Source organism: Thalassotalea hakodatensis (assembly GCF_030295995.1).
GTDB classification, from domain to species: Bacteria; Pseudomonadota; Gammaproteobacteria; order Enterobacterales; family Alteromonadaceae; genus Thalassotalea_C; species Thalassotalea_C hakodatensis.
Genome location: NZ_AP027365.1, coordinates 1,903,161 through 2,018,503 on the forward strand (window position 1 = coordinate 1,903,161; position 115,343 = coordinate 2,018,503).

86 protein-coding genes, 8 tRNA genes, 1 pseudogene and 2 riboswitches (2 of these 97 cut by a window edge) are annotated in these 115,343 nt (G+C 37.4%); of the genes and pseudogenes, 67 read left to right on the forward strand and 28 right to left on the reverse strand.

Annotation, left to right across the window (positions count from 1 at the left end; genetic code table 11):
* Positions 1–897: the 5' portion of an acetolactate synthase 3 large subunit gene (locus QUE72_RS08335; RefSeq protein ID WP_286272711.1), read on the reverse strand. Its footprint begins 828 nt before the window's first position; the window shows 897 of its 1,725 coding nt (coding positions 1–897); the start codon lies at positions 895–897; its stop codon lies beyond the left edge, outside the window.
* Between the two features lie 566 nt (positions 898–1,463).
* Between QUE72_RS08335 and QUE72_RS08340 the strand changes: the two genes are divergently transcribed.
* From QUE72_RS08340 to QUE72_RS08380, 9 genes are all read left to right on the forward strand, one after another.
* On the forward strand, positions 1,464–3,017 hold the full coding sequence (locus QUE72_RS08340) for an HD domain-containing phosphohydrolase (RefSeq protein WP_074495859.1): 1,554 nt from the start codon (positions 1,464–1,466) through the stop codon (positions 3,015–3,017).
* An 89-nt stretch (positions 3,018–3,106) separates the two neighbouring features.
* Complete coding sequence (locus QUE72_RS08345) at positions 3,107–3,385, forward strand: hypothetical protein (protein WP_286272713.1); 279 nt, start codon at positions 3,107–3,109, stop codon at positions 3,383–3,385.
* An 86-nt stretch (positions 3,386–3,471) separates the two neighbouring features.
* Positions 3,472–4,053 carry a hypothetical protein gene (locus tag QUE72_RS08350; protein ID WP_286272714.1) on the forward strand — a complete coding sequence of 194 codons (582 nt, stop codon included), beginning with the start codon at positions 3,472–3,474 and terminating at the stop codon, positions 4,051–4,053.
* A 144-nt stretch (positions 4,054–4,197) separates the two neighbouring features.
* Positions 4,198–4,404: a DUF6500 family protein gene (locus QUE72_RS08355; RefSeq protein WP_074495909.1), complete on the forward strand. Its 207-nt coding sequence runs from the start codon at positions 4,198–4,200 to the stop codon at positions 4,402–4,404.
* Positions 4,405–4,419: 15 nt separating this feature from the next.
* Entirely contained in the window at positions 4,420–4,779 is a 360-nt protein-coding gene (locus QUE72_RS08360) for a VOC family protein (protein WP_074495863.1), read from the forward strand.
* Between the two features lie 284 nt (positions 4,780–5,063).
* A complete protein-coding gene (gene pheS, locus QUE72_RS08365) occupies positions 5,064–6,044 on the forward strand; it encodes a phenylalanine--tRNA ligase subunit alpha (RefSeq protein WP_074495864.1) in 981 nt (326 codons plus the stop codon).
* Positions 6,045–6,055: 11 nt separating this feature from the next.
* The gene (gene pheT / locus QUE72_RS08370) at positions 6,056–8,455 is read left to right on the forward strand and encodes a phenylalanine--tRNA ligase subunit beta (RefSeq protein ID WP_286272717.1); all 2,400 of its coding nucleotides are present in this window, start codon (positions 6,056–6,058) and stop codon (positions 8,453–8,455) included.
* 3 nt (positions 8,456–8,458) lie between these two features.
* Positions 8,459–8,749 (forward strand): integration host factor subunit alpha, encoded by a 291-nt coding sequence (locus QUE72_RS08375; RefSeq protein WP_074495866.1) that lies wholly within the window; start codon positions 8,459–8,461, stop codon positions 8,747–8,749.
* A gap of 71 nt (positions 8,750–8,820) precedes the next feature.
* Positions 8,821–9,246, forward strand: coding sequence for a DUF1801 domain-containing protein (locus QUE72_RS08380; RefSeq protein WP_286272720.1), 426 nt, complete (start codon positions 8,821–8,823; stop codon positions 9,244–9,246).
* Here the strand turns inward: QUE72_RS08380 and QUE72_RS08385 are convergent.
* Positions 9,243–9,764: a DUF2937 family protein gene (locus QUE72_RS08385; RefSeq protein ID WP_286272722.1), complete on the reverse strand. Its 522-nt coding sequence runs from the start codon at positions 9,762–9,764 to the stop codon at positions 9,243–9,245. The two genes, QUE72_RS08380 and QUE72_RS08385, sit on opposite strands and share 4 nt — an antisense overlap.
* A 173-nt stretch (positions 9,765–9,937) precedes the next feature.
* Between QUE72_RS08385 and QUE72_RS08390 the strand changes: the two genes are divergently transcribed.
* From QUE72_RS08390 to QUE72_RS08425, 8 genes are all read left to right on the forward strand, one after another.
* Positions 9,938–11,728 (forward strand): ABCB family ABC transporter ATP-binding protein/permease, encoded by a 1,791-nt coding sequence (locus QUE72_RS08390; RefSeq protein WP_286272723.1) that lies wholly within the window; start codon positions 9,938–9,940, stop codon positions 11,726–11,728.
* Positions 11,721–12,293, forward strand: coding sequence for a DUF1415 domain-containing protein (locus tag QUE72_RS08395; RefSeq protein ID WP_074495870.1), 573 nt, complete (start codon positions 11,721–11,723; stop codon positions 12,291–12,293). The genes QUE72_RS08390 and QUE72_RS08395 overlap by 8 nt, the downstream gene beginning before the upstream one ends.
* A gap of 100 nt (positions 12,294–12,393) precedes the next feature.
* Complete coding sequence (locus QUE72_RS08400) at positions 12,394–13,182, forward strand: hypothetical protein (protein ID WP_074495872.1); 789 nt, start codon at positions 12,394–12,396, stop codon at positions 13,180–13,182.
* Positions 13,183–13,204: 22 nt separating this feature from the next.
* Positions 13,205–14,023, forward strand: coding sequence for a glucosaminidase domain-containing protein (locus QUE72_RS08405; RefSeq protein ID WP_074495874.1), 819 nt, complete (start codon positions 13,205–13,207; stop codon positions 14,021–14,023).
* Between the two features lie 148 nt (positions 14,024–14,171).
* Positions 14,172–14,858 (forward strand): response regulator transcription factor, encoded by a 687-nt coding sequence (locus QUE72_RS08410; RefSeq protein ID WP_286272729.1) that lies wholly within the window; start codon positions 14,172–14,174, stop codon positions 14,856–14,858.
* Positions 14,855–16,192 carry a histidine kinase sensor domain-containing protein gene (locus QUE72_RS08415; RefSeq protein WP_286272731.1) on the forward strand — a complete coding sequence of 446 codons (1,338 nt, stop codon included), beginning with the start codon at positions 14,855–14,857 and terminating at the stop codon, positions 16,190–16,192. The genes QUE72_RS08410 and QUE72_RS08415 overlap by 4 nt, the downstream gene beginning before the upstream one ends.
* A gap of 145 nt (positions 16,193–16,337) precedes the next feature.
* The gene (locus QUE72_RS08420) at positions 16,338–18,347 is read left to right on the forward strand and encodes a TonB-dependent receptor (RefSeq protein WP_286272733.1); all 2,010 of its coding nucleotides are present in this window, start codon (positions 16,338–16,340) and stop codon (positions 18,345–18,347) included.
* Between the two features lie 77 nt (positions 18,348–18,424).
* Entirely contained in the window at positions 18,425–19,558 is a 1,134-nt protein-coding gene (locus tag QUE72_RS08425) for a PepSY-associated TM helix domain-containing protein (RefSeq protein WP_286272736.1), read from the forward strand.
* Between the two features lie 107 nt (positions 19,559–19,665).
* Here the strand turns inward: QUE72_RS08425 and ttcA are convergent, their stop codons facing one another.
* A complete protein-coding gene (ttcA, locus tag QUE72_RS08430; protein WP_286272737.1) occupies positions 19,666–20,562 on the reverse strand; it encodes a tRNA 2-thiocytidine(32) synthetase TtcA in 897 nt (298 codons plus the stop codon).
* Positions 20,563–20,907: 345 nt separating this feature from the next.
* Entirely contained in the window at positions 20,908–22,086 is a 1,179-nt protein-coding gene (locus QUE72_RS08435) for an IS4 family transposase (protein ID WP_286269174.1), read from the reverse strand.
* Positions 22,087–22,393: 307 nt separating this feature from the next.
* Here QUE72_RS08435 and QUE72_RS08440 point away from each other — a divergent pair, with 307 nt between their 5' ends.
* The gene (locus tag QUE72_RS08440; RefSeq protein ID WP_286271214.1) at positions 22,394–23,407 is read left to right on the forward strand and encodes an IS110 family RNA-guided transposase; all 1,014 of its coding nucleotides are present in this window, start codon (positions 22,394–22,396) and stop codon (positions 23,405–23,407) included.
* 391 nt (positions 23,408–23,798) lie between these two features.
* Here QUE72_RS08440 and uspE read toward each other — a convergent pair whose 3' ends face one another.
* From uspE to rne, 7 genes are all read right to left on the reverse strand, one after another.
* Positions 23,799–24,728: a universal stress protein UspE gene (gene uspE, locus QUE72_RS08445; protein ID WP_286272739.1), complete on the reverse strand. Its 930-nt coding sequence runs from the start codon at positions 24,726–24,728 to the stop codon at positions 23,799–23,801.
* Positions 24,729–25,089: 361 nt separating this feature from the next.
* On the reverse strand, positions 25,090–25,809 hold the full coding sequence (fnr, locus tag QUE72_RS08450; protein ID WP_286272741.1) for a fumarate/nitrate reduction transcriptional regulator Fnr: 720 nt from the start codon (positions 25,807–25,809) through the stop codon (positions 25,090–25,092).
* Between the two features lie 34 nt (positions 25,810–25,843).
* The gene (locus QUE72_RS08455; RefSeq protein WP_286272742.1) at positions 25,844–26,512 is read right to left on the reverse strand and encodes a sulfite exporter TauE/SafE family protein; all 669 of its coding nucleotides are present in this window, start codon (positions 26,510–26,512) and stop codon (positions 25,844–25,846) included.
* Complete coding sequence (gene ccoS / locus QUE72_RS08460; protein ID WP_074496942.1) at positions 26,502–26,705, reverse strand: cbb3-type cytochrome oxidase assembly protein CcoS; 204 nt, start codon at positions 26,703–26,705, stop codon at positions 26,502–26,504. Before ccoS ends, QUE72_RS08455 begins: the two co-directional genes overlap by 11 nt.
* A 10-nt stretch (positions 26,706–26,715) precedes the next feature.
* Entirely contained in the window at positions 26,716–29,103 is a 2,388-nt protein-coding gene (locus tag QUE72_RS08465; protein ID WP_286272745.1) for a heavy metal translocating P-type ATPase, read from the reverse strand.
* 3 nt (positions 29,104–29,106) lie between these two features.
* Positions 29,107–29,601 (reverse strand): FixH family protein, encoded by a 495-nt coding sequence (locus QUE72_RS08470; RefSeq protein WP_286272747.1) that lies wholly within the window; start codon positions 29,599–29,601, stop codon positions 29,107–29,109.
* Between the two features lie 185 nt (positions 29,602–29,786).
* Positions 29,787–32,744 carry a ribonuclease E gene (gene rne, locus QUE72_RS08475; protein WP_286272748.1) on the reverse strand — a complete coding sequence of 986 codons (2,958 nt, stop codon included), beginning with the start codon at positions 32,742–32,744 and terminating at the stop codon, positions 29,787–29,789.
* Between the two features lie 576 nt (positions 32,745–33,320).
* Between rne and rluC the strand changes: the two genes are divergently transcribed.
* Both rluC and QUE72_RS08485 read left to right on the forward strand, forming a co-directional pair.
* Positions 33,321–34,283 (forward strand): 23S rRNA pseudouridine(955/2504/2580) synthase RluC, encoded by a 963-nt coding sequence (rluC, locus tag QUE72_RS08480; protein ID WP_074496931.1) that lies wholly within the window; start codon positions 33,321–33,323, stop codon positions 34,281–34,283.
* Complete coding sequence (locus tag QUE72_RS08485) at positions 34,280–34,927, forward strand: HAD family hydrolase (protein WP_286272749.1); 648 nt, start codon at positions 34,280–34,282, stop codon at positions 34,925–34,927. Before rluC ends, QUE72_RS08485 begins: the two co-directional genes overlap by 4 nt.
* Before the next feature lie 40 nt (positions 34,928–34,967).
* Here the strand turns inward: QUE72_RS08485 and QUE72_RS08490 are convergent, their stop codons facing one another.
* Both QUE72_RS08490 and gloB read right to left on the reverse strand, forming a co-directional pair.
* Entirely contained in the window at positions 34,968–36,599 is a 1,632-nt protein-coding gene (locus tag QUE72_RS08490) for a LysM peptidoglycan-binding domain-containing protein (RefSeq protein WP_286272750.1), read from the reverse strand.
* Between the two features lie 70 nt (positions 36,600–36,669).
* Positions 36,670–37,479, reverse strand: a complete 810-nt coding sequence (gloB, locus tag QUE72_RS08495) for a hydroxyacylglutathione hydrolase (protein ID WP_286272751.1) — start codon at positions 37,477–37,479, stop codon at positions 36,670–36,672.
* Between the two features lie 103 nt (positions 37,480–37,582).
* Between gloB and QUE72_RS08500 the strand changes: the two genes are divergently transcribed.
* Positions 37,583–38,347, forward strand: a complete 765-nt coding sequence (locus QUE72_RS08500) for a class I SAM-dependent methyltransferase (protein ID WP_074498079.1) — start codon at positions 37,583–37,585, stop codon at positions 38,345–38,347.
* Between the two features lie 8 nt (positions 38,348–38,355).
* Positions 38,356–39,114 (forward strand): Nif3-like dinuclear metal center hexameric protein, encoded by a 759-nt coding sequence (locus QUE72_RS08505; RefSeq protein WP_286272753.1) that lies wholly within the window; start codon positions 38,356–38,358, stop codon positions 39,112–39,114.
* Positions 39,115–39,170: 56 nt separating this feature from the next.
* Here the strand turns inward: QUE72_RS08505 and QUE72_RS08510 are convergent, their stop codons facing one another.
* The gene (locus QUE72_RS08510; protein ID WP_286272754.1) at positions 39,171–39,926 is read right to left on the reverse strand and encodes an ElyC/SanA/YdcF family protein; all 756 of its coding nucleotides are present in this window, start codon (positions 39,924–39,926) and stop codon (positions 39,171–39,173) included.
* Positions 39,927–40,104: 178 nt separating this feature from the next.
* Positions 40,105–40,291: riboswitch (Lysine riboswitch) on the forward strand.
* A gap of 139 nt (positions 40,292–40,430) precedes the next feature.
* On the opposite strand from QUE72_RS08510, the gene lysC reads away from it, so the two are divergent.
* A complete protein-coding gene (gene lysC / locus QUE72_RS08515; protein ID WP_286272756.1) occupies positions 40,431–41,783 on the forward strand; it encodes a lysine-sensitive aspartokinase 3 in 1,353 nt (450 codons plus the stop codon).
* A 45-nt stretch (positions 41,784–41,828) separates the two neighbouring features.
* On the opposite strand, the pseudogene queC reads toward lysC, so the two are convergent.
* Positions 41,829–42,512 (reverse strand): annotated as a pseudogene (gene queC, locus QUE72_RS08520) (7-cyano-7-deazaguanine synthase QueC); the annotation flags it as partial.
* A 67-nt stretch (positions 42,513–42,579) separates the two neighbouring features.
* On the opposite strand from queC, the gene queE reads away from it, so the two are divergent.
* Positions 42,580–43,254 carry a 7-carboxy-7-deazaguanine synthase QueE gene (queE, locus tag QUE72_RS08525; RefSeq protein WP_286272757.1) on the forward strand — a complete coding sequence of 225 codons (675 nt, stop codon included), beginning with the start codon at positions 42,580–42,582 and terminating at the stop codon, positions 43,252–43,254.
* A 14-nt stretch (positions 43,255–43,268) separates the two neighbouring features.
* Here queE and pdsS read toward each other — a convergent pair whose 3' ends face one another.
* Together pdsS and pdsR are read right to left on the reverse strand one after the other, a co-directional pair.
* Positions 43,269–45,422, reverse strand: coding sequence for a proteobacterial dedicated sortase system histidine kinase (gene pdsS, locus QUE72_RS08530; RefSeq protein WP_286272759.1), 2,154 nt, complete (start codon positions 45,420–45,422; stop codon positions 43,269–43,271).
* On the reverse strand, positions 45,422–46,129 hold the full coding sequence (gene pdsR / locus QUE72_RS08535; protein WP_074498102.1) for a proteobacterial dedicated sortase system response regulator: 708 nt from the start codon (positions 46,127–46,129) through the stop codon (positions 45,422–45,424). The genes pdsS and pdsR overlap by 1 nt, the downstream gene beginning before the upstream one ends.
* A gap of 197 nt (positions 46,130–46,326) precedes the next feature.
* Here pdsR and pdsO point away from each other — a divergent pair, with 197 nt between their 5' ends.
* The 3 genes from pdsO to QUE72_RS08550 all read left to right on the forward strand — a co-directional run bounded on the left by pdsO (position 46,327) and on the right by QUE72_RS08550 (position 48,843).
* Complete coding sequence (pdsO, locus tag QUE72_RS08540) at positions 46,327–47,112, forward strand: sortase-associated OmpA-like protein PdsO (RefSeq protein ID WP_074498064.1); 786 nt, start codon at positions 46,327–46,329, stop codon at positions 47,110–47,112.
* A gap of 112 nt (positions 47,113–47,224) precedes the next feature.
* Positions 47,225–48,100, forward strand: coding sequence for an MBL fold metallo-hydrolase (locus QUE72_RS08545; protein ID WP_286272761.1), 876 nt, complete (start codon positions 47,225–47,227; stop codon positions 48,098–48,100).
* A 119-nt stretch (positions 48,101–48,219) separates the two neighbouring features.
* Positions 48,220–48,843 (forward strand): hypothetical protein, encoded by a 624-nt coding sequence (locus QUE72_RS08550; RefSeq protein ID WP_286272762.1) that lies wholly within the window; start codon positions 48,220–48,222, stop codon positions 48,841–48,843.
* Between the two features lie 11 nt (positions 48,844–48,854).
* On the opposite strand, the gene dinG is transcribed toward QUE72_RS08550, so the two are convergent.
* A complete protein-coding gene (gene dinG / locus QUE72_RS08555; protein ID WP_286272763.1) occupies positions 48,855–50,957 on the reverse strand; it encodes an ATP-dependent DNA helicase DinG in 2,103 nt (700 codons plus the stop codon).
* Between the two features lie 108 nt (positions 50,958–51,065).
* Here dinG and QUE72_RS08560 point away from each other — a divergent pair, with 108 nt between their 5' ends.
* A complete protein-coding gene (locus QUE72_RS08560; RefSeq protein WP_286272765.1) occupies positions 51,066–53,510 on the forward strand; it encodes a DNA polymerase II in 2,445 nt (814 codons plus the stop codon).
* 133 nt (positions 53,511–53,643) lie between these two features.
* Positions 53,644–54,822: a cystathionine beta-lyase gene (locus QUE72_RS08565; protein ID WP_074498055.1), complete on the forward strand. Its 1,179-nt coding sequence runs from the start codon at positions 53,644–53,646 to the stop codon at positions 54,820–54,822.
* Positions 54,823–54,959: 137 nt separating this feature from the next.
* Here QUE72_RS08565 and fabA read toward each other — a convergent pair whose 3' ends face one another.
* Complete coding sequence (gene fabA / locus QUE72_RS08570; protein ID WP_074498053.1) at positions 54,960–55,475, reverse strand: bifunctional 3-hydroxydecanoyl-ACP dehydratase/trans-2-decenoyl-ACP isomerase; 516 nt, start codon at positions 55,473–55,475, stop codon at positions 54,960–54,962.
* 183 nt (positions 55,476–55,658) lie between these two features.
* Here fabA and QUE72_RS08575 point away from each other — a divergent pair, with 183 nt between their 5' ends.
* From QUE72_RS08575 to QUE72_RS08665, 19 genes are all read left to right on the forward strand, one after another.
* Positions 55,659–55,907, forward strand: a complete 249-nt coding sequence (locus QUE72_RS08575) for a hypothetical protein (protein WP_074498051.1) — start codon at positions 55,659–55,661, stop codon at positions 55,905–55,907.
* Positions 55,908–56,053: 146 nt separating this feature from the next.
* Positions 56,054–56,698: a UvrY/SirA/GacA family response regulator transcription factor gene (uvrY, locus tag QUE72_RS08580; RefSeq protein ID WP_074498048.1), complete on the forward strand. Its 645-nt coding sequence runs from the start codon at positions 56,054–56,056 to the stop codon at positions 56,696–56,698.
* 6 nt (positions 56,699–56,704) lie between these two features.
* On the forward strand, positions 56,705–58,546 hold the full coding sequence (gene uvrC / locus QUE72_RS08585) for an excinuclease ABC subunit UvrC (protein ID WP_286272769.1): 1,842 nt from the start codon (positions 56,705–56,707) through the stop codon (positions 58,544–58,546).
* A gap of 88 nt (positions 58,547–58,634) precedes the next feature.
* Positions 58,635–59,213 carry a CDP-diacylglycerol--glycerol-3-phosphate 3-phosphatidyltransferase gene (gene pgsA, locus QUE72_RS08590; RefSeq protein WP_074498042.1) on the forward strand — a complete coding sequence of 193 codons (579 nt, stop codon included), beginning with the start codon at positions 58,635–58,637 and terminating at the stop codon, positions 59,211–59,213.
* A 251-nt stretch (positions 59,214–59,464) separates the two neighbouring features.
* A tRNA-Gly gene (locus QUE72_RS08595) sits at positions 59,465–59,540 on the forward strand.
* 47 nt (positions 59,541–59,587) lie between these two features.
* A tRNA-Cys gene (locus tag QUE72_RS08600) sits at positions 59,588–59,661 on the forward strand.
* Between the two features lie 4 nt (positions 59,662–59,665).
* Positions 59,666–59,752 (forward strand) — tRNA-Leu (locus QUE72_RS08605).
* A gap of 67 nt (positions 59,753–59,819) precedes the next feature.
* A tRNA-Gly gene (locus tag QUE72_RS08610) sits at positions 59,820–59,895 on the forward strand.
* A gap of 130 nt (positions 59,896–60,025) precedes the next feature.
* Positions 60,026–60,101: transfer RNA gene (locus QUE72_RS08615), tRNA-Gly, on the forward strand.
* 69 nt (positions 60,102–60,170) lie between these two features.
* Positions 60,171–60,257, forward strand: a tRNA-Leu gene (locus QUE72_RS08620).
* A gap of 144 nt (positions 60,258–60,401) precedes the next feature.
* Positions 60,402–60,477, forward strand: a tRNA-Gly gene (locus tag QUE72_RS08625).
* Between the two features lie 69 nt (positions 60,478–60,546).
* Positions 60,547–60,633 (forward strand) — tRNA-Leu (locus QUE72_RS08630).
* Positions 60,634–61,019: 386 nt separating this feature from the next.
* A complete protein-coding gene (locus tag QUE72_RS08635) occupies positions 61,020–62,630 on the forward strand; it encodes a S41 family peptidase (RefSeq protein WP_286272770.1) in 1,611 nt (536 codons plus the stop codon).
* A gap of 264 nt (positions 62,631–62,894) precedes the next feature.
* A complete protein-coding gene (locus QUE72_RS08640) occupies positions 62,895–65,402 on the forward strand; it encodes a TonB-dependent receptor (RefSeq protein ID WP_286272771.1) in 2,508 nt (835 codons plus the stop codon).
* 106 nt (positions 65,403–65,508) lie between these two features.
* The gene (locus QUE72_RS08645; RefSeq protein WP_286272772.1) at positions 65,509–67,776 is read left to right on the forward strand and encodes a beta-N-acetylhexosaminidase; all 2,268 of its coding nucleotides are present in this window, start codon (positions 65,509–65,511) and stop codon (positions 67,774–67,776) included.
* A gap of 82 nt (positions 67,777–67,858) precedes the next feature.
* Positions 67,859–68,401 (forward strand): RNA polymerase sigma factor, encoded by a 543-nt coding sequence (locus tag QUE72_RS08650; protein ID WP_286272773.1) that lies wholly within the window; start codon positions 67,859–67,861, stop codon positions 68,399–68,401.
* A 24-nt stretch (positions 68,402–68,425) separates the two neighbouring features.
* The gene (locus QUE72_RS08655; protein WP_286272774.1) at positions 68,426–69,463 is read left to right on the forward strand and encodes a FecR family protein; all 1,038 of its coding nucleotides are present in this window, start codon (positions 68,426–68,428) and stop codon (positions 69,461–69,463) included.
* Between the two features lie 23 nt (positions 69,464–69,486).
* Positions 69,487–72,240: a TonB-dependent receptor gene (locus QUE72_RS08660; protein WP_286272777.1), complete on the forward strand. Its 2,754-nt coding sequence runs from the start codon at positions 69,487–69,489 to the stop codon at positions 72,238–72,240.
* Between the two features lie 277 nt (positions 72,241–72,517).
* On the forward strand, positions 72,518–73,717 hold the full coding sequence (locus QUE72_RS08665) for an isocitrate/isopropylmalate family dehydrogenase (protein ID WP_286272779.1): 1,200 nt from the start codon (positions 72,518–72,520) through the stop codon (positions 73,715–73,717).
* Positions 73,718–73,781: 64 nt separating this feature from the next.
* Here QUE72_RS08665 and cspD read toward each other — a convergent pair whose 3' ends face one another.
* Positions 73,782–74,006, reverse strand: a complete 225-nt coding sequence (cspD, locus tag QUE72_RS08670; protein WP_074500054.1) for a cold shock domain-containing protein CspD — start codon at positions 74,004–74,006, stop codon at positions 73,782–73,784.
* 211 nt (positions 74,007–74,217) lie between these two features.
* On the opposite strand from cspD, the gene clpS reads away from it, so the two are divergent.
* Together clpS and clpA are read left to right on the forward strand one after the other, a co-directional pair.
* Positions 74,218–74,538, forward strand: a complete 321-nt coding sequence (gene clpS, locus QUE72_RS08675) for an ATP-dependent Clp protease adapter ClpS (protein ID WP_074500057.1) — start codon at positions 74,218–74,220, stop codon at positions 74,536–74,538.
* Between the two features lie 29 nt (positions 74,539–74,567).
* Positions 74,568–76,823, forward strand: a complete 2,256-nt coding sequence (gene clpA, locus QUE72_RS08680; RefSeq protein WP_286272780.1) for an ATP-dependent Clp protease ATP-binding subunit ClpA — start codon at positions 74,568–74,570, stop codon at positions 76,821–76,823.
* A 69-nt stretch (positions 76,824–76,892) separates the two neighbouring features.
* Here clpA and QUE72_RS08685 read toward each other — a convergent pair whose 3' ends face one another.
* From QUE72_RS08685 to QUE72_RS08695, 3 genes are all read right to left on the reverse strand, one after another.
* Positions 76,893–80,663 (reverse strand): Calx-beta domain-containing protein, encoded by a 3,771-nt coding sequence (locus QUE72_RS08685; RefSeq protein ID WP_286272783.1) that lies wholly within the window; start codon positions 80,661–80,663, stop codon positions 76,893–76,895.
* Positions 80,664–80,773: 110 nt separating this feature from the next.
* On the reverse strand, positions 80,774–82,474 hold the full coding sequence (locus tag QUE72_RS08690; RefSeq protein WP_286272784.1) for a proline--tRNA ligase: 1,701 nt from the start codon (positions 82,472–82,474) through the stop codon (positions 80,774–80,776).
* 169 nt (positions 82,475–82,643) lie between these two features.
* A complete protein-coding gene (locus QUE72_RS08695) occupies positions 82,644–82,967 on the reverse strand; it encodes an RNA-binding S4 domain-containing protein (RefSeq protein ID WP_083602136.1) in 324 nt (107 codons plus the stop codon).
* Between the two features lie 140 nt (positions 82,968–83,107).
* Positions 83,108–83,189: riboswitch (cyclic di-GMP riboswitch) on the forward strand.
* Positions 83,190–83,259: 70 nt separating this feature from the next.
* Between QUE72_RS08695 and QUE72_RS08700 the strand changes: the two genes are divergently transcribed.
* From QUE72_RS08700 to QUE72_RS08765, 14 genes are all read left to right on the forward strand, one after another.
* Positions 83,260–83,604: a DUF3718 domain-containing protein gene (locus tag QUE72_RS08700; protein ID WP_074500065.1), complete on the forward strand. Its 345-nt coding sequence runs from the start codon at positions 83,260–83,262 to the stop codon at positions 83,602–83,604.
* 367 nt (positions 83,605–83,971) lie between these two features.
* Positions 83,972–85,150 carry an IS4 family transposase gene (locus QUE72_RS08705; protein ID WP_286272786.1) on the forward strand — a complete coding sequence of 393 codons (1,179 nt, stop codon included), beginning with the start codon at positions 83,972–83,974 and terminating at the stop codon, positions 85,148–85,150.
* A gap of 393 nt (positions 85,151–85,543) precedes the next feature.
* Positions 85,544–85,870: a hypothetical protein gene (locus tag QUE72_RS08710; protein WP_074500067.1), complete on the forward strand. Its 327-nt coding sequence runs from the start codon at positions 85,544–85,546 to the stop codon at positions 85,868–85,870.
* Positions 85,871–86,000: 130 nt separating this feature from the next.
* Positions 86,001–89,345, forward strand: a complete 3,345-nt coding sequence (gene recC, locus QUE72_RS08715; RefSeq protein ID WP_286272788.1) for an exodeoxyribonuclease V subunit gamma — start codon at positions 86,001–86,003, stop codon at positions 89,343–89,345.
* Positions 89,345–92,875 (forward strand): exodeoxyribonuclease V subunit beta, encoded by a 3,531-nt coding sequence (recB, locus tag QUE72_RS08720; protein ID WP_286272789.1) that lies wholly within the window; start codon positions 89,345–89,347, stop codon positions 92,873–92,875. The genes recC and recB overlap by 1 nt, the downstream gene beginning before the upstream one ends.
* Positions 92,876–94,804: an exodeoxyribonuclease V subunit alpha gene (recD, locus tag QUE72_RS08725; protein WP_286272791.1), complete on the forward strand. Its 1,929-nt coding sequence runs from the start codon at positions 92,876–92,878 to the stop codon at positions 94,802–94,804.
* 1 nt (position 94,805) lies between these two features.
* The gene (locus QUE72_RS08730; RefSeq protein ID WP_286272792.1) at positions 94,806–95,366 is read left to right on the forward strand and encodes a DUF3087 family protein; all 561 of its coding nucleotides are present in this window, start codon (positions 94,806–94,808) and stop codon (positions 95,364–95,366) included.
* Positions 95,363–95,743: a VOC family protein gene (locus tag QUE72_RS08735; RefSeq protein ID WP_286272794.1), complete on the forward strand. Its 381-nt coding sequence runs from the start codon at positions 95,363–95,365 to the stop codon at positions 95,741–95,743. Before QUE72_RS08730 ends, QUE72_RS08735 begins: the two co-directional genes overlap by 4 nt.
* Before the next feature lie 135 nt (positions 95,744–95,878).
* A complete protein-coding gene (locus QUE72_RS08740) occupies positions 95,879–96,919 on the forward strand; it encodes an isoaspartyl peptidase/L-asparaginase family protein (RefSeq protein WP_286272797.1) in 1,041 nt (346 codons plus the stop codon).
* Entirely contained in the window at positions 96,912–97,388 is a 477-nt protein-coding gene (locus QUE72_RS08745; RefSeq protein ID WP_286272799.1) for a CreA family protein, read from the forward strand. The genes QUE72_RS08740 and QUE72_RS08745 overlap by 8 nt, the downstream gene beginning before the upstream one ends.
* Positions 97,389–97,391: 3 nt before the next feature.
* Positions 97,392–98,168 (forward strand): hypothetical protein, encoded by a 777-nt coding sequence (locus tag QUE72_RS08750; protein WP_286272801.1) that lies wholly within the window; start codon positions 97,392–97,394, stop codon positions 98,166–98,168.
* Positions 98,169–98,248: 80 nt separating this feature from the next.
* Positions 98,249–98,659 (forward strand): CBS domain-containing protein, encoded by a 411-nt coding sequence (locus tag QUE72_RS08755; RefSeq protein WP_074500086.1) that lies wholly within the window; start codon positions 98,249–98,251, stop codon positions 98,657–98,659.
* Positions 98,660–98,974: 315 nt separating this feature from the next.
* Positions 98,975–102,871, forward strand: coding sequence for an ATP-dependent RNA helicase HrpA (hrpA, locus tag QUE72_RS08760; RefSeq protein ID WP_407704974.1), 3,897 nt, complete (start codon positions 98,975–98,977; stop codon positions 102,869–102,871).
* A gap of 283 nt (positions 102,872–103,154) precedes the next feature.
* Positions 103,155–103,457, forward strand: coding sequence for a PilZ domain-containing protein (locus QUE72_RS08765; RefSeq protein WP_074500089.1), 303 nt, complete (start codon positions 103,155–103,157; stop codon positions 103,455–103,457).
* 59 nt (positions 103,458–103,516) lie between these two features.
* On the opposite strand, the gene QUE72_RS08770 is transcribed toward QUE72_RS08765, so the two are convergent.
* Positions 103,517–104,707, reverse strand: a complete 1,191-nt coding sequence (locus QUE72_RS08770) for a class I SAM-dependent methyltransferase (RefSeq protein WP_286272802.1) — start codon at positions 104,705–104,707, stop codon at positions 103,517–103,519.
* A gap of 102 nt (positions 104,708–104,809) precedes the next feature.
* On the opposite strand from QUE72_RS08770, the gene QUE72_RS08775 reads away from it, so the two are divergent.
* Complete coding sequence (locus QUE72_RS08775) at positions 104,810–105,079, forward strand: acylphosphatase (RefSeq protein ID WP_074500093.1); 270 nt, start codon at positions 104,810–104,812, stop codon at positions 105,077–105,079.
* Positions 105,080–105,169: 90 nt separating this feature from the next.
* Here QUE72_RS08775 and QUE72_RS08780 read toward each other — a convergent pair whose 3' ends face one another.
* On the reverse strand, positions 105,170–105,391 hold the full coding sequence (locus QUE72_RS08780) for a DUF1653 domain-containing protein (protein ID WP_074500096.1): 222 nt from the start codon (positions 105,389–105,391) through the stop codon (positions 105,170–105,172).
* Between the two features lie 1,660 nt (positions 105,392–107,051).
* Between QUE72_RS08780 and QUE72_RS08785 the strand changes: the two genes are divergently transcribed.
* Entirely contained in the window at positions 107,052–111,962 is a 4,911-nt protein-coding gene (locus QUE72_RS08785) for a tyrosine-type recombinase/integrase (RefSeq protein WP_286272804.1), read from the forward strand.
* Positions 111,959–112,714 carry a hypothetical protein gene (locus QUE72_RS08790; protein ID WP_286272806.1) on the forward strand — a complete coding sequence of 252 codons (756 nt, stop codon included), beginning with the start codon at positions 111,959–111,961 and terminating at the stop codon, positions 112,712–112,714. Before QUE72_RS08785 ends, QUE72_RS08790 begins: the two co-directional genes overlap by 4 nt.
* A gap of 373 nt (positions 112,715–113,087) precedes the next feature.
* Here the strand turns inward: QUE72_RS08790 and QUE72_RS08795 are convergent, their stop codons facing one another.
* From QUE72_RS08795 to QUE72_RS08805, 3 genes are all read right to left on the reverse strand, one after another.
* Complete coding sequence (locus tag QUE72_RS08795) at positions 113,088–114,452, reverse strand: AAA family ATPase (protein ID WP_286272808.1); 1,365 nt, start codon at positions 114,450–114,452, stop codon at positions 113,088–113,090.
* Positions 114,453–114,540: 88 nt separating this feature from the next.
* Positions 114,541–115,092, reverse strand: coding sequence for a hypothetical protein (locus QUE72_RS08800; RefSeq protein WP_286272810.1), 552 nt, complete (start codon positions 115,090–115,092; stop codon positions 114,541–114,543).
* Between the two features lie 16 nt (positions 115,093–115,108).
* A protein-coding gene (locus QUE72_RS08805) for an HD domain-containing protein (protein WP_286272811.1) crosses the window boundary here: on the reverse strand, positions 115,109–115,343 show its end. Its footprint extends 689 nt past the window's final position; only the last 235 of its 924 coding nucleotides appear in the window; its start codon lies off the right edge, out of view — the gene reads right to left on this strand; the stop codon is at positions 115,109–115,111.

Consider the following 115,343-nt stretch of genomic DNA (forward strand, 5'->3'; position numbering starts at 1 on the left):
GTCAGGGCAGAATTTTTTTACATTGTTAGTGACTCGATCATCAAACCTAGCGCCAAGGGCTAAAATTACGTCTGCATTTGCCATGGCTTTGTTAGCTTCTAAGCTACCATGCATACCTAACATACCAATAAAGTTTTTGTGAACGCCAGATATACCACCGAGCCCCATAAGGGTATTAGTACAAGGAGCGTTTAACGTTTCAACTAAACGGGTAAGTTGCTCAGATGCGTCTGCTAATACAATGCCGCCACCAGAATAAACCACTAAACGTTTTGCTTCTGTGATGGCTGTTATCGCCTTTTTAATCTGTTTAGGGTGGCCTTTTTTAGTTGGATTATAAGAACGTAGTTTGATATCAGTTTCGATGTTAAAAGCTGCCTTATTTTGCGGGATTAAAATATCTTTCGGTAATTCAACAACAACAGGGCCAGGGCGGCCAGATTTAGCAATATAATGGGCTTTAGCAATAACATTAGGAATTTCTGCAAGGTCGCGACAGTTAAAACTATGTTTCACTATTGGCCGGGAACAGCCAACAATATCAGTTTCTTGGAAAGCGTCGTCACCAATTAAACTTGTGGGTACTTGACCTGCTAGTACAACCATCGGGATTGAATCCATATATGCGGTTGCGATCCCCGTAACACAGTTAGTTGCACCTGGGCCAGAGGTTGCAAGTACGTAACCTACCTCTCCTGTTGCTCTTGAAAAGCCGTCGGCCATATGGGTAGCAGCTTGTTCATGTCTCACAAGAATATGTTCAACGTCCTCTTGTTGAAATATTGCATCATATATATCGAGAACAGAGCCGCCAGGATAGCCAAATACATATTTTACCTTAAGTGCCGATAGTGCTTTAACGACCATTTCAGCACCAGTAAATGTTTGTGTTGCCATTGAATTTTCCCTTACTTAGTGTTGTTTCCTAAAATACTGAAATAAAAAACCCCCGGTCTTTTCAGAGCGAGGGTTTAATGAAAATATTTCGTTAGTTTTTACACACAATATCAACCCCGCATTGGTTTTAAAACCACTACGACTGAGAGGACGACATTGAGTACATTAACTAGGTTCATTTGTTATTTTGTATAATATATTCTTTAAATGATATGTGTTTATATTAGGCGACTGACTTTACATGTCAACAAAAAATGTAGCTATTAGTCTCATTCAAATATATTGATCTGTTATGGCTGTGCGATGTGTGGTTATAAGCAGGCTAAGAGTATCATTGTTTTTACGAATGTTCAGGCTCTATTGCCTTTTAAGATGAAAGTTGTATTAAATAGAAAATTAAGTGTGTGATTTTATATACCTTAAAATTATCGTTGCTAATAAAGGGTAATGTCAGGTAATGTTTTAAGGTAACAAATAAATATCTTCAATTTTTCATAAGTTTAACGTAAATATGATCTACACTTATATTTAAAAAAGTTAACGCTAACGGAGTAGATGAGAAGCAAATGTCTAAATTTATTTTTAAGGAAGAAATAGAAGAAAGCTCCGCTGAGTCAGCGCCAAAAAAAGAGCGTTTTTGGCGCATCCTTGTGGTTGATGACGATGAATCTGTTCATCAAATTACCCGCCTTGTGTTAAGTGACGCGCATATTGAAGGAAGAAAGTTAGATATTGTCTCTGCTTATTCTTCTGCAGAGGCCAAACAAGTATTAGCAAATGATGATAGCTTTTGTATGGCGTTTGTGGATGTTGTGATGGAAACTGACCATGCAGGTTTAGAGTTAGTTGAATGGATACGCAAAGAAAAACGTAATCAAGCGATTCGGTTAATATTACGAACTGGCCAAGCGGGTACGGCTCCAGAAGCAAAAGTAATTAAAGAGTTTGATATAAACGATTACAAAGAAAAAACTGATTTTACCGCAGGTAAAATGACAACTTCTGTGTATGCAGGTATTCGTGCTTATCGCGATATCATGACAATCCAACGTAGTTTAGATGCCTTTAAACAACTAATTTTATCTACTCATGATTTATTACGAATTAATCAATTCAAACCTTTTGGCTCTGCTGCGCTAAATCACTTGTTAACCTTAATGGATATTGAAAGTTCTGCTTTATACATAGCTCGTAGTCAACGTGAGCTTGATCACGAAAACACTAACTTGATCATTGCTTGCACAGGAAAATATGTTGTCGAATCTGACTGCTTAGAAAACTCTGACATTGATGATTCAGTGAAAAACTTGATCAAAAAAGCGTTTGATGAGAAGAAGCATTTTTATGAAAATCAATGTTTTGTTGGGTACTATGAAACGTCATCTAACGCATCTTCTGTTTTGTACATTGAATTTGAAGATGATGCCGAGCACTTTCGTTCAAATTTAGCTGAATTATTTGCCACGAATGTTGCGTTGATATTAGAAAGCTTAACAAAACAACATGAATTAGAACTCACTCAGAAAGAGTTGTTATGCATTGTAGGTGAAGCGATTGAACGTAAGTCACAGAAAGCAAGTGCACATGTTAAAAGGGTGGCTGAGATTTGTGCACTAGTGGCAACGAAACTTGGTTTAGAAGATAAGCTTGTAGCCGCGATTAAAATAGCAGCACCATTACATGATATTGGTAAAGTGGCGATACCTAATAATATTTTACAAAAGCCAGATCAACTTAATGAACAAGAATGGCAATTAATGAAAAGCCATACCGTCGTCGGGAGTGATTTACTTGAACGTTCGAAAGAGAAAATTTCACGTATTGCAGCGCGAATGGCAAAATATCATCATGAAAATTGGGATGGTACTGGTTACCCCGATGGTTTAGAGGGAGAAAATATTCCGCTTGAAGCTAGGATCATGGCGATAGCAGATGTATTTGATTCCTTAGGTACAAAGCGTGTTTACCAAAAACAATGGGACAACAAAGATATTTTACAATTTTTGCAGGAACAACGAGGGAAGAAATTTCAGCCAGAGCTAGTAGATATTTTTATTAAACACTTTGATGAATTTACTCAAATAAAAGAGAATATTCCGGATACCAAGCCAGAAAACTAATAAAACTGGTGTTTAATTAATCGTAATTAAAATTGCTTAATCCAGCTTAGTTAGTGAATTTATTTTCCCATAAATTACAAGGGATTACTATGCGCATACTATTGATAATATGTATTTGCCTGTTTACTTCAGCTTGTGTTGTAGTGCCTGAAGTGGCAGATGTACCTAAATATAAATGTGGTCTGTCTACCGATCAAAAAACACTTAAAGTGGTTAATTTAATGGAAGGCGATACTAGCTTCTATGCTTGGAATGATGAGTTTTTTTCGATTATTTCGATGCCAACGTCAGCGGTAGTTTCGGGTGTCTATGTTGCTGTAAATAATGTTTACCACGCAGGTGAAAAAACCATTAAATGCGGAACTTAAATGCATTGAAAGTAAATTGTTTTTGTATAATAGATAAAAAGTGCTTTTAGATAAATACTTCAAAAATCATAGAGGTTGATAGCCCCGTGTTTAATAAACATATTGTGTTATCTGATATTTTTGGTCGAACAGGTGCCCTAGAAAAATTTGTCGATGCGCTGCCATTCAGTTCGATTATTGTTGATCCCTACAATGGTAAAAAAATGACGTTTGCAGATGAACAACAAGCGTATCAATACTTTACTGAACATGTTGGTTTAGAGGGTTACACTGAAAAACTTCACCAAGTGTTATTGAATACCAATTATAATGTGCAGTTAATTGGCTTCAGTGTTGGTGCATCGATAATTTGGCGAATTTCAGACCGTCATTATGAGGGGATTATTCAGAATGCGTTTCTATTTTATGGCTCTCAAATTAGACATTCTCTAGATATTGAACCTACCTTTGCAGTAAACGTAATTTGTCCAATTAAAGAAAGGCATTTTGATATCACTGCATTTAAATTAGCGATCACAGATAAAAACAAGGTGAACATAATCCAATCCCATTATTTACATGGCTTTATGAATGAATGTTCTACGAACTTTGACCTTGAAGGATATCGTAAATTCAAACAATTCATTGTTAAATATTCAACAGACCCAAATATTATTAGCGGTATTTAAATAACCATTAAAAAATCGCTTAATATGAAAAATTTATAGTAGATATCTTTAATTGTTAACTATTAATGTTTAAGTATGCTTAAGCGTGTGAAAAGGCTAAGTCAGTTATGTATTATCAAAGGACCAAAAATTGTGAATAATAATATGCGTGACAAAATTATTACTGTTTGTGATAAAAAAATTGCACATAAGGGGGAAAATGTTGGCTTGTCGTTTTATGCTTTTTTTGCCAATAAAAATGATGATCCTAAATTATTAATGGAAGTCGCTACATGGTGGATACAAACCCATCAATTAGATCATTTTGAAAAAGCGATTAAAATAAAACAACTGGTTAAATCTGGCAAATAAGCAGAGAAATAGATGATGAACAAACATGAAAAATTAAATTATGTTGAATTCCCCGCGAGTAACCTTCAAGCCACAAAGCAATTCTTTACCCAGGTTTTTGATTGGCAGTTCGTTGATTATGGTCCTGAATATACTTCATTTTCTAATCAAGGTTTAGATGGTGGTTTTTATTTATCTGAACAGCGTAACCATAGCGATAACGGAGGTGCGTTGTTGGTTTTTTATACAGGCAATATAAACCAAACGTTGACTAAAATTAAGGAAAATGCAGGCACAATAAACAAGCCAATATTTGAATTTCCAGGCGGTTGTCGATTTCACTTTATTGAGCCAAGTGGTAATGAGTTTGCTGTTTGGTCAGAAAGTCAAAACTAAGTTAAAGTCGCTACTACTTGAACTATAGTTCGTGTGTTTCTCATTGGCTGTAATTCGTGTCAGCATCAGTAAATATCGGTACTTACCTATTAACATAATTCAAATTTAGGTAAAAAGTCTCCTTCAAGACTAAATTACATGACAAGATCGTGAATTATTTATAAAAAAGCGCTGCTTTACTCTACTTTATGCGATCATTTTTGTGTAAAATCTTTGACCTTTATTTTTTAACAATCAATGAGTCTAGCCAAAGAACGGTGTAACTCACCGCTTTAGAGGAAATCATGAATTTAGACGATATAATATTACAAGCAGAGCAAGCTATTGCCGCTGCTAATTCACCTGAAGAATTAGATCAGGTACGTGTCAGCTTTCTTGGCAAGAAAGGGCAATTTACCGAGTTAATGAAAGGACTAGGTAAGTTACCTAAAGAAGAAAAGCCAAAAGCAGGTCAAGTAATAAACCAAGCGAAGCAACAAGTGCAAAAAGCGTTAACAGCTCGTGGTGAATTATTACGTACTGAAGCAATTAATAAAAAGCTAGCAGCAGAAACTATTGATGTTACTTTGCCAGGGCGCACTAATGAGTTAGGTGGTTTGCACCCAGTAACGCGTACGATAGAACGTATTGAAAGCTTTTTTGGTGATTTAGGTTTTGCTGTTAAAGAAGGCCCTGAAGTTGAAGATGACTTTCATAACTTCGATGCGTTAAATATCCCTGAGCATCATCCGGCACGTCAAGATCATGATACATTTTACTTTAACCCTAAGTTAGTTTTACGCACGCAAACTTCCGGTGTACAAATTCGTACTATGGAAAAAGAGCAGCCTCCATTACGTATTATTTCACCAGGTAAAGTATATCGTAATGATTATGATCAAACCCATACGCCAATGTTTCATCAAGTTGAAGGGTTGATGGTAGACAAAGATGTTTCGTTTACCCATTTAAAAGGTGTATTGCATGATTTCCTTCATCACTTCTTTGAAGAAGACTTAGAGATTCGTTTTAGACCTTCTTATTTTCCCTTTACTGAACCTTCAGCTGAAGTTGATGTAATGGGGAAAAATGGTAAATGGCTTGAAGTCTTAGGCTGTGGAATGGTGCACCCTAATGTCTTGAAATCTGTAGGTATTGATCCTGAAGTCTATTCAGGCTTCGCTTTTGGTATGGGCGTTGAACGCTTAACCATGCTTCGTTATGGCGTGAATGATTTACGCGCATTCTTTGAAAACGATCTTCGATTTTTGAAACAATTTAAGTAAGGCAATTCTTCATGAAATTTAGTGAATCTTGGTTACGAGAGTGGGTAAACCCTGCAATATCTTCGGATGAATTGACCCACCAAATCACCATGGCAGGCTTAGAAGTTGATGGGGTAGAACCCGTTGCCGGTGAATTTTCAGGCGTCGTGATAGGTGAAGTGGTTGAATGTGGTCAGCACCCCGATGCTGACAAACTTCAAGTAACAAAAATTAATGTCGGCAGCGCCAGCGAAGATGGCGAATTAATTGATATTGTTTGTGGTGCAAAAAACTGTCGATTAGGCTTAAAAGTTGCTGTCGCTATGGTGGGTGCGGTTCTACCGGGAAATTTTAAAATTAAAAAAGCAAAACTGCGTGGTCAGCCTTCATTTGGTATGCTTTGTAGTGAGTCAGAGTTAGGCTTAGCAGAAGAAAGTGATGGTATTCTCGAGTTATCACAAGACGCACCTATCGGTGAAGATATTCGTGATTTCTTAGATTTAAATGATGTCACTATTGATGTTGATTTAACAGCTAATCGTGGTGATTGTTTAGGGCTAAAAGGCTTAGCTCGTGAAGTAGGTGTTTTAAATAGTTTAGCCGTCAATGAACCTGATATTACCAGTGTTCCGTCTACAATCGACGACAAGCGTTCAATCACATTATCGGCTTCACAAGCATGTCCTCGATATTTAGGTAGGGTGATCAAAAACATTAATGTAGATGCCCAAACACCATTGTGGATGGTAGAAAAGCTTCGCCGTAGTGGTGTTCGTTCTATCGACCCGGTGGTTGATATCACGAATTATGTGTTGCTTGAGCAAGGGCATCCTATGCATGCTTTTGATCTTGATACCATTGAAGGTGGTATTGATGTACGCTATGCAAAGCTTGATGAAAAGTTAACCACACTGGATGAAAATGAAGTCACGTTAAATGAACAAACACTTGTGATTGCTGATGATAATAAAGCGTTAGCCATTGCTGGTATCTTTGGTGGTTTACATTCTGGTGTTACGGGTAACACCAAAGATATTTTCTTAGAAAGTGCTTTTTTTGCTCCTTTAGCTATTTTAGGTAAAGCGCGCCAATATGGTTTACATACAGATGCATCACATCGTTATGAGCGTGGCATTGACCCTGAATTACAGCACCAAGCAATGGAGCGCGCAACAGGTTTATTACTTGATATTGTTGGTGGTGAAGCGGGCCCTGTTGTTGAAGCTGTAGCTTCAGAGTATCTACCTAAGGTTAAGCAAATTGCGCTTCGTCGAAGTAAACTAGATTCTCGTATTGGTCATCATATTTCTGACGAACAGGTTATCGAAATTTTAACGAGGTTAGGTTTTACTGTTACCTTTGCAGATAAAACGTGGCAAGTAAGTGTACCAACATATCGTTTTGATATTTCGATTGAAGAAGATTTAACAGAAGAAGTTGCGCGTATCTTTGGTTATAACAATATTCCTAATACGTCGCCAAAAGCAACATTAGCCATGTGTGATCGTAAAGAAGCACAACTACCAATAAAACGTTTACGTCAAACATTAGTCACTCGAGGTTATCAAGAAGCGATTACCTACAGCTTTGTTGATCCTAAAGTACAGCAGCTTATTCATCCAGAACAAGAGGTGATGACATTACCGCATCCTATTTCATCTGAAATGTCGGTTATGCGTTTAAGCTTATGGACAGGGCTATTACAATCGGTTGTTTATAATCAAAATCGTCAACAACAACGTGTACGCTTATTTGAAACGGGCTTACGTTTTGTGCCTGACGAAAGCGTAGAAAACGGCGTTCGTCAGCAGCAAATGATTGCAGGTGTAGTTTCGGGCAACCGCAATCAAGAACATTGGGATATGGAAAAGTCAGCTAGCGATTTTTACGATATCAAAGCAGACGTTGAATCGTTATTGGCAAGAACTGCAAATAGCCAAGCTTACACCTTTGAACGAGGTCAACATGATGCATTACACCCAGGACAAACAGCTGCTATTTTGAAAAATGGTGAGCTAATTGGTCATGTTGGTACCTTACACCCTGAATTAGAAAGAAAATTAGGCTTGAATGGCCGCACATTAGTTTTTGAACTTTTATTGAGTGAAATTTCAACACTGAACATCCCGCTAGCAGGCGATATTTCTCGCTTTCCGGCAAATAGACGTGATATTGCTGTCATCGTTGAAGAGAGTGTTGATGCAAAAAAAGTGTTACAACTCATTGAAAATGTTGGCGGAAATTATTTAGTTGATCTAAACTTGTTCGATGTATACAGAGGCAATGGAATAAATGATGGCTTTAAAAGCCTCGCTATTGCCATGATACTACAAGATCATGAAAAGACTCTTGAAGAAAAAGATATCAATGATGTTGTAAATCGAGTGGTCGAAACGTTAAAAGATGAGCTAAATGCATCACTGAGGGATTAAGCAATGGCGCTAACCAAAGCAGAAGTCGCAGAACATTTATTTGAAAAAGTGGGTTTAAGTAAACGTGACGCAAAAGATATTGTAGAAATATTTTTTGAAGAAATTCGTGAAACACTAGAGGCTGGGCAGCAAGTTAAATTGTCTGGTTTTGGTAATTTTGATCTTCGCGAAAAAAGTGAACGCCCAGGGCGTAATCCTAAAACGGGTGAAGATATTCCAATTTCCGCTCGTCGTGTTGTTACTTTTAGACCTGGGCAAAAGTTAAAAAGCCGTGTCGAAGACGGTAACGGGTAGCCTTAGGTTTATATAAAAGGTTACTTCGGTAACCTTTTATATAATGAAAAGAAAATAGTATCAGTATTCTAATGACTGAGATTAAAACACAGCCTACACAGCATGATGTGCATCACTTTTTATCAACTATTGATAACGAAGTGCGCAGAAAAGATGCCCATACTTTGTTGTCTATCTTCACAGAATTAACAGGTTACAAACCTGTAATGTGGGGTAGTGCGATTATTGGTTTTGGTCAATACCAATATCAAAATAGTAAGGGGATTAACAAGTGGATGCTCACGGGGTTTTCGCCAAGAAAGCAAAATCTTTCGTTATATATCATGCAGGGCTTTGATCATTATCAAGATTACCTTAGAGACATTGGTAACGTTAAAACTGCAAAATCATGTCTATATATCAACCGTTTAGATAAAATAAACATAGAAGCGTTAATGATATTTCTACAAAAATCGATAATCGATATAAAACAGAAATATCCTGATCATACTTCCTAATTTGTCTCAACTTGTTTAAACATTCGCTGATAAATACAGCTACAGCTGTATAAACATAGTTTCAGTAAACTCATTACGAGTATTGCAATGAAAAAACCTGTACACAACGCTTCTATTGTTAAGGGAATTGATAAGCTAAACATTGTATAGGTTTGCTGGACAATACTGTCATCAAAATTTGTACTGAAAAACCATAGTTGCTCTAAATAAGGTTGATTATGTAAGCTGGTAAATTGAAATGTTAAATAATCACGACGATTGATTAGTTCATTAACGATCATACCTGTTTTGTTAATAATGGTGTCGCTATTTGAAAGGTAATGTTCAGTAAGTTTAGATAAACTACCATTAAAATGCATGTCTGCTAAGGTTTGATATTGTGAAAGCTGCCATTTAGCTTCTTCTAAACGTCCAGAAAGTTGTTGAATATACTGTGTTAGAAAGGCAGGGCACTGAATACCCATAATAAATATTATGGTAAATAAACACCTATCAATAAGCTGATGAATAAATGACATTATTACCCATTGTCTTTAGTAAACTTCGCCCCATAATACACCGATTGTTTGTTGTCTTAAAGGTCACCGGTACTTAAGCTAGAATTTACGAATGGTTTAAGTTAGTTATAGAAAACAGTTGTTACCTTTAGGCTAATAGATATGATTTTGTTAAATTTCTTAACGAGCACAATATGAGACGAATGCAACATAACGAACAAGAACCTACCCACTTCAATTGGCGCATTGTAAAGTCACTGATCCCATATTTGCTTGAATTTAAAGTTAGAATTGGTATTGCTCTGTTGTGTTTGATAGCAACTAAAGTGGCCAGTGTGTATTTACCGTTTATTCTCAAAGATATCGTTGATTCATTAGATTCACAGTTAGAAAATAAATTGTTTATCGTCCCATTTGGCTTAGTGGCAGCCTATGGAGTAGTACGCTTAACGATTGTGTTGTTTGCAGAAATCAGAGATACCTTATTTGGTCGAGTAACTGAACGAGCAATTAGGCGGATAGGCTTGCAAGTTTTTGAACATTTACATGCGATGGATTTAAATTTTCATCTTGAACGTCAAACAGGTGGTTTATCAAGAGATATTGATCGCGGTACATCCGGTATCAGTTTTTTAATGCGTTTCATGGTGTTTAATGTATTGCCAACATTAATCGAAATTGCCATGGTCATTGCTATATTGCTAATTAATTATGGATTATGGTTTGCACTCATTACTTTGCTTTCAATCGTATTTTATATTGCGTACTCAGTGTTTGCGACAGAGTGGCGAACCAAATATGTCAGGGCAGCAAATAAAGCCGACTCTTCAAGTAATACCCGTGCAATTGATAGTTTATTAAACTACGAAACAGTTAAGTATTTCACTAACGAAGCATATGAAGCCAAGGCGTACGATAAACAACTAGCAATGTGGGAGCAAGCAAAAATAAAAAACAGATTAACGTTATTTGCACTTAATGGTGGTCAAGCGTTTATTATTTCAATAGCGATGACAGCAATGCTGGGATTAGCTGCACACCAAGTAACTTACGGTGAAATGACGTTAGGTGACTTTGTGCTTGTTAACGCATTTATGATGCAATTATTCATCCCATTAAATTTTTTAGGGTTTGTCTATCGAGAAATGAAAGGCTCACTTGCAAATATCGAGCAAATGTTTGGTTTACTCAATGCAAAACCAACTGTTTCTGATCGTGAAGGTGCTTCAAATTTACAATTGAACAACGGGGAAATTATTTTCGATAATGTAGGATTTTCGTATCATCACGAAAGACCAATTATCAAAAATTTTTCATTGAAAATACCCGCAGGAGCAAGGGTTGCAATTGTTGGGGAAAGCGGATCAGGAAAATCAACGTTAGTGAAATTGTTATTTCGTTTTTATGATAGCCAACAAGGTAATATTTTTATTGATGATCAAAATATTACACAAGTAACTCAGCAATCAGTACGTGAAAATATAGGAATAGTGCCACAAGATACTGTGCTATTTAACGATACTATCCGAGAAAATATTCGATATGGAAACCCTACAGCGAGTGATCAACAAGTAGCACGTGCTACTGAACTTGCCCATTTAAGCCAGTTTATAGAGCAACTTCCTAAAGGCTTTGATACAACAGTAGGAGAAAGAGGGTTAAAATTATCAGGCGGCGAAAAGCAACGCGTAGCTATTGCTAGAACAATTTTAAAAAACCCTAAAATTATCGTGTTTGATGAAGCAACATCTTCACTCGACTCTCATTCAGAGCGAGCTATATTAGCCGCTTTAAAGGACTTATCTAGTGACCATACCAGTTTAGCGATAGCACATCGTTTGTCGACTATTATTGATGCTGACAACATAGTGGTAATGCATCAAGGTGAAATAATTGAACAAGGTACCCATCAAGAGCTACTGAATAATAAAGGTAGATATTATAGTATGTGGCATTTACAAAAAAGTGATAGTAAAGATGGATAAATTAACTCCAGAAGAAGCCGTCAAAGCAACAAGGCTGTGGCTTGAAAAGATTGTAGTGGCATTAAATTTTTGTCCATTTGCCAAGAAAGAATTAATCAATGAAACGATTGAATATCATGTATGTGAGTCCAGACGTTTTACGCCCGCACTTGAAGCATTTATTTTACAAGTAGAGAAACTGGTAAAACTTCCAGAAGTTGAAACAACCCTGGTAATTTTTAATCAAGGTTTTAATGACTTTGAAGACTTTCTTGCACTTGTTGATTATGCTAATGATTTATTAAACGACTGTGGATACGAGGGTATTTTTCAAATAGCGACATTTCACCCAGATTACACATTTGAAGGCGAAGAGCCATCAAATGCAAGTCATTATACCAATCGCTCCCCATTACCTATTTTGCATATTTTACGTGAAGCTAGTATGGAAAAAGCATTAAAAAGCTATAAACAACCTGAATTAATCCCAGAAGAAAATATAACGTTAGCAAATAACAAAGGTACGCAATATTTCAAAGCTGTTTTAGATGATATTTTGCAACAGGTGCACAATAAAAAGAAATAATTTTTATAAACAGTGTTCAATTAGGTATAATTGCACCTTTGTAGTTCACATCACTGTTCATAATATTTTGTGAAAAAGTGATGAGTAAATATAGGTTGGTATGGAAGAGCGCTCGGTAATTAACGTAGGTGGCGATATAGAAAAAGCCGTCAAAGGTGAATATTCAATTGATGTTAAAGCAGTATTAAATGAAGCGTGGGAAAACACTATGCGTTCACGTACCGCCATTAACCTTGGTTTGATTTTTGTATTTATGCTTGGTGTCGTTGTTTCTCTACTGGTAAGTCAGTACTTTGGAGGCATTGAGGCTGTACTGAAAGATCAACAAGCAACAGCGTTATTAAATATCATCGTGACACTGGTGGTTTACCCCTTCCTAGTGGGGGTTGAAATGATGGGAATTTTTCATGCTGTCGGCTTAAAAACGCATCCTAAGCTAGTCTTTGGCTTTTTAAAGCGTGGAAGTTGGGTAGCAGTGAGTGCATTGTTTTGTTCAACCATAGTCGCAATAGGTATGACACTATACTATTTGCCGGGAATTTACTTAATGGTTGCTTTATCATTAGTATTACCCTTGGTTGTTGAGAAGCGTTTGTCGCCAATGAAAGCCATCGTACTTTCATTAAAAGCGACACGTCATCAATGGTTTAATATTTTTGCTTTATTTTTGATTTTATTTTTATTGCTCATTGCTAGTTTTTTACCGGTTGTTTTATTTGCTAACACTTCAATTTCTTTACTTGGTGGGGTAATAACTATATTCGCACTGACCTATCTTGCCCCTATGTTTTATAATGTTAAGGGGGTGTTATATCGTGAAATATTTGGTATGCAGTTGTCAGTCGCTAAAGGAGGGGATAACCCTCTTGATTCCACTTTCTCAGCTTAATCGACAGGACGTTTAATCATTCATGAGTTTTTTAAAGCACTCAATACTTGGGCTATTTGGCCTTTTATGTTTATGGGCGGTAATTAAACCTTTATTTGAGCAAGATAAATACAAGGTTGATGAAAAAATTCCAATCCCGAAACAACCTGATAAAGAGTTAATGGGTGAACAACCGTTACATGATGTTGTATTACCGCGTTTTGCTGATTTTCGACACATAAAACAAAAGAAAACTGCATTTTTTGAATTTCTTAAACCCGCAGTTGTTGCAGAAAATAACCGCTTAGTTGAGCTTCGAAAGTCGCTTCTTGGTTGGCAAGAACAATTGACCTATCAACACGAAATATCTCATGAGCATGCGCTAAAAGTAGAAGCATTAGCGTTAAAATATAAACTTAATACGCGGTTGTCTATTGCGGAAAAAGTAAGATTATTATTAACACGAGTTGATATAGTACCTACGCCATTAGTATTAGTTCAAGCAGCTAATGAGTCGGCTTGGGGAACCTCTAGGTTTGCGCGGATCGGGTTAAATTTTTTTGGGATTTGGTGTTATAAAAAAGGTTGCGGCATGGTACCTGGTAGCCGAGATGAAGGTTTAAAGCATGAAGTTGCAGCATTTACCAGTATTGAAAAAGCTGTAGCGCATTATATGTTAAATATAAACACAAACGCTGCTTATAAAGTGCTACGTCAAATACGCAGTCAACTTCGAGAGAAAAACTTACCGGTAGAATCATCATTATTAGTGACAGGCTTGTTACCTTATTCAGAGCGAGGCTCTGATTATATTTTAGAAATATCCGAAATGCTTAGACATAATAGAGTGTACATTCATTAATATCACACATAAAAAACCATTGCTCACCAATGGTTTTTAATTTAAGGGGTCAGGTACAATTTTAATTTAAGGGGTCAGGTACAATTTTGTTAATTGTACCTGACCCCTATATTCTATTTTCCATCTGTATAAAAGAGAATATTGAGCAATGAGCAGAGTAAAAATATTGATCATTGAAGATGACATAGAGCTTAATAATCAACTAAGGGAATTAATACAGGCTAATGGCTTTTTAGTAGATCAATGTTATGACGGAGAATCAGGGTTAGTTAAAGCGAGTAGTCAACAATATCAATTAATTTTGCTAGATATTATGTTGCCAGTACTAGATGGCTTGACCTTGCTTAAAATGTTACGAAAAACGACTCAAGTTCCCGTCATTATGGTAACGGCAAAAGGAGCAGAACAAGAGCGTATAGAAGGATTTAGCCAAGGTGCCGATGATTATGTGGCTAAACCGTTCAATACAAGAGAGTTAATTTTAAGGATTGAAGCTCTTCTTAGGCGAAGTGTCTCAAATGTGCCAGCCGAAGATGTCAAAACGTTAGCCGAAGATAATTTAGCATTAGATGCGAGAACCTTATCGGTATCAATATCTGAACAAACACTCGACTTTACCCCGATAGAGTTTAAGTTACTGTGGGAGCTATTTTTGCACCGAGGCCAAGTGCTTAGTAAAGCGTATTTGTATCAACAAGTATTAAATCGCAGTATAGGTGAATACGATCGCAGTTTAGATATGCACTTAAGTCGTGTGCGTAAAAAACTAAATACGGTAAATGGAACTGGAGGACGCTTAAAAACGAGTCATGGTAAAGGGTATAGCTTTGTATGAGTCGTCAACTGTTCTGGAAAATGTGTATTATCTTTGCAACCGGAGTTGTGGCGCTTTTTTACTTTATTAATCTACTGACATCACGCACTGAAGAAGGCATGAGCATGTTGGCTTTAGAGCATCGGCAGCAAATCACTGACTGGGGAAGACGCGCCGAAAAAATGTATAAGTCGGGTGATATAGCGAAGCTGAGTCAGTTTTTGGAAGCACTTAAACAGCAAGAGAACACTTGGGTGTCTGTGGTTAGTTTTGACTATGCGAATATTGCAGGTGATCCCATTAAAGAAGTGTATCAAGGAGATCCAATGTTTGGTCGAAGTGTTGATTGGAAGATACACTTATACCTTGACTACAATCCTGTTATGGAAGTGGCCTTTGAGAACGTTAGGGCTAATTTTTTGATACAGCTACCAAAGAGAATGCGGCCTGGCGCTTATTGGCGATATATTCAATTAACCATTCAAATTATTATACCTACAATTTTATTAGCGTTGCTCTGTGTTTTATTTTATCGCTATATCATGAAACCACTTTTACAGTTGCAGTCTGCAACACGCCTGTTCAGTGAAGGGCGATTAGACATTCGAGCAAGTGAGTTTATGGGAAAGCGCAACGATGAATTTTCTGATTTAGCAAAAACTTTCGATGACATGGCAAGTCGCATTGGAGAACAAATTTTAAATCAACGGCAACTTATCGCTGATTTATCCCATGAGTTAAGAACACCTTTAACAAGGTTAGATATTGCTTTAGCGACAGTTAATGATGAACAAGCGTCAGGTAATATCAAACGTATAGCGAGAGAATCAAAGCACATTAGAAGGTTAGTGGAAGATACGTTGTCACTAGCATGGATAGAAAATGAAAACCCCAAACTAAAAAATGAATCGCTTGATTTAATAGATTTACTTGATGTATTAATTGCAGACGCGATATTTGAATTTCCAGATAAAAACATCATTAGTCAATTGCCTGATACCGCCTTGATTGAAAACTCCAATCATCGCGCACTTGGTCAAGCGATTGAAAATATATTACGTAATGCACTTCGTTATACCCCTAAAGATAAAGTCGTTGAGATAAACTTACTCGTTCAAAACGATAAATATGAAATAGCTATTCTTGATCGTGGCCCGGGAGTACCTAAGGATTTATTAAAAACAATATTTAAACCATTTTTCCGGGTAGATAAATCACGAGAACGTAACGGAAATAGTTTTGGCTTAGGTTTAGCGCTAGCACAGCGGCAATTATCGGCAACCAGAGGAGAAGTGATTGCTAGTAATCGCAAAAGTGGCGGTCTAGCAATGGTAATTACGATCCCAAAAAAATAACTAGTGCCTGTTAATTGTCGGGTATAAGTTATTCCTTATTGAACAACAAATGTAAAAAATGTAAAGATGCTGTTATTCTTGCTGTAAATGACAATAATTCGTATTCGTAATTTTAAAAAGACAACCAGAAAACTATAGGTCTCTTATGAATCCGACATTATTAAACGGTGGTATTAAGCCACTTTCCGTAGCGATTTTGTTTGCACTTAGCGGGCAACAAGCGTTTGCAGAAGGCAATATCGATAGAAATACAGACCAAAAGAACAAGAATGACATTGAATCTATTGTTGTTGTTGGTCAAACCACGAATACATTAGTTACCACACAAGATTTAGAAAAATACCAAGCTAATGATTTAGCTGATGTCTTTAGATTAGTGCCTTCAGTGTCTGTTGGTGGTTCGCTTGGTATTGCTCAAAAAGTTTATATCCGTGGTATGGAAGATACTTTATTAAACGTTACGGTAGATGGTGCGCCACAAACGAGTACGCTTTTTCACCATATTGGACGTTTATCTATTGACCCTGAGTTATTAAAAGAAGTTGAAGTTCAAGCTGGGGCTGGAGAAGCAACGGCTGGATCTGGCGCAATAGGTGGCGCAATTCGTTTTAAAACCAAAAATATAAATGATGTATTGGAAGACAGTGAACGCTTTGGTGGAAAAGTAAAGGCCAATTATTTTAGCAATGAAGGCTACAAAGGTAGTGCTGCACTCTATGGTCGATTTAATGATGACTGGGGCGTAATAGCTTCCTATGTGTATACCGATCGTGAAAACATGGAAGATGGTGATGGTAATGAAGTTTCAGGAACTGATCCTGAGCAAAGCTTAGGTTTTATCAAACTTAGCGGCGACATCGATGAAAATCAAAGCTTAAGTTTTAGCTATGAATCTCGAGAAGAAGAAGGAGATTTTGTACAACGTCCTAATTGGCCAGAATCAAGCTGGAACCCTTTATATCCAATCACCGTTGAGCGAGATACGTTGGTATTTAATCACGCATACACGGCTAATAATCTTGTCAATTTAGAAACAAGTATTTATACAACCAAAGCGAGTGTTGAACAAGATATTTATGACAAGTGGGGTATATATGAAGGTGAAGTTTCTTCGATAGGTTTTGATTTTCGAAATAGCAGCCAGTTAGGTAAACATGCGTTAACTTATGGTATTGAATATCGAGATGACGAAGTAACAGCTGGCGCGCCAAGTGATGCCGGTGCAAAAGAAACAGGCACTGTCACTGGAATATATATACAAGATCATTGGCAACTTACTCGTGATTTATTATTCAGTATGGGCCTCAGATATGATGTATACGAGTTAGATCAAGTTACTTATGATAATAAAGTAGACAGTGATGGAGTTAGTCCAAACTTAGGAATTCAATATACGTTAAATGATAATTGGACGCTTAATTTAGGCTATGCTCAAGCAATGCGTGGTAAAGAAATTGGTGACTCTTTTACTATTGAGGCTGGATATGTAACGGTTGATCCAGAATTAGAAGCAGAAGAAGTGAATAATACTGAACTAGGCCTAACTTATCGTGATGAGCATTGGAATATTGTTGCATCTGTATATCAAAGTGATATTGATAACGTTATTTTAGATCAATTAGGTCAAGGTACCTATTATGAGAATGTGGGTACATTAGAAACCGACGGTTTTGAATTGAAAGTTGGTTACTGGATTGGCGATTTTCAATTTGTAGCAAACTACGCAAATAGCGATGCTGAATTAAACGGCAATAAGGTTGAAGGTTATGAATATATTGGCTTAGCTAATGTACGCGGTGATACCTGGGGCTTTAACGTCAATTACGCGCTTTCTAACACGATTGAAATGGGTTGGAACTTAGAATACGTTGAAGATTTGAACGATATTGAAGTATTTCATCGAGCAGTTGATATTGGTTGGACACCAACAACAACAGAAATAGATAAGAAAGGTTATCAAGTACATGATGTATACCTGCAGTGGGAGCCTAACGAGTCATTTTTAGTTAACCTAACCGTCACCAACTTACTTAACGAGCAATATATTGATCATTCAAGTGTTGGTGATTATAACGATGTGCCTGGCTGGGAAGGGGTGTCAGGTTTATACGAGGCGGGGCGCGATATCCGCGTTTCATTAACCTATAACTTCTAACATTTTTAACTAAATCAATTAAACAACGGTAATCACTTTTAGTGATTACCGTTTAGTATTTTATAAGGGCTAATAAAATGCTGAGAAAAATGATCTTTTGGACGCATTTAGTGATAGGGCTTACAGTAGGTGTTGTGGTTTTTATCATGTCAGCTACAGGGGTTCTATTAACCTATGAAGCACAAATTAAAGAGTGGGATGATGCAAGACATAGTGTTAAACCGCAGGCTGGCCAACAACGCTTAAATACGGATCAAGTATTATCCATTATTCGCCAAAAACATCCGGATGAAAATCATCTCTATATTCATCAATTCAAGGAAAAAGAGCGTGCCATACCGGTTTGGGCGGGACCGAATAGATATTTATTATCACCATATACGGGTGAAATCATTCTAAAGGGCGAAAGTTGGATTGTTGAAACCCTTCATTTCATTACTGATCTTCATCGCTGGCTAGCCCTTGAAGGAAGTAAGCAATCTATCGGTAAAGAAATTACCGCATATAGTAATTTGCTGTTTATTTTTCTTATTGTTACCGGCGCGTATTTATGGTTACCACGCTACTTTAAATGGCGATTAATTAAGACACAATTATTTTTTAAAAAACAATTCAAAAGTCGACATGCTAAGTACTTTAATTGGCATCATGTGTTTGGTGTATGGGCAATTCTACCTTTATTTATAATTGTGACGACTGCTACTGTCTTCCATTTTCATTGGGCAAATGATTTACTTTATGGAGTGTATGGTGAAGATGCGCCAGGCCCAAGAGAACGTCGAGTTCCGGTTGAACTCATTGATGGAAAGCAGTCATACGAAAATTTATTTACTGTCGCGAAGCAACACGCCATCGATAACGGTGTAGGTGACTGGCACTCAATGTGGTTAGAGTTTGGTAGAGAAACGGGAAATACGCGCTTCTGGATTGATCCAAGCTTAGGTAATAGCTATGAACGTGCTTATGCACTGTTCTTAGATAACGATACTGCAGAGGTAATACGCGTAAAACGAGGACAAGATTGGTCAAAAGGCGATCAAGCATGGGGTGTGGTAAGGTTTTTACATACTGGTGAGTATTATGGCTTGATTGGCCAAACCATCGCGGGGTTAGCATCACTAGCTGCGTGTTTTCTTGTGTTTACAGGTTTAATTTTATCTTGGCGCCGATTATTTAAGCCAATGAAGAGAAAGGCGTTAAAGAAAAGGTGATATTTAGAACGATTAATTAGAACAGTAATCATTATTAAACACAAAAAGTAGTTAAATGATAAAACGTTACAAACTTACCAGCTAAATAACGTTAAGCGATGCTTCTTTTAAGAAACATCGATAATTTCTATATTTTTTATATCGATCAAATTTGATGAAGAAATATCAACACCACTAAATTCATGTTCTTTTGCTGCTTGCGTTCTATCAATAGATAAATTTGAAAAGTCATAAAGACTATTGTCAGAAAGCTGAGAAGGGCTAATATTTTGTATGCTTTTAAACGTATTTTCTACTCGACCTGGAGATTCCTTATCCCATGTAGATAGCATTTTCTTGATTTTCTTTCTTTGTAAGTTTTCTTGAGAACCACAAAGATTGCAAGGAATGATAGGGTAATCATTAATTTCTGCTAGTGTTGCAATATCTTTTTCCCGACAATAGGCAAGCGGACGAATGATAATATTACGTTTATCATCACTGAGTAGTTTTGGTGGCATGGCTTTCAACTTTGCATTATTAAACATATTCATTAGCAACGTTTCGACAATGTCATCCATGTGATGACCTAATGCAATTTTTGTCGCGCCAATGTTTTCGGCAAAACCATATAAGGAGCCTCTTCTAAGACGTGAGCATAAAGAGCAGGTGGTTTTTCCTTCTGGGATTTTTTGCTTTACCACTGAATAAGTGTCTTTATCGATAATATAGTAATCAATACCTTTTTGTTCTAAGTAAGCTGGTAACACATGTTCCGGGAAGCCCGGTTGCTTTTGATCAAGGTTTACAGCTACCACTTCAAAGTTTATCGGCGCAACTCGCTTTAAGTATAAAAGCGTATCAAGCATTACGAAAGAATCTTTACCACCACTGATCGCAGCCATAATTACGTCGCCTTCTTCAATCATATTGAAATCAGCAATTGCCTTTCCTACTTTACTGCGTAGACGTTTTTGCAGTTTGTTAGCTTCATAATTATCTTTTCGGGTATCAGTGTTTGTCATGTGTATTTGGCATCTCAAACGGAAATGGGCGCCATTATAAAGTGTCTATAAGATGATGATAAGTAAAAAATACAAGAATAGGCTTTAGCTTGATTCCAAAAGTCACGGAAAATACTTTAATTAATTGTTTTATTTACCGTATTATACCAATTCGCACAAATATTCGGTCATTCAGCGAGAATTAAACGCTTTAGAGGCACGGCGTTGATTGCAGAGAATGGTTATTCAGGAGAACGTGCTCCTGCGTTCTCTAATAAGCTACATCCTTGTAGCGTCCTTTTCAAAATCAACAACACAGGCTATGAAGCGTTTAAACTCGCCCTTTGGGCTGACGGATCCCCATTTTTATATAACTGAACATATTTGATAATAAGCTAAAAAGTTTTCTCGACTTTTCTGTAGATAGTGATTTTTAATTTTGTGGAGTCTATGCCGAATTACTTGCTTCGCCAATGTAAGAAACGATAGAACTCTGCGGTGTTTTATCGTATTAGCCTGAAACATTATTTGCCAATTGCGCTGCTCCGCTTCAAAGCCAACAAACCAAAGTAATAGACTGGCTAAACATGCAATTAAGCACAAGGCACTCATTCGCCTTACGCCTTGTGTTTTACTAAACCGCCACGAAAAGCCATATTGTTGGCTTTTGTCATCGCGAAAGTTTTGCTCAATTTGCATCCTTTTACTGTACAACTTAATTACTTGATCACTAGTGAGTGTATTATCTGATGTTGCGAGTAACCATGGCTCATGAGCATGCCGTCGATACATGCGAGTATCTTTAGTAAAACGGCTATTCCCTTTTCGTCCTTTGTATTTTCCTTTGTACAAATGGAGAAATGCATCACATGCTGTTGGACTGTGTTGAGTAACCCTCGCTTTGCCAAGTCGAGTTGGTTGACAGCTCGCTCCCTGATGAAAGGCAGGGAGTTTTTCCCAAGTATTTTTACCTTCTAACTTACATGTCATCGTGCCTCTGAGACGGCCAATAAAGTGCCATCCTAATGAACGGACTTTAGTATACCAAGGAGTAAGAAAACCACCATCTGACAAAATATAAACGGACCGGTGTTCACCAATAACTTGAAGGAGGTTGTCTAAAAATCTGGCATTGGTTTCTGGCGTATCAAAATCTTTTAATTCAACAACCATGTTGTAAAGCACTAAAGAACGGCCGTCAACGAGTAAACTCGCTCTAAGCAGGTGGTAATCTGAACGACAACAACCACTCCAGTCCACTGCAATGGCTAAATAAGGCAAGTTGCTAATGATTGGTTTGGCCAACGAAGCGTATATTTCAACTTGTTGGTTAAACAAATGCTCGTTATTAAGAAAACGATCAACCCTTTTTATTTTATGCTTAATGTTCGCACGCCCAGCTAAGTAACGCCCCAAACTTGTTAAGGTTAATCTATCAGACGCTATAAGTGCTTCAGAGCATGCTTTAAGTGTCTTCATTCTCGCTTGATTGAAATTCGATAAGGACTTATCAAAGAAGTTATGGCAAAGTAAGGATTCAGGCATAGCATTTTACTCTTATTTTTGTTTTGACGAACTAATAAGATCATAAAATGTTGTGCCTGTCATTTTTTGGGGATTCGTCAGCCCTTTGGGAGCGTGTTAGAGGCGCGATAATTGCGCAAAACGTATTTGATGTAGAACAACTATACCTGCACACGTTTCGCTTATTCTCCCACCTCTGACATCGCTCTGAACTGACTTAATCTTTATGCGAATTAATGGAATGGACTCTCTCCACTCCCCATCGGCGTCATAATGCGCCATAGTAGTTAGGGGTAAGTTTTCGCATAAACAAAGTAGAGAGAGTCACATGAATAAAGTAACAATAGGTTTAGATATCGCCAAGAACATTTTTCATTTAGTTTGGTTATCAAACATGGGAAAGGTGCTCAAAAAGAAAAAGCTGAAACGTGCGAATATTAAAGCGTACTTTGCTAATTTAGAGTCTTCGATTGTTGTTATGGAAGCCTGTGGCTCCACTAATTACTGGGCGCAAACTATAAAAAGTTACGGTCATGAAGTTAAAGTCATTGCACCGCAATATGTTGTTCCTTATCGAAAAGGTAATAAAAATGACTTTAATGATGCGGAGGCGATAGCTGAAGCATCACAACGCGTGAATATGCGCTTTGTTCCGATAAAAAATGTAGAGCAGCAAGATATTCAACTTTTACATCGAATCAGAGAACGACGAATAAAATTTAGAACCGCATTAATCAATCAAACTCGAGGGTTATTAGCTGAGTACGGTATAAGTATCGCTCAAGGGGCAAATCAAGTGAGAAAAGCTGTACCTGATATTTTAGAAGATGCAGAGAATAAACTCACCGTGTTATCACGCAGACATATATCCAATTTGTATGACGAATTAACTGGACTCGATGAGCAAATCAAGGCATTAGACAAAGAGCTAAGTACACTTAGTAAGACAAAGAAAGTATGCGAAAGATTAAAAACAATGACAGGGATAGGCGCTATCATCGCAACGGCTTTTTATAGCGCAGTTGGTGATGGAAAAGCGTTTAAAAATGGCCGTCATGTTGCTGCATGGCTTGGTTTAGTGGCCAAACAGCATACAACGGGAGACAACCCAAACTTAAAAGGCATTAGTAAACGAGGGAATACTTATTTACGAACCCAACTCATTAACGGTGCCAGGGCTGCATTAGTAAAAGCAGGGAATAAAACCGATAAAGTGAGTCAGTGGGCGAGTAGTCTACGTGAACGACTGCCGTTTAATAAAGCGGTAGTGGCCTTAGCCAATAAGATGGCAAGAATGGCATGGGCTATGGTTGTTAAGGAAGAAGATTATAAGTTTGCTTAAAGCAAACAATCACAGATAAAACGGAATAACATTCAAAAGCAAAAATTGCAAAGATAGATATTGACGGAAAACGGTTCAGAGCCGCTCTATTAAAACCTGATAATACCAAGGGCTGTTAGAAGCCGTCGAGATTGATAAGGTAATAGGGGCGGATATCCATCAGGGCTAGAGCGGATAAATCCGCTCATAAAAAAGCCGAATATATGGCAGCAATGAACTTTGAAACCCTATCAATTACTATCTTGCAATCGGAGAGAGTCCATATAGGTATTAAAGCGTTAGAGCTAATGAATATTGTTTATTATTGTTATTATTTAACGATAAGAAGGCCTACAAACATAAGCCTTCGTTAAATAGTTATTTGCTCAATAACAATGAAATTTTGGATAGATTAATCTTGTAAAGGGGATTTGTATCCTTCAGGTTTTAAAGCTAATACATCACAATTTAATCGGTCAATAACATGCTCAGCAGTATTTCCAATTAACGCAGCAGAAATTCCCGTTCTCCCTATTGTTCCTAAAACGACGAGTTCTGCATCAAGTTGTTGAGAGACTTCTTCAATCACATCTTCTGGTAACCCTTCTCTTACATGGGTATTTTCAGTTGAAATACTGTATTTAGTCGCGTGATTTTGCATGGCTTGTTGATGATGTTGTCGCATTGAATCATTGTATTCGTTGGCGTTAAATTCAGGAATTTCAATTGCAATGTTTACCGGTGTTCCTGGGTATGAATTCACTAAATGCACATTACCTTGGATGATATTGCCAAGTAGAACAGCCTCTTGAGTGATTATATCATTTAACGAGGTATGCTCTGACTCGTCACTACCCACATTAACTGACGCAACAATATTACCATTTGCAGGCCAACTATGATCTTTCACCAACAAAACAGGACAAGGGCATTTTCTTAAAATATGCCAATCAGTAGGTGTAAAGATAACGGACTTCAACTTGTCATGCTCATGGGTACCTTTGATGACAATATCAACGTTGTGATGAATCGCTTGTTCAATAATGGGTTCGAATGGTCTGTTGTGCCATACAACTTGGTGGTTGATTGTTAGGCCTTGATGGTTTTCTTGGGCGATAATATTTTCAAGCCATGTTTTACGGTCATCAATTAATGATTGACGCATTGCTTCGCGCTCATCACTTGATAGCATGGTAGTCATTTCATAAGAAAAATCATAAATAGACAGAAACGCGACAATATTGCCCTGTGTTTTATGAGCAAGTTCTATTGCACGTTTTAGTGCTTTTTGCTCTTCAGTAGTAGGATCTATGACTGCTAAAATCTTTTGATATTTTTCCATTGTTGACTCCAAAATAGTGTCTTTAATGATTAATTATAGTTAGGGTCTGTTGATTTTTCTCGTTTATTTTTGCAGCCGTTTACGGGTATTTAGATAAGGCATTGCGATTAATGTGTGGTTATTCCTCATGAAAAAGCAATAACGCAGTATACATATCAAAAAACGCTGCCTTTAGGCTAAACCAAACGCTATCTCTTTATCATTGTTCGCCATTTACATGGAATAACCACACAACATTGCTAGCGCCTTGAACAAAAAGGGTTAGTTAATCTCGAAAATTCGACAGACCCAGTATAGAGTGAAGCGCATTATAATTTGTTGTTTTAAATCAAAGATAAAGTAAACAGTAACGTGTACATATTTATAGTGCAGCACACGCATTTAACTTGTCAATATCAACGATAGTGATCAACTTGCCGTTAACGACAATAAGATTATTTTTATGAAAACGATTGAGCAATCGGCTGATAGTTTCAACGGTTAAGCCAATATAATTACCGATATCGCTTCTCGTCATTGTTAGTCTAAACTCTGTGGGTGATAAGTTACGTTCTTGATATCGCTTACTTAAACTTGAAAGAAAAGTGGCTAAACGTTGTTCAGCATTTTTTCGGTTTAATAACGTTAACATTGCCTGATCTGTTTTTATTTCAGAACTCATCATGCGTAATATTTGTTTTTTCAATTTTGGCATCGAATTAGACAAAGAGTCTAAGGTTTTGTAAGGAATTTCACAGACCATTGAGGTTTCTAATGCCGTAGCAAAACTTGAGTGCTCAGATAACGCGATAGCTTCAAATCCAAGTAAGTCACCGGCTAAATGAAACCCGGTAATTTGTGCTTCACCATTTTCATTAATGGTAAATGTTTTAAATGTACCTGAACGGACAGCATACAACGACGTCATTTTATCGCCATCATGAAATAATTGTTCGCCTTTATGAATAGGGCGTTTACGATTGATGATATTATCTAATGTTTGCAACTCTTGTTCGTTTAACGAAAAGGGTAGGCAAAGTTCACTCAAACTACAGCTTTGACAATGTATGTGCTGTTGACCGGGGCAATGTTGATTATTCATAACGTTCCTACATTAGACAATTGACTGCATAGTATTAAAACAAGAGTTGGTATGCAACGTTAAGTGTAAATATGCCATAACAAATTAAACCTAACGCAATTAAACGACGAATCCACAATTTTTTAAACAAAACGGTGATTGTTTGAAAGCCTAACGAAACGGTTAACAATGCTGGAAGGGTACCGACGCCGAAGAAAAACATAATGGCCATACCGTCTATTGCATTGCCTGCAGCAATTGACCAGGTTAATGTCGAATAAATTAAACCACAGGGAAGCCAGCCCCAGAGCATGCCTAATCCTAAAGCTTTGGGTGTAGAATCAATTGGCAGTAAATGTTTAGAAATAGGTTGAAGTTTCTGCCAAAGAGTACGGCCTAATTTCTCAACGCGATTAAGCCAAAATAACCATTGCCCTATGTATAGACCTAATAAAATAAGGAAAAAACCAGCGATAAATTTTAGGGATATCACAGGTAACCCTAAGGCTTTAATACCAAGTGAGCCGGTAAAGCCTGCAATTAACCCGAGAAATGAATAGGTGAAAATTCTTCCTATGTTGTAAGCGGCAACAAAATAAAAAGATTTCCTACTGTGCTGTTTAACAGCAGCGGTTAACATAGACGATATACCACCGCACATGCCAATACAGTGTCCAGCACCAAGTATGCCAATGAGAAACGCTGAAAAATAATCAAGAGTCATTTTGAGATGTTTCTTGTTTATCTTTACTTTTACTGTTTTCTACGGTGTTATTTTTGTCATCTTCAAAAAGAATACTTAATCCTTGTTTTTCTAGGTCGTCGAACTGATCAGACTTTACTGCCCAAAAGAATAGGTAAATACCTAGTGCTGTTAATAAAATAGCGATAGGGATAAGTACGTAAATAACACTCATAAGCTTTGGTTTATTTCACTTTTAATAATCGTAACGAATTAGTGATGACCAGTATTGAACTTAATGACATACCGATCACCGCCATGTATGGTGTAATATACCCACATACTGCTAATGGTAATACAATCGCGTTATACCCGAAAGCCCATCCATAGTTTTGCCAAATAATATGCTTGGTTTTTAACGCGACTTTTCGTAGTAAATTAATTGACGTTAAACGATTGTTTAGCAAAATAACATCAGCACCACTTTTCGCAATTTCAGTGCCGCTACCCATGGCGATTGATACATGTGCAGCACCAAATACAGGGGTGTCATTAATACCATCACCTACCATAGCAATAGTATTTTTATGCTGCATTGCTTTTAACGTGTGCATTTTCTCAGTCGCTGTTAATTGGCTATGTACATAATCTAATTGAAGTCTTTGTTGTACTTTTTCACAGCCAGAAGCGTTATCACCAGAAAGCATGATAGTGTTAATGTGTTGAGCTTTAAGTGTGTGAATAACACTTTCTGCTTCGTCCCTGATATTATCGATTAATGCAATGGCTGCAATGGGTTGGTTATTTATCGAAACTATACAGCTAAAAGTTGATAAAGCATGTGGAACATCTGCGGAGAAAATCCAACTGGGTTTACCAATTTTAACATCTTTACCGTCAATAACTCCTGAAATACCACTGCCAGCATCTATGCTTATTTGTTCGCTGGTTATGCTAAAGTCTCGAAAGCGAGTAAAAGCTTTTGCAATAGGGTGCTCGGAATGCGATTCTAAGTTTGCAGCGTAAGCAAGAACCATCTCTTTACTATAGCTGTTGTCTAATATTTGTATATTTGCAATATTAAAGTCGCCGGTTGTTAACGTGCCGGTTTTATCAAAAGCAATAGTGTTGATCTCGGGTATCGTTTCCATGACATGTGAAGACTTAATCATAATACCTGAACGATTTAATCGAGTTGTCCCGCATGTTAATGCAGTTGGGGTAGCTAGTGATAATGCACAAGGACAAGTGGCTACTAATACCGATAAGGTAATCCAAAACGCTTCGGACGGCATATGTTGTTGCCAATATATAGCAGTGCCAATTGCGGTGAGTAATATCACCGCGACAAAATATTGTGCAATTTTATCTGATAGTTGTGCAATTTTGGGTTTATGAGCTTGGGATGCTTCACTGACCCTAATTAACTGACTTAAAAAGGATGAACTTCCTGCTTGTTTTACTTCAACGAGTAAGTTGCCATCGCCGTTAATAGTGCCAGCAAAAACAGTATCGCCCACGCTTTTGTCAACGGGGAGTTGTTCACCAGAAAGCATTGCCTCATTGATTGGACTATTACCTTGAGTGATAACGCCATCAGCAGGGATCACCTCACCAGGTTTTACAATCACAATATCTTTCGGCAATAGTTTGCGAGCAACAACATATTGTTCTTGATTATTGACTGATTTAGTTGCGGTCATTGGCATTAACTTTAATAGATTAGCAGAAACCTCTGCAGCTCTATTACGTGCTCTAAACTCTAAAAATTTACCAATGAGCAATAAAAAGGTAAACATTGAGACTGACTCAAAATAGACTTCACCCGTTTGGTAAATGGTCGCCCATGCGCTGGCAATAAAAGCCAATATAATGGCAATGGAAACGGGTACATCCATGGAAAGACGCTTTGCTTTTAAGGCATTGTAAGCGCCGATATAAAAGATAAAGGCACCATAAGTAACAATGGGCACAGTAAGCACTAAGCTGGCATATCTAAGATAAACCACAAAATGCTCTGCCATATCGCTAAAGGCCCCAAAATATAAGCCGACAGCAATCATCATTACTTGCATCATTAAGATACCAGAAATACCTAATCGTTTAATAAACGCTTTACTTTGAATTTGATTGGCTTGTTCAGCATCACTCGCTTTAAAAGGTAGGGCTTGATAGCCAATCTTTTCAATAGCGATTAAAATTTCACTAAGCTTAATATCGCTATGATGCCAACGAATGGTAGCGCGTTGAGTTGTCGCATTAACATTGATATTTACCACGCCGGGTAATTGATTAATCTGCATCTCAATCAACCAAGCGCAGGCTGCGCAGTTTATTCCCTCAACGGTTAAAATAGCTTCTTTGCACTGGCCGTCTTGATATATAAATTCGCTTTGTAAGCTTTCTTCATCAAGCAAAGTGCGCTTTTTAAGTTGTTCTGGAATAAGTGCTTCGCCCTTGGGGGCTGACTCTGTTCTAAAACGGTAATAATCTGTTAAATTATTATCAACAATAGTTTGTGCGACAGCTTCACAACCAACACAACACATTGGCTGTGGCTTATTATCTATCGTAACAACCAGCGATAAACCTTTTGGAATAGGTTCACCGCAGTGAAAACAAGAAGTGTGCATAGCTTAATGAGCTTCAATAGCCTTAGGTGTTATCTCGATAAAATCAGATTGGGGTAAGGTAATAACGTTTTGGATCTTCCAATGTTCTTCAAAAGGCGCAATAGTAACTCGCCATTTTCCTTTAACTTCTTGTTCAATATATTGTCTGAAATGACCTGAAGCATCAGGTGTTAAGGCGAAATAAAAGTCTTTGTCTTTCAACGTTGGGTGGTAAAAATTAACGTTAAGTAACGGAAATTCTGTATCTATCCCCGTTGGTTTAATGACGAGTACTTGGTTATCAAGTTTTAAATCAAACTTCATTCCCAGTTTTTGTGCGAGCTTTATTTTAGATATTTCTAAGTTAATAGCCTTACCTTTTTTATAATAATCGCCTACCACTAAAGGGTCAGGATCAGTATTGGCAATAATAACTGTGGTAATACCTGCAACAACAGCAGAGAACGGAAGAAAAAATACGAGCCAAGCCCAAGGCTCTTTGTACCAAGGTGTTTTCATGAAGTAATATTGGTTACTAAATAATGGCAACTATTATACTGACTTTACGACAATGACTCTATTGAATTCACCGGATTTATTACTTTAGATCAAACTCAATGCGCAAAAGAAGTTTTAATATGGAATTTATTATGAAAAAGGTCAGCTATGAGCTGACCTTTTATGCATAAATTGACTCGGGAAACCTAAGGTTTAACCGGGCCTGATTGACTTGTACTAGTAGCATGCTTGCGTAGAGCTGTTTTACCTGAGCTGTTAACTTTTACGCGTTCTTCAATAGTTGCCGATGCAGTTGGTAATTCACCAGTTTCATGGATAGTTGATGGTTTAAACATAGCAGCAAAAGCATGACCTTTAATTCGTGGTTTAGCTTTAGTAGAACCATTAGCTTTTTTAGCTTTAGCGGTTGCTTTAGGCTTACTTGCTGTTGGTTTTTGGTTATCCGTTACCTTTGTTTGGCTTGAATCAGCTTCTGATACTTCAGGTTTTACTGTTGTTTTTTCAACGTCAACAGTATCAGTGTTTTGAAGTGTTTTATCGCTATTATCCGTTGCTAACGTTTTTACATCGTGGTCTAGAGTTACAGGTTCACTGTTCACTTTAGCGTGTGATGAGGTAGGTTGTTCCACTTTTTCAGGTTTATTATCAAGAGTTTCAGATTCAGTGGTTGCTTCTGGTGCTGACTTTACCGTTTCAACAGAAGCGTTCGTGCTAGCTGTTTCTTCTACATTATTTTGTTCATCAACAACAGTTTCAGCTTTTACTGTTTCTTGGCTGACAGTGTTTTCTTTTGCTGAAGCGTGTTCTAAAGGTAAATCTTGTTGAACTTCAACAGATTGAGCTTCTTGAGCGATAGCTTCAGGATAACGTGCTTCTACTGGGTCTAATGTTGCTTTAGTATTTTGTTGCTCTTCATTAGTATTTTGACGTCTGCGTTGTCCATGCGAGCGCAAGTGTCTCGGTGAACGTCTATTTCTAGTGCGTTCTTCCTTACCTTTTTTATTGCTGGCGTCTTCTGATGTTGTTTCAACGACTGCTGCTAATGCTTTTGAGTCTTTAACGTCAGCATTTTTAGTGTTAACCGTATTATTTTGAACGTCTTCAACTTTTTTAGCCGGTTGCTTTTTAATCGGTTGTTTATCTTCGTTAGCCGTATTGTTTTGATCAGCAATACGTACTTTTTTACGAACGTTTCGACGTTGTCTTTTCTCAGCAATTTTTTCCTCTTTGGGCTTAGTGTGCTTCGGCTGTTGAGGTTTTTTATGTTGCTTATTTACTTTGTCGCTTTGTTCAACATTTGGTTTTTCATTACGTTTATCTGGGCGTCGCTCATGGTTGCGCTTATTGCGTTGGTTTCTATTTCTCTGACCGCCTCGACGCTCGTAATCACGTTTACCATTTTTATGCTGTGGTTTTTTAGGCTCTTCTTTTTTTGTTTCTTCGGTAGAAAACAATGAAGATAACCATTTGCCAATTGCGGCAAATAAACTTGGTTGGTTTTTAACTTCTGGTGCCGCTTTAGTTTGGCTAACAGGAGCTTGTTTAGGTGCAGATATACCTTGCAATAATGGCTCATCTTTTTGCGCAGCTTTTTTATCAAATTTCGGCATAACCGCTAATTCTGGTTTCGCTTCAATCACCGGTGTTTGATAACTTGCTTCCGCAATAGATTCATCTTTTCTAACGCGAATAACTTCGTATTGCGGCGTTACTAAGTTCGGATTAGGGATAATTAACACATGTACGCTATGATGCTTTTCAATGTGCATTACCGAACGACGCTTTTCATTCAATAAGTACGTAGCAACGGGCACAGGAACTTGTGCTTGTACCTGTTGAGTATTATCTTTTATGGCTTCTTCTTCCATCAAACGTAATACTGATAAGGCTAGCGATTCTACGCCACGCACATGGCCAGTACCATTACAACGAGGACATACGCCTTGACTGGTTTCACCAATTGATGGACGTAAACGTTGTCTTGACATTTCAAGAAGACCAAAACGCGAGATTCTACCAAGTTGAATACGCGCTCTATCAGCTTTGACAGCATCGCGCATACGGTTTTCAACTTCACGTTGATGGCGTACAGGGGTCATATCGATAAAGTCGATAACGACTAAACCACCTAAATCACGTAAACGTAGCTGACGTGCTATTTCATCTGCAGCTTCTAAGTTAGTATTGAATGCAGTTTCTTCAATATCTCCACCTTTGGTAGCACGAGCAGAGTTAATGTCGATAGAAGTCATGGCTTCGGTTGGATCAATAACGATTGAACCACCAGATGGTAACCTTACTTCACGTTGAAATGCAGATTCGATTTGGGTTTCTATTTGGTAATGCGTAAATAACGGTACATCATTGGTGTATAACTTAACTTTACTCATAAAGTCAGGTCGTACAACTTCAATGTGACTACGTACACTTTCAAATATCTTAGGGCGGTCAATTAGTATTTCACCGATGTCGCGACGTAAATAATCACGAATAGCGCGTAAAATAACATTTGATTCTTGATGAATTAGAAAGGGAGCAGGGCGTGACTCTGCAGCTGTTTCAATAGCACTCCAATGGTGTAAAAGTACACTCAAGTCCCATTCAAGTTCTTCATAGTCTTTGCCAACACCAGCGGTACGAACAATTAATCCCATACCTTTAGGTAGGTTTAATTTACTTAACGAAGCTTTTAAATCTGAACGTTCGTCACCTTCGATACGGCGAGAAATGCCGCCTGCTCTCGGGTTATTTGGCATTAATACTAAATAACTACCGGCTAAAGAAATAAACGTAGTTAAGGCTGCGCCTTTTTGACCTCGCTCTTCTTTATCAATTTGTACGATGACCTCTTGGCCTTCGGTAAGTACGTCTTTTATATTAGGACGTCCTTGAAAGGTATAACCGCTAGGGAAGTATTCGCGAGCAATTTCTTTCATCGGTAAAAAGCCGTGACGCTCAGCACCGTAATCAACAAATGCAGCTTCTAATGAAGGTTCAATACGCGTGATTTTTGCTTTATAGATATTGGCTTTTTTTTGCTCATGACCTGGACTTTCGATATCCAAATCATATAGTTGTTGACCATCAACTAGCGCTACACGCAATTCTTCCGATTGTGTAGCGTTGATTAACATTCTTTTCATAGTTTCTGTGACTCATAAATTAGTCACAGCACACCATTTGCTTAGTACACAAAGCAATCTATCGCTTTTGTAACAGCTGCTTGTCAGCCTCTCGGGTGTCAATCTTACTATGCCATTTTTTACATAGTAAGCTGTTAATTTAATCCTGATTGTTGCTCAGAGATGCATAATAATAAAGCATCACTGAAAAATTTGTCTTTATGCGCTCAGCATGTGTGCTGTGCTCAGTTATATCGCTAGTTAACCTTTATTTCTTCAGGTGTCATGTATATTCGAGAATATAGCGATAATAACAATTGTTTAATGATTGCAATTTGCTCTGGACATTTATATTTGCATGTTGACAGTATTTTCAAGTCAATCGTTACAAAGAGCTGTTCAATTAATAATTCATTTTTTTGATTATTAAGGTAGCTTTTCAATGCCTCTTACGATTCGCTAAAAGCAAGTTTTTTGCATGTTGCATGTTAAAATATAGCGCAACTTTTCTATTATCCCACTTTTTATTAGAAAAAGGCAATTAAATCGTCAGTTTATTTACGCGATTTTCATATATTTTGTGATAAACTGCGCGCCATGAACGATACAACAAAACCTCAAGTTCGATTTATTACTGTTGATGGTGAAGATGCAGGACAAAGAATCGACAATTTTTTATTGAAAACCCTTAAAGGGGTTCCTAAAAGCATGATCTATCGCCTTTTACGAAAAGGTGAAATTCGTGTAAACAAGAAACGTACTAAGCCTGATTATAAATTGAAAGACGAGGATATACTGCGTATAGCGCCTATTCGCGTTTCAGAAAAGTCAGCGCCTGTTTCAACGCAACTTAATGTTGTGGCTAACCTCGAAAAACAAATTTTATTTGAAGATGATCGGTTAATCGTGATTAATAAGCCATCAGGTATGGCCGTTCACGGTGGCAGTGGCGTAAACTTTGGATTAATCGAAGCATTAAGAGCGTTACGTCCAGATGCTCGCATGCTTGAGCTTGTTCATCGTTTAGATCGTGATACATCTGGTTGTCTTGTGGTGGCTAAAAAACGTTCGGCACTTAGAAATCTTCATGAACAGCTTCGTAATAAAAAAGTTCAGAAGTTTTACCATGCATTAGTGAAAGGGCGTTGGTCAGCAAAAATAACTCGTGTTACAGAAGGTTTAAAGAAAAACGACTTAAAATCCGGTGAACGCATTGTTGTGGTTGATAACATTAACGGTAAAGAATCTGAAACACGTTTTAAAGTGATTCAGCATTATAAAGATGCAACACTGGTTCGTGCATTTCCGGTGACCGGTAGAACACATCAAATTCGTGTGCATTGTCAAACTAAAGGACACCCGATTGCGTGTGATGCTAAATATGGGCACCCTGAGTTTGATGCTCAAATGAGAGCGCATGGATTAGATCGTTTATTTTTACATGCTGCAAGTATTGAATTTACGCATCCGTTAACGGAAAAACGTATTAAAGTAGAAGCGCCACTAGCACCATCGCTTGATGCATTACTATCAAAGTTAACTGTCGCCAAAACGTCATGAAAGATTACCAATTAATTATATTTGATTGGGACGGCACGTTAATGGATTCTATCGCGCGGATAGTTTCATCAATCCGTGCACTTGCTCAAGTTAACGAACTGATAATACCCAATGAAAGCGCGATAAAAGGCATTATTGGCTTGAGCTTAGAAGAGGCTATAGTGACATTATTTCCAACGGCGAATGGTGCAACGATTGAGCAACTTAAAACGGGTTATAAAAAACATTACATTGAATTAGATCCAACGCCTACGCCTTTATATTCAAATGCTGAGCAATTACTCACCGCGTTAACTCAACAAGGTAAAATGTTAGCTGTTGCAACGGGAAAAGCCAAGACCGGCTTACAGCGAGTGATGCGTGAAACTAATTTGACTCGCTTTTTTAACCACGTAAGGTGTGGTTGCGAATGTCACTCGAAACCACATCCTCAAATGTTAGAACAATTATTAGTTGAATGTAATGTGCCGCCAGAGAGTGCCGTCATGATAGGGGATTCCATGCTTGACATGGAAATGGCGAAACGTGCAGGGGTTGATAGTATTGGTATTACCCATGGGGTGCATAACCAAGAGCAGTTAAGTATGTTTCAGCCAAAAGCGATCGTGGGTTCTTTAGTCGAGCTACAATCGTTGTTGAGGTAAGTCACAAACGTAAAAAAGCACCCGAAGGTGCTTTTTTCTTTTAAATAGCTTTGGTGATATCGATAGCAAGCTTTAACTTTTGACCTGGTTGCAAATACTTTTTACGGCTTAAGTTATTCCAACGTTCAATTTCTTTAATGGTTACATTAAACTTGTTGGCGATTCGTGCAAAGGAGTCGCCTTTTCTTACCCGATACGTGATATTCCTCACAATAGCGTCACTTGAAGGTGTGGCAGCTGTAGTTACTTTTGATTTACGCCAAACAACTAATTTTTGCCCTATTCTGAGAGCGTCTCGTGGTGCCATACCATTCCATGCTGCAAGCTTACGGTAATTTACACCATACGCTCGGCTTAAGTCCCAGAAGGTGTCTCCTGATTTAACAATATGTGTTAACTTCTCTGAACCTCGGGGATAGTTTTGTTTTTTTGCGAGTCGTTGTTCACTTGATAAAATATATTTATCTAGAGATTTTGCGGCTACTGGGATTAAAAGGTGTTTACCTTCACGGATTTGTGTGCCTCGAATGTTATTAACTTGCTTGATCACGCCAATATCCGTGTTAAAACGGTTTGCAATGATACCAAGACTGTCACCTCGCTTTATTTTATAGCGCTGCCAAGCTAATCGCTCTTTTTTGGATAATTTATTTAACCCTGATTTAAAAGCAGATACCTTGTTATCAGGTAATACTAAATAATGTGGGCCTTTAGGATCTGTTGCCCAACGGTTAAACCCTGGGTTTAAATGTTGAAGCTCTTTTAATGTTAAATTAGCTAATTCTGCGGCTTTTGCTAAGTCAAGTTGTGAACCGATATCCACTACTGATATAACCGGTTTATCGGCAATTTTATAAAGGGATAGTTTAAACTCTTTAGGTCTTTTAACCAGATCAGCTAACGCTAATAGTTTTGGCACATAAGCCCGTGTCTCTCTGGGTAAATCGAGCGACCAAAAGTCGGTTGGTTTATTGCGTTTTTTGTTGTTTCTAATCGCACGCTGAACTCGGCCTTCACCAGAATTATATGCTGCTAAAGCATGCATCCAATTACCATCGAAGAATTTATGTAAATATTTTAAATATTTAATTGCGCCTTTTGTTGATGCAACGACATCACGTCTACCGTCGTACCACCAGTTTTGTTTCATGCCAAAACGTGTTCCCGTACCTGGGACAAATTGCCACATGCCAGAAGCTCTTCCGTGAGAATAGGCAAACGGATCGAATGCACTTTCTACAATGGGTAATAATGCGATATCCATGGGGATACCGGCTGCTTCAATCTCTTGCACAATAAAGTGCATAAATGGCTCTGCGCGCTTTGCTACTCGATCTAAATAGGCCTGATGTTTTGCGTACCAGTTTCTTTGCACAGTAACGCGTCTATTTTCGGGGACTTGAAAGACAAGTTGGTTACGAATTCTTTGCCAGATACCATCATCTAAAATGATGTTATCTTCTAAAGGAATGTCTACATCTTCAACTGGATGAATAACATCTGCTGTTTCATCTGCTAATAGTGCATGACTAACATCTACTGGAGATGCTATCTGCTGAGCTATATGCTCAGGTATTTGATTTTTCGGCGCTTGTTTCGTGTTGTTATCACTGATCGTTTGACAACCGGTTAAAATCACGAGTGCGGAAAGAGGAAAACTTAAATACTTCATGAAAGCCTTTTGGTTACGTAGTTGCTGTAAGTGTCACTTATTTCAAACTGTTATTCAATATAGATTTTGTTTAGAAGTTATCTTTCCAAGCTCTGATCGCGGTAAATACTGACAGTTCATCTTTATTTTGTATTTGACTATGTTCAACAGCGCTTTGTTGTACTTCTGGCTCATTGCACCGTAAAAAAGGATTTACTGCGAGTTCTTGTTTGATCGTCGAAGGAAGTGTAATTTGATTCTTTTTTCTTAATTGAACAACCTTATTATAATAATTAACCAGTGCAAGATTACTTGGTTCAATGGTGAGTGCAAAATTAACATTCGCAAGGGTATATTCGTGTGTGCAATATACTGCAGTGTTTTCTGGCAGCGTGATTAATTTGTGCAGAGAATCTAACATTTGCGCGGGTGACCCTTCAAATAATCGTCCACAACCAGCAGAAAACAACGTATCACCACAAAAAAGTTTTTTATTATCGTAATAAGCAACATGCTCAAGTGTATGGCCTGGCAAAGTCATCACAGTTAACGTTAATGAAAGTGAAGGTATTTCGATAATATCTGCATCTTCTACAAAGGTAGTTACACAAGGAATATCTTTATGTTTTGGACCAAAAATATCGATAGACCATTCTTTATTGATACAATATTGATTAAGTTCTGAAACGCCACCAACATGATCAGGATGATGGTGAGTGATAAGTATTGCGTCCAGTTGCAAATTATTCTTTTCAATGAAATCAATGCACACACTTGCATCGCCAGGGTCAACTAAAACGACTTTTGAAAATCCTGGTACAAAGAGTGCCCATATATAATTATCTGTAAATGCTTTAATTGCGTTAACTTGTATGGATACTGGTTGTTGAAGTTGTGACATAATTCACCTTAGGTGGTAACATTCTGTGTTAATTGTATCGATTAATGATACTTAATAAAATATAGCGATGTGTTTTAACTTTTTTGATTGATTTTGGCGTGTTATGAAACCAGCTTTGTCGTTTAGACAACCACATTCTCCTTCATCTTGGGAAAAGCTTCCCAATGGCAAGTTGATTGTTGAGTCAATTGACACTATTTTAGCTCCTTGGTGGCCAAAATTTTTTGGTTATCATCTGCTGAAAATTGGTGCATTAAGTCACCATATCAATACCTCGGCTTCTACTATTCAACATCAAGTCACCATTTCAGAGCACAAACCGCATGCTGATATAAATGCAGAAATAGAAGACCTACCTTTATTAGAACATAGCGTTGATGTGTGCTTACTAAGTCATGTATTAGAATTTACCTTAGATCCACATCATGTGATCCGTGAAGCTAATCGCGTGCTTATTCCAAATGGCTATCTAGTGATCACTGGCTATAACGCTTTTAGTCTTGCAGGGTTAAACAGTTTTGTACCATATCGTAGACAGCAGCCTCCATGGAATGAGCGATTTTTCACACCATTGAGAGTGAAAGATTGGCTTGACTTGATGGGCTACGAAATACTTGCTGATGAACGTTGTTTACACTCAATGTTAGCAAATAATGTCAGCCAACATTTAATGGCTCGGCAGTGGCGACAGTTTACTCAACGCTTTGTGCCTGGCTTAGGTTCTATCTATGTGATTGTGGCAAAAAAACGGGTGTTGCCATTAACACCCATCAAGCCTAAGTGGAAATTAAAACCTAAATTGGCACCGATCAACGTATCTTCGGTAGGCTCAAAAGTTAGACATACCAAAAAGAATATTAATAATTGAGAATTTATATGAAGTTAAATGAATTTGAACAATATCTAAATACTTTATTAAAGCCAGAGATAATTAAAGATTATTGTCCTAATGGGCTGCAAATTGCTGGCACGAATACGGTTAACAAAGTGGTCACAGGCGTTACGGCAACACAAGCGTTAATCGAACGGGCAATCGAAGAAAAAGCCGACGCTCTTATTGTTCATCATGGCTATTTTTGGAAAAACGAGTCTTATGTGATCAAAGGCATGAAGCATAAGCGGATAAAAGCATTATTATTAAATGATATCAATTTATTTGGTTATCATTTGCCGCTTGATATACACCCAGAGCTCGGTAATAACGCACAATTGGCAAAACTTTTTGGTATTGATATCACTGGCCCTTTGGAAACTGGAAACCCACAAAGTGTTTCATTACAAGGACGGCTCAATGCACCAACCAACGGAGAAGATTTTGCGAGACTAATCAGTGAAAAGCTTGAACGAAAATGCTTACATATAGCCCCAAATATCGATAAACCAATTTATACAGTTGCATGGTGTAGCGGTGGTGGACAAAACTTTATCGAATTAGCGGCAGAGCTTGGTATTGATGCATTCATTAGCGGTGAAATATCAGAACAAACCACCCATGTGGCCAGAGAAATGAATATTCATTATTTTGCCGCGGGCCATCATGCAACAGAACGTTATGGTGCGAAAGCGTTAGCAGAAAAAATAGCTACAGACCTTTCGCTTGATGCTACATTTATTGATATTGATAACCCTGCATAACGTTTATTTTATATAAAGAAAACATAACAGGGCGTTTATGCGCCCTAAATTCCTCTTTACCCTGTAATAAATTGAACAATTCTACCCAACGTTTCGTACCATGCATTGGTACTCTGTTTCAAGCTTTCTGCTTGTGGAAGAAAATATGCCCATTTTTTTTCTTGATCTAATCCTTTCACCCAAGGACTCGCAGGTGCAGGTATAACAGCTACTCCTTGTTGTTTAAAGTACGCTACGCTGCGGGGCATATGATCAGCGTTTGTGACTAATACGACATTTTTGCCTTTTACTCTTGGTGCAATTATTTCAGACTCTTCTTTAGTGTCTTTAGGAAAATTTTGCACAAATATCTTTTTGTTAGGCACACCCAAACTTATTAATGCATTTTTAACCATAACCGCATTGGGCGTAGGATCACTAAGCGCTGCCCCTGAGGTGATAAATTGTGCCTCAGGGTGTAACTGGTAAATTCTTAGACCTTCAACCATACGTTGCAGCGAACAAGCTTTTAATTGAGAGGTTGCTGGTAGCGATAGATCTGTTGTATGACCGCAGCCTAAAATAACAATAAAATCGACATTGCTGGTTTGTTTCGTGAAGGATTCATAATTCGCTTCAATAGGAGCCATTAATCGATCGCTTACCCAAGGTGTTGATAAGAAAATAAGCAGCATCGATGACAAAAATAAACAACGAAAGCTCCAACGGCGAGCACGGTTAAAAAGCAATAGTGCTAATAGCATTAATAAAACGACAATACTCATGGGCATCAGTAAAAAGCCGATTATTTTCTTTAATAAAAACAGATCCATAATTAAATCGCCTGTATGCAACATTTTTTGATAGTTAAGCAGAGGGATCATAACAATTAACCGGGTGAATTTGTACGCTAATTCACTTCGTTATTTTTTTCGCTCAAGGTGTTGTAATTTTAGTTTATTTAACGTTTAATAACGACGCCTCAAAATTAGACTATTTACTCGATTTTGAGGCTCCAGAAGAGGTGCGATAGCCAGGTAGTTAGTTTTAGGAACCACTATTCCAATGATAGCTAATGAGGGGGACTATCGCCGAGGACTTATTTTTGTGTGGAAAAATAATGTTCGGTTACTAAGGTTGAATCCTTAGGGCTGTCACCTCTGTTGTAAAACAGATGGGGTGGAGGGCTTCTGGCTGAAACGAATCGGTATTTTCACACGAATTTCTTCTCAGTCATGCTCTTCCTTAATAATAATCGCCAACTCAATGGCAGATAGGGAGACCTTTTACATGTTAACGTTAAACTTTAGCCGTTTTTTTGATGTTGAGGTGTCGTCATGACATCAGTAACGGTAGCAAAATTTGGTGGAACAAGTGTCGCTGATTATCAAGCAATGCTTCGTTGTGCTCATATCATAAAAAACAATCCAGACAATAAACTGGTTGTTGTCTCTGCAAGCGCAGGTGTCACAAACTATTTAGTGCGTTTATCACAGCCAAACGTACCTGTTGCTGAACAAAATGAAATCATCACGAACATAGGCAATATCCAATATAATATTACTCAGCACCTTGATGTACATGATGATCTAAACCAAAAAATTTCTGTTTTACTAGAAGAGCTTGCTGCTTATGCCAGTGCAAATGCGTTAAACCATAGTGCGCGTATTTCCGATGCAATTTTATCATTTGGTGAACAAATGAGCTCAAGAATTTTTGCGCAAGTATTACAATCAGTAGGTTTACCCGGGCAGTATTTTGATGTTCGTCAAGTAATGAAAACGAATGACTTGTACGGAAAAGCGGTGGTAAATCTTGAAAAATTGAAAGCCAACGTTTCAACTTTTTTAGCCCCTAAGCTTGAGTCAAGTGTACTGGTTACTCAAGGATTTATTGGTCAAAATGATGCAGGTTACACAACAACGCTTGGAAGAGGTGGCTCTGATTATAGTGCTGCCTTGCTAGCAGAAGCACTTGAAGCTGATAATCTTGCCATTTGGACAGACGTTGAGGGTATTTTTACCACGGATCCGCGGATCACGGATCAAGCGAGATCTATTAAGGAAATTAGCTTTGGCGAAGCGGCGGAAATGGCAACCTTCGGTGCTAAAATTTTACATCCTGCTACCTTAATTCCTGCGATGCGTCAAAACATTCCGGTCTTTGTTGGTTCTAGCAAAGAACCCGAGAAAGGCGGAACACGCATACAGCAAACCGTCGCATCAAAACCTACCTATCGATCTATTGCCTTACGTCGTGAACAAACGCTTGTTACAGTGAAAAGCCCCGCTATGTTGCATGCCAGTGGCTTTTTAGCCAAAGTGTTTGCAGTATTAGCAAAGCATGAATTAAGTGTTGATTTGATCACTACCAGTGAAATTAGTGTTGCAATGACCTTTGATAATCCTACAGGTTCAACTCAAGCATTATTAAATTCAACGGTTGTTGAAGAGTTGGAACAATTATGTGAAGTGACCGTAGAACATGGTTTGTCATTAGTTGCCGTGGTAGGTAACAATATCCATCAAACAAATGGAGTTGGAACTGATATCTTTGAAGCATTATCTGGTGTTAATGTACGAATGATTTGCCAAGGCGCAAGTGAACATAACCTGTGTTTTCTGGTTGATGAACAGCAAGCTAACCTAGCGGTAGAGCAACTGCATAAGAACTTGTTCACTTTTGCATGATAAAATCAGCGCCGAGTTTTGCACGGCGCTGATTTTTTATAAGCGTTATGCACTTATTTCATAAGGCAGAGGATCTGTTGTTTTATTTTCGCTAAATGCTTCTAAACGTTCTTGGCAAGCGCCACATTTACCACAGGCTTTTTCTCGTCCGTTATAACAAGTCCATGTTTGGCTATAATCTAAACCCATTGATAATCCGTCGGTGAGAATATCTGTTTTTGTGACCGTTAAGTAAGGGCTATAAATTTCCACTGCTTCATAGTTTGCAATTTGACAGACATCATTCATTTTCTGTACAAACTCAGGACGGCAATCTGGATAGATTGCGTGGTCACCAGAGTGTGCACCGTAATAAACTTGGCTAGCCCCAACAGAAACGGCATAGCCAACGGCCATCGATAACAAAATCATATTGCGGTTAGGTACGACCGTTGACTTCATTGATTCTTCTTCGTAGTGGCCTTCTGGGATCTCAATATCATCGGTTAGTGAAGATCCCGCTAATAATTGGTTTATTGCCGATATATCAATTATTTTATGTTTAATGCCTAGTGTAGCGCAAACGCTTGCTGCGCAATCTAATTCTTTAACATGGCGTTGGCCATAATCAAACGATAGGGCAAATACTTGCTTACCATCATGAACCGCTTTATTTAATACAGTGAACGAATCCATGCCGCCAGAATAAATTACCACGACTTTGTTACTCATATTTTGTCTCACTAGGGTATAATAGAAATCTTGCGCATTTTACTTGAATTCGTTTAACCATTAAATAGGCAATCTGCAAAGCAATATGAGTGTTACGTATAAAATTAATGAATTATTTGAAACTATCCAAGGTGAAGGCAGTTTTACTGGCCAACCTTCTATTTTTTTGAGGTTGCAAGGGTGTCCTGTTGGCTGCTCTTGGTGTGACACTAAGCATACGTGGGATATTGACGTTGTTGATCAGGTAGATGTTGACAATATGGTCAATAAACCACAAGAATCTGTCAGTTGGGCTAATTTAACAGAGCAAGAAATATTATCTGTTTTTAAAGAACAAGGTTTCAAAGCGCGTCATATTGTTATTACGGGCGGAGAGCCTTGTATGGTTGATTTAACGCCCCTATGTCATACATTAGAAGAGCAGGGGTTTTCAACACAAATTGAAACCTCTGGTACGTTTGAAATTAAAACGACTGATGCTTGTTGGGTCACTGTTTCACCTAAGATAAATATGAAAGGTGGCTATCCCGTGTTAAAAAGTGCACTGGAACGTGCTAATGAAATTAAACACCCTGTAGCAACAGAAGCGCACGTGGATGATTTAAAACTATTGTTAAAAAAGAATAATATCACTGATAAACCTGTGTATTTACAGCCGATTAGCCAAAAAAAACGCGCTACTGAATTAGCCATTCAAACTTGCATCGAAAATAACTGGCGCTTATCCATTCAAGTGCATAAATATATTGGAATTGAATAAGCAATTTTTAAAGCTTAATCAATAATAGGTAATTCAATAGTTATCGTAACACCTGCGGGGTTGTGATGATCACTAGCTTTTATAGTTCCTTGATGAAATTCACAAATTAGCCTGGCGATATATAGCCCTAGTCCTAAGTGTGGGCGCTTATCTTGCTCTGGTTCTTGACGATTTTCACGAATAGATACCATAGAATCAAATAATCGCTCAGCCATTGCTTGAGGAAGATGTTCACCATTATTGCTGACATAAAGGTAAAATTTTTGTTGTTTAATTGCGGTGCTAACGGTGATCTGCTGATCGATACTAAACTCAACCGCATTTGAAAACACTTTATCGAGCAATTGTGCAATATGTTCCGGTGAACCATTGATGTTGGCTGAATCAATAGTATTGTGAAAATTAATGTCATGTTGAGTATAAATTTGTTGATAGCCTTGTAAGCAGCCTTCTAATACTTTGATGATGTCGAACGTAGTATAGTCTGTGTTTTTCAGCATTTGCGCTAAGTTTGTCGCTTCACTCATGTTGGTTAAGATCAAATTCAATCGGGTTAAACCGCCTTGTGCTCTTTCTACCGTTGTTGTTGTTGTTTCGGGTAATGGTTGCAGAGATAAATTCTCCAGTGATGTTCTCACGATCGCAATGGGTGTGCGCAATTCATGTGAAAGCCTAGATGACATGTTTTCAAGGTATTGATTGTATTGGTTTAATCGGCTAACCGCGGTTGAAAAACTGCGAGATAGGTCACCAATTTCGTCATTCGTTGTTGCAGCAGGCACTAAGGTTTTAATGCGCCCATGTTCGTCGATGGCTTGTTCCGCTTGATTTCTTAATGATCTGATACGATTCGTAATTCTGCTAGCAAAAAAGAAAAACGCTAAAATACCAAATAGCATGATGGCTAAAATGCTGGTAAATAGTTTTTCTAATGCTTGATTTCGAACCGTTCGAATACCATTATTAGTTTCTTCTACAATAACCGCACCTTTTACTTGATTGTTAATATAAATAGGGTGAGCTGCTGTTAATATGACAGCTTTTTTATCTGCCGATAATCGCCATTGGCTTTCTGGAGTGCCAAGTAGCGCAGATTCGATATGTTCGCCAGTGAGGTTTTGTGCATCATATAATTGGTCGACAAAATATTTAGGGGGTTGTGTCAGCAGTGTTTCAAATAAAGGAGTAAGCCACTTACTTATTTTGCTGTGCCATTCATTTTGGTCAGCTATCCCTGACGTTTTGTGCCAAAGGCCTTCTGCATTGGTTATATCACCAGCACGGGCAAGCACGCGATTATGTTGATCAACTACCCAAATACTTGACTGAGTATAACGCATGCCTTTAACAATACGCTCTATTTCTGGAGAGGGAACTAAGATGGTTCCTAGCGTGTCGGCACTGGTAGTATCAGCACTTGCAATCGTTGTTATTGTTTCACTAAAGGGTTGATCAACATCATGAACAGCAAAGGCTAGTGTGTCGCTAATATTATCTAATGGAATACGTAATTCTATATTGTAGCCTTGATTAGTGTTTAGCCATTTTCCTTGAATGAATGGCGCACGGCTTGGGTATTTCTCATTGGCTTTTAAATGAAAAGCATCTAACCATCCTGCGCTTTTATTACTGATCACATAACGTTGAAATTCACCGTTGGGGCTAATAAAAGCAAGCTCAACGCGATCGTTTAGTAATACACTAATCGCATTTTGATTGCGGAAAACGACCGTATCATCAACAACACTTAAATAAAAATAAAGGTATTTATCGTATTTTCCAACCGCTGCAGTGTAATTTAACGAAAGATTATTCTCTTTGCTTTGATCATACAGTACATTACTAGCCCCATAATAATGAGCTTTATTTAGGTAATCAGGCCAATCAAAATGCTGACCATCTAAATTGATGGGTTGTGATAAAGGGTAGCTATATAAGTCTTTGCCTTTTTCTACGCTGGGTAAAAAACTTGCTTGGTTATTAAAAAGATTCGGTCGTTCGTGTAATGCTGTTGCTAGCGCACGAGCTGTACCTAAAATGGTTTGCTCTTGGCCAAAACGTAAATATTTTTCCATTTCCCATACGTACTGATAACCAAACCAAGGAATCGTTACCAAAAAGCTTGATAGCAATAATAACTTGCTGCGTAAACCAAAACGTATTGCCATTAGTTGCTCACTGATGGTTTAGGTTCATTCCAACGATAACCCATACCGTAAACCGTTTCTATACAGTCAAAGTGAACATCAATTTGCATAAATTTTTTGCGAATACGCTTTATATGAGAGGTGATAGTACTATCGTCGACAAATATTTTAGAATCTTGCATCAGTTGTTGCCGATTTTTAACATGTCCTGGGGTTTTTACTAATGCGTGTACCATCCAAAATTCAGTGATAGTTAAATCAACATAACTATCTTGCCACTTTACGGTCATGCGTTGGCTATCTATTGTTAACTGACCAATCAATAAAAGGTGATCTTCTTTGGTGGGTTTATTTTGTACTTCTAATCGTCGAAAAATCGCTGCGATGCGTGCTGTTAAATGGGGTAAACTAATATCTTTTGTTAAATAATCATCAGCACCAATCCGTAACCCTGATACGGTATCAACATCGTTATCTCTGGCGGTTAAAAAGATAATAGGCAATGTTTCAGAAATGCTGCGAAGCCATTGGCATAGGGTAAAACCACCATCGTATTCTTGTTCTAATCCGATATCTAAAATAACAAGTTGTGGTAGTTTTATGTTAAATGCTTGAGTAGCGGTAGTTCTATTGGCATACGTTTGTACTTGGTAGCCTTGTGCTCTTAATACTTCTGCGTAATTTTCACGAATTGCCGCTTCATCTTCAACAATAGCTATATGCTTCAATATTGGCATCTCATCTAGTTCTTAATGTGTGCACTATATAAAACTTTTTCGGTAAAATCGCGAAAAATTGTTAATTGCCATATTGTTGCCACATTTGATCGTCACATTGCCATGTTAGCTACGCTTAATTGCCTGATTCTTTTGGTTAAATAACTTCTATCGAAAAGATACTTAATGACCCAAAACAGGAAATGCTAATGAAAACTCACAACACAGTAAAAAAGAATGCAGTCATCGCTTTAACACTTGGTGCTTTAATTGTTCCACAATCGTTTGCTGCTGAATCTAATGATGAAGTGAAATTATTAACTCATGAAGAAGAAAAACAAAATGTACATATTGGCTTTGGTTCAGGTGCTGTAATTGGCGCTATTGTGGCAGGGCCATTGGGTGCAATCGTTTCAAGTGCTGTTGGCGCTTTTGCAGCAAAGCATTATAACGCAAATGAACAGCGTGAGGGCTTAACGGTGAAATTGAACCAAACACAATCAAATTACCAACAGGCAATGAAAAACTATCAACAAAAATTGCAAGTAGCTGAGCAAGAGTATCAACAAGAGCTGATGGCAATGCAACAGCAGCAGCATAATGCTTCGCAACTTCAAGCGGAAAATTTATTAATGAGTATTCAATTCTCCACAGGTGAAAGCGCGTTAAAACCGCATTATAAAAGTCAAATTGATGCATTAGCGAAATTATTAGCAATGTCTCCGACAATTAAAGTGGATTTATCTGGTTATACAGACTTACAAGGCAGCGAAGCGCGTAACAAAGCACTGTCAATTGCTCGCGTAAATGCGGTGAAAAAAGCATTGATAGATCGAGGGATCGCAGCAGATAGAATTAATTTATTTGCTTTTGGTGAGCAAGCGCCTGTGGTAGCCAGTAATGAAAACCAGGTGAGTTTTTATGACCGCCGTGTAGTTATCAAGCTTCAACACTCAAACGATTCAAACACTAGCATTAAAACGGTCAGTAATTAAAGGAGGTGTAATGACAGTTTGATCAAGCCTAAACCAGAGTGCAATGCTCTGGTTTTTTTACTTGCTTGTGTTACGTTAATAAATTCAAAATCAAACGTAATGTGATAAGCAAATGATCAAATGTAATGTCTGTGGTGTTTTGAGTTGGGTAATAATTTGCTTAAGTGGCGGAGCATATAGCCATGATGTTTATGAACAGCATCAAAGCAAAAAACAATTTGTTATTGATAAGCATAAGATAGACAATCAAACCATCATTACTTATTTGGGTAATGAAGCGCTATTTATCGAATCAGGCAATGAGAAAATACTATTTGATCCATTCTTTAGTCATGACTTTGGTATTTATCAGCAAGTGCCAGAACATTTAATAACGGCAATTATGCAAAACAAGCCTCCTTTTGACGATATTAGCGCAATCTTTATAAGTCATGCGCATCGAGATCATTTTGACGCAGACATGATGATAAAGTATCTAGCTACTAACACAAATGTTTCACTTTTTGCTGCTAAGCAGGCGATAAAACACATTGAACAGCGAACTAATCAAACAGCAAATATTGAAGCTAAACAACTGCATTCTATTGATTTAACGCTTAACAGTAACCCATGGACATATAACGGAAAATATTTAACGGTTGATGCGGTGAGGATCCCACATGCTGGTTGGCCGGCAAGGGCAGATGTAGAAAACTTAGTGTTCAGAGTGACGTTTAATAATGGTAAAACCATTATGCATATGGGAGATGCAGACCCTGATATCCAACATTATATACCGTACAAATCACATTGGTCTAAAACACGTGTGAATGTGAACTTCCCACCTTATTGGTTTTTTATGTCTGCTCAAGGGCGAGATATTTTGTTTAATGTATTAAATGCTGATAAGCATATAGGCATTCATGTACCTAAAACCCCTCCGAAACGACTTGACGAATACACAAAAGATTATTTTTTAATTCCCAAGAGTAAGCATGTTATAAAGTAGCGACTATACTCACTAAACACACGGAAGTTACGGGGGCCGCAAGAATGCGATGTTTTTATACATTGTTAATCATGGTTTTATTCCTTTGCCAACCTAGTGCTACTGCAGAGCAAAAATCAATGAAAATTAGCGTTGTTAATGATTCACCTGTTGTGCTTTGGTATAAGAATTATGTAGAGCATGCTTATAACCATTTAGATTTTCGCATTACTTTTATGCAATTACCTCCAGGAAGAGGGGCGATTGAAGCCAATAAAGGCAATATTGATGCATTAACAATACGTACTTCTTTAGTAGAGCATGCTATCCCTGAATTTATTCGTGTACCTATTGTTTTAGCCACAGGTAAATTAATGTTATTTTGCCAAATTGATGTTGTCTGTGATCCATCTATTGTTAATCAAAAAAGAAAAACTATAGGTACAGTCGCTGGAGTAAATGTTACTAAAGTCTTTATGGCTGATAAAAAAGCGAATATTTATGAAATTGCCTCAGCGGGAAAAGTAGCTGAAATGTTTTCGCGTAAACGCCTTGATTATATATTAACAATTACATCAGATGACTTCGGGAGTTATGTTGACCTGCCTGAAAAACAATATCAAACAGCTGAGTTAATAACTATTGAAGGCTATCATTATTTACATAAAAGACATCAAGCGTTGATGCCCGACATAGAGAAAGCATTAGCCTTAGCTATTGAAGATATAGGGCCGTATCCAAAAGGGTCGATCAACAGACCCTAGCTATTCAATAATTAACCTCGTTTATAAGGCGGCAAGGCATTGAGTAGATCTTGCCCATAGCGTTTAGTTTTTAACCGCTTGTCTAAAATGGTAATAATACCCGTGTCTTTTTCATTCCTTAATAACCGGCCTGTCGCTTGTATTAACTTTTTGCTGGCTTCAGGGACACTAATCGACATAAAAGGATTCCCGCCTTTCGCGCTAACATATTCAGCGTGAGCTTCTTCTACCGGGCTTGTTGGTACAGAAAAGGGGAGTTTGGTGATAATTAAGTTTGTAAGATATTTACCCGGCAGATCAAGCCCTTCTGAGAAGCTTTGTGTGCCAAAAACAATGCTGCTTTTATTGCTGTTACAGTACTTTTTGTGACTATCAATGATGTGTTGTCTTGATTGCTCGCCTTGAACCAAAATAGACAATTTATTTTTTTCACGCAGTGCTTTAGCGACAGTTTCCATCTGCCAGTAAGATGAGAATAACACTAACGTTGCCATATCTTGGGCAATCAGTTCTGGTAGCCTTCGAATTAATTCATCGGTAAAGCGTTCATCACTTGGCTCGTATTCAGTATCAATTATTTTCAATTGTGCGCACTGTTGATAATCAAAAGGCGAGTCCACCTTTTGATACTGGGTACCATCAGTATTACTTAGGCCTACTTGTCGGCGGAAATGATCAAATGAATTTAACGCCATTATGGTTGCAGAGCAAAGTACAGCTCCTTCACATTTAGACCATAACTTATCTTCCAAGGTAAAGCCTACTTCAATGGGGGATGCTGCTAATAAGTAATCAAGTTTTTTATGTTCAGTTAATTCACACCAACGAGCAACCGGTGCTGCTTTCTCACTATCAACTTTTGCATACATAGCCCATAAGGCATGAAAGTTTTCTAGTCGCTGACTTAAAAAACCATACTCTGATAATAGAGGTTCGGCTAAATAACTTGCTACTTCACCGTCTTTTACCGCTTCCATTAACAGAAAATATAATTTATTCGCGTGGTTTAAACATTTTTTACTAAGCTCTTCTAAATCTTCTGCGGGTTGCTTTATAGCCTTAGGCAGCACACCATGTTCAAAACGATAAACGGTATTGTCTTTGTCTGTAGAAAACTTAGTACGCTTATTAGGCACAAAATAGATGCTTTTGTTAGCATCAATGAAGGTAAGAACTTTTTGTAAATCAGTGAGGAGATCTGTGCAGTCATCTGCTAGTTTTAATGACGGTGAAATAGCACTTTGCGACTTGATTAGCTTTGCCATTTTATCCGCTAACTCTTTAAGTTTATCTAGCCATTCTGTTGCACCTTTTAAGGCAATTGCAGCACTGGCGTGATCACGGGTTATTTTCGGTAGGTGGTGCGCTTCGTCAATAATATAATAAGTATCTTCTGGATCAGGTAAAATTTTACCACCACCCATTTCAAGATCTGCCAAGAGCAAACTGTGGTTAATCACTAACACATCGCTGTTATCCATGGTTTCTCGTGCTTTATGAAACGGACAATGCGTATGATCAGCTACATTTCTTAAACAGCTGTATTTATCAGACTGAATAAGTTGCCAAATATGATGCGGAATAGGATCTGTCCATGAATCTCTATCACCTTGCCAGTGATTTTCCATTAAAGCTTTATGCAATTGTTTTAAAAGTGTTATGTCACGCTCAGAGGGTTTTTCAGCGAAGGTAAAACCGGGCTGTGGGGTGTCTTGCGCGCTTACTGCTGCAGTTAATTTTTGTCGGCATACATAGCGCTGTCGACCTTTTACCAGTGTGAATGAAAAATCAATGCCGCTATGTTGCTTTAAAAAAGGTAAGTCTTTCTCCACTAGTTGTTCTTGCAATGCGACGGTTGCTGTTGAAATACATATTTTTTTGTCTTTCGCTTTAGCCAGTGGAATAGCGCCTAAGGAATACGCAAGTGATTTACCTGTACCAGTACCTGCTTCTATCGCGATTATTTTACGATCTTTGCTGTATTCTCCTGCAAGCGTTTTTGCTATTTCTGCAATTAAAAAGGTTTGTTGTTTTCTAGGATTGAAGTTCTCTAGGTGTTCACCGAATGCTTTGTAAGCTGTTCGTATTGCTTGTTTTATATTATCGGAAAGCATAGAAAGCTTTAACTCCCTGAGACGGTTTATTCTAGCGTCAATTTAATTTACAATGCTGTATATATTACCAGTTCGCTGGTGCGATTGATAACACTTTAAGGATTTTATTTGCTGCAATCGTGTAAAACTATTAAAGGCTTTATTTTGACGAGGCAGGCTTACGACAGTCAAGCAGGTATCGTTTTATCTTACTGGATAAAAAGCAAAGATGGCGTTAGTTGTATCAATATTTATGATGAACAGGCGTTATTTTTTATCGAAAATGAAAACGTTGATAAGTCTCTTGCTCTGCTAAAAGCGGCTGCAATAACGGTTAATAAAATTACTCCGTTAACATTAAAAACCTTTCAACAGCAACAAGTCACGGGGTTCTATTTTAATTCAATGCAGCACTTTTATCGTGCCCGTGAAGTGCTATTAAATCATGATATTAAACGTTATGAAGATGATATTAGGCCAGATGAACGGTATTTGATGGAACGCTTTATTACCGCCAATGTAGAGTTTATATGTCAATCATCAATTGATGAACAGTTAGGTAGTCCTCCTGTATTTACTGGTGTTAAAGCGAGGTCTTTAGTTGAAGGTAAATTACGTTTTCCTGTGTCGTTTTCAGTTGTTTCATTAGATATTGAATGCACGCTAAAAGGTGAATTATTTTCTATAGGTCTTTATTTAGAGTCTGATCAGCAAGAATCAGTGAAAACAGTACTGATGATCGGTGAAAATACTGGTTGTTACTCTAATAAACTCTCTACAGATGAAGCGAGTCATATCTACCCGCAGATTGTCTGGTGCGCAAATGAAAAGGCGTTACTTCAAGCACTTATCCGTTGGTTTCATGAATATGATCCCGATATTGTTATTGGTTGGAATGTTATTAACTTTGATTTTCAAATTTTACAACAACGATTCGACTTATATCGATTAACGTTTTCAATTGGACGAGATGGTAAACAACCACGATGGAGGAAAAATCGCGCAAGTGAGCAGCTTTTTATTGATATTAATGGTCGTGTGATCATAGACGGAATCGATTTACTAAGAACGGCAACGTATTCTTTTAGTAGCTTTTCATTAGATTCCGTGGCAACAGAGTTACTCGGTGTTGGAAAAAAAGTTGAAGATGTTGAAAATCGAGTGGCTGAAATCATTGATAATTTTCATCATGATAAATTAGCCTTAGCAGCCTACAACATGCAAGATTGTGCACTAGTGTTGCAGATATTTGAACATACTGACTTGTTATCGTTTGCTAAACTGCGTGCTGAATTAACTGGCTTATCAATTGACAGAATAGGGGGATCAGTTGCTGCATTTACCAACCTTTATTTGCCTAAGTTACATCGAGCTGGTTATATTGCACCTAATTTAGGCGACGGAATGAAAGGGTTAGTGTCGCCGGGTGGCTTTGTGATGAATTCAATACCTGGACTGTATAAAAACGTATTGGTCCTCGATTTTAAAAGTTTGTATCCCAGTATTATTCGTACCTTTAACATTGATCCCATGGGGATGGTGGAAGGATTACTCGATATTGACCATAGTATAGAAGGTTTTGACGGTGCATATTTTTCCCGAGATAAACACTTTCTGCCCGATATTATTGAAGAATTATGGTCTGAACGTGACAAAGCAAAAGCTGAACATAATGATGCGCTTTCACAAGCGATCAAAATTATTATGAATTCCTTTTACGGTATATTAGGTTCAACCGGTTGTCGATTTTTTGACCCTCGACTCGCAAGTTCTATTACGAAACGTGGTCATGAATTACTAAAAACGACGAAACGTTGGATTGAACAGAGAGGGTTTCAAGTTATATATGGTGATACAGACTCTATTTTTGTCAGTGTACCTGATGATCTTGATCAAGCTGCTTGCAAAGTAAAAGGAGATGAACTTGCTGATTTGATTAATCAACGTTGGCAAGAAGAGCTAACTCGTAAATACAAGATTACCAGCCAATTAGAAATTGAATTTGAAACCCATTTTATTAAATTTTTTATGCCTACGATTAGAGGACAAGAAGTTGGCACTAAAAAGCGATATGCCGGCATTGTAAATAAAAAAGGTACTGAAAGTATTATTTTTAAAGGGTTAGAAAGTGTACGCTCTGACTGGACTCCCCTTGCTAAACAGTTTCAAAAGTCGTTGTATAGTAAAGTGTTTAATGATGAACCCGTTATCGATTATGTTCGCAGTATTGTGCAACAAACCTTAAAAGGTGAGCTGGATCATCTATTGGTATATCGTAAACGTATTCGTCGAAAACTACACTTGTATGTCAAAAATGTGCCACCGCATATAAAAGCGGCACGTGCAGCCGATGAGATAAATAGTCAACAGGGTAGAGCGCTACGATTTCAAAATAAAGGTTGGGTTGAATATGTATTAACCACATCGGGGCCACAAGTTGTTGGCTACGTAAATGCACCAATGGATTATCAGTTGTATATTGATCGTCAATTAGCTGCTGTTGCTGATGCTATTTTGCCGTTTATCGGAGAATCTTTCGATCAAATAGTGGCTCCTCAGCAATCGCTATTTTGAATGTATAACTTTTACCATAGATTGCTAATGATTAACTAATAACAGAACTAACTGAAAAATAACGTGCGTTTCAGTTAAATTACCAGTATGTTGTGTTTAGATGGCTAGATAGCTATAAAGAAAAGTGAGTAATATGAAGAAACAGACCAAAATTATTAATGCGGGTCGAAGCAGTAAATGGACGCGTGGTGTAGTAAACCCACCCGTTGAGCGTGCTTCTACGGTAGTATTTGATTCAGTAAAGCAGATGAAGCAAGCCGCGGCTAATCGCGGTAATCAAACGTTATTCTACGGACGCCGAGGCACATCAACAGCGTTTGCTTTTCAAGATGCGATGATTGAGCTTGAAGGTGGAGCAGGTTGTGCACTTTATCCTTCGGGAACCGCGGCAATCACTAATGCTATACTTGCCTTTGTTTCAGCAGGTGACCACATTTTAATGGTTGATACTACGTATGAACCTACTCGTGACTTTTGTGAAAACGTATTAGCAAAGTTTGGTGTTGAAACAACCTATTATGATCCGTTAATTGGCGCTGGCATTGAATCACTTATAAAAGAAAATACTCGCTTAATATTCTTGGAATCACCTGGTTCAATCACTATGGAAATTCAAGACGTACCAAGTATTGCAAAAGTGGCTCATCAACATGATTGTATTGTTATGCTTGATAATACATGGTCTGCTGGCATATTTTTTGACCCATTTGCCCATGGTGTTGATATTTCTGTTCAAGCGGCTACCAAATATATTGTTGGTCACTCTGATGTGATGCTAGGCACTGCGGTAGCCAGTGAAGAATTTTGGCCTAAATTGCGTGAAAACAGTTATTTAATGGGGCAATGTACTTCGCCTGATGATTTATATTTAGCCTTACGGGGTATACGCACCTTAGGTGTTAGGTTAAAGCAACACCAAGAGAATGCATTAAAAGTAGCCCATTGGTTAGCTGCTCGTGAAGAAGTTGAGACGGTATTACACCCATCGTTTGAATCATGCCCTGGTCATGAATTCTTTAAACGTGATTTTACCGGTTCGAATGGTTTATTTTCATTTGTTTTAAACATTGGAGATACTGCCGCCATGAATGAGTTTTTAGATGGGATGCACCATTTTAAAATGGGCTTTTCATGGGGAGGATTTGAAAGCTTAATTCTAGCGAATAATGTTGAACGACTAAGAACAGCAACCAAAGTAGCCTATCAAAAACCTATTATTCGGCTGCATATTGGCTTAGAAGATCCTGATGATTTAATTGAAGATCTTGCCAACGGCTTTGAACGTTTAGCTGCATCGCTTAACGAGCGATAACGTTAAGGTAAGCATTTCACTTTAGATTATTAAAGAAAAATACAAAAAAAGGCCAAGTCATGACTTGGCCTTAATATTTCATCTTATCCCAACGTTTATATTAATATATTTAACGTTAGCGATTGTAAATCTATTATTTAGAAAGCAGACGTGTCTGCGAATAAACCTACTTTCAAATCTTTAGCAGTGTAAATTTCTTTACCATCAACAGAAACACTTCCGTCAGCAATACCCATAAAGAGTTTGCGTTTAATAACGCGCTTTAGGTTAATTTTATAAGTGACTTTTTTAGCGGTAGGTAATATTTGACCGGTAAACTTCACTTCACCGACACCTAAAGCACGACCACGACCAGGACCACCTGACCAAGCAAGATGAAAACCAACAAGCTGCCACATTGCATCTAAACCTAAACAACCAGGCATTACAGGGTCACCTTTAAAGTGACAATCAAAAAACCAAAGGTCAGGAGTAATATCAAGTTCTGCGATGATTTCACCTTTACCGTACAAACCACCTTCATCTGTGATTAATTTGATACGATCCATCATTAACATGTTATCAGCAGGTAATTTACTATTCCCTTCACCGAAAAAGTCTGTTGTACCCGCTAAAACGAGCTCTTCTTTAGTATATGAGTTTTGTTGTGCCATTAGCTTTTCAATGTGTTGGTCTAAATTTCAAAGGCGCTACTTTAGCGAACACTTGTACACTAAACAACTCTGAACAGTTAAATTTTTTATTATTTGTTTGTTAAAAGGTGGTTCTACAGTTAAAATTCGGTAACGCATAACCGAATTTTGGTTAATATATATTAAGCTAACAAGTTGAATAAAATGAAAAAAGAGCCTTTATCTAACGCAGAGAAACAAAAGCGGTATCGCGAACGTCAAAAAGAGCGAGGAAAACAAGAAATACGTGGATACATGACGCAAGAAGCAAAAGAATGCTATCAGTTAATCACAGAACAAACAGGTTGGAATGATAGTATTATTATGAGTAATGCCATTCGTTTGACATATGCGGCATATAAAAATGGTCAAATTGCATTACTTAATAGCTGGCTGAAAAAAAATAATTTATAAACCACGTACTCGGCTATAATTGACCAATAAGTTAAATAAAATACGCTAGAGTGCTATTTTTTCCGTTGTGTTGGCTTGGCTTTCGCTATATTCTTAACGGGCTTTAAAATACGCAATTTTATTAATATGAGTAAGGTATTTGTCCTTTGATTAACGTTTTATTAGTAGATGATCACGAATTAGTACGCACAGGTATTAGAAGAATACTTGATGACGTAAAAGGTCTGAAGGTTGTAGGCGAGTGTCAAACAGGTGAAGAAGCTGTTGCTTTTTGCCGCAAGGATGAGCCAAACGTTGTGTTAATGGACATGAATATGCCTGGTATTGGTGGCTTAGAAGCGACAAAGAAAATAATTCGCTACGCACCAGATGTTAAAGTGATCGTGTTAACGGTGTATTGTGAAGACCCTATTCCTACAAAGGTGATGCAAATAGGTGCCGCAGGTTACTTAACGAAAGGCGCTGGCTCAGATGAAATGGTAAACGCCATTAGAGCAGTAAACAGTGGTCAACGATACCTCACACCAGCAATTGCGCAGCAAATGGCACTAAATCAGTTTAAATCACCTGATGAAAACCCGTTTAATGTATTATCTGAACGTGAACTTCAAATTATGCTGATGATCACTCGGGGTGAAAAAGTACCTGATATATCAGAACAATTAATTTTAAGTACTAAAACGATTAACAGCTATCGGTATCGTATGTTTGAAAAGTTAAATGTTAGTAATGACGTTGAACTTACTCACCTTGCTATTAGGCATGGAATGTTAAAAACCGAAACGCTTTAATTTGTTTTGTCTCAAGAACAATCAACCACATTTGAATATAAAGCCTTCCTGGCCTCGGTAACCGAGCAGCCAGGCGTTTACCGTATGTATGATGATAAACGTACGGTCATTTACGTTGGTAAAGCGAAACACCTTAAAAAACGCCTTTCAAGCTACTTTAGAAAAGACGTAGGCAGTAATAAAACGCGTGCTTTAGTTAAACAAATTTCAGCAATTGATGTAACCGTCACCAATACGGAAGCTGAAGCGTTAATTTTAGAAAATAATTACATTAAAAAGTACCTTCCTAAGTACAATATTTTATTAAGAGATGATAAATCTTATCCCTATTTGTTAATTACTGATCATAAACATCCAAAACTTGGATTGCACCGCGGTGGTAAAAAAGTAAAAGGAGACTACTTTGGCCCGTACCCAAGCGCGGGCGCAGTATGGGAAAGCTTACGTTTAATGCAGAAGTTGTTTCCTATACGTCAATGTGAAGATAGCTATTATCGTGCCCGTAGTCGACCTTGTTTACAATACCAATTAGGCAGGTGCTCCGCGCCATGTGTAGATAAAATTAGCGAGTCTGACTACCAAGAACAAGTGAATCTGGCAAAATTGTTCCTGCGAGGAAAAAGTTCTGATGTAATCGCAGATTTGGTAGATAAAATGGAACATGCAAGTGCTGAATTAGCATTTGAAAAAGCAGCGCGTTTTAGAGATCAAATTTCTACATTGAGAAAAGTACAGCAGCAACAATTTGTTAGTGGTATTGCGGCTGAATTGGATGTAATAGGCTATTATCGCCATCATTCTCAAGTGTGTATTCATTTACTATTTATTCGTGAACATAAAATTTTAGGCAGTAAAAGTTATTTTCCGACCGTACCTTCTGATACCGATGACCAAGAAGTTATTGAAGCGTTTATTCAACAACATTATTTTGGCAACTCATTAGAAACAGGTAATACACCTAAAGAAGTTGTGGTGCCTTTTAAAATAGAAAACAGTCAACATTTAGCTGAATTATTAATGCAACAAGCAGGGTTCGATGTGAAAATGTCTTACCGGGTTAAATCTGAACGTGCGCAATACATTAAGCTTGCAAACACTAATGCACAAATTGCTTTGCAAAGTAAAAATGCTCATAAAGAATCAATGCAAAGTCGATTTGATGCATTAAATGAAGTATTTGAAATGGGGAATGGAATTCAACGTATTGAATGTTTTGATATCAGTCATACCATGGGGCAACAAACTATTGCATCTAATGTAGTCTTCAATAGAGAAGGGCCGCTAAAAAGCGATTATCGTCGATACAATGTTGTTGGCATTACCCCAGGTGATGACTACGCTGCAATGGCTTTTGCTTTAAATAAACGCTATGGAAAACTGACTAACGAAGATAATTTACCAGATATTGTGTTTATTGATGGTGGTAAAGGTCAACTGGCTAAAGCAGAACAGTTTTTTGCTGAGCTCAATTTAAATAATACGCCTTTATTAGTTGGGGTTGCCAAAGGTGAGTCTAGAAAGCCAGGGTTAGAAACACTTATATTAGCAGGTACGCATCAATTAATCTCTTTGCCTGGTACGTCACCCGCATTGCATCTAGTGCAGCATATTCGTGATGAATCACACCGATTTGCTATTGCAGGACATCGTGCTAAAAGACAAAAAGTCAGTAAAAAGTCTACATTAGAAACAATACCGGGTATAGGCGCTAAAAAACGGCAGGCATTATTGAAATTTCTTGGCGGCTTGCAAGAAGTACAGGCCGCGGATAAAAATACCTTAGCTAAAGTACCTGGGATCAGTAACTCACTTGCTGAAACTATTTATAATGCTTTACATGACAATTAACCCCAGTTGTGTAAAATGTCTGAAACGATTTTGTTCGTAGACTTTTGACAGCTACGTTAATCGATATACTAATGAGCCTAGAAGTAATATGTGGACCATCCCAAACCAAATTACATTATTTAGAATTACCTTAATTCCAGTTTTTATTATTGTTTTTTATTTACCTATCTCTTGGAGTCATTTTGGTGCGTTTGCTATTTTCTGGTTAGCGGCCGTAAGTGATGCACTTGATGGTTACTTAGCACGTAGGTTAAATCAATCATCGGCTTTTGGTGCATTTATAGACCCTGTGGCTGATAAGCTGATGGTTGCAGCGGCATTAATCATGATCGCGGCTGACTTTGAAGTATGGTACGTTGCAGTGCCTGCAATGATTATGATTTCCAGAGAAATATTTATTAGTGCCTTACGGGAGTTTATGTCTTCAAAAGGTAAACGAGATATTGTTGCCGTTTCTACTTTAGGCAAATATAAAACAGCCGCACAAATGCTGGGGGTGATGGGACTAATTTGGCAGCCTAATTATGATATACCGTTAATCTTATTTAATTTCCCGCATGAAATTTTAATGTTTGCAGCTTATGCCTTTTATTATATCGCGACGGTTCTTACTGTTATTACAATGGTGAGCTATTTTAAAGCTGCTTGGCCAGAGTTAAAGCATTAAAATAAACATAAATTTAGTAAAAAATCGACAGATCAGTCGGTTTTTAACCAGTTGAATTAAAATTGATATTAAATTGTTGACTCACATAATTTTCTATGTAGAATGCTCCTCCAGTTGACAGGGAGTCAGCAAATGAAGCGGCTGTAGCTTAATTGATAGCACATTGTTTTCAATGTGAATGTCACTAAGGTACAGAGAGTGAGTATCGTTACTTGCTCACGCTACTCTTTAAATAGAGTGAACAATATGAAGCGGCTGTAGCTCAGTTGGTAGAGCATCACGTTGCCAACGTGAATGTCACGAGTTCGAGTCTCGTTAGCCGCTCCAATTTTAATAAGGAAGTTAAATTTGACTACCCACGTGGTTGATGAAACGGCGGGTTGGCAGAGTGGCTATGCAGCGGATTGCAAATCCGTGGACCTCGGTTCGACTCCGGGACCCGCCTCCACTTTGCCCGGGTGGTGGAATTGGTAGACACAAGGGATTTAAAATCCCTCGCTGGTAACAGCGTGCCGGTTCAAGTCCGGCCCCGGGTACCATTTCATCCTACGTCAGTAGTTGAATTATAAAAAAAGCTTGCGCTATTATGCGCAGCACTTAAATGAAGCGGCTGTAGCTCAGTTGGTAGAGCATCACGTTGCCAACGTGAATGTCACGAGTTCGAGTCTCGTTAGCCGCTCCAATTTAATACTGTTTAAGCGACTGTAACTCAGTTGGTAGCGCATTGTTTTCAATGTGAATGCCACTAAGGTACAGAGAGTGAGTCTCGTTACTTGCTCATGCTACTCTAGAAATAGAGTGAATAATATGAAGCGGCTGTAGCTCAGTTGGTAGAGCATCACGTTGCCAACGTGAATGTCACGAGTTCGAGTCTCGTTAGCCGCTCCAATTTCTTACAACAATATAATTTGTAAGAGCGTAGGTTAACCAATACCTACGATAAAAAACTTCCCTTATGCCCGGGTGGTGGAATTGGTAGACACAAGGGATTTAAAATCCCTCGCTGGTAACAGCGTGCCGGTTCAAGTCCGGCCCCGGGTACCATTACTTTATGTAATAAAAAATTTGTATGAAGCGGCTGTAGCTCAGTTGGTAGCGCATTGTTTTCAATGTGAATGTCACTAAGGTACAGAGAGTGAGTCTCGTTACTTGCTCATGCTACTCTAGAAATAGAGTGAATAATATGAAGCGGCTGTAGCTCAGTTGGTAGAGCATCACGTTGCCAACGTGAATGTCACGAGTTCGAGTCTCGTTAGCCGCTCCAATTTCTTACAACAATATAATTTGTAAGAACGTAGGTTAACCAATACCTACGATAAAAAACTTCCCTTATGCCCGGGTGGTGGAATTGGTAGACACAAGGGATTTAAAATCCCTCGCTGGTAACAGCGTGCCGGTTCAAGTCCGGCCCCGGGTACCATTTTCATGATCTTTTTATCATTCTAATTCAATTTTAAAACCCTTGAGTTACCATGGGTAGACGCATATACAAGTAACGATTTAAAATCTCTCGTTGGTAACAGCGTGCCGGTTCAAGTCCGGCCCCGGGTACCATTTCATATCAGAGTTTTTCAACATTGTTAACTAGTATGATTCATAACGATCTGTTTCTATCCATAATTGTAATACTGTAACTCTTCTATCAAGTCAGAATTGACGGCATCACTGTACGAACTCTTTATTTTTAGTTATATTGCATCACTCTCATCTTATGATTGAATATATAGTTACGTATTTTTTATCACCAAGCAGTAGACCTATTCAATGAACGATAAGGAACTAGAATATAGCTCACTGGAATCTCTTATGGCCTTTACTGTTTTGTATAGTCACATAAGATATTTTCACCCGTCGGCTAATACAATCGCTTGTGATTGGGAACAATTTTTAATACATTCAGTGATTAATTTTTCCACGTCACATAGCGAGACGGAGTTATTAAATAAATTAAAAAGTACCTTTAAGACTCTTGCGAATTTGCGGTTTATTCGTGAAAGCTATAGCACTAACAAAGAATCGATCTTACAAATAGAGAATGGTAAAAAACAATTTTGGCAACATTTGGGCATTTGCTTAGGAGATGAAGGAAGTTGCTATAAAAGTGAACTGATTCCACATAAAAGCTGGATAAAACAGCAACCTGAAGAATCCACTGCAAAAGAGTGGATAAGGTTGAAAATACTGAAAGGCTGGCATGTGTTAATGCCTTTATTTGGTGATAATACAGCCACAACAACAGGTAATCAACGTTCAGTAAATGAATTAGCCTTCACTCAACCTAGGAAATCGGTTTTATTACTTGCTGATACCATTTTGTCATGGTCAATTCTATATCATTTTTATCCCTATCCAGAATGTAGTGAAATACGAAATTTAAAAACGTTAGAAAAAGCACTTAGTATGGCACTAAATCAAAATGAACAATGCTTAGCCTACTTAACTAAAATACTAAACGACGGACATGCTCATGTGGTAACTGCAGCCCATTTAGGGTATAGAAGAGCTTTAGTCCCTTTTTCCTGGCAGGTGATCGATAATCAAGTCGTTATTACTAAAAACAGTCATACTTTTTACTGTGGGGATATTGTAAAGTCAATCAACGGAGTGTGTATTAACGCATTAATGACAGAATATTTATCACGTTTTTCAGGTAAAGCTGAATTTTGTCAATATCTTGCTTTTCGGGAGGTTTTATCCACTCATATGGAAAGTGGCAATGTGTTTCAAATTCAAAGAAATCGAGAAATATATGATATCTACACTGATAGCATTCAAGTTAAAACTGAGCAACAAGTTTGCTTTCAATTATTAGAAGGCAATATTGCTTACTTTGATTTAACCAAAAACTCTGTCGAGGAGCTACTACCTAGGTTGGCTGAGGTAAATCGATATAAGGGCGTTATTTTTGATTTGCGAGGTTACCCTATAGACGCTGATATTTTACTTCAACATCTACTCACTAGCCTTGATCTACACGATAAATGGATGGAAGTTCCTGTTTCCACAAACCCAAATCATCATATGTTAAAATTTGAGTTTTATGGTTGGGGATTAGAACCAGTTCAACCACACATTAATACAACAGTTTGTTTCTTAACCAATATTAAGGCGGTAAGTTATTCTGAATCTATTTTGGCAATAGTAAAATACTATAATTTAGGCACTATTATTGGTGAAAAAACAGCTGGAGCAAATGGCGATGTTCAACAGATATCCTTACTGAGTGGTGGAGTTATGTACTTTACGGGCATGAGAGTTTCATTACTAGACGGTTCTCAGTTACACGGCGTTGGAATTTCTCCTGATATTGAAATTAAACAAACTTATGAACAGTTAATACGCGGCAGATATGATTCATATATAGAAACTGGTATTAATTATATTAAGGGTCAATCTAATTATCATAGAAATCAGTAATTTTACATTATCTGGTACCACAGTTCTCGGATATTCCCATCAAAAAAGCGCAGATTCTTTTCGTTTAGTTATTATAGGCTAAACCGATGAGAACAGATCTCTTGATTTTCTTCAATAGGTCATTGTGTTAAAAATATTATCAAATATAAAATTCTATTTTTTTCTTCCCAAAAAGTGATGGTTGATCGTTATACCCCTCAAACGTTGCATATTTTATGTAGCGCTTTTAACTGTGTAAACAATGGAAACTTTGAGGGAACTTCTGTGAAAATAAATACAAAAAAATCACCAATAGCATTAGCTTTAGCTACTTATATTGCTTGTACTAGCGTAGCTGTAGGTGAAGAGCAAGAACAACAAAAAGACAAAAAAGCGTTATTAGACTTAGAAAAAATAGTGGTAACAGGTTCAACTGGGCGAGGCGTAACAAAGTTAGAATCTTCAGTATCAATTACAACATTAAACGAAGAGCAACTTGCACGAGAAATGCCCCTTGGAACGGCTGATCTGTTAGAAGTTATTCCGGGGTTTTGGGTAGAAGATTCAGGCGGAGAAACCAATAATAATGTTGCACCTCGCGGTTTGAGAGGTGGTGAAGGTTTTCGTTACATTGGTGTAGAAGAAGATGGTTTACCTGTTGTTTATGATGGGGTTTGGGTTGACTTTTATCAGCGTCAAGATATCACTATTGAAACGATGGAAGCGGTACGGGGTGGGACCAGTGGTTTGTTGACTACTAACGGCCCAGCAGCGTTAGTAAATTTTATCACTAAAAAGCCAGATGATATTGAAGAAGGGGCAATAAAGTTAAGTGCTGCTGATTATGGCATGTATCGAGTAGAAGGGTTTTATAGTAGCCCTATTTCTGAAAACTGGAAGATGCTTGTTGGTGGCTTTTATCGACAATCCGACGGTGTACGCGATACCCAATTTACCGCAGATGAAGGTGGCCAAATTCGTTTGAATTTAGTACGAGACATAGATAACGGCCAATTAACCTTATCTGCAAAACACTTAGATGATCATACGACATTTTTTGTTCCCATTCCTATGCAAAATCAAAGTGACCCTCAAGGTATACCTGGCTTTGAACCTAAAAGCGACACGATGATCGGTAATGGCCAACGACAATTAAAATATTTAAAACAAGATGGAAGTTACTTAACCAGAGATTTAAAAGATGGACAGCATACCGTTCACAGCACACTAGGGGCGCATTTAGAGTTAGATTTAACCGATAATTTATATCTTGATGCAGCAGCACGCTATTCACAATTTGAAAACGATATGTATATTTTATTGAATTTTGATAATTCAACGTTAGTGGAAGCGCAATCAAGGTTACTTGCTGATGATGCACAAGGGTTAGTTGAACAATTTGCAGATCAAGGTGCAACAAATGCAATGTTACGATATGTGGATACACAACAGTTGGTGGATAATCCAAGTGAGTTAAATGGCAACGGTTTAGTGACGACTAGTTACCCGTTATATTCTAGGTATGAAGCTGAGCAATTCGTATCAAAGTTAAGCCTAACGTTTGAAAATGACCGTCATAGCTTAACAGCGGGGTGGTTATATGCCTTTGTTGATGCTGATGATTTGCCCGTTGATAAATGGGAATCATTCTTTTTAACTGATGTTACAAGTAATGCAAGATTGCTTGATATTGTCGCAGTTGATGATGATAAAAATGTCATTGGTCAATTAACTGATAAAGGTTCAACAGGTTATGCACCTGGTTGGGGACAAGCTACGGCTTATGGTGAGTCCAGTTCACATTCCTTATTTGTTAATGAACAATATCAAGCGACGGATAAGTTGCGTTTAGATGCTGGTATAAGAATAGAGTGGCTCGACCTAGACAGTACAGCTTCCGGCACTAGGTTTGCAGTTCCAGTAAAAGGTGCTTTTGATGAAAATGGCCAAGATACCGATAACAACTTAGCAAATAATTATACTGATATGCCGTCAAATGACTTTTATAAGAAGTCATTAAGCGAGACAGAGACAGCTTGGACGGTAGGTTTTAACTACAAATTAAACAGTAATATCTCTATGTTTGGACGATATGCTGATGCCTTTGAAATGCCTCGCTTATTAAGTCATGGACAAACGATTCATGCAGGTGAAGATGCGAGCTTTAATGAAGCCGTTAATTTAACGTTTTCTGAGTTAGGTATACGTTATGCTAGCCAAATATTTGGCACATCTGTTACGTTATTTAATACTAAGTTTAAAGATTTAACTGAACGTAATTTCACTGGAGCTGATGGTACTGTCTCTAATCAAACCATTGATACAGTAACAAAAGGTGTGGAATATGAGGCAAGTTGGCGACCAACTAGCAATATTACTGTTGAGGTTGCTGGTGTAGTACAGCGTCCAGAGATGGAAGGATTTACCGGTAATTTTGCTAGCTGGGAAGGCAAACAAGTCAAACGTACACCGAAAGTACAATTACGGGTAACACCTACATATTATTTCGATAATGGTAATGCATACTTAACTGTACATCATATTGGTGACCGTTTCTCTGATGGTCAAAATCAATTTGAATTACCCGCTTACACGACTTTTGATGCAGGCATTAATTATACATTTACAGACAATGTAAATTTGCATATTAAAGCAACTAATCTTACAGATGAAATTGGCCTTACAGAAGGTAACCCTAGGGCTATCAACGATCAACAAGCTGGTTATGATTATTATTATGCACGTCCGATTCTAGGCCGCACTTTGAATGCCTCTGTCACTATAAACTTCTAACCTTACACACGTTGAAGGCATAAATGTGTCGTCGTTTATTCGTCGACACCCATTATTTTTATTGCCCCCGCGGGCAACTGCGGGCTTTTTTAGTTAGGAAGCTAATGTGAAATATTTGATCACGCTATTTTTTATTTTATTACAGACACCAGTGTTTCCAGCACAACAAAGTACACCTGTACTTTTTCCATATCCTGAGAAGGTAACTTGGCACAAAGAACACTTTAACGTAAATCGACATACAAGCTTTTATGTAAACGATGAACGTGCTCGTAAATCTGCAATATTATTTTCTAAAGAGATCCAACCAACAACAGGGTATTTATTTCCTTTTAACGAGCAACTTAAATCAAACCAAGTCAGATTTATCATTGATCCAAAAATTAGTCATGACGAAGGTTATATACTGGAAGTTTTAAGTGATGTTATTACATTAAAAGCAAATAGTGAAAAAGGCCTGTTCTATGCGAGCCAAACTTTACGGCAGCTTTTAAACCGTGATATTGAAACGAAAACACCAATCAATCGCAGTTTTTGGCCTATACAAGGTGTAACAATTACAGACAAACCTGCTTTTAAATATCGTGGTATGCACCTCGATGTTAGCCGACATTTTTATGATATTGATTTTATCAAAAAGTACATAGATTGGTTATCACATCATAAATTTAATAAATTTCAATGGCATTTAACAGACGACCAAGGCTGGCGAATTGACATTAATTCATATCCAAAGCTTACAAAAATAGGTAGTGAACGTTCGAAAACCGTCGTGGGTCATACTTATGACTACCAACCAATATATGATGATTTACCTCATCGTGGTTTTTATACCCAAGCACAAATAAAAGAAGTGGTAGAATATGCCCAAAATAAGCATGTTGAAATTATTCCTGAAATTGACATTCCGGGTCATTCAACGGCAATAATTGCTGCTTATCCAGAACTTTCTTGTCATGGAAAAAATGTAAACGTTGAAAGTCATTTTGGTATTTTCGAACAAGTGCTTTGTCCTACGGATATAACAATGACCTTTTTAGCAAGTGTATACCGAGAAGTCGCAGACTTATTTCCTAGTCAGTATATACATATTGGTGGTGACGAAGTAATTAAAAAGCAATGGTTGCAAAGTGCTCAAGTGCAATCTTTAATGCAAGAATTAAATATTACTACAGGTGAGCAATTACAAAGCCATTTTATACATCAAGTAACAAGTATTTTAACCTCACTAGGTAAAAAGGCTGTTGGTTGGGATGAAATACTTGAAGGTGGTGCACCCAATACTGCACTGATTACGTCATGGCGGGGTATTGAAGGAGGTATTCAAGCGGCAAAACGTGGTAACCATGTAGTGATGACTCCTTATCAATTTACCTATTTTGATGCGTATCAATCTCGCTCTATAGATGAACCTAAAGCTATTCATGGCTTTTTACCGATAGAGAAAGTGTATCAATTTCAGGTTGTTCCTGAACAATTAACACCTTTGCAAAGCCAACATGTTATTGGAGTTCAAGGTGCACTCTGGACTGAATATATAAAAACAGAACAACATGCTCAATATATGATATTTCCTAGGCTTGCGGCATTAGCAGAAGTCGCTTGGTCTACCAATAAAAGTTGGCAAAGGTTTAACAAACAATTAGATCGTTTAACTCAACGCTACCATGCAATGGGGGTTAATAGTAGTGATGCTTATCTAGTTCCTTGGGTTGAGAAAGTAACAGCAACATCTAACAAGGTTGATGTATTGTTTTCTCAATTAAATGAACAAAGAGAGTTGGTTGTTGAACAAGACAATAAAAAACATGAGGTGAAATACCTTTCAATTAATTCAGCCATTACTGTTAGTGATGCTAAATTACATACATTAAAAGCCTATACTCAGTCAGGTGATAATCAGTCAAAGCCAGTGCAAATTACGGTAGCGCCACATAAGGCAATTCATAAAAAAATTACATTTAAATATGCACCAGCTAACAACACCGAGCATCGGATTAATGATGGCATTTTTGCATATGATCAATATTATGATGTAAATAACTTTACGGTTTTTCAGGGGGTTAATTTAGATGCGGTGATAAATTTTAACCAGCAAGAGCAGGTATCGCGTGTTGTGTTCGGTATTGATGCAGGAAGGCATAGGCAATTAGTTCCACCTGAAAGTATTGAAATTCATAGTTCTGAGGATGGCAACAAATGGCAACTTGTTAAATTATTGAGTGATAACGACATTAACGGCCCGTTAGTTGATATTCGTTTCACGACAATTAATACACAATTTTTAAGGGTAGTGGCGATAAATAAAAAGCAGTCTTTAGATCCGCAAATACCGCTATTACCACTTTATGTCGATGAAATAGCCGTATTTTAATAAGAGATATTTTTTATTCTCAGATCCTTAGCGTCGTTCGTTATAGTATTTAAGGGCAAATTTAAGTAAGCAATTTTTATCAATGACAAATACATTAAGGAAAATTGAGCAGTCTACACAAGATGATCAATATAAAGCACAGATTAAAACGCTTTATATTGATCATTATAGGCGCTTGATACATCACGTAATGAAAAAAGGGCTGTCTCATAAAGAGGCTGAAGACATTGCTCAAGAAGCTTTCGTAAAGTTACTTGGTCTCGAAGACAAAGGTATTTGCAATTATATTCAAGCTTATCTATATAAAATTGCCACAAACCTATCCATAGATAAATTAAGAAGACAAACAAGAAGCCCCGTTGATGTAAGTGATGATTTAACCTCTCATGGGGTAAATCATACATCACCTGAAAGATCATTAGAAAACCAAGACTCCTTAGCATTAATCAAAGACTCTCTGAGGAAATTACCTTTAAAATGTCGCCAAGCATTTGTTTTATATAAAATTAAAGGTATGGAATACCGAGAGATTGCTGAAACAATGCAAGTTTCAGAGAGCATGGTACGAAAATATGTACTGCAAGCTGTAAGAAGTTGTTATCAGCACTTAACAGTTAATTCGTAAAGCGGATCAAGTATGAGAAAACAAATGAACGACGTAACAATTAAAAAAGAACAACGCTTGCTGATAGAAGATACCGCTGCAGAATGGTTACTTTTGCTCGAGGAGTGTCCGACAAAAGACAATCAAGCAGCACTTACTCATTGGTTAAACGAAAGCAAGCAGCATCAAATTGTCTATCAAAAGATGAAGCAGGCATGGACAAATAGTGACATGTTAACCGAAGAAGATATTTTACAACCCCATGAACGTGTTAACTTACTTTCTAAGCAAAAACCTTCCAATAGCACTTTCTTCAATCGCTTTTTTTGGCCAACTACCCTTTTAAGCTGTACGTTAGCGTTGGTGGTAGTCAGCGTATTACCCTTTACATCGACAAACCATAACAATAGCCCTTTACATCAAGATGAGCTTACGGTTAATGCAGAGTCATATAAAACCAACATTGGTGAAACTAAACAGATAACATTAGCCGATAAATCAATCTTAGCGCTAGCCTCCGGTAGTGAAGTTTCAGTAAATTATACGGCAAAGAAAAGAAATATTGAGTTATTAAAAGGGGAGGCATTATTTTCTGTTACCACGGATAAAACAAGACCTTTTATTGTGACCTATCGTGGTAGAATCGCCCAGGCATTAGGCACTGCGTTTAATGTGAAAGAATCACAAGGAAATATGCATATTCAGGTGTTGGAAGGTACAGTAAAAGTCGCTTCGATAGCAAATAGCCAGTTATTTAATAAAGTATTAAATGCCGGCCAAGGAATAGCTATCACTCAAAATGGCAGTATGTCTGATGTGCTTAAACACACTAATCGTGAAAAAATGGACTGGCAAAAAGGGCGTTTAAGTTATGTTAACGTATCACTTGCTTCTGTTATTTATGATATAAGCCGATATGTTCCATTGCATATATATATTCAAGACAAAAGTGTTGCTGATATGAGGTTTACAGGTAATATCAAACTTGACAGTATTGAACAATGGTTTACTGATTTGCCTGATATATTCCCATTAAATATTCAACAATATGGTGATACAAAGGTGATGACAAAGAGGGAATAACCTTTAAGTCCTAACAATAAGAAATGATAACGCAACAGGACAACTTTCAAACAAATACTTATCAAGCCAGGCGCAAAACGCACTGGCTCTTTGTGTTTATTGTACTTGCACAACCTTTTAAAGTATTTAGTCAGTCGATGATTGATGCAAAGCAGGAGTATCGCTTTGCTCATTTAAACTTGGAACAAGCATTAGTTGAAGTTGCGAAATTAAATAATACGCAATTGATCATGCAAGCAAAATCATTAACTGAACAAAAACGTACGATCAGCTGCTTTTGCAGTATCAGCGAAATCCTAGATTTATTACTTAAAAATACTCACTATCGATATAGAGTTTCTAAAAGTGGCAGTATTCTTATTGATCTAAAGCCAAAAGTGGTTAATAAAACTGTAGCAATAGATAGTACTGAAAATTATGAACGTATACTTATTACGGGCTCTGCCCATGATGCAAAGTCAATTTTAAGAAGTACAAGCGCAGTAACCGTTTATAACAAATCAACGTTTATCTCACAAGGGCTGCCAAACAGCGCAGATATGCTAAAACACGTTCCAGGCTTTTGGGTTGAAGACTCAGGCGGTGAAGCCAATAATAATGTCGCTCCAAGAGGGCTTAGAGGCGGGGAAGGCTTTAGATTTATCAGTGTGATGGAAGATGGTTTGCCAATTAGTTATGACGGGATATGGGTCGACTTTTTTCAACGGCAAGATATTATGACGAGTGCAGTAGAAACCATTCGAGGGGGCAATAGTGGTATTGTCAGTTTAAATGGCCCTGCCGCAGTCGTGAATTTTATCTCTGATGACAGTAGTAATGCTCAAAAGAATGAGTTTGTTATTAAACAAGGAGTTGGCCATAAATCTACACGGTTTGATTTAAAAACTGTAGAAAAAGTAAATAATAATTGGCACTTGGCATATGGTGGCTTTTATCGAAAAAGTGATGGTATTAGAGAGCCAGGGTTTACAGCAGACAAAGGGGGACAATTTAAAGTAGTCAGCAACTATAAAAATAAATACCACTCGATTAACGTGGTAGGTAAAATACTTGATGATAAAACAACATTTTATTCACCAATTGTTTTCACCGGAAAAGAATCTCCACAAGCGGTAAAACAGCTATCATCAACACATGGCACTTTACTGAGTAAAGCATTCACTTCATTGCCATTTACCTATCCTTTGCATGAATCAAACGTAACAAAAGCTTATAATATTCAAGATGGCCAACAAACGAATATGCAGTCATTAGGCATTTTTGGTCATCACGAGGTGAATGCACATTGGCGCTTATCATATAAATTTCGTTACTCAGATATGAAAAACGAAATGCTTACCATGCTTAATCTCGATAATAATACAATTTCTACCGCGAAAGAGTATTTGTCTTCTGAGCAAATAAATGATTTTATCAATAAAAATAAGTTTATGGGAGCAGTACAACCCGTATTAAAAAGTACAGCCGACAATACAATAATAGATAACAAAAGCGATAAACTATTTTCATTAGCGCATCCTTTATATTCAAAGTATGAGCAATATCAATGGCTCAGCAATGCCAATATTTCATTTGATTATGATATGTTCAGTGGCACATTTGGCCATTATTTTGCGAGAAGTCAGTATACCTCGTTACCTTTAGATAAATGGCTAGGGCAGTATTTGATAGATGTAAAACATCAACCACAGCGATTTGATGTGATTGCATTGAATAATGCAGGCGATGAAGTTGCCAAGATGACAAGAGAAGGGCAACTTTCATTAACGGGGCCTGCTTATATTGATGGTACAGGCCTTGTGCGATCACACTCATTATACGGACAGCTAACCATTGATGCTTTGGAAGAGTTAAGCTTTGATCTTGGCTTACGAACAGAAAATCTACACTTAACTTCAACAGCACAAACAGATAAACAATACTTTATTGACCAACAATATCCGGTGCGTTACTCCTCAGGAAATTATTTTACGCGTGAAAAAAAATTCAAAGAATTTGCATGGAATATTGGGATTAACTTTACGCCGTATAGTAACGTGGCCTTATTCGCCAATATAGCTGATGCTTTTGAAATGCCAAGAGTCACTAGCTTTGGCAACGCAATAGGATGGTCTAATTCGGTAGAAAGTGTGCCTGACAACCTTACTTTTGAACAACCTGTTAGATTAACCTTTGGTGAACTGGGTGTAAGATATGATGATGGTGATTCGTCTATAACTGCGATTGTATTTCAAACTAAGTTTGAGCCGCTATTGGTGAATGTATATCGAGGTAAGTCAGTATCAGATACTATTTTTATGAATACAAAAACAAAAGGACTTGAAATTGAATTTTCTCAACAAGTGAATCAGATTTTTTCGATTAAGGGCACAAGTGTGTGGCAGCGAGCTCGTTTTAATAATATTCCGTTGGGTTATGAAGAAAGCATTTATAATGGCAATCAAATTACCAGAACACCTGAATTACAGGTTAGGCTTGAACCAATGTTAACAATAGATAACTTTAGTTTATCGATTCGATATCATTATATTGGTGATCGGTTTTCAGATATTGCAAACAAACGAAAATTACCACATTTTCAATATGTTGATATGAATGCAAAATGGCAATTAACCTCGCAACTGGCAATCAATTTAGTGGGGAAAAATATTTTTAATTCTTACGGCCTAACGGAAGGAAACCCTCGCACTAATGATGGCTTATCGTCAGCTTCGCATTATTACGCTAGGCCAATATTTGGTCGCGCTTTTAGTTTATCGATACAATACAATTTTTAAAGGTATTTACATTTTGTAAAGTGTAGGAGTCAAATCAACGTGGTATTACGGTATTTATAACCTTTCTTAAGCTGTAAAATATTGTCAAAAAGTAACAATTAACACAGAAAAAGCATTCGTATGATGATCAACAGACCATAGAGAACAGCCCTTCAAATTTACTACTATTAACCCGCGTGATAATGAATATCACTGATTCTATATTAGAGAAATAAACCTAAGTCGTTTAGCTTAAAGGTCATACCACTATGCTTGGTTTAATGATGAGGAAGGCGAAATGACAACAACACAAAATACTCCTGAACATGGGCAAGAAATCACGCTGAATACCAATGGCAGTTTAAACGTACCTAATGCACCTATTATTCCGTATATCGTCGGTGATGGCATTGGCATTGATATTACACCAGTGATGTTAAAAGTAGTGGATGCTGCCGTAGCAAAGGCATATGGTGGTGATAAACGAATAGTTTGGTTGAAAACCTACGCAGGCGTTAGTGCTACGGAACATTTCAATGATGATATTTGGCTGCCTGATGAAACGGTTCAGGCATTTAAACAATATAAAGTAGGGATTAAAGGCCCGTTAGATGCACCAATAGGTAGTGGCTTACAATCGTTAAGTATTCAACTGCGTGAACAGTTAAAAGTGAAACATAGTATATTTTCGTTTCAGTGCTTTGATGGATTACCTAAATTCATTAATCATCAACAACAAATAGATATTGAGGTGTTTCAAGGCCAACCCTCTTTATTTTCGAATAAAGAACTCAATCAACAAACGGATGATGAAAGCTTTACGAGTACCATCGCTATTAATCGTTCTGATGTGGAACAATTATTAAAAAAAGCGATTGAGCATGCGGTTGCACAAGATAAAAGGAGTGTTGCCTTAATACATGATGGCGGAAATACCGCAGACTTTACAGATGCGATTTGTCGTTGGGGATATCAGTTAGCAAAAACAGAATTTGATGGCAAAGTTATTAATGGTGGTCCTTGGGTGAGTCTTATTAACCCTAAAACAGGTACTGAAATCATTATTAAAGACATCAGTGTGGAGTCGATGATAGCACAACTTGTTTTAAACCCTGCTGAATATCAAGTGTTAGTTGCACCGTTTGCTTACGGACCAAGCTTACAAAGTTTATTATCTACATTAAGCAATACAACAGGTATTACTCCTGCGTGCTATTTAAGTGATGATGCAGCTGTATTCGAAGCAACACATGGTACTGCTCAAAAGTATGCTGGATTAAATAAAGTAAACCCAAGCGCTTTATTACTTGCTGCTGTGTTGATGTTGAGACATATGGGATGGCACGAAGCGGCGGATAATATTGTAAAAGGAATTCGTGATGCGATCAGGGCTAAAACAGTCACTTATGATCTAGCAAACAAAATAGCAGATAGTACCATGCTAACTAGCTCTGGCTTTGGTGATTGCATCATTGAACATATGAAAATTACTCAATAATATTTTTCATATAGCAGACATAAAAAAACACAGCCTCAGCTGTGTTTTTTTAATATCGGTATTACTATTCAGTTACATCGTCAAAGTCAGACGGTTTGATCACAGATGCGTGATGGCCTTTTGGCCCCGCATTTAGTTCGTAATCAACATCTTGTCCTGCTTTTAATGTACGATAGCCGTCCATTTCGATTGTGGAATAGTGCGCGAAAATATCTTCACCACCGTCATCAGGACGGATAAAACCAAAGCCTTTTGCGTTGTTAAACCACTTCACTTTACCGTGAGCCATACATCAACTTCCTTCTAAATTCATCGGTAATTCGTTATGCTTCCCCAGAAACATTAAGTTCAGTAAATAGTGACTAAAAAATAGTCACTGATTAAATCGTAGATAATAAAATAAATTAGTCAAGTTTTATTCACAACTAATTAACCTATTATTTTTAATTTTTAACAAAATTGTTAAAGCAAATTTTTCTACCACAGACTAATATAAAAGAATGAGCAATTGGAAAGAAATATTCGACAACCAAGAATTGTTGGAAGATGAGGTTGTTGATCAACATCAAAAACCGCCTATGTACAATGTAGTGTTGTTAAATGATGATTACACGCCGATGGATTTTGTCATCGACGTTTTAAAAAAGTTTTTTGGTATGAACGAAGAAAAAGCAACCGATGTTATGCTTGAAGTTCATTACAAAGGTAAAGGTCGTTGTGGCACATTTACTGCAGATGTAGCTGAAACCAAAGTCAGTTTAGTATGCGATTATGCGATAGAAAATCAGCATCCTTTAATGTGTACGATGGAAAAAGTATGATTTTGCGTAGTGTCGAAGTGGAGTAGCCTATGTTAAATAAAGATTTAGAAATTTCGTTAAATATGGCCTTTCGTCAGGCGAAAGAATCTCGTCATGAATTTATGACGGTAGAACACTTATTGTTGGCGTTGTTAGACAATCCGTCTTCAATACAAGCTTTAAAGGCTTGTGGCGCTGATATGATAAAGCTTAGGCAAGAGTTGCTCGACTTTATTGCCGAAACTACACCAGTGATCCCTGCGGAAGAAGAAGAACGTGAAACTCAACCTACCCTAGGGTTTCAACGGGTATTACAGCGTGCAGTTTTTCATGTGCAATCGTCAGGGAAAAGCGAAGTTAGTGGTTCAAATGTCTTAGTTGCCATATTCAGTGAGCAAGAATCTCAAGCGGCTTATTTTCTCAAAAAATCTGATATTAACCGTTTAGATATTGTTAATTATATTTCCCATGGTATCGCTAAGGCGGAAGGGCAGCCAAGTAATAAAGCAGATGAAGAAATAAATCAGCAAGAAGAAGAACCGCGCACAGTGGAAAATTTTGCCACAAATTTAAATGAACAGGCAAAAGTCGGCAGAATTGATCCGCTTATAGGTCGTGCAAGTGAGTTAGAAAGAACGTTACAAGTCCTCGGCCGTCGTCGCAAAAACAACCCCTTATTTGTCGGGGAGGCAGGGGTAGGTAAAACAGCGATTGCTGAAGGGCTGGCAAACCTGATTGTTTCAGAAAAAGTACCTGAGTTTTTAGCTGACACAACTATATACTCTTTAGATTTAGGCGCATTACTTGCTGGGACTAAATATCGTGGTGATTTCGAAAAACGCTTCAAAGCATTATTGAAAGAACTTGAGCAAGAAGGGAATGCCATCTTATTTGTTGATGAAATACATACAATTATTGGCGCTGGCGCAGCTTCTGGCGGTATGATGGATGCCTCTAATTTAATTAAGCCATTACTTTCATCAGGTAAATTACGTTGTGTGGGTTCTACCACTTATCAGGAATATCAAAATATTTTTGAGAAAGATCGCGCGTTAGCAAGAAGGTTCCAAAAAATTGATATTGTTGAACCAAGTATTGATGACACCACAAAAATTTTACAAGGCTTGAAAGAAAAATATGAGTCGCATCACGGTATTCGCTATACCAATAAAGCATTGCGTGCGGCAGCACAGCTATCGGCTAAATATATCAATGAACGCTTTTTACCTGATAAGGCAATAGATGTTATTGATGAAGCTGGTGCGAAACAACAATTGCTTGCTAGCTCTAAACGTAAAAAAGTGATTAATGATGGTGATATTGAAACAATAGTGGCGAAAATGGCAAGGATCCCTGAAAAGTCAGTATCCTCGTCAGAGAAAGATAGTTTACATACCTTAGATAGAAACCTTAAATTAGTCGTTTTTGGTCAAGATCACGCGATTGATGAATTAACATCAGTGATACGTTTATCTCGTGCTGGTTTAGGTCAAGAAAACAAACCCGTTGGTTCATTTTTATTTGCTGGCCCTACAGGAGTCGGTAAAACTGAGGTGACTCAACAGTTGTCTAAAGTGCTTGGAGTTGAGTTATTACGTTACGATATGTCTGAGTACATGGAAAAGCACGCAGTTAGTCGCTTAATTGGCGCACCTCCTGGTTATGTCGGTTATGAGCAGGGCGGATTATTAACAGATGCGGTGATCAAACACCCTCATGCCGTTGTGTTATTAGATGAAATAGAAAAAGCACACCCTGATGTTTACAATATTCTATTGCAAGTGATGGATCACGGTACGCTAACGGATAACAATGGCCGTAAAGCTGATTTTAGAAATATTACGCTAGTACTAACGACAAACGCTGGTGTAGCAGAAACAACAAGACAATCAATTGGTTTTAAACAACAAGATCATAGTTTTGATGCACTGAATGAAATCAATAAAATATTTTCACCTGAATTTAGAAACCGCTTAGACAATATTATTTGGTTTAATCATCTAGATGATAATGTAATACATCAAGTCGTAGATAAATTCATTGTAGAGCTACAAGCTCAACTTGATGATAAAGGCGTTTCTCTTGAATTAACCAAAGATGCGAAAAAATGGCTTGCCGTTAATGGTTATGATAAAGCGATGGGAGCTAGACCTATGTCTCGCCTGATTCAAGAGCACTTGAAAAAACCATTGGCTAATGAATTGCTATTTGGGGATTTAGTGCAAGGTGGTGTAGCCAAAGTAGGGGTGAAAAAAGATAAGTTAGTGTTAAGTTTTGAATCTAAAAAAGAACTTGTTGAGCATTAAAGTTACTATTTATTATGTAATTTTATCCTAGGAAAAACGCCACATGATAGTGGCGTTTTTATTGCTTACTTATTGCTTACGTTTAACAAATGTACTAAAGATAAGTAACGAGATCAGGTACCATATAGCGCCTCCGCCACTGCTGCTGCCACCTCCAGTAGTTGGAGGTGGAGTAGTACTGTCATTATCAATAATGGTGACTGTAACAGTATCGTTCTCGCCAAGTAAACTCATGTCATCTGCCGTCAGTGTCACGGTAAATGTTTCATCGCTTTCATCAAGGGTGTCATTGGTAATATTAACGGTGATCGTTTTTTGTATTTCACCGTCTTCAAAGGTTATTGTACCTTCGGTTAACTCATAATCACTGCCATTTAATGCGCTAGCATCATGGGTTTGATAGTTAACCAATAACGCTCCATATGAGCCATTTGAACGGGATATTATTAATGATACTTCATTATCATTTTCATTTATCGAAGTACTCGCCGTTGTGAATGCAACTTTTCCAACAACGGGTTGTTCATCTTCTAAAATGGTGATTGAAAGGTTTTTATCCTCATCATTGATTACAGCTCCATTGGCATTTGAAAGTGATAAGTAAAAAACCCGATCGCCGGAATAATCAGAGTTATTGATGATGTTAACAGTAACCTCTTTCGTGTATTCGCCTTGTGCAAAATTGATCACTTGTTCTTCAAATTGATAATCCACATCATTTACTGCACTTGCATCTATCGCTCCAACCGTTATTGATGCTTCGTTAGGTGCTTGATTCGGCCGTTGTAGGGTCACTGTAACACTAGCTTCACTCTCGGAAACTTCTAAGTTTTCTGTTAACCAAGAAATATTGGCTTGGTCGGTATCTTGTATCGTCACATCAATTTTATCAGGGGTGCCAATATTGCCAGTAGATATATTCTCTAAGGAAAGGTTAAAGGTTTTACCCTGATCAAATTCATTATCTCTTACTGAAGATAAATAAAGTACTTTAAAAAACTCATTGTCTGCAAAGGTCAATGTTTGCGATAACTCTACATAGTCATTTCCAGCGGTAGCTGTTTCAGCATTTGCTTTTAAATCGATACTTATTTCGCCACTTCCACCTTGAGATCGAATCACTTTGAACAAATTAATTTCACTATTTTCTTCAAGGGTAAAATGAGTCAGTTGAAAGTGAATACTACCTGGCTGAGTATTGTGATAAATAGGGTTGGTATCATTCGCAAGTTCAGCGTCATTACTCACACCATCACCATCAAAATCTTGTAAGTCACTGATTGGATCGCACGATGACGCTTTAAAGAAGTTACTGACGTTGATAAAACGTTCAACATAGTTTTGTTGCCAGCATTGAATATCTATTAATCCTGATGTATTGATAGTTTGCCATTGATTATGAAGCTCAAATATAGCGCTAACATCAGTCACATTCGAGTTACTGATGTCCAAGTTATTTAACGCTAAGCCATACTGTAAAGCTGAAATATCATTAACCATAGTATTCGTGATATTTAGGGTGGATAACTTCTGTAGGTTGTTTACAAATGCTAAAGAATTTACTTGAGTATTATCGAGCAGCAACTTGGTTAACTGCGTTAATTCGCCCAAACTTGTTGTATTCACGAACGGGTTATTGCTTAGCGTTAACTCTTCCAAATTAGTTAAAGCATTAAGAGCACTGATATTATTTATATTGTTATCTGCTAAATTTAATTTTTCCAAAAATGGCATCTGGATAATATTTTCAATGCTTTGTAATGAATTGTTGTTAATTTCTAATACGTTCAAACTCGGCATTTGTTCGCCAAGTGGAAGCGTAACAATATCATTATGATCTATTTCAAGCGTTTCTAGTGAAAATAAACCCAAGAGAGGCGAGATGTCAGTAATTTCATTGTGATAAAGCGCTAAAATTTCTAATTTTTTTAAGTTCTCTAATGGCGAAACATCTATTACATCATTGTAGCCTATATATAAAAACCGTAAAAAAGAGAGATTTGCTAACGCAGAAATATCACTTATGTTGTTACTTGATAAATACAAGTATTCCAGTGCATTTAAGTTTTCTAATACCTCAATAGATTGAATGCTATTATTGGTTGCATATAAATAATAAAGTTCGGTTTTACCAGCAAGCGCAGAAAGGTTTTCAATATTATTATCATTTATCCAAAGTTGTTTCATTCGGTTATTGGCTGAAAGTGCAGATATATCAACAATATTATTAAAATCAAGGTACACATTGGTCAACTGGCTTGTTTGTGATAACGCACTAATATCGTTAATGTTGTTATCTGATAAGGATAAGTATGAAAGTTTCGTAAGCCCAGAAAGTGGTGATAAGTCGCTTATGTTATTACTATCTAGCGTTAAGCTAACAATATTTGGAAAATGCTCAATGCCGTTGAGTAAATCAACATTATTAAAACTACAGTAAAGATCAGTCACTTGGCCAGCATATTTAATATCGCTGTTGTTAATGGTATTACTTAAACATTGTTTTAAATTGTTATCGGTTATATTGGCTAATGCTTCATTAGCAAGAGTTAAGTTAGGCTCTGCCTGAAATAAGTTTTCTAGCTCAGTATTTACTTGGTTTAATGCGAAACTAGCATCAGCGCCATTTACAGGATCATTTCTATCGATACCACAAGGTAACTCTGTACATAAAATATCAGGATTTGAAAATTTATATATTTTACCAGCGTTGTTAACAGAATAAGCCATTACCGATGAAAAACCATTGTCTACATCTTGTATTCGATGACCTAAAGCGTAAGGAAATGTATAACCCGTATCTCCTTGTGCACGAGAGTGGGCTAGCCCCATGTTATGGCCTAACTCATGGGCAAGTACATAATCACCACAATCGATACTGGTATGACTAAACATATAATTTGTTGAATTAGCAATGGTTGCATTACCCCACGCTAGACCACAAGCTGTATCACCATCAACAAAAGGGCGTAATAGCGCAACCATATCGGCACCTTGTTCAAAACGAATGTTTTCTATATCACTAAATGCTTCATGTTCGTTAAAGGTAATATCATCAAGTGCAGTATCTGAATCTAATTCGGTTGGGTAATCGACTGACATAATATCAGCCGCTGTTATTTGCATATTGACATTGCTATCAATATAAATTTGATTAGTTACTTCTATTAGGTGTTCAATACGCGTTAACACATCACCATTGTATTCACTGTCGATAAAACTTTGTGGTATGGCATAGACAAATAATACATCAACATTTGCATTGTTTGCTGCAGAGTTTCTTACTTTGGTTGGTGCTGAACGTTTGATATTACCGTGATGTTTAAAATGTTTTTGTTCAGGAGCTACAATATTCTTGTGCTTTGTTAATATTCCTTTTTTGGGTATTTTTACGTCATTGACAAGTGGTGCATGATGTTTAAGTTTTTCTTCGATTATCCAGCCTGATTGCTGTTTACCTTGCGCAACCCATGTTTTTTCTGGTGCAACAATTCGCATAAAAAACTGTTTTTCCCCTAGGGTGATCACCAAAGGTAAGTTTCGTTGCTGTTGATGAATATGAGCAATAATATGTTTTGTATGGGCTTTTTCTTTGATATTGATAATGTTAGCGAGGTAACTTTTACCATCTTTAAGATTTACGGTAAACGTATCACCAATATTAAAAGAGGCCAGGGTACTGGAGTTTAGCGTAAATTTATCGCCTTGCTGATATTTAACACCTATACCTGAATTGCTAGTATGTTGTTCTGCCTGTACGTGACGCCAATTAAATAAATTATCAGCTGCCGATAATTGCGGTGCGATGAGAAAGGTTAAGGCACCTAGAAGATACTTCATATAAACTCCATATTATAAATGATACAACTAAAGTGTATCACATCAAATATGAATACGAAGTTAATATAAACGGCTAAAGAGAGGTGATTAGCCGTTTATATAATGTATGATTATTCAAATAGACTTAACACATCAACAATATCAAGCAATGATTTTTCACCAGTGATACGATTTTTTACTTCAACTTTGTTGTCATCTAAATTTCGCTCACCAACGATGAGTAACATCGGTGTGCCTATTAGTTCATGATCAGCAAACATCACACCAGGGCGCTCTTTTCGATCATCGAACAATACATCTATCCCGACATTAGATAACTGTTTGTATAAATTTTCAGCCGTTTCTTTCACTCGTTCTGATTTTGCCATGTTCATTGGAACGATCGCGGCTTGAAATGGCGCAATAGCTTTTGGCCATTTTATGCCATATTTGTCATGGTTTTGTTCAATAGCCGCAGCGACTATACGAGAAACACCAATGCCATAACAGCCCATGGTTAACGTTTGGTTTTTACCTGACTCTGTCAGCACACCACAATTCATCGCCTTAGCGTATTTATTGCCTAGTTGAAATATATGTCCAACTTCAATACCACGTTTGATCACGATATTCCCGTTACCACACGGGCTTGGATCACCTTCAATAACGTTTCGTATATCTGCAACAGTATAACTGGTTATATCTTTATCCCAGTTTACTCCAGTGAAATGAAAGCCATCTTTATTTGCACCACAAACAAAATCAGCGATATGTACTGCACTTCGGTCAACAACCACAGGAATTGATAAACCTACAGGACCAATTGAACCTACACTACAGCTAACCGCTTGCTGTACTTCTTCGTCAGTTGCAAAGGTTAATGGACTACTAATTTGTGGTAGGTTTTCAGCTTTAACTTCATTAAGTTGATGGTCGCCTCGCACAACAAGTGCTATTACGGGTTGATCTTCTGTCGCACCTTTGACAAGTAACGTTTTAACGGTTTGGTTAGCTGCAATATTTAATGTTGTTGCCACTGCATCAATTGTTTTAGCATCAGGAGTGGCTACTTCTGTTATTGATTGAGTGCCTTGAGGGCACTCGCCTACTGGGGCTAATGCTTCGGCTTTTTCGATGTTTGCTGCGTATTCAGAGCTATCAGAAAAAACAATATCATCTTCGCCTGAATCAGCAAGCACATGAAATTCATGCGAGCCTTCACCACCAATTGAACCATTGTCAGCAACAACAGGGCGGAAATCTAAACCTAATCTTTCAAATATTCGACAATAAGCATCGAACATGGTTTGGTACGTTTTCTTCAAGCATTCATCGGTAATATGAAATGAATAGGCGTCTTTCATCAAAAACTCTCGGCCTCGCATAACACCAAAACGTGGGCGTATTTCATCACGAAATTTAGTTTGAATTTGAAAAACATTTAACGGTAATTGTTTGTAGCTGTTAACTTCGTTTCGCACAATTGAAGTAATAACTTCTTCATGCGTAGGGCCTAAAACAAAAGAGCGATCGTGACGATCTTGAAGTCGAAGCAGTTCTGGACCGTAATCTTCCCAGCGCTCTGATTCTTGCCACAAATCAGCAGGCTGTACCATTGGCATCAATGTTTCAATAGCACCCGCTTTTGTCATTTCTTCACGAACAATATGTTCTACTTTTCTTAACACACGAAGCCCTGTGGGTAACCATGTATATAAACCTGAGGCAACATTGCGAACAAGACCTGCTCGTAGCATTAATTGATGGCTAATTACTTCAGCGTGCGCTGGGGTTTCTTTCAACGTTGAAAGTAAGTATTGGCTAGTACGCATGGGGTTTTTTGTTCCGTATGAATCATGAAAATATTATAAATATAGTGCCTTTATTCTAACAGGGGGTGGTATTGTGCAAAAGAGAAAAATGTAGTTAATTACCTATTGAAGTAAATACAGTCCAATTATTTAAGATCTTAAAGCATAATCTTGTATATTTACTGTCAATTTACAGTGATATTTTCTTACGACCACCTTTTATTTGCATAGAATTAGACGGTTTACTTGTTGAGTGCTCACCAATAAGTTTTTTCTTTTTTTGAGGTGAACTAGGTGCTTGAAAACATATCAATTGGATTTCTTCACCATTAAATTGCACGATATCTTGGTGGAAAATTTTTTTACGTTTTTGAAACTCAGGCTCACCATTTAAATACACATAACCTTCGGTGATAACAATTTTTGCTTCACCGCCACCACTGACAAGATTAGCTATCTTCAATAATTTATATAATTCGATGGGCTGAGAAGAAACTTCTATTTCGATTGTCATGTTAAACCTTACACATTACACATTTTATTTTTCTAAGGCATTTTATCTTTTTGTCGCTTGCCTGAACAGTAAGTTTACATAGTTAAAAAATAAGAAAAACTATTGCTTGCATCTTTGGTTGATATCTATACAATGCGCGCAGCTAGAAACGGCAAGATACTTGAAAGGGTATTACGCAAAGCTACCAGTCTACGGATTTTCTATGACAGTGGAGCTACCTAAGTGATCAAAAAGCTTATCATGCTTGCAGTTTCTATAAAGTTATTAATCTACTTTTTTGGAAAAGGTCACCATGAAAAACTTCGTTATTGTTATTTTAGTTACATTCCTTCTTTCTACTATAGCACCTAAAGCTCAAGCCAATAATGTGGCGCAAAATTTATGTGAATTTGTTGCTGCTGATGCAAAATCAAAACTACGTAGTTACCTAAAATCACAACGAATTAAAATTCGCCGTGTTTTTGATACGGTAGAATGTAATGGTAAAAACCTTTTGCAATTCGCTGCTTCAGCAAATGCTAATGAAACAGGTGCAATGATGATAGGTAAATTACCTAAAAGTGTCGTATCTGAAAATTTAACTGCACTTGCTAATACGGGTTTAAAAGTTGCCGCTGAAAAACGTGTAAATGGCTAATATTAAACGCTAATGAATACGTATGGGCGCTAATAAGCAAATAGCGCCCGTTATTGTTTTTGATGTGGAATAACCACACATTAAAGGCAATGCATTGTCTGAAAGCCAATAAATGTCTAAAAAAATAACGCGATAGATCTATAGCCTCTAGAGCGTGTTGATCTTTGCTGTTTAAATTTTGTTCAAATTAAACGCCTTTTGATCGCGGCACTTGGATTATTGCATAGTCATTCTATGGTTAATTCAAGTAACAAAGAGCAGGAGGCGTTTAGTTGAACCCTTCGGGCTGACGAATCCCCAAAAAATGACAGGCACAACATTTTATGATCTTATTAGTTCGCCAAAACAAAAATAAGAGTAAAATGCTATGCCTGAATCCTTACTTTGCCATAACTTCTTTGATAAGTCCTTATCGAATTTCAATCAAGCGAGAATGAAGACACTTAAAGCATGCTCTGAAGCACTTATAGTGTCTGATAGATTAACCTTAACAAGTTTGGGGCGTTACTTAGCTGGACGTGCGAACATTAAGCATAAAATAAAAAGGGTTGATCGTTTTCTTAATAACGAGCATTTGTTTAACCAACAAGTTGAAATATACGCTTCGTTGGCCAAACCAATCATTAGCAACTTGTCTTATTTAGCCATTGCAGTGGACTGGAGTGGTTGTTGCCGTTCAGATTACCACCTGCTTAGAGCGAGTTTACTCGTTGATGGCCGTTCTTTAGTGCTTTACAACATGGTTGTTGAATTAAAAGATTTTGATACGCCAGAAACCAATGCCAGATTTTTAGACAACCTCCTTCAAGTTATTGGTGAACACCGGTCCGTTTATATTTTGTCAGATGGTGGTTTTCTTACTCCTTGGTATACTAAAGTCCGTTCATTAGGATGGCACTTTATTGGCCGTCTCAGAGGCACGATGACATGTAAGTTAGAAGGTAAAAATACTTGGGAAAAACTCCCTGCCTTTCATCAGGGAGCGAGCTGTCAACCAACTCGACTTGGCAAAGCGAGGGTTACTCAACACAGTCCAACAGCATGTGATGCATTTCTCCATTTGTACAAAGGAAAATACAAAGGACGAAAAGGGAATAGCCGTTTTACTAAAGATACTCGCATGTATCGACGGCATGCTCATGAGCCATGGTTACTCGCAACATCAGATAATACACTCACTAGTGATCAAGTAATTAAGTTGTACAGTAAAAGGATGCAAATTGAGCAAAACTTTCGCGATGACAAAAGCCAACAATATGGCTTTTCGTGGCGGTTTAGTAAAACACAAGGCGTAAGGCGAATGAGTGCCTTGTGCTTAATTGCATGTTTAGCCAGTCTATTACTTTGGTTTGTTGGCTTTGAAGCGGAGCAGCGCAATTGGCAAATAATGTTTCAGGCTAATACGATAAAACACCGCAGAGTTCTATCGTTTCTTACATTGGCGAAGCAAGTAATTCGGCATAGACTCCACAAAATTAAAAATCACTATCTACAGAAAAGTCGAGAAAACTTTTTAGCTTATTATCAAATATGTTCAGTTATATAAAAATGGGGATCCGTCAGCCCTTCGGGCTGTATCTGTTTGGCATTTCTACTGTGTTAACGCTTGACTGGAGTAGAATAACTACACGGCGCAAGTGTTGCCTTGTATAAATACCAAACAAATTGCGGCAAAAGTAAACATGAAAGATCAACACGCTCTAGTATTTTGCTATAAAAAATGACCTCACTATAAGTATTCAATCTAAAAAAATCACCAGCTTAGATTAACTTTAAAATAAATTACTTACCTAATTGCTAACGATGATTTAACAAATTATTCACATAAGCATAATTGAAGCTGATGTATTTATTCACTATGGTTAAGACATACAAGGATTCTTGCTAGTGTGAATGCTATTTCATTTTGGCGAGAAAATAGCGATTAAGAGGTAACGTTATGTATTTCCGTGCGTATAGTCGATTGAAATATGATGTAGTAAAAGTCGTTTCCGTGTTGTCTTATATGACTATTCTAGGATGGGTAGTTGCATTTTTCATCTATGGTGATCACCGTTCTGCGTTAGCCAAATTTCATTTAAGGGATTCACTAGGGTTAATTATCACCGGAGCACTGCTTGCATTAGTCCCTTTTGTTGGTTGGGTATTATGCTTAGGTATTATCGTACTTTGGTGTACTGGGTTTTATCATGCATTAACTGGCCAACGTACACATCTTCCTGTTGTTGGTGACTTCTACCAAAAGCATCTTGATTTCATTCGTTAAAATAACTCGCAATAAACAGAGCTAATGAAATTTAACGTGAAAGGTACGTTATGGATTAAACGGCGCTAGAGTTTCTTTGGTTGATATGATTAAATTCACCGTAAAGTAATACGCTTTAGTGGATGTCATTTTGATATACCTTTACCCGGCAAATAAAACGGAAAATTTATTGCTGTTAGCTAGTAAAATCCAAGAAGTTTCGCCTTTACCGTTGTTTTCACAAGACGTTTATATTGTACAAAATGCAGGTATGCAACACTGGTTGAGTATGTCTTTAGCTCAATCATCAGGTATAAGCTTTAATCATCAATATGCATTGCCAGCCCAGTTTTTGTGGAAATTAATGCGTGCTTTGGTATTGCCAAAGCATATGATTGATCAAGATCCGTTCACTCGAGAAGCATTAAGTTGGCGAATTTATCAGTTGTTAGCGTCCAGTGAGATTATCGAAGATAGTGACTTTAGCTCTGTTACAGAATACTGGTTTAGTAATATATCTCAGCAAGATCCGTTAAAGCGCTATCAACTTTCTTGCCAAGTTGCTGATTTATATGAACAGTATTTAATTTATCGTCCTGATTGGTTAACTCAGTGGCAAAATAACGTAATACCTGATGAATTCAATCAAACGAGTACCTTAGCAAAAGATGAATGCTGGCAACGAAAGTTGTGGGCGATGTTAACTCGTACACAATCGTATGATCCAATTGCACTTGTTAATCATGCAATTTCTCAATTGCCTGAAAAATCTGACTTATTACCTAAACGTATTAGCTTCTTCGGCATAAATGCTATGGCACCCATTTGGTTATCCTTTCTGGAGCAAGTGAGCCAATATACACAAGTACATTTTTATCATCTCAATCCTTGTTTTGACTATTGGGGCGATATTGTTAGTGAAAAACAGGCTATCCAACAATTAAATAAATGGACAACTAACCTTGATCAGATGCATGAATCTGTGGGTAACCCTTTACTTGCTAATTTAGGGCAACAAGGACGAGAGTTTCTTTCCTTAATACAACAATATAGTACAGTTAGCATTGAGGCATTTGACCGAGATGACGCCCAAAATGATCTGACATTAACAGTGTTACAATCTATTCAACACGATATTCTAACCTTAACTGATAAACGGCAACAACCTGTAAACCAGCTCGATGACTCTATTGTGATCACTAGCGCTCACAGCGCTCTTCGTGAAGTTCAAGGTGTTCATGATTGGTTATTACACCAATTTAATAAGGATGATACGTTAACACCGAAAGATGTCTTGGTCATGTGTCCTCAAATTGAAGATTATGCGCCCTATGTAAATGCTGTATTCGCCCAGGGCTGGCAAGATTATGAGAATGATGTGCCGCCGCTGCCGTGCTCCATTGCAGATCGTGTTGCAAAGAATTCAGACCCTTTAGTCATCGCTTTTACTGAAATGCTGTCTTTACCTGATAGTCGATTTCAAGTCAGTCAAATAGTTTCTTGGTTGCGATTAGCAGCATTGCAAAGCCGTTTTAAGTTACAGTCTGCTGATGTAGATAAAATGGCGTTATGGCTGGAAAAAAGTGCCATTCATTGGGGGTTAGATGCGCAACATAAGTCGCAAGTGCTTGACGTTGAAAATGCCTCTGCCCAATTTACTTGGCAAAACGGTTTTTCTCGCCTATTACAGGGCTTTGCTTATGGTGATAATGAAGTTATTTTCGATGAACATTTATTGTTACCAGATATAGAAGGGCAAGACGCAGTATTACTCGGTTTGTTAATGGAGTTAATCGAACGGTTACAACAGTTTAGACAGGCGTTAAATCGAAGTAAAACGCCTGAAAAGTGGCATCTATTGTTAAGCGAGATGTTACTGGAATTTTTTGATGAAAGTCATGATAGTATTGCGCTAATTTCGACAGCCATTGATAACTTATTAACGTATACCAAACAAGGAAGTTTTGATGAAGACATTGAACTGAGTATCGTTAGAGAGTTTCTCACGGAACACTTTAGTCAACCTGATCCAGGTCGCCATTTTATGATAGGGCAAGTGACGTTTTGTTCTATGTTACCGATGCGTAGCATTCCCTTCAAAGTGATATGCATATTAGGGCTTAATGATGGTGACTTTCCACGTGTTAGAACACCGTTTGGTTTTGACTTGCTTTCTCAAGCAAAATCGCGAATCGGTGATCGGTCACGTCGGGGAGATGACAGGTATCTATTTTTAGAAGGGCTGTTATCAGCTAGGCAAGCATTATATTTAAGCTATCAAGGTCGTAGTATAAAAAATAATAAACAAAAACAACCCTCTATTGTACTCAATGAACTATGTGAATACTTGCATTTAGGTTACAGCTGGCAATGTTTTGCTGATCAAAACCAACATATTAGGCAGCTAGCTATGCATCCATATAGCTTGGCGAATTATGAAAATGAATATGCGAGTTTTGATGCTAATTGGTTTGCATTAGGTCAAAAAGTCAGCATTGCTCAAGTAACAGAGCAGCCAGATTCAATGCCATTTAATATTCCTGAACAACCTGAAAAGTCACTTGAGAGCATTGATGTTAAGCAACTGCTTCGTTTTTTAGCTCATCCAAGTAAATACTTTGCAGAGCAACAATTAGGTTTGTTCTTAGCCCAACAAACCGTTGAATTATCAAACAGTGAACCGTTCGTTGCTGATCACTTAAGTAAATACTTGCTTAAACAGCATGCGCTTATTGATTTATTGCAACACGCAACAAAAGATTTAACATCGGCTGAACAAGCGGTGTTATCTTACTGGCAGCAATACGCAGGGTTATCGGGTAAATTTGCAGATTCTTCAACAGGAAAAGAAGATATTGCTAAACTGCTTAATGATAGCGAAGCGCTCTATCATCATATTAATGAGACATTATTAGGTGAAGTTATCGAGCACGAGCTTCAAGTACCCGTTACAATAGCGCACTCATCTTTTAATCGCACGATAGATGTAACGCATCATGTGATGTCTAAAAACAATAAATTAATCGTAGTGAGAGCAAGTACGCCAAAAGCAAAAGATTATCTTCATTTATATTTTTCCTTGGCTTTATTGCAACAAGCACAGCAAACTGCTGAGAGCTCTGATGCTATTATGAATATTGATGCCAGTCAATGTACTGGCTATTTTTTTGATAACAAGGCACAAAAAATTATTACATTATCTTTATCTCATGTTGATTGGCAAACAATCACAAGGTTAATACTACATTTTATTCAAGGACAAAACGCAGCATATTTAACCAATGCAGATTTAGCATTAGCTATTGAAAATGCTAAAGTATTCGAACAACAGCAACTAGATAAATTATGGCAAGGTGACGCAAACAATCAAGGATTACACCAAGATCCATATCTACAATATTTTTGGCAGCAGTGCCCGGAACTATCATCGTTTACACAATCAATTTTTGAGGTTTACGGCAATTTATTCTCTTTGTTTACCAAGGAGAAAGTGTAATGTCAGCTATTGAGTTCTTACCCTTAATGGTGGCGAATATGCCCCTAAAAGGCCGTCATTTAATTGAAGCAAGCGCAGGAACAGGGAAAACGTTTAACATTACCCGGATTTATTTACGATTGTTATTAGAGCGAAAACTTACTGTACAGCAAATATTGGTGATGACTTTCACCAAAGACGCAACAGAAGAGATTCGAGGGAGAATTGATCAGTTTTTACGGACCACGTTAAACGATTGGGAAGAGCTAATTTTATCTGATGATTTTTTTACTGAAATTGCCAAAATTACACCACCTAATGAAGTTAAGGCTTTATTAAAAAGGGCTTTATTATTTTTAGATGAAGCAGCAATCTATACAATACATGGCTTTTGTAAAACAGTGTTATCACAACACGCTTTTGCCACAGGCACTGCGTTTAACGCAAATCTAGAAGCCCAACAGCATGATATTATCACCTTAGCGATTGAAGATTGGTATCGAACTTTATCTATTAAAGAGCCAGATACGTTTGCATTAGTGAGCGAATTTTGGTTAACACCACAGGCGTTTTCACAGCAATTTAGTCGGCTAATAGGGTACCGTGAACCCATTGAAGTAAAAGAGCCTAGCGATGAAATTGCACAGTTTTGTCAGTTAGCAATGCAAGCTCATAGCGATTTAATCACAGCCCAACCTTTTTTATTTGAACAGCTAGTAAATGCTAAACCCGCAAAAGAACAAGAAAGTAGAACATTAGAATTTACGCAATTACTTGATTGGTTAAAAGCCTGTAGTGACAATTACGAGTACAGTCAAGAAACAATGCCGACCAGTTTTTTTAACGGACGGCGCTTTGGGCGCTCAAAAGTTAAAGAGCAACTTGTTGAGATATTTTCAACCGTAAACCTTGTTAAGAAGCGTAAAGATTCGTTACTAAGTGATATTCGAAAACTGTATGCTTTAAAGGCAATTACTTCTGGGTTAGCAAACATTAATGAAAATGTTGTTGAGCAAAAAAGACAACAAAAAATGCTAAGTTTTGATGATTTGATCCAGTCATTAGCAGATACGCTAACAGATAGCAGTGCTGAACCCTTAATTCGTACACTGACGGCACAATATCCTTTTGCCCTTGTGGATGAGTTTCAAGACACTGACCAAGAACAATATCGTATTTTAAATGCGCTGTATCAAGATCAAGAAAACACCGGATTAGTAATGATCGGTGACCCTAAACAAGCAATATATGGTTTTAGGGGAGGCGATATTTTTACTTACATGGCGGCGCGTAAGGCAGCAACTTACCGGTGGCGTATGAACACAAACTGGCGTTCAACTAAGGCTATGATCACGGGTTACAATAGACTTTTTTATGGAAATGCTTTATCCGGCCAAGCTAAAGCTGTTTTTGGTTTTGGTATTGATTACAGTGTCGTAGATGCGTCGCCAAATCCTCGTTCAAGTATACTTAATTGCGAAAAAGCCTTGAATTTTATTCATTTTCCAACTGAAGATGATAAACCGGTTACTCAGTCTTTCAGACAATCGATGGCGAATTGGTGTGCCAATAAAATTATTTCTTTGCTGAAAGAGCAACCTGAATTGCGGGCTCAAGATATTGCTTTGTTAGTCCGTGATGGTGCGGAAGCACAAGAGATTAAACAGGCGTTGAAGCAGGCTGGATTGTCATCCGTTTACCTAAGTGATCGTACTAACCTTTGGCACAGCGAAGAAACCCAACACCTGATCCCATTATTAAAAGGTATATTAAACCCTGAAAGCGACCGTTATTTTTGTAGCGCTATGGCTAATCCATTATTAGCTATATCGCCTAGCGAATATTACAAAATTCGTGGTGATGACTTGCAATGGCAACAGTATAAACAGCTATTTATTGATTTAAAAGCCATTTGGGTATCACAAGGCTTTGTCACCATGGCATTGAAATTGATGCATACGTTAATAGCAATAAAAGGCCATGAAAGTGAACGGAGTTTAACAAATTTATTGCATTTATTTGAATTGTTACAAGCGAAAAGTCAGCAGTTAAGGCAACCAGATGAATTATTGCACTGGCTTGAGCAACAGTATCAACAAGAATTACCAGATCAAGAAACAGAACTTAGGTTAGAAAGTGAAGAAAATCTAATCAAAATAGTGACACAACATGGTGCTAAGGGATTAGAATATCCTGTTGTATTTATTCCTTTTAGTACTCGAGCTAAGAACCCGCTACGTTTCGGCACTAAAAATATACAAGCAATTACTTATCATGATGAAAATGAACATGCGCGAGTCACCCTGTCTGCAGACGAACAAGCATTAACTGCGATGGCTAATGAAGCTTATGCAGAGTCGATCCGTTTATTGTATGTGGCGGTTACTAGAGCTGAACAACATTGCTTTGTGCTTACAACATCATTTGATAAATATCATTTGTCACCACTAGGCAAGACCTTAATGTTATCCGCCAATGATGACTTATTAAATGCGATTACACAGTTAGCTCATGAACAGCCTAATGAGATCACCGTGACGGTAGTTGATGACATTTTAGTTGAGCACTATCAGCAAAAACAACTCGATGTAAAAAATGCTGAGGTTGCTAAATTCCAAGGTAATATAGAGCGAGATTGGTGGTTAACATCGTTTACCGCCTTAAATCGAAATTTACGTGATGTAGGGGTTTCGCAACCTGAACGTAATGACGATCCCCTAAATAGCCAAAGTGAATTACCCAATCAAGCACTTAATGTTGATCATCAAGGTCAATTAAGGTTTGCATTAACTAAAGGCGCAGCTGCAGGTAACCTATTACATGATATTTTAGAGCATGCTTCGTTTAAAGAGCCTAATTGGTCTGTTGATTGCCAGTGGCCATTGAATAAATACGGAGCGCTACCAGATGGCTTTGAACAAAAACATTTATATGATTGGCTTGATGATATTGTTGGTACTCCGTTAATTGAACAACAAACTATCGATAATTTTAGTTTATCGACAATAGACAATTCCCGCTGCTTAAAGGAAGTAGAGTTCTACTTCCCATTAGAAAGAGTCAGCACCAAAGCATTGGCGAGTTTTTTGCTAAATCATCGAAAACAACAATGTCAGGTACATCATATACCCGAGATTCAACGACAGTTGTACTTACCTGCATTTAAGTCATTAAAAGGCATGATGCATGGTTTTATTGATTTAATTTTTGAGCATCAAGGAAAATATTATGTCTGTGATTATAAATCAACGCATTTAGGGAACGATTTTAGTGACTATCTACCCTCTGCGTTACTTGTTGATATTCAACGTCATCATTATGATTTACAGTATTTGATTTATGCTGTGGCGTTGCATAGGCACTTAAAAAAACAGCTTCCTAATTACCACCCAGATCAACATTTTGGCGGAATTTTGTATTTGTATCTTCGTGGTATGCAGCCAGAACAAGGTACCTCTGGAGTTTTCTATACATCGATATCTTCATTATTATTGACCCAACTAGATTCGCTTTTTGATAGCCAATTTGTCGAGTTAGGAGTAAACACGTAAATGTTGAGTGTTAACGTTAAGCAACATACTGACTTTAAAGCACCATATAGTTCGGTAACGCATGCTAAAAATCATTTATATGCGATAGAATCGATAGATTACTTTTTGGCTGTGCAGTTAACACCTGTGTTAGCAATGAGATTTGATGAAAATAGGCCATTAAGCAATGAAAACATAGCAGAATTATTTCATTTACTTATTGCGTTGAGTCAAGCATTACGTAGTGGCCATACTTGTTTGCCTTTAAACCACGTTGCTACGCGCTTTCTATTTCGTTTTGCAGATAAACAAGGTGTTATTACTCATCAAGGGTATCATTTTACTTCAATTACAGCGCTTATTGAGTTGCTAACTCAGTGTAATAATTTAGCCTCCGGCGAATTACCCATTGTGTTAAGTAAAGAAAATTTATATTTAAGACGTTATTATTGTTTTGAGCGACAAGTTATTGAATATTTACATTCAGTAAATCGCCAACAAACAGCGTTAAGCGCCAGTAAACTGAAGATAATAGAAAATACGCTTGCACAATTGTTTGTTGAAAATCACCAAGGCTCTCAAGCGGTAAATACAATAGATTGGCAAGAAGTTGCAGTTGCTAATGCGTTAACTAAACATTTCAGCATTATTGCTGGAGGACCTGGTACCGGTAAAACTTATACCGTTACTAAATTACTTGCAGCCTTGGTTATGCTAGCTCAGCAAACACCTTTAAAAATCGCGCTAACAGCACCTACAGGCAAGGCAGCTCAACGTTTGTCTGAGTCGATTAATAAAGCACTTTCTGGGTTTAGTGAAAGCATATCTGCGGACATATTAGCTAAAATTCCAACAAAGGCACAAACCCTACATCGTTTATTAGGGGTAATTCCACATTCACCAAACTTTAAACATCATCAACAAAACAAACTGTCGGTAGATGTCTTGTTGATTGATGAAGTGTCAATGGTCGATTTACCAATGATGGCTAGGGTAATACGTGCTTTACCTGAAGGTTGCCGTATAATTTTATTGGGTGATGCTCAACAATTACCTTCAGTTGCAGCAGGTAGTCTATTATCCGATTTAGCACCAATCTCTACAGCTGTTTATAGTAAAGAAAATGCAACGTATTTAATGCAGGTTACAGGTAGTGAAAGTCTATGTAGCCATAAAACACAATTCGTTGATCATGTTACTTACTTAACACATAGTCGCCGCTTCTCTAGCGAAGGGGGGATTGGACAGTTAGCAGCTCAGGTGATTAATGGGCAAGCAGAACTAAGCTGGCAGTTGATCAATCAACAAGTAGATGAAAAAGCAAGCGAACTTTTAAGATGTTCGTACCAACATATTCAGTCTATCTTTCAACAAGCTGTCGAGTATTACCGTCAAGTAATGCGAAGTGAATCGGTTGAACAAGCTTTTAGTGTATTGGCTGATTTTCGTATTTTAACGGCCATGCGTGTGGGTCCGCTAGGTGTTGATGACATCAATGACACGATTGATGAACGACTTCGTGCTGAAGTGCCAGCGCAGCAGTTATCTGGTGCACTTTATCAAGGTAAACCTATTATGATCACAACCAATGATTACACACTTGGTTTATATAATGGCGATATTGGTATTGTTTGGCCTAACGAGCTTGGACAACTTGTTGTATTTTTTGAAAATGAAGAAGGGGGCTTTTCACAATATATACCTTCTCGTTTACCCGCTTTTGATAAGGTTTATGCGATGACAATTCATAAAACACAAGGTAGTGAATTTACCAATGTTGTTATGGTATTACCTGAACGGGCTGAAAATCAGTTATTATCCCGTGAGCTTGTTTATACAGGCATTACACGAGCAAAATCACATCTAACCCTTGTTACTAACAAAGAAAGTTGGTTTAACGCTATTGAAGCAAAGGTAACAAGATTTTCTGGAATTAAATTAATAGATTAATATGCAGTTACAAAATATTGACAAAACATTATACCGCCAGCGTTTAAATCGCATTATCATCAGTTTTATTTTAAACCTCACATTGTTATCGTTATTGTTCGGCTCACTTTTTATTAGTGTCTTTAGTGATAATAGCATTAACTTTGAAATGGCTAATAATACTGATGCACCAAGTAATTTTTCTTATAACTTAGCCGGTGTTATCTGTGCACTAGTAGTATGTGCTGCATTACTGCATCGGTTAAGAAAAACAGCTTATTTTCATCAGGTATACTATGTGTGGCAGTTAAAACAACTACATAACAAGATTTATCGTAAACTAAATATTATTAATAACATGGCGATGGAAAATGGTGATCACCAAGCGTTAATAATACTCAACTTTTATTATCAAAGTTTAAAACAAGTTTACCAACTTGATGATAATACACTGACGATGTCGTCTGTGAATCAAAAACATCAAGCAGTGAAAGAAAAGGCAGAACAGCAGCAGTTGCAATTGGATAAAGAACAATTTACTGAAAACATGTTAAAAGACATTACTCAAGGAGAAGAAGAATGATTGGTTATGTAACTTTAGGTACGAATGATCTACCGCGCTCAGTGTCGTTTTACGATGAATTATTATCGGTGATAGGTGCAGGGCGTTTTATGGAAACCGACCGGTTTGTTGTTTGGGCAACAGCGCCAGATAAAGCGGGTTTAAGTGTAACTTTACCTCATGATGAAAAAGCTGCCACTGTTGGTAATGGTGTGATGGTGGCTTTAGAAATGAATTCAAATGAGCAAGTTGATGCACTTTACAATAAAGCGATAGCATTGGGTGCTACCTGTGAAGGAGCACCAGGGCCAAGAGAATTTGATGGTTTTTATGCGGCTTATTTTAGAGATTTAGACGGTAATAAACTGAACGCTTTTCATTTCGCCCAACCAGAATAGGCGGGTAAACTTTAAATAAAAGAGGTAAAGTTGATTACCTCTTTTAAATCTTTGCTACTCGCTGTATTGTTATCTGAACCTTTAAATCGATACGAGTTATTTTTGTATTGCTAACAACATGATAATAATAAGCTTATGAGAATCTTTACTACACTAAATTTAACCACATTGGCAATTTGCCTATCATTAACTCCCCAATCAAAAGCCGAGGAAGAGGCGAAATTTGCTATTGCTATCCACGGTGGTGCTGGCGCTATCAGCCAAAAGAAAATGACCCCAAAAGTCAGAGCACAGTATGATGCTAAGCTTACTGAAGCAGTCAATACTGGTTACGCGTTACTTGAAAAGGGTGCTTCTAGCGAGCAAGCCATTATCGCAGCTATTCAAATTATGGAAGAGTCGCCGCTGTTTAATGCCGGTAAAGGTGCGGTTTATACTTATGATGAACACCATGAGCTTGACGCTTCAATTATGGACGGTAAAACATTAAATGCTGGTGCCGTTAGCGGCGTTAAAACAGTAAAAAGTCCGATAGCGTTAGCACAATCTGTTATGAACAACTCTGTACATGTCATGTTAAGTGGCGAAGGAGCGGAAGCTTTTGCTAAACAAGAAAACCTAGCATTAGTAGAGAACCAATACTTTAATACTGAAAGACGTTATAAATCGTTACTACGTGCGAAAAAGAAATTACAACAAAAAGCACAGGAACTGAAAGATTATCAAGCGGCACACCAAACATTAGATGTAGAATATAAAGTAGGCACCGTCGGCGCTGTTGCGTTAGATAAGAACGGAAACCTAGCTGCAGGTACTTCTACTGGCGGTATGACTGCAAAACGATTCGGACGCATTGGTGACGCACCTATTATTGGAGCTGGTACTTATGCCAATAATAACAGTTGTGCGGTTTCTGCCACAGGCCATGGTGAGTATTTTATTCGCTACCACGTTGCCGCAGATATTTGTGCCAGAATGGAATATCAGAATATTTCAGTAGAACAAGCTGCCGATACGGTGATTAATAAAGTGCTTGTTAAGGCTGGTGGAACAGGTGGTGTTATTGTTATTGATAAACACGGCAATATTACGATGCCATTCAATACCGAAGGAATGTACCGTGCAAGTCGTGCTTCTACAGGTGAAACTAACGTAGCGATTTTTAGAAATGAATAAACTATTCCTATGCATACCAATGCTTTTATTAGCAGGCTGCTCTGATGATGTTGGTAAAGTAAGTTTAGGCTTATTTACCACGAAAGATGTGGTTATTGAAGCTAAAAAAGACCCGAAAATACCTGGCGTTACTTGCCACATTAGTCATGTTGAAGCTGATTTAGATTTTGCAGACCCCTCCGATATGAGCATTGCTTGCCGTCAAACCGGCGTTATCACTGCAGCGCAAATTGCGCAAATAGATCGTTCTAAAAATGGTGAAATTGTCTTTAAACAATCTAAAAGTATTTTATTTAAAAGTTTAAAAGTACGTCGTATTTTTGATGAAGAAAACCAAACGTTAATATATTTATCGTACTCAACCAAAGAATCTAGCGGCAGCCATCACCATTCTATTTCGACGGTTCCTTTGTTCGGTAGCCAAGCATTGCAAGCTGGGTCATTGCCAAGTAGAACATTGAATAATTAATGTATGTTTAACTTCATTTTTTCCCGTAAACCACTGATTGATTCAGAGACTCAACAATGGTTATTTTCGTGTGTTGAATGGGCAATAAGCACTTTTGAACAGCAATACTTTACGGATCACACCGAACTTATATTACCCACGAATAAATTTTACCCCGGTAGAGTTGCAAGTGTTGAACAGATGGCGCGAACAATTTTTGAAAATACTAAAAGCTATTGTGGCTTATCCAATTGGCCTTTTATGTTGAAGCCTTTTCAATATAAAACGCAACAACAATTACCTCATTTAACTATCACCGGTTCCTTAAGAGGTGAGCAGTCTAAGGTAATAGCCAATGATGAATCATCCCTAATTGAAGTTGGGTATCTAGCAGCACAAATTAATCAACCGCAAGATATGATTGCCACTTACGTTCAGCAATTTGCTAGTGTCTTGGTGTTATCTGCGAAAGTGTTACCTCCTGGAGGTAAGCCTATGATACAGCAAGCAATTGATGTATTAGCATGTGTGATGGGCTTTGGTGTTATGTTTACAAATACAGCTTATCAATTTAAAGGGGGGTGTGGTTCATGTTATAACCCTCGGGCAAATCGTCAAGTAGCGTTACCTGAAAACGATATGCTTTACGCCCTTGCTATATTTTGTGTGCTTAAAAATGAACACTATAAGAATGTAACCCCACATTTGAAAAAACATTTACGGTCTTCATACAAAAAAATGTTTAAACAAGTACAACTACTTCAAAGTAGTTCTGAAAAAAATATTTTGACAATCGCATGATAATCTTGGGAATTATTACCGATTAGGTCTACGCTTAAAAAGAACAGACAATAATAGCAAAGTAATAAAAAGGCAAATGCATGGAATCATTACAAGTTAAAGACTATATGAACTATTATCCTGTCACATTTACACCTGACATGGTTATAGAAGAAGCATCACTTAGGTTTTTGAAAACAAAACAAATAGGTGGCCCAGTTGTTAATGATAAAAATCATTTAGTAGGGTTTCTTTCTGAAAGCGACATAATGCGAAAAATGATGGAGTCGAGTTATTATAGTGAACATATTGCAGATGTTGCACAACTTATGCGTACTGAAGTGTTATCAGTAAAGCCTTATGACAGTGTGCTTGAGTTAGCACAAAAAATGTTAGGAAATAAACCTAAGGTGTATCCAGTAGTTGACGACGATGGTCATTTATTAGGAACAATCTGTCGTAATGATGTATTAATGGCGATGGATAAACACTTACGTATAAAGTTTAAGTAGCTAAATAGGTGAGTTGAGCTTCGGCGTGTGTTTTTCTGTATTGTTTCATGACTTACAAAGCTTCCATGGTTATTGTGTAATTGATCTTCACAAAGCAGGCTAACACGTTAAAAACGAATCAACATGCTGATCAATAAGTTCAACTCAATACTTGTCTACATTAACAAAGTTAAAGGTTCAACGTGTTCTAGTATTGGTATTGCTACACATAATTGATAAAATAAGCGTTTTAAACGTTGTTTTGAGCCTATTTTGCCTTCCGAAAATTCACACAGTACATTAACTACAACTATTAACACTGGCGATGCTCCTACCATAGCAAAATTAAATGCATTACTGTCTGATGTTAGACGGGCCGATATTGGTCTGTTCAAAAAACGATTAGCTGGTCTTGCTAAAATATCGGATGTGGGAAAAAAGCAAAAAGTCCTTGGCCAAATAGCTGATCAAATTGACAATTCAATTGCAAAAAAACAACATAAACTTAATCGTAAACTTTCGATATCTTACCCGGAAGGGTTGCCAGTATCACAAAGTGTTGAACGCATATCTAAAGCAATAGATGAAAACCAAGTGGTAATTATTGCTGGTGAAACAGGCTCAGGTAAAACCACTCAAATTCCAAAAATTTGTATGGCTTTGGGGCGCGGAATTGAAGGTATGATAGGCCACACACAACCGCGAAGAATTGCTGCTCGCACTGTAGCAACGCGAATCGCTGAAGAGTTAAACACACCCTTAGGTGATGTTATTGGCTATAAAGTACGCTTTACTGATCAAGTCAGTGATAACAGTTACGTCAAGCTAATGACTGATGGTATCTTGTTAGCTGAAATGCAACGTGATCGTTTATTAAGACAATACGATACAATTATCATCGACGAAGCACACGAGCGAAGTCTTAACATTGATTTTTTATTGGGTTACTTACGTCAAATTCTAAATAAACGACCTGATTTAAAAATTATTATTACCTCTGCAACGATTGACCCTGAGAGATTCGCTAAGCATTTTCAACAAGATAACAAAAAGCCAGTTCCAATCATCGAAGTATCAGGACGAACATTTCCCGTTGAAATGCGTTACCGGCCGTTAAATGAGCACAATGAAAGTTCAGATGTGATCACTGGCATTATTCAAGCTGTTGAAGAGTTATCAGAACTTCCATTAGGTGATATTTTGATTTTTCTTAACGGTGAACGAGAAATACGTGATACAGCAAGCGCTTTAGAAAAAGAACATTTAGCACATACCCAAATTTTGCCACTTTATTCTCGTTTAACGGTGCAAGAGCAAAACCGAATCTTTCAGCGCCATACCGGCAGAAATATTGTACTTGCAACTAATGTAGCGGAAACATCGCTCACGGTGCCTGGAATTAAGTATGTTATTGACCCAGGTACGGCGAGAATATCTCGCTATAGCTATCGAACTAAAGTGCAACGACTTCCAATCGAGCCAATTTCACAAGCCAGCGCGAACCAACGAGCAGGTCGTTGTGGTCGTGTATCTGAAGGGGTTTGTATACGGCTATATGCTGAAGATGATTTTCTTAATCGCGATGAATTCACAGATCCTGAAATATTACGTACTAACCTCGCTACCGTTATTTTACAAATGCTAGCGTTAGATCTTGGCCATATTGATCAATTTCCATTTGTTCAATCACCTGATAGCCGAACAGTAAAAGATGGCGTTAGGTTACTTGAAGAACTCGCTGCTATTCAAGTAAGGCATGGTAAAACACAACTGACAAATAGCGGCCGACAACTTGCTAGATTTCCAGTCGATCCTCGCTTAGCAAAAATGATTTTAACGGCTATTCAATATGGCTGTATTGAAGAGGTATTTATTATTGTCAGTGCGTTAAGTATTCAAGATCCACGAGAACGACCTCATGAAAAGCAGCAAGCAGCAGATGAAAAACATAGTCGTTTTAAAGTGAAAGAATCAGATTTTTTTAGCTTTTTACTACTTTGGCAATATATTAATGAACAACAAAAGTTACTCACTAACAATCAGTTTCGTAAACTTTGCCAAAAAGAATATCTTTCATATATCCGTATAAGAGAATGGCAAGACATTTATCATCAACTAACGATGACGTTAAAAGAGCAAAAAATTGCTCTGACAACCACTGGTTGGTCAAAGGACAATGACTCATCAGGAGATCTTATTCATCAAGCTATATTGTCAGGCTTACTAAGTCACTTAGGTCAACTGGACGAAAACCGAGAATACAAAGGGGCGAGAAACACTCGATTTTATGTTTTTCCTGGTTCTAATTTAGCTAAGAAAACACCTAAGTGGTTAATGGCAACGGAGTTAGTAGAAACGAGTAGACTTTTTGCCCGAGTTGTTGCAAAAATTGACCCTGCATGGGTTGAAAGTCTGTCCGAACATCTGGTTAAACGAAATTATAGCGAGCCACATTGGGAGCGTAAGCAAGGCGCTGTGATGGCGTACGAACAAGTTACACTCTATGGTTTAGTGTTAGTTGCAAAACGTAAAGTTGTGTTCAATAAAATTGAACCAAGTACTTGTCGAGAAATTTTTATTCGGGAGGCATTGGTTAATGGTGACGCCAATATTCAGGAACCATTCTTTCAGCGCAATAGAGACTTAATTAAAGATATTGAAAAGTTAGAACAAAAAGCCCGGCGTAAAGACTTTCTCGTAGATGAAGAGTTACTTTGTCAATTTTATCATGAAAAGCTACCTGAACAGGTGGTTTGTCAACGTAGCTTTCTAGCATGGTGGAAAAACCAAAAACAACAAACGCCTAAATTACTCGATTTTACCAAAGCTTTTTTATTAAATGAAAACAGTGAAAAACTGTCAAAAGCGGATTACCCAGACGTATGGCAGCAAGGAAACTTTACCTTACCGCTAAGTTACCATTTTAAGCCTGGTGATGAAGATGATGGGGTTAGTGTACATATTCCGATAGGGGTATTAAATCAGGTGACCGATCAGGGTTTTGATTGGCAAATACCTGCGTTGCGATATGAGCTTATCATCTCTCTTATTAAAGCATTACCTAAAAGTGTTCGACGTAATTATGTGCCTGCGCCTAATTATGCTCAGGCGTGTTTTGATGCACTTTCACCAAGCGAACTTACGTTACAGCAAGCAATGGAAAAGCAGTTATTACGTATGACAGGTGTTCGTATTCCAGAAGATGCGTGGGGGAAAGTTGAACTACCTGTTCATTTACAAATGAATTTTAAAGTCATCAGTGAAAAAAATAAACTTATTGCTCAAGGCCGTAATCTCATTGCATTACAAGAACGTTTACAAGGGAAAGTAAAAGCATCTATTAAGAAAGTAGCAGATAAAGGCATTGAACGAGCAGATATTAAGGCATGGGATTTTGAATCAATACCAGAGCATTATGAAAAGAAAGTTGCTAATTTAGCGATAAAGGCATATCCAGCATTAGTGGATCACAATAATACCGTTGCTATTGAACTCTTTGAGCATAAACCTTTAGCAGATAAAGCGATGCATTTTGGTGTAGCGAGATTGGTATTATTGAATATTCCATCACCCATTAAGTATTTACAAGAGAAGCTGCCAAATAAGTCAAAGCTAGGTTTATATTTTAATCCTTTTGGTTCAATTTCAGAGCTTTTAAATGACTGCATTATTGCGTCTTGTCAACAGTTGATCCAACAACAGGGTGATTATCCGAGAGATAAAGTAGCGTTTGAACAAGTAAAAGAATTTGTTCGTGCAGAACTAGCTGATTCGGTTTTAGCACTCGCTATTCAAGTTGAGCGGGTATTGAGTTTAGCACATGAGATCAACAAAAAATTGAAGGGCAATGTCCCTTTAAATATGATTCAAGCGCATGGAGATGTTAAAAGTCATCTTGGATCATTAGTCTATAAAGGGTTTGTAACAGCGACAGGGTATCAACGGATCTCAGATATTGAAAGATATTTAAAAGCATTAGCGCGTCGTTTAGAAAAACTTGCTATTGATCCAAACCAAGATAGATTGAAAGTAATCGAAATAGAAAAAATATACGCTTTATATCAAGATGCCCTAAGTAAACATAAACATGATCTTACTCTCATTGAGCAATTAGAAGGCGTTAGGTGGATGATAGAAGAATTACGGGTTTCACTTTTCGCTCAAAATTTAGGCACGCCGTACCCTATATCTGCAAAGCGAATTAAAAGCCACATTAATCAATTGTTAAAATAACCTCGCTATTTTGTCATTTGACATGGCTTTTTTGCTTGCGTATAAAGAGTAAAGGATCGGGGCTGCTGATCTTTCGAGATTAAATGTTGTTGGACCCAAAGGGCAGCATATTTGTCATTTAAACGTCGTTATTGCTTTTCTTGTGGAATAACCGCACATTAATCGCAATGCCTTGTCTAAATACTAGTAAACTGCTGCAAAAATAAATGCGCAAGATCAACAGGCCGTCTAAAAAGAGCGATAGGCAGCAAACTCATAAATGTAGATTTGGTGGAGCAGTATAATGGTTGTAAGTTACGATGATAAACGTGATTTCTATCGAATGATGCTAAATAGTGATGTAACAGTTACTATTATCGACGATGAAGCAAACAGTACTATTTTAGCGACATGTCGAGATTTGAGTGCAACTGGGATGGCAATAGAAATGGCACATCCAATCGAGCTTAATACAGACGTACGCGTTAATATGGAATCTTCAGGTAGTAATGTTCAGCCTTTAGATGTTAGTGGTAAAGTTGTTCGTGTAGAGGAAGAGTCCGCTGATAACTACTTAATTGGTATTAATATCTCTGAAATTGATTAGAGCATATTACGTATAATATGCTCTAACGATAAGTTTGACGTTTATACGTTTAATGCAGTTCAACTTACTTGGCAAACTAACCCTTTTAAGTAATAGCCTTCTGGATAATTACTGGCAATAGGGTGATCTGCCGCTTGCATTGTTCGTTCGATAAAATGAACAGTTTTTCCTGCGTCTAAGGCGGCATCAGCAACAACTTTTTGAAATAACCCCACCTCTAGCAGTCCTGAGCATGAAAAGGTTAACAATAAGCCACCGGGGTTAAGTAATTGCATTGCAATCATATTAATGTCTTTATATCCGCGACAAGCTGATGTTAACTGTGCTTTAGAATCAACGAATTTTGGCGGATCTAAAATGATCATATCAAATTTCGTATTTTCTTTTTTATATTGACGAAGTAGTTTGAATACATCCTCTTTAACATAATTTACTTTGCAGTCTGATAAACCATTAAGTGCTATATTCTCTTTTGCTAAATCAAGAGCTTGCTGGGAAACATCAACATTTGTCACTTCTTTAGCGTTATTTGCCGCACAGTGTAGTGCAAATGTTCCGGTGTAAGAAAAGCAATTAAGCACTGTTTTTCCTGAAGAGTATTTTCCTGCAAGTGCACGCGCATCACGTTGATCTAGATAGAATCCAGTTTTATGGCCTTTAGCAACATCAACATGAATTTTTAATCCGTGTTCTTCAATTATCGTAGCGGTAGAGTCTTGCGCTTCTGTTAACCAACCCGTGACTGGTGCTAAGCCTTCTTTTTTACGTACATCAACATCTGAACGTTCATAAATATGACAATCTGGAAACAATTGTTGTAACACATTAACTAACGTATAACGTTGGAATTCAGCGCCAGCACTTAGTAACTGACAAACGATTAAATTATTGTACTTGTCAATCGTAATCCCTGGTAAACCATCTGACTCGCCTGCAATTAATCGGTAGCCTGTTAGGCCATCGCGATTAATGAACCATTGACGCCTAGTTAGCGCATCTTGAATTTTTTTGTAAAAAAATGATTGATCAATATCTTCATTTTCAATAAAAGACCATACTCGAATACTTATTTGTGATTCTGGTGAATATGCGCCCTTAGCTAACCATTTTCCTTTGTTATCAAGGATATCTACAGTATCGCCTAGCATGGGTTTACCTTTGATTTTGTTTATCGCTTTAGAGAATATCCATGGGTGTTTTCTTTTTAATGATTTTTCTCGTCCATCTTTTAAATAAATTCTTGCTGACATTCTATACTTAACCATAGCGATAAAAATTGCGCCGAGTTTAGTCAATCATTGTATAAGGTGCAATTAAAGAATTTATAATTTCAATAATTGAGGGATGAATTTATGAATGTAAGTTACCTTGCTCATGTAAGCGGATTAGTGCAGGGCGTTTATTTTCGCGCGTCGAGCCAACAAATGGCAATAGAATATGGGTTAAGCGGTTATGCACATAATTTGGCAGATGGCGAAGTAGAGATTTTATTATGTGGAGAAGAAGAAAACGTTGATAAAATGCTAGATTGGTTAAATACAGGTCCGCCACAAGCAAAAGTAATTGCTGTTAAGACCAAAAAAGTACCTTGGCAGCAGTATAATCATTTTTCGATAGGTTAGTAGAAATCTTATAAACAAAAGTAATGGAGCACAGTTATTAGCAGTTTACTCCATTACTTTAATTGTAAACACTCAACAGATGTAACGCTGTTAATTCGTAGATGCTGCTATGTATTGAAAACGCTTCATTGTTACACCATTTCTTTCTATGGTTTCGTCAAACATTGATAATGGCCTTATCCAAATACCTTTTTCACCATATTCTGGTTGATATACCACATGCAATTCTTCCGTTTCACTATGCTTTGCAATGTGAAGAACTTGATAATAGTTCCCTTTAAAATGTTGGTAACGACCGATAGGAATAGTCATCATAGGCCTTATTTAAGTGTGAATAAAACAGAGCTTTATTTTAACAGTGCATAATAGAGGAGGCGACTAAAATTAACTATTCTTTTAAAAGTGCTTATACCAATTGAAAAATATATTTGGCTACTTTAGGAAAGCCTTTATTTTTTGAAGATAGCGAACTGGCGACCTAAGGTCGTATATCCCGTTTAAGCTTTATTTTAATTCTAAACTTAGTAAAGAATTGGTTGCGGGAGCCACTTTTTTGAAGAGAGTGAACTGACGACCTAAGGTCGTACATCCCGTTTAAGCTTTATTTTAATTCTAAACTTAGGAAAGAATTGGTTGCGGGAGCCACTATTTTTGAAGAGAGTGAACTGACGACCTAAGGTCGTACATATCGGTTAAGGTCTATTTTAATTCTAAACTTAGGAAAGAATTGGTTGCGGGAGCCACTTTTTTGAAGAGAGTGAACTGACGACCTAAGGTCGTACATATCGGTTAAGGTCTATTTTAATTCTAAACTTAGGAAAGAATTGGTTGCGGGAGCCACTTTTTTGAAGAGAGTGAACTGACGACCTAAGGTCGTACATATCGGTTAAGGTCTATTTTAATTTTAAACTGAGTAAAGAATTGGTTGCGGGAGCCAGATTTGAACTGACGACCTTCGGGTTATGAGGCTTATTTTTTTCCATAAGCTAAGCTTACTTTAATGTACTTTAATTACCCCTTCAACTAAAAATACTTGTTTTTCATAGAATTAATAAAAACACTTGTGACAACTCACCGAGGCCTTAACTCAAACCTGTCTAATGAAATGGCACAAAATTTAACTACCTAATTATTCATACATAATTCAATAACAGACATTAACACAGTTTAATATCAAATAACTTGTCTTTTACGTTACTTTTCTTGTATTGATTTTAAAAAGTAATTTCTAATACCTACCATGCTAAAAAAAATTAAAAAATTAAAAAATTAAAAAATTAAAAAATTAAAAAATTAAAAAATTAAAAAATTAAAAAATTAAAAAATTAAAAAATTAAAAAATAAAACATTAATATGCAAAGAGTTACCTTCTAAAACACAACTAAGCCCCATTTGCAAAAGTCCTCTTGCCTTTTGCTGTGATAGTATCTGCTCGATCATGAAACGTTTAATTATCAGTCGATGATAAAAAGGTTAGGATACCAGCATGGAAACATATGTATTAACAAAAAAGACAGAGCCCTTCTCTCCTATCACTTCAAAAGTAATTGGGCTATTGGTGAGATAGCTCATGACCGAAGTAAAGCATAGACTATTTCATGATATCCTCAGTGATGATGGGCGTATTCAAAGCGCAACATTAAACGAGATATTCAATATTGTCGATTTAACCATCGATTTTAGTGGTGCCACAAAAATCATTGAGCGCGTATGCCATGTTTATAAAGTAGCATCTAACATAGAAAACCTTCCATGCGATTTAATCAATGAATATCGAGGTATTTACACACAGTTAAATTTCGCAATAAATACCGACAGCTTCAAGCAAAGTATTCCTTCGGTAAAAACGTCTAAAAATGAAATTCTTCGTCGCATAGGAGCATATCCTCTATCTGCAATGCTTGTTGAGCCTTTATCACAAGCATGTGAAAATAACCCAGAGAAAAAGTACCTACTTGATTTGTTAACATTTATGTTGATTGAGATAAAAAGAAAGTACCCAAATGTTAAAGATAGAATTATCGAAAATGCAGCAACTCTTATACGTAAATACATTTCTGATGGTACTCGTTTAAAACAAGGTATTAAAAATCCTCCCCTTAATTTCTCACAGGTTGGAGTTTTAGCTCAAAAAGTTAAAGAGTTTCCTTTAATCCCGTTTGAACAGCAATTCGTCACTGCTTGGTCAAAAACATATGCGTTACTTACAACAGAAAAACCGGAGGATAAAGATAATAAATATCTATTTGAGTTGCCAAATAAAATACATATTAGGCCCTACGTTCTTTTTACTCGTGGTGACGTTATTGATGCCGAAGATGCATTTACCGAAATGGTCGAGGTCACATCGGTACATGAAGAAACAAGCTTTCAAACTAAAAATGCCTCTTTTATATATGGCAGCCAGCTCTCCATTATTGAAAAAATGCACCTGCCATACCGGACTAATTCTCTCTCAAATAGTGAAATAACGTTACTTGTTGCTTTCTTAAAAGAGCAGTTAGCTAATGTTAAAAAAATGCCCGTATCACTTTTAGCTGCTCTGACTCTACTGACTTCAAGAAAGTTAGCATACTGTCTAACTCTACGGGTTTATGCACAAAAAGACTTTACAAACCCTGATGATGACTACATTGATTTACATCGCGGTGCTTGGGTACGTAAAAGTATTCAAATGCCAAGCTGTTACACACCCAACGAGGCTGATAAGCCTTTTTTAAATGGTTATCAGCCTTTTGTCTCTTTAGCGCTGCCCAGTGAGGTCTTAAATGCATTAAAGGCGTTGTGTGTTGATAAAAAACATTTGGGGTTGCCTTTAAGTAGTATTCTCAATATCTCAGGTGATGGAAATTCTGAGATAACGGCTTTATTAAACCATTTCGCTGAAAACTCACAAGTCTTTCGCAAGATAAGTCCTGCTGCGTGTCGAACAGTTTTACTTGAGCTGTTTAACCAAAAATTTGATGGTGCCTACGCATCTCTCGCGTTGGCAAATACAGAGTACGATACGACTACATCACTGTACTATTTATCAGGCTCTGTCGATAAAGTGGCAAATGATTATATCGACATTGTGAAAGGCTTGGGCTTTGAATACAGTGAAACTAGAGATAATAACTCTCAAAACACAGCTTTTTCAGGTAGTCAAATGCCCATCGATACTGGAAAGCTTGCTGCTCTTTTCAATAAGTGCCGACAAGAGTTACTCTCGTTGATTAAAACTGAAAACCTTAGTCTTGAAGATATCATTACACGATTCAATTTTTTTTCATGTTATACAGCGATGCTCTTTATCGGAGCTACCGCTCACAGGCCAAGGATAGAGTTTTCTTTTACTAAATTCACCATTGATGAAGAAACCGGTTATATATTACTTTCTGATAAAGTTCATCACGACGAAAGTGCCTGTCGAGTTTTACCGCTTTGTGAGTCGATGAAAATACAATTACAGTCATATAGAGAGTTTGCAAAAGTAACTGCAAAAAGCTTAAAAAAGCAGGAGCCAGAGTTAGCTGAAAGCATTGCCCGTATTTATGGCGAATATGATCATAACCAACCTATGTTATGCCTTATTGACGAAAACAGACGTATCCAACCAATCGGCAAAAGCAATCTTGAAGCCTACTTGGCCCCAGAATCCAATTTGCCACTCAACCTCTTTAGACACTTATGGGCATCTAAAATACGTGAGAATGGCGAATTTAAGCGTGTAAAGGCCATGATGGGGCATATTGGTAGTGGGGAGCATGTGTTGTCAAACTACTCTTGCGCTTCAATCTCAGATATTAAGTTTATGTCAACATCAATAGAGACGTTGTTAAAAGACATAAGTTTACTACCTATTGATATCAAATCTGTTAAAGGCCCATGCGTCCAAGTAAAAATTAATCAAGAAGTTAAGAGCTACATTCCTAGTTATTTACAAAGTACCCCGAGTAAAACCAGGAAAGAAAAACTGCAATGGGTACGAACCCTAATCAAACCAGTACTTAAACAACTGAAAAACAATGAAACGTTTAAAGCAACAAAGGATAAGTTAGTTATACAAGCATTATCAGCAAGTACTACAAACATCAAAATGCAAGAGCGTATTTATTTACTGAACCGCTATTTAGATAAAATCCATAAAAATAAAACATGGGTTGGGCTACAACATTCTTGTAGAGGTTTAGACATGAGTAACGATATTGTCCATGTCATGCAACAACACAATAACCTCAGTCAAGCTATTTCTAATTGGATAAATAAAGATTTAACTGTCACACAAACGGCTGACAATCATTTAGTAAAAATTTGGCTGAGCCTCATCATCCACAGTAAAATGAATGTACCTTTAACAAAAAAAAACGTACTAACAATCACTCAAAAACCTTTACTAGAAAAGGCAATTTGCTTTTTTGAGCTACAGGACTTCCATGATAAAAAGTCACGTATTATTGTGGATTCTTACACTTTATTACTTTTGAAAAAATTTAGTGATTATAGCGATGCTTCAATCAGCATTCCTCCATTAAAACGCTTGTTCAAATCAGCTATAGTTCGAATATTATCAAATATCGTGACGAGAAGAGAGCCTGCATTTATTAAATTGAAAAGTATTGATGAGGTAACAAAATTCATGTGTCGCTCGAGAAATGATATTCATTGTTCACTTGCTCATGCATACCAAAATAATAAAATTCAAACAACATGCCTTCCGCCTGAGAAACTAGTAAGATGGCTATCCGATAAACCACTGCACATCAGCCCAACAGCCGAACTAATAGAAAATGATGGACTCCTTTGTGATTACAAAGGCGATTATAATAAAAAAGCCAATTACATAAAATCACTCGATTTAATTAAAAAAATAAGCGCTGACTTAATTGCCTATGGCTTAAGTAATGACCCAAAAGCAAAAATTAAAGCACTCATCATATCGACTTGGGCGAACTTTATAGGCACCAGTCAAGAAAGAAATGTCGGTATTTTGATACAAAACTCCACTGACATCGAGGATGTCGTGATAGCAACCATTGTGTGGTTAATAGAAGTATCAAATAGACCTGGTCGACAAAAGCGAAAATTAACCGCTTTAAGTACCGTACAAAGCTACTTGTCAATTGTAGCTAGGCCACTACTTGAGTATGCACACAGCACTTCATTTTTTTCACTTGATGCTCATGAGTATGAAGAGCTATATATACAAACACTTGATTCACGCAGTAAAAAGAGTCGAGTTCACAGAGCTGGTGTCTTTAGAAACTTTCATAATTTCTTACAAAAGCAGTTTGATATTAATACCGTTGATTGGTTTGAAATTGAACCTAGCATTAATAATAAGTATTTGCCTAGTGATGCAAACATTATTTCTATGCGTGAGTATCAAGCAGCATTAACATTACTCGCTAATGACAGAGAGTTAGATGAATACAACAGAAACATTAACCAAATTATTCTAATACTGTGCTATCGAGCAGGTTTGCGCACAGGGGAAGCATGCTTTTTACGTATTAATGATATTGATATTTTTGATTGGGTTATTCATGTTAAAAGTTGTTACTTGCACCGACTCAAAACCAGAACATCTAATCGCCGTATACCTGCAACATTGTTTTTATCTGATAGTGAAAAGGCACTCATTAAAAAACATATCGAAGTGGTTAAACATTACTACCCCAATAACGAGTCTGCTTGGTTATTTAGTGATAAAACCAATAATCATTGTGCAAAGGCACTGCAAATTAATTTAGACCGTATTAGAGAAGCTTTACGATTAGCCAGTGGTGATCAGACTTTAACGCTAAAACATGCTCGACATAGTTTTGCTAATTACCTTATGTTAACTATGAATAATAGCTTTTATCCATCGACTATAAATCATGAAATTATAGCTTGGGCTCGTACAGATAATTTACAAGCTTTCTCAACTTCAGTTCAAAAACTATTGATAGGAAATTCTTTAGAAAAAGAAAAAATAATGCACGCTATCGCTTTAACTATGGGGCATATAAGCCCGTCTACAACACTTCAAAATTATATTCACACCCTCGATGTGTTTTCTGCTGCTGAAAATGAGAAGTTACTCTCAAAAGCAATAACTATGAATGAGGTCGCTAGTCTTACTACTATTTCTAGAACAAACTGCTATAAAATTGTTGATCGTAAATATAGGAAAAACGAAATACGAGGCTATCAAGCGATTAAAGAGAGCGAGCTCAAGAATTGGAAAGAAGTACAACGTGTGGGTATCAATGCTGTTGTCGATATTGTTGGACTTCGTTCGTTGAATATTAAGTTACCTCAACATATTATTCGCGAATTTAATGACATAGAAAGAGTAATCAGACTCAAAGAAAGTGACCTTACTGAATTAGATATTACAAAGAAACTCCATGTAGGCTATTCATTTACAAGTGATGTTATTGACTCAGCGCTTAAGATTAAAAAACAAAGTGGTTATTGCGGTATAAAACTAAAAGAACAAAGCGATTGCCTACTTTTTGAAACTAATAGTAGAAATTACCAAACCTATTGTAAATTTGTTCGCCAAGACACCTTTCAAGCGCTTATTTCAAAGCTAGCTGCTCAAACTAAAAATACAAAAAAAGTTGAAGAGGTAAGTCAATATTGGCTTGAAAATCACACTAAAGCAGGCTTATTGGTAGATAAAAACACAGCAGCTAATTTTCTCCAGTTTATCGAGACACTTGACTATAAAACAAATCTAGTAAATGAATACCATATAAGAACTCCATATGGAAAGCGCAAAGGTATATTAGTTAAATATTACCCTATGAGCTCAACAAGTCGAAAGAAAACGGACAACAGAGTTCAACACCTGCTTTTTTTGTTAAAAGTTTGGGTTGATGTGACTAATTCGAGACAGAAGGAAGCAGTATGAATATCGAGATTAAAGTAGATTACATTGAAAAGGATGACGCTGGTAATTTAATCATCACGAAGCCTAAAAAGTTTCATAAAGATGCTAAGCACATTCAAAGCATCTTTGATATTGAGAGAAAGCGATTTGGTGATTGCGCGAAATATAGTTTGTGCATTTCAAATAAAAGCATTTCACCTCAGCTCAATGAGACAAACGATGATCCACAATTAGTTCCTAAGCTTGATATTATTGCTGAGATCTTTAATTATATCGAGCAGGATATGGATACTGTTGATGAATATGTTAAACACATTGAAAAAGGTGAAGTGGACAAAGCCCGTAACCTTAACAAGGAAAATGCTGGACGTATTTCAAAGCTTCAGTCAATTCGCTCAAAACTTACCAGTGAATCACTTGAGTTAACACATGAAAATGGAAAAAAAATTGTAATCTTACCTAGTCCAAAATTGGAGCAAAACATAGGAAAAGATGTTGAAAGTAAATGGCTGTATTGCTCAATTAACACCCCCGAATTTATCAAATCTCGAAGCGCCATTTTCAAAACAACAAACGAGCGAAAAAATTTGGTTGCAAACTTAGCAATAACTGACCAAAAAATCTGGGACGATGTTATTGAATATGGGAAAAAAGGGGTTCTTATTGATATAACTTTACGCTATAAAGAGCCCCACCCTAATGCTACAAATATTACAGGGGAGTTAGTTTCAATTAAAAAATCAGCATCTATTGATCAACAAGAGCTTTTTTGATTAAAGCAGATCACTGATTATTGCTTGGGTTGTTTTTTACAGTACCAAAAAGAAAGAATATCCCCTCAAAATGCTAAATTTAAAATTACTAAATTCGAAGCAAGATTAGACTTGCTATTGATTTAGATAATTCAAAGTATTATTCCAGAAGTTCTGTGATCTTCCCCAATTAATACAGATGCAATTTTTAACACTAATAGAGCGAATATCTTTAAATCCGCTACCAAACAAGGCTTTCAGCTAAACAACTAACCGTCACAAAAGCCGATCCTGTTTCATTAGAAACGATCTAGTTCCATATTGGATTTATCATAAGCGATCGGCATCATGGTATTACGCACTTACTACATACCGGTCAGAAAGCATGAAGCATTTAATGAATTATTGCTGTGCTTCCAACTTCACAATGAAAATCAACTCCTTTAAAATCTTCCAAAACCAAAGTTACTCTACTTTTATTATTAGCACGTACGCATGCTTTGCCAATGGCTAACCTTAGCTTCTCAACAACACTTCGCGGGGGAAGTTGGCATAAGGTTGATAGTAATGAAGCTGAAAGTTTATCGTTAAAGTATTGCTCAAGTTTCATGTCCTTCAAGCAATGTTTATACATGTTTTCAGTGATCGCTTTCATATGCTCAGGTGTTGGTGGCTCTATCTCCATATTAACTAAACGTGATTTTAATGCAGGCTTTAATGATTCAAAATCATTCGTTGTGGTGAAGATAATAGCGCCAGATAAATCTAGTCCAAGATTCAGAAAGTTTTCTTTAAATGATTTTCGTTGCTCTCTTTCAAAAAAAGAGTAAAGCGGCTGAATAATGCTGTCTTGGGGATTATCTTTTGCCATGCATAACTCATCAATAAGAATAATTGGCTGAAATGACTTTGCCTCAAAGCACATAATTCTACCTATTGCGCCTAGGTCTGAATCACCATATTGTGGATTACCCCCACACAGCTCAAAGCGACCTGTCATGGCAGCGGCATTAATGGCAAAAAATTCTAAATTAAGTGTTTCGGCTAAGGCACTAACGAATTGTGTTTTACCAATGCCAGGGTGACCTTGTAAATTAATGGCCGGCAAAGATAGTGGTGTGTTGGTTAATTGACTTACTTGGCAGGCAGCAATCACTTGGTCAACAACATCTTGAAAATTCGGAAATGATTTGGCTAAAGATGATAATGAACTTGTGGTGTTTTTATTAGCATAATAAAGCGTTTTTTTAGGTCCTTGCTCTATGAGTGTTGAAAATGTTTGCATATCTTTGGGCTTTCGATGTTTTACTTCGTTTTTTAATTTTTTCATTGAAAAAATAGAGGCGGAATTACTTCTCTTCATATCGTTTTCAGTAGGTTGTGGTTTTTTGATTTCTAGCTCATTCGACTCTTTTCTCACGTAAATACCGGTAATTTCAATAACAGTTGCCAGTATTGATATTGTTTGTCCTGAGTGTTCGAATATGTGCATTATCATTTGTTGTATATCTACAACAAGCTCAGGGTTAGGAGGAAGCTGTTGTATGGTCTTAATCATCGCTGCAAAGACTCTTTGCTGGTTAAAGCTCATAAAACTGATAATGTCCTGCAAGTGGTTATCATCATCGATATAACAACAGGCGAGTGCCAGTGAAGAAGGGGTAATTAAAAACATCATGTCATGACGTTTTAAATTATCTATCTCAAGGAATGCGTTAAAATGACAATAATTAAATTCGAATGATGTTATTTGACTCATGTGAAATACCTCTGTGAAGAAGGGGAAATATAAAAAAAGCAAGGAGAGGCAGCATTCCTTTTGATACTGCCTCAATTGAAGCAGGCAGTTATGAGTAGGAAGCAAACAGCAAAATGTTGTCGGTGAGCAAAATGCCCCCGGAGACTCTTAACAACAACTGTTGTCCTTCTGGTAAACAAAACCCAGGAATGCGCTGATTTAAAGCATGTGCAAAGTTAATTTTTTGGTCTTCAAACGTTAACTCCACATCAAATACTTCCTTTAAATCTTTTAATGAGCATAACGTGACTTCATCGCCGTTCCTGGTTTTCAGTACTAATTGCATATCATTCATAAAAGGCGTTATCTGCATAGTCACCAGAATTTGAGAGAATGTTGCATTTCGTTTGCACTTAATGTCAGTCAGTTCAATCTCTAGCTGGTGTGCTTGTACACCATTTTCTATTTCATCAAGGTAGTCTGAGTACTGTTTATTTAATTCAGTGTTGTACTGCGTTGTCCAGCAACCTGGCAGTTTGTCTTCATGCTTAATCGCCCATTGGTCTTTGCTTAGTAAATCAGGATTGTTATCACTGATTACTTTAATCACACTGCTTGTTGAAGTTGCATGTTTTTCATTTGATAAAGATAAGTTTGTCATGAGTTGTCTCCTAAGGTTAAGCGATTTGAGCAAGAGTAGTTGTAGTAAAGTGCATTGAGGCACTGGCCTTATCAGCCAGTTGAAGTTTTGAGGCAATAGGCGTTATTGCTTCATACCCACAGCGACTGCCCGGACTTGCACAGGTAAGAATATGGCGCAGCATTACTGCACTTTGTGGCTCAAATTTATCAAGTTTTACAAATGCTTTAGCGCATATCTCTAGTGTTAGCTCATCATGGTCAACCACAGCA

What these genes read in the sequence shown, in the direction of transcription:
- QUE72_RS08510 (WP_286272754.1), bottom strand. Translation starts at nt 39,926, where the DNA reads ATGGATCTGTTTTTATTAAAGAAAATAATCGGCTTTTTACTGATGCCC.
- gloB (WP_286272751.1), bottom strand. Translation starts at nt 37,479, where the DNA reads ATGTCACAACTTCAACAACCAGTATCCATACAAGTTAACGCAATTAAA.
- QUE72_RS08775 (WP_074500093.1), top strand. Translation starts at nt 104,810, where the DNA reads ATGAATGTAAGTTACCTTGCTCATGTAAGCGGATTAGTGCAGGGCGTT.
- recD (WP_286272791.1), top strand. Translation starts at nt 92,876, where the DNA reads ATGTTGAGTGTTAACGTTAAGCAACATACTGACTTTAAAGCACCATAT.
- QUE72_RS08465 (WP_286272745.1), bottom strand. Translation starts at nt 29,103, where the DNA reads ATGCACACTTCTTGTTTTCACTGCGGTGAACCTATTCCAAAAGGTTTA.
- fabA (WP_074498053.1), bottom strand. Translation starts at nt 55,475, where the DNA reads ATGGCACAACAAAACTCATATACTAAAGAAGAGCTCGTTTTAGCGGGT.
- QUE72_RS08550 (WP_286272762.1), top strand. Translation starts at nt 48,220, where the DNA reads ATGAAAATTAGCGTTGTTAATGATTCACCTGTTGTGCTTTGGTATAAG.
- QUE72_RS08795 (WP_286272808.1), bottom strand. Translation starts at nt 114,452, where the DNA reads ATGAGTCAAATAACATCATTCGAATTTAATTATTGTCATTTTAACGCA.
- QUE72_RS08405 (WP_074495874.1), top strand. Translation starts at nt 13,205, where the DNA reads ATGAGTTTTTTAAAGCACTCAATACTTGGGCTATTTGGCCTTTTATGT.
- QUE72_RS08455 (WP_286272742.1), bottom strand. Translation starts at nt 26,512, where the DNA reads ATGACTCTTGATTATTTTTCAGCGTTTCTCATTGGCATACTTGGTGCT.
- QUE72_RS08395 (WP_074495870.1), top strand. Translation starts at nt 11,721, where the DNA reads ATGGATAAATTAACTCCAGAAGAAGCCGTCAAAGCAACAAGGCTGTGG.
- pheT (WP_286272717.1), top strand. Translation starts at nt 6,056, where the DNA reads ATGAAATTTAGTGAATCTTGGTTACGAGAGTGGGTAAACCCTGCAATA.
- pgsA (WP_074498042.1), top strand. Translation starts at nt 58,635, where the DNA reads ATGTGGACCATCCCAAACCAAATTACATTATTTAGAATTACCTTAATT.
- QUE72_RS08470 (WP_286272747.1), bottom strand. Translation starts at nt 29,601, where the DNA reads ATGAAAACACCTTGGTACAAAGAGCCTTGGGCTTGGCTCGTATTTTTT.
- QUE72_RS08415 (WP_286272731.1), top strand. Translation starts at nt 14,855, where the DNA reads ATGAGTCGTCAACTGTTCTGGAAAATGTGTATTATCTTTGCAACCGGA.
- QUE72_RS08410 (WP_286272729.1), top strand. Translation starts at nt 14,172, where the DNA reads ATGAGCAGAGTAAAAATATTGATCATTGAAGATGACATAGAGCTTAAT.
- QUE72_RS08800 (WP_286272810.1), bottom strand. Translation starts at nt 115,092, where the DNA reads ATGACAAACTTATCTTTATCAAATGAAAAACATGCAACTTCAACAAGC.
- QUE72_RS08750 (WP_286272801.1), top strand. Translation starts at nt 97,392, where the DNA reads ATGTTTAACTTCATTTTTTCCCGTAAACCACTGATTGATTCAGAGACT.
- QUE72_RS08785 (WP_286272804.1), top strand. Translation starts at nt 107,052, where the DNA reads ATGTTGATTGAGATAAAAAGAAAGTACCCAAATGTTAAAGATAGAATT.
- clpA (WP_286272780.1), top strand. Translation starts at nt 74,568, where the DNA reads ATGTTAAATAAAGATTTAGAAATTTCGTTAAATATGGCCTTTCGTCAG.
- pheS (WP_074495864.1), top strand. Translation starts at nt 5,064, where the DNA reads ATGAATTTAGACGATATAATATTACAAGCAGAGCAAGCTATTGCCGCT.
- QUE72_RS08685 (WP_286272783.1), bottom strand. Translation starts at nt 80,663, where the DNA reads ATGAAGTATCTTCTAGGTGCCTTAACCTTTCTCATCGCACCGCAATTA.
- QUE72_RS08485 (WP_286272749.1), top strand. Translation starts at nt 34,280, where the DNA reads ATGAAAGATTACCAATTAATTATATTTGATTGGGACGGCACGTTAATG.
- uspE (WP_286272739.1), bottom strand. Translation starts at nt 24,728, where the DNA reads ATGGAAAAATATCAAAAGATTTTAGCAGTCATAGATCCTACTACTGAA.
- QUE72_RS08635 (WP_286272770.1), top strand. Translation starts at nt 61,020, where the DNA reads ATGGCCTTTACTGTTTTGTATAGTCACATAAGATATTTTCACCCGTCG.
- QUE72_RS08490 (WP_286272750.1), bottom strand. Translation starts at nt 36,599, where the DNA reads ATGAAGTATTTAAGTTTTCCTCTTTCCGCACTCGTGATTTTAACCGGT.
- QUE72_RS08345 (WP_286272713.1), top strand. Translation starts at nt 3,107, where the DNA reads ATGCGCATACTATTGATAATATGTATTTGCCTGTTTACTTCAGCTTGT.
- QUE72_RS08425 (WP_286272736.1), top strand. Translation starts at nt 18,425, where the DNA reads ATGCTGAGAAAAATGATCTTTTGGACGCATTTAGTGATAGGGCTTACA.
- dinG (WP_286272763.1), bottom strand. Translation starts at nt 50,957, where the DNA reads ATGCTTTCCGATAATATAAAACAAGCAATACGAACAGCTTACAAAGCA.
- cspD (WP_074500054.1), bottom strand. Translation starts at nt 74,006, where the DNA reads ATGGCTCACGGTAAAGTGAAGTGGTTTAACAACGCAAAAGGCTTTGGT.
- QUE72_RS08660 (WP_286272777.1), top strand. Translation starts at nt 69,487, where the DNA reads ATGATAACGCAACAGGACAACTTTCAAACAAATACTTATCAAGCCAGG.
- QUE72_RS08735 (WP_286272794.1), top strand. Translation starts at nt 95,363, where the DNA reads ATGATTGGTTATGTAACTTTAGGTACGAATGATCTACCGCGCTCAGTG.
- rluC (WP_074496931.1), top strand. Translation starts at nt 33,321, where the DNA reads ATGAACGATACAACAAAACCTCAAGTTCGATTTATTACTGTTGATGGT.
- QUE72_RS08695 (WP_083602136.1), bottom strand. Translation starts at nt 82,967, where the DNA reads ATGACAATCGAAATAGAAGTTTCTTCTCAGCCCATCGAATTATATAAA.
- QUE72_RS08790 (WP_286272806.1), top strand. Translation starts at nt 111,959, where the DNA reads ATGAATATCGAGATTAAAGTAGATTACATTGAAAAGGATGACGCTGGT.
- QUE72_RS08745 (WP_286272799.1), top strand. Translation starts at nt 96,912, where the DNA reads ATGAATAAACTATTCCTATGCATACCAATGCTTTTATTAGCAGGCTGC.
- QUE72_RS08385 (WP_286272722.1), bottom strand. Translation starts at nt 9,764, where the DNA reads ATGTCATTTATTCATCAGCTTATTGATAGGTGTTTATTTACCATAATA.
- QUE72_RS08375 (WP_074495866.1), top strand. Translation starts at nt 8,459, where the DNA reads ATGGCGCTAACCAAAGCAGAAGTCGCAGAACATTTATTTGAAAAAGTG.
- QUE72_RS08655 (WP_286272774.1), top strand. Translation starts at nt 68,426, where the DNA reads ATGAACGACGTAACAATTAAAAAAGAACAACGCTTGCTGATAGAAGAT.
- QUE72_RS08755 (WP_074500086.1), top strand. Translation starts at nt 98,249, where the DNA reads ATGGAATCATTACAAGTTAAAGACTATATGAACTATTATCCTGTCACA.
- QUE72_RS08665 (WP_286272779.1), top strand. Translation starts at nt 72,518, where the DNA reads ATGACAACAACACAAAATACTCCTGAACATGGGCAAGAAATCACGCTG.
- QUE72_RS08505 (WP_286272753.1), top strand. Translation starts at nt 38,356, where the DNA reads ATGAAGTTAAATGAATTTGAACAATATCTAAATACTTTATTAAAGCCA.
- QUE72_RS08355 (WP_074495909.1), top strand. Translation starts at nt 4,198, where the DNA reads ATGCGTGACAAAATTATTACTGTTTGTGATAAAAAAATTGCACATAAG.
- QUE72_RS08730 (WP_286272792.1), top strand. Translation starts at nt 94,806, where the DNA reads ATGCAGTTACAAAATATTGACAAAACATTATACCGCCAGCGTTTAAAT.
- QUE72_RS08380 (WP_286272720.1), top strand. Translation starts at nt 8,821, where the DNA reads ATGACTGAGATTAAAACACAGCCTACACAGCATGATGTGCATCACTTT.
- lysC (WP_286272756.1), top strand. Translation starts at nt 40,431, where the DNA reads ATGACATCAGTAACGGTAGCAAAATTTGGTGGAACAAGTGTCGCTGAT.
- pdsS (WP_286272759.1), bottom strand. Translation starts at nt 45,422, where the DNA reads ATGGCAATACGTTTTGGTTTACGCAGCAAGTTATTATTGCTATCAAGC.
- ccoS (WP_074496942.1), bottom strand. Translation starts at nt 26,705, where the DNA reads ATGAGTGTTATTTACGTACTTATCCCTATCGCTATTTTATTAACAGCA.
- QUE72_RS08360 (WP_074495863.1), top strand. Translation starts at nt 4,420, where the DNA reads ATGAACAAACATGAAAAATTAAATTATGTTGAATTCCCCGCGAGTAAC.
- QUE72_RS08420 (WP_286272733.1), top strand. Translation starts at nt 16,338, where the DNA reads ATGAATCCGACATTATTAAACGGTGGTATTAAGCCACTTTCCGTAGCG.
- QUE72_RS08545 (WP_286272761.1), top strand. Translation starts at nt 47,225, where the DNA reads ATGATCAAATGTAATGTCTGTGGTGTTTTGAGTTGGGTAATAATTTGC.
- QUE72_RS08690 (WP_286272784.1), bottom strand. Translation starts at nt 82,474, where the DNA reads ATGCGTACTAGCCAATACTTACTTTCAACGTTGAAAGAAACCCCAGCG.
- QUE72_RS08710 (WP_074500067.1), top strand. Translation starts at nt 85,544, where the DNA reads ATGTATTTCCGTGCGTATAGTCGATTGAAATATGATGTAGTAAAAGTC.
- pdsO (WP_074498064.1), top strand. Translation starts at nt 46,327, where the DNA reads ATGAAAACTCACAACACAGTAAAAAAGAATGCAGTCATCGCTTTAACA.
- recB (WP_286272789.1), top strand. Translation starts at nt 89,345, where the DNA reads ATGTCAGCTATTGAGTTCTTACCCTTAATGGTGGCGAATATGCCCCTA.
- clpS (WP_074500057.1), top strand. Translation starts at nt 74,218, where the DNA reads ATGAGCAATTGGAAAGAAATATTCGACAACCAAGAATTGTTGGAAGAT.
- QUE72_RS08435 (WP_286269174.1), bottom strand. Translation starts at nt 22,086, where the DNA reads ATGCCTGAATCCTTACTTTGCCATAACTTCTTTGATAAGTCCTTATCG.
- QUE72_RS08500 (WP_074498079.1), top strand. Translation starts at nt 37,583, where the DNA reads ATGAAACCAGCTTTGTCGTTTAGACAACCACATTCTCCTTCATCTTGG.
- QUE72_RS08340 (WP_074495859.1), top strand. Translation starts at nt 1,464, where the DNA reads ATGTCTAAATTTATTTTTAAGGAAGAAATAGAAGAAAGCTCCGCTGAG.
- QUE72_RS08700 (WP_074500065.1), top strand. Translation starts at nt 83,260, where the DNA reads ATGAAAAACTTCGTTATTGTTATTTTAGTTACATTCCTTCTTTCTACT.
- ttcA (WP_286272737.1), bottom strand. Translation starts at nt 20,562, where the DNA reads ATGACAAACACTGATACCCGAAAAGATAATTATGAAGCTAACAAACTG.
- QUE72_RS08440 (WP_286271214.1), top strand. Translation starts at nt 22,394, where the DNA reads ATGAATAAAGTAACAATAGGTTTAGATATCGCCAAGAACATTTTTCAT.
- QUE72_RS08575 (WP_074498051.1), top strand. Translation starts at nt 55,659, where the DNA reads ATGAAAAAAGAGCCTTTATCTAACGCAGAGAAACAAAAGCGGTATCGC.
- queE (WP_286272757.1), top strand. Translation starts at nt 42,580, where the DNA reads ATGAGTGTTACGTATAAAATTAATGAATTATTTGAAACTATCCAAGGT.
- fnr (WP_286272741.1), bottom strand. Translation starts at nt 25,809, where the DNA reads ATGAATAATCAACATTGCCCCGGTCAACAGCACATACATTGTCAAAGC.
- QUE72_RS08765 (WP_074500089.1), top strand. Translation starts at nt 103,155, where the DNA reads ATGGTTGTAAGTTACGATGATAAACGTGATTTCTATCGAATGATGCTA.
- QUE72_RS08400 (WP_074495872.1), top strand. Translation starts at nt 12,394, where the DNA reads ATGGAAGAGCGCTCGGTAATTAACGTAGGTGGCGATATAGAAAAAGCC.
- QUE72_RS08740 (WP_286272797.1), top strand. Translation starts at nt 95,879, where the DNA reads ATGAGAATCTTTACTACACTAAATTTAACCACATTGGCAATTTGCCTA.
- QUE72_RS08650 (WP_286272773.1), top strand. Translation starts at nt 67,859, where the DNA reads ATGACAAATACATTAAGGAAAATTGAGCAGTCTACACAAGATGATCAA.
- QUE72_RS08565 (WP_074498055.1), top strand. Translation starts at nt 53,644, where the DNA reads ATGAAGAAACAGACCAAAATTATTAATGCGGGTCGAAGCAGTAAATGG.
- QUE72_RS08390 (WP_286272723.1), top strand. Translation starts at nt 9,938, where the DNA reads ATGAGACGAATGCAACATAACGAACAAGAACCTACCCACTTCAATTGG.
- rne (WP_286272748.1), bottom strand. Translation starts at nt 32,744, where the DNA reads ATGAAAAGAATGTTAATCAACGCTACACAATCGGAAGAATTGCGTGTA.
- QUE72_RS08705 (WP_286272786.1), top strand. Translation starts at nt 83,972, where the DNA reads ATGCCTGAATCCTTACTTTGCCATAACTTCTTTGATAAGTCCTTATCG.
- QUE72_RS08770 (WP_286272802.1), bottom strand. Translation starts at nt 104,707, where the DNA reads ATGTCAGCAAGAATTTATTTAAAAGATGGACGAGAAAAATCATTAAAA.
- QUE72_RS08780 (WP_074500096.1), bottom strand. Translation starts at nt 105,391, where the DNA reads ATGACTATTCCTATCGGTCGTTACCAACATTTTAAAGGGAACTATTAT.